Below are 81,367 nucleotides of genomic sequence, written 5' to 3' on the forward strand. Positions count from 1 at the left end.
GCGAGCCGAGAGAAATCGCGGAATGAGCGTGGCCCGAATTGGCCTACGGTAAGGCCGATCCAGCGGCAGGCATGTGTGCGGATTTACTAGATAGAAACCATAGAAAATGATCCGAAAACTTTAGTGAAACAACTGGGCCGTCTCTGCGTCGGTTTGTCGGAGGGCAGCCCCATGACAGATCGCCAGTTCCGAGAGCAGGAGGTTCAGATCGCGCATTATCAGCTTTTGTCGCGGGAGGTCACTGATCCACTTGCGGCGTGTTTGCTTCGGGTCATTGTCGAAGAGCTTGAAGCCGACCTGCGAAGGGATCGCGACATCGGGCAGAGCTGCCCCGAATGAGGGGCCACGAGATTTCGGTCATGGTCCTATCCTTTCAGTATCTTCCATGTCCATTCCATCTATAGAAGCGAGCTGTTGTGCTTTGGTCGGTTTCGATATTCTCCAAAGCGCCGATGTACATGCCGGGGACAGAGGGCGCGCTCGATGTGCGGGGTGGGAATGCGGCGCGGGGCTTTACGTCGGCGGGCGCTCGCTCGGTGTCCCGGTCATCGCCCCGGGAAGGCTCTTTGCCGGGGCAGCGGGGCTGTCGGAGGCCAGTTCCGTCGTCGGGCGGTACTTCGGGCCCTTCGGAGGGCGCGGGACCAGCGCCTTCGGTTGCCGCAGGCTCAGCGCGCGGCTCGCCGGCAATGCTGCGCGAATACGGAACGTTGCTGATGAAGCCTGCTGCGTTGACGGTTGGGCCATCGCCGTCGCCGCGCGTGGCCATGATTCGCAGGAATGCGTCTTCCAATTTTTGCATTGCTGAGGAGGACTCATCCTTCCCATCGACAGTGCCCGACACAGTCACCGGGATAAGCTTGGTGTAGACGTTTTGGTAAAACGCGGCGCGATTGCGTGCGCCGGACCTTGCCCATTTCACCAAACCCTCAACATCACCAAGATCAGCGAACGCCATCGCGATGGTGTCTTTCGCCTGACCATTGATTTTGCGAGGCGGCATTACAACTCCTCTAAAATTCTGCGCTGGGCATTCGCGAGTGTCGAATACGTAACCAGATCGACCTTCTTTCCCAGCAGCCAACTCGCCTCGATATTTTCGAGCATGGCACCGAGGAACGCCGCGCGTTGCGCAAATTGTTGCTGCTTTGCGGTCAGGTCGCCGGAGTCCATATCTTTCTGGATGTCATTGATGAGTTGCTTGGCGCGTTTCGCTGCGAGCGTTCGACCATCCAAATTGTCGAGTGCGACCATTTTCAGTTTGCCGCTGTGATCGGATGGATGAGAGTAGTGCGCGGCGTGACGTTCGATTTCCGCCAGCGTCATCGGTGGTGCGCCGTCTTCGTCGCTTCGGTCGGTTATCGCGGCTCTATCGGCTTCTAGTTGCATCGCGCATTTCTCACAGCTTTCGTAACCCCCGGTTTACCCCGGGGAGCTTACCGATGCCGATGCTACGCCAGAAAAGGCTTATATAATAGCGATCGCGTGCAAAGACCTACGATCTATAGAAACGCGGGTCGCTCTAGAACGGCGAAAGATCGGGCCACGAGAGGGTTGATGAGAAAAAGTTGCGTGGGCTCCGAGCGCACCTCGAAGAGAACGATGCCCTTGATATCATTGAGACCGGGCAGTCGGCAGTCGGGAAAGAAGGGTTTTTCCTACCCTACCGTAATTGAATCGATAGGAGAGGGGCCTCGGGATATAATTCGGTAAAGGTAAGGAATTTCCGTTTTTCCCGACTGCCGACTGCCCGGAACCGGGGGCCTGGCTTTGACTCCGCCCTGCGTGGGAGTTGCGTAACGCAGGGTCAGCCGCAGCCTAAGCGTAGGAGCACGGTCAGGGATCGGGAAGCCCGAAGCCGCCGGGCGACGAAAAACGCGCCGGACAGCCGCGCTGCGTCTGGGCGGGCGGTTCGAGACCCGATAACGGCGGCGAGCGCGAGGAGAGCTAACGCCAGCCCGCGAGCCACGTCATGCGGTTTTGACGTGCCGGTGGATTGATCCGGCGACCCGCGACGCGCGGCCCTTCCTTTTCAGAACACCGAAGTCCACCACGACGGGACCAGTGTCTTTAGCCCCCGGTGATATTGCTTTAGGTCAACCCACTGCGCCCCTTCCGGGATCGGAAAGTTCGCGACGATGGTCGTTTTTCTACCGTCGATCATAAAACGACGTTGCTCGCCGTTCGCATCGCGATACGTTTCATGTAATCCACCGGCAACCAGCATCTTGCGCAGCCTTTCCGGCTTTTCCATGTATTTTTTGGCGGCCTCTGCCTTCGCCTGTTTCTCTGGGGACGGGTATTGCTGCTGGTCCTCATTTTTAATGCCGCGACGAGCCATCACTAGATCGCAGACGTCAGGAAGATCGATAATGATCTTTTTTGGCTCTCTCGGCTTACCGTCAGTGGCATCCACATCCTTAGCCAACCCGGCGACATACTCTCCGAGGTCGAACGCAATCCTCTCGCCCTCCGAGCGGCTTTCGGCGATCACCTGTCTTTTCCTCGTGGTCTCGGGTGCGTGCTCACCTTGCTCAACTGGCTTATTGGTTTTTAGGAATTCATTGGCCCATCCCTTAATGATCCCGAGCCCATCGACCCTAAGCCAAGCATGCAATCCTTTCCAATAAGGAAGCTCTCTCAATTGTTCTGTGACTCCGGGAATCAGCCAACGCCGATCATCATCATCAACCCGTAGGGCACTCATCTTGTTGGAGCAGGCGAAGATGTGCAGCCAATTGTCAATCCTGTAGCTGGGCAGGTATTTCTCGCTAACATCCACATGCGGGTCGGTAATCTTATCCTTCAGCTTGTTATAGGCGCGAAAGGAATGGCCTGCATAAATCTCATTGATAATCGCCAATCGCATATGCGCATTCCAACTATTGTATTTTGAGTCCACGATTGCCTCTTCGCTCGGAAACGAAGTATTCCAAAGGCCAACTTGAAGGGAGAGAATGTAACCGAGAGTAGTCTTGCCGACGCCCTGCTTTTCGCTAATTAGTAGCAGCGCATAGAGCATCTTAATGTCCGGCCGCGCGATCAGCGTCGCGACCCAGCGCAGCACTTCATGCCGGTCGCCGGGGTCCGGGATAAGGTGCTCCATGAAATCAGTCCAAGGTTCGATGTTCTCCTCAGTTGCCTTGATCGCTTTAATCGCGGGAGGGCGGAAGGTGTTGATCTGATTTTCACCAGCAACATTGATGACTGCCGGCGGATGTGCGGGACTGTAGGCAATGCCATTGATGTGTGATGAAAAACTTGACTTCAGGTATCGCGCTGTATTTTCAACGTTCGAAAATGGCCTGACGGCAATATTGAATGCTTTTTCGGACATCTTTCGATAGGTCTGGCCCCGGGGAATAAATAATGGATCGGCCAGACCTGTGACCACGACCCACTCCGCTGCGAACTGTGGTCTTATCTTATAGGAGGGCGGACCCTTTCCTACGGGCGGTATTTTGTCGGTCGCCCAGGTTGCTGACCCGAGGCAATCCTCAAACGATGGGCCTTTGTATCGTTCCTCCTCCCACCATTTTTTATTCTTTCGCCATTCGTCGGTATCGTAAAGGTCGAACCCCTCCCTGAAACCGTGATCCTTAAATGTAATCGTCTTTACGGTCCGCATTAGCGCGGCGGAAATCTTCGGGATCGCGTCGATGCCGACCTGATCATTGTCCGCAACAATGACGATCTCTCGCTCCTTCTCATTTGGATATTCAGCGAGTACCTCTGACCAATCGGTGCGATATGGATTAGGTGCGCCGCCGATCCATCCCCAATGCTCATATTCGGCTAGCGCGGCGGCCCAAGGATGCTCCTTTAGTTCGGCGCGGCGCCTGATATCATTCACGAGACTGTCCACGTACCGCGCGACCTTCTCGCCTTCATGGATCATGATCTTAGCCTTGTTGCGCGTCTCCGGCGGCTTCCATAACGGCAGCAATTCCGCGTCCGGCTCCATGTTGCGCCATTGGCCGTCCGTATTGAAGAAGGTCCAAGGGACATAAGCCTTGGTGCCGTCCTCCTTATCGATGCGCTGGCGGCACAGGACAATCTCAGAGCGGTTACGTTGGCTGCGAATTTCAAACCAATGATCGCGATCAATACCAAGCTTGGCCCGCTGCGTCGCAGCGTTCGCTTCGGTCGCTGGATATGAGCTCGGGAATTTGCGTTTGGCAAATTCAGCCTTGAGTGCCTTGGCTTCCTCCTCAGTCGGCATCACCACCTCAGGAGCGGTAATGGATCCATCAGCAGCCATTTTTATAATATGTAAGTCGCGCGGATACCTACCGACAAAGCGAACCAGCGCGATGCGGCGATAGTTTCGCTGGTCAACTGCAGCATCTTGCTCGGCAGCGACGCGGCCGATGTACGCGGCTAGGACTGGATAGTTCCGATAGTCTTCATCGGCATTCGGAAGGTTACACTTGCGTCTAGTCGGTCTCTGGGAAGAATTATGCATGACGCGCCTCCGTCTTTCGGCTCCGGTTGCGCTCGCGGCCCGGGGCGGCCCAGAAGGCCCGGACGCGGCCCGAAGGCCCGATCAACCGAAGGTAGAGTGACCCCTTTCTATCCGTCCGGTTTTCGGCTATAACGGCGCTGCAGCGGATTGCCGCCGTTGCACCCATATCCCCGACTAAACCTATCGAGAGCCGCTGCTGGAACTGAAGCGCCAGTGGCGGCTTTTGATTTCGAGTAGTGCTCATGACCAACGTCCCTCTTAAGTTTCGAGGGGGCGGCCCGCCGGATGCTATAGAGGGTTAAAAGCCTATAGCCAGAAGGCCACCCGCCAGCGCACGCGTAGATGCGCTTTCGGAAATGGCCTTCGAAGCTTCAGCGAAGGGTGGCGTCATCTTAATTGGCCGGCTGATGATGCCGTCTTCTTTCCCGACCTCGATTGTCGCGTATCTGAAGCCTACGAAGAGGTCTCGGTCATATAATGACGCTTTGGGTATTACCGTCTCGCGACTTTTGCCGTGATCGCGGGATCGGCTTTCGATTGTTGATCTTACTCCGAATTTTAAAATCGATAACCCGTCAGTCTGTGATTTATTTTGCTCAGTTAAAATAACTGACAATAACTGAGACGTTTGCCTTCCGTTCTGGGGCGCGGTCTTGGGGAGTTAGTTTACCGCCGTGCTACGTGATTTAGGCCCTTGGATTGAAGCTTAAATTGCCGTCGGTCGTGAGCCTTGAGTCGCTGCGCATCGTGTTTGATGTATTGTTTCAGTATGGTTCGTCATTTCGTAGCTCTCCGCCGCCACACCGTCCGTTTGTCGCTGCTTGAGTCGAACATCTCCCAGCCCACCCCACGCGGCGGTATGGGAACAATCGGAATGAAATGACCGCCGCCGCCATTTCTTGTACTGGTGTATTCGTATCCATCCTCTCGCGGTTCGACGACAAAGTGCGGCGGTTCGCCATCAGCCACTTCGTAGGCTTCTTCCCGGAAGAGATGGGGCTTCAGTCGTCGGGCGAAGCGTACTTCCGTTACACCGTCCGGCAGAACCCAAATGGCGTTGGCGGTGGCTTCCTCAATTATTTTGCTGCGTCGTTTCATTGTGGGTCCCTTCAACAGCGCGCCAGAACGTAGATGGCATACACCGCCAACAGCGTGCCGATCGCGAGTACAGAATTGACTATGATGGTTGCGGTCATGGCTATGCCTCGGCCGCGTCGGCTCTCACGTGAGCGGGCGGACTGCCGCCTGCCCTCGTGCGCTCATATTGTTCAAGATCAGCGATCCGGAAGAACATCAGCCGTCCAAAATAAGTCGGCCGGGGGAAGTTCGGTTCGAAGGCGGGATTCAACTTCCCATTCATCTTCTCATTCAATCTGCGGACCAACCACATCGCACTACGATTGCCGTAGCGGGCGCGGACCTGTCGCGCGCTAATCCAGAGGGCGTCCGGAGGGGGAATGATCGGCGCTTGCTTTCGTTTCGGCGTTCGCTCTAGGACCTGCTTTGCAGCTTTCTTTGGGGACATTGAACGGCTCCTCGTTGTGACCGAGGGCCTTTAGTTACGCCACGCCTGTGAGGGGCGTCTTCCGTCTTAAAGTCCCCGGATTAAAGACGGGAGACGCAGGCTTGGTACATCTGCTTTCCTGCTCAACGGTTCGCGCGATTGCGCGCGGCCGGACAGATGCGATGTCGCGTCGGAGAGGAGTTGCAACATGACCGAGAAGACGACCACGACTATCCTCGATGAGGTTCAAGTTTTTTACAACGAATTGGGAAAGAGACTGATGGTCTTTGGACCAAATTGCCAAAAGATGCGCGCGCTTCTGGCCAGCCATGATCATGTCTAGAAATTCATCGTACACGACGCCGAAAGCAACCGACAGCACCATAACTGGTTGATGCTTGCGCGGGCCATCGCTGGCGATCCGAATGCGAGGCCAGCGAGCAAGGAGCCTGACGTCCAGGTGTACGAGCTAACGCTCAGCGTTGGGGGAAGGCACATCCCTCGACTCACAGAGTTTATGGAAGAAATAGGAGAGATCATCACAGCGAAACTGCTGGTCGATGATGAATTTATCGATCTCGATGAAAACTTGAATGTCACTAGCGACGAAGGCTCTTCAGGCGTTTCGGGAAACGTTGACGCGTGGTGGTTGCAGCCAGAGCCCGTTCTGACGTGTGAAAGGCGAGGGCGATGACCCCATTACTCACAAAGCGCGCAAATAAAGGATGGGCCATGTCCAATATTAAGCGAGTGCTGTTTGCGATTCAGGAGCAAACCTCTGGAATGAAGCACATCAAGGACGACGGCGGCCGCTGTCGCGCCGGTTATAAGGGGCGCGCTGGCGACTGCGTTACCCGTTCAATCTGTATCGCGACGGGTCTCCCGTACAAGGAAGTCTATGCCCGCCTCGCGGCGGAGACTGGAGCACAACGCCGGTCGAAGCGAACTTCGAAGCGTCCGAGAAGTGCCAATCACGGGATCAACATTCGGCGAAAATGGTTCAAAGACTACATGGCCGAGTTGGGTTTCGAGTGGCACCCGACGATGAAGATCGGTCAGGGCTGCCAGTGCCATCTCCGCGACGGGGAACTCCCGGACGGCAGGCTCGTGGTGCGAGTCAGTAAGCATTTGGTCGCTGTGATCGATGGAGCGATCCACGACACTCATGATCCTTCGCGCGATGGAACGCGATGCGTGTATGGCTACTGGAAGCTCGGTTCGCCGGAGTTGATGCGAAGAACTGCCGCTTAAAGCCGAGCCTTCGATTTCCGCAGCGACGTTCGCTTGCCGTTGTAAGCATTCTCCAGCGCGGTTCTGGCGAGGTGGCTTGTCTTCGCGACCTTATCCAGCGCGTCGTCCACTCGCATGCCGTGCTGGACTTCGACCTGCACACTTTCGCACGCTAGCAATAGAAGCGCGTCTTTCTCGCTGAGCACATATGCCGGCGTACGCGGACGGCCCTTTGGGAAACAATAACGTTCGATCAGGTCCGCCAAGTATTCACGCACCTTGGGCGACAGATCATAATTCGATCTGAGTAGCGCGGCGAGTGATCTCTTGTCCTTGAGTCGGTCAAGTTTATCCAATGCCGCGATCCAATACCAATCTGGCGATGTGCTCGGGAGGTTTAGCCAGAAAGCGTTGTCCTCGATGGCGTCGCTCAGGCCGCCTCCTCCCGGCGACGACCGGATCATGGCGAACAGTTCGGACGGTTTCGATTCGGCGGGCTTGCGTTTGACCATCACTTCCTCCCACGCGATACCGGCCGCCGCATCGGGATGACCTTGGCTCTCTTACCGGAGATAACCCCAGCCACATGACTCGCCCAACGCTCCAGCGCGGCGCGCTTTTCTTCCATGTATTCTTCGACGTTGTAGGTCCCGGCCACGCCGGACTTCGCCCCAGAAATGTGGTTTAGACAGGCCTCAACGATGTGCGGCGGGACTTTAAGGCCAGCCATACCGGTGGCGCAGGTTCGGCGCAGATCGTGCAGTCGCCAAGATACAAACTTTCCGCCTTCCTTCGCGGCTTCTGCGGCCATCGCTTCGTCGAGGCGCTTCTTGATCTTACTGAAACCGGAGATGGGCGAATGGCCAGTGGTCGAGAACAGGAACTCACTATTGGTTTGTCGCTTGGCGTGCTTCAGGATTTCCCGCGCCAGCGGCGGCAATGGAACGTCGTAAGGCAGCCGGTTCTTAGTCCGCGAACCAGGCAGCCGCAGTGTCGCGCTATCGTCGCTGAGTTCGTCCCGCGTCGCCCGCGCGATCTCATTCAGCCGGCATCCCGTCAGCAGCAGCAACCGGAACACCGCGCCAAACTTCTCGCCAATTTCATCTCCTTCACAAGCTGCCCAGAACCACCGCAACTCGTCAGCGCGCCTGACATCCATCTTCACGTTCAAGACCCGCTTACGCGCGGCCGGGGGCGGCGGCCTGTAGCTGCCGAGGGTCGGATTGGCCGTTATCTTCCGGTGATCATGCAGCCAGCCGAACATGACGGACAGCGCGTCGGCCATCTTCCTGCCCCGCGCATCCGACACTCCCTCGTTGCGTCGCTCTAGCCCCGGGACGCCCTTGTGCCGCGCCTCGTCAATCGTGCTGTAGATATCGTGGGCGTCGATATCGGCTATCGGCTTATCGCCCCATCGCTTTGCCAGTCCGCCCTTAATAAATGTCGGGTCGCCGCCGTCCATAGGATAAGCGAAGCCCAATAGCCGCGCGGTCTCGCGCCAGCGTCGCGGCTTCGCGCCGGACTTCCGGACCTTATGGCCTTTAATGAAATCCTGCGCGGCTCCAGCGAAGGTGTTCGAACTACGCTCTTGGACTTCGATCCGGCGACGCTGTTTGGCGGTCTTGTGCTCAGCGACGACATCTAGACTGCGCTGCCGCTGCCGGCTGATGTCGGCGGCTAAGGCCCGCGCGGCGGCCAGCGTCAGCGGGTCTCCGATCTTTGGCTCGTCAGCCGCTTCTTTACCGGACAGGTCCAGCGGACCCAAGGTCAGCTTCGCGCTCTTACCATTCGGGCGGCGAAACCTCATCGCCCAAGACTTCGAGCCAGAGGGCGAGGGTTGGATAACGAGCCGTAGGCCCGGGGCGCCCGCGTCGGCGACTTCCCGGCGCTCCTTACCGGGCTTTAGCTTCTCGACGGCGGCGGCCGTCAGCGTCGTCCTCTTGGCCATCTCGGCCCTCCGGGGTAAACAAGGGGTAACGGGGCGAGGCGTTATGCCAAGGTCTCCCTCGTTACTAACGTAAGCCGATTTAGCCCGGAAAATAGGGAATTTCCTAGAGAAATCGGTTCTTTTAAAGTCCTTCTCGTTACCCCTCGTTAGGCTGGGGTCGCGCTTTCCTAAACCGTAGGTCGGAAGTTCGAGTCTTCCCGGGATCGCCAAACAACGTGTCAGCGCCGAGAGCTGGCGCGTCGGCAAGCCGTTCCATCGAATCATCCTGGCAACGCCCGAGATTGCGGCGTGGCATGAAATCACGCGGAGTTTGGCAGGATATCACCTTGCCCGAGGCGGCCCGGATTCCGATGCTCGGAACATAACGAGGGAGACGCCTCCGGAGCCTTGATCTTCTGCTGCGCACCGCGCGCAGGCGGGGAGCGGCAGTCCGCAATGTCTCCGAGGGAGGAGCCGGATGTCGCAACTGACCCGTGATCGGACGCAGCAGATTCTTGCCGATGCAGCGTTCAAGGAGCTTGTCTCAAGACGCGCCAGGCTGCGATGGAGCCTGTCCATCCTGACGCTGGTGATGTTCTTCGGCTTCATCGCGCTGATTTCGACGGTGAGAGCCGCGCTTGGCGCGAGCATCGCGGGAAGTGCCATGCCGCTGGGCTTCGCGCTCGCGCTAGCCATGGTCGCGGCGGTCGTGATTTTCACGGGCATCTATGTGCAGCGGTCGAATGCGCGGTTCGACGAGCTCACTCGCATTGTCAACCGGGAGCTTGGCCGATGATCTTCAGATGTTTGCTGGCCGCAGCATTGATCGCGGCCGTTCCGTTCGCGGCGATGGCACAAAGCGCCTCTGTGACGGGCGGGCGTGGAACCGACTGGATCGCGATCGGGATGTTCGCCCTGATCGTCGCTATCACGCTCGTCATCACCTACCGTTCGGCAGGCAGCACGCGCTCGAAGGCCGGCTTCTATACCGCCGGACATTCGATCACGCCGCTGCAGAACGGGCTGGCGACCGCCGGCGATTTTCTGTCGGCGGCCGCATTTCTCGGCATCTCGGCGCTGGTCTACGCCAACGGATTCGATGGCTTCATTTATGCGCTCGGATTTCTCACGGGTTGGCCGATCGTGCTGTTCCTGATGTCGGAACGCATGCGCAACCTGGGAAGCTACACGTTCGCGGATGCGGCGGCGTTTCGTCTCGACCGCACGTCCGTCCGGCTCGTCGCCGCGACCGGCAGCCTCGTCGTCGTCCTGTTCTATCTGATCGCGCAACTGATCGGGGCGGGCAAGGTGATCCAGCTCCTGTTCGGTATCGACTACATCCTGGCAGTCGTCGGCGTCGGCGTTCTGATGATGCTCTACGTCATCGTCGGCGGCATGCAGGCGACCACGTGGGTTCAGATCACGAAGGCGGTGCTCTTGATCTGCGGCGGAACACTGCTCGCGCTTGCCGCGTTGTGGCATTTCGATTTCAGCCTCGGGCGGCTGCTCGAGGCTGCAAGCCGGATCCATCCCAAGGGGGCTGCGATCCTTGCGCCTGGCGGATTGTTTGCCGAACCGGTCTCGGCGATCTCTCTCGGACTGGCGCTGGTGTTCGGCACGGCCGGCCTGCCGCACATCCTGATGCGGTTCTTTACCGTGAAAGATGCTGCGGCTGCCCGCAAATCCGTGTTCTATGCGACGACCTGTGTGGCGTATTTCTGCTGGGTGATTCCTGTGCTGGGATTTGCCGCCGCGGCGATCCTGATGGCGGATCCCAGTTATTTCAACGTCGCGGCATCCGGCCAGTTCAACAAGATCGTCGATCTGATTGGCGGACCGAACATGGCGTCGATCCACCTCGCCCATGCGATGGGTGGCCCGGTCCTGCTCGGCTTCATTTCCGCGGTCGCCTTTGCAACCATTCTTGCGGTCGTCGCCGGACTGACGCTCGCCGGTGCCTCGGCCGTCAGTCACGACATCTATGGCCAGGTGATGTGCGGTGGAAAAGCGCCGGAGGCGCGCGAGGTTCTGATCTCGAAGATCGCCGCGATGGCAATCGGCGTCGCTGCGGTTCTTCTGGCCTATGTCTTCGAGAACCAGAACGTTGCGTTCATGGCGGGACTCGCGCAGTCGGTTGCCGCAAGCTGCAATTTCCCGGTGCTTGTCATGGCAATGTTCTGGCGCGGCACGACGACGCGCGGCGCCGTCGCCGGCGGTCTCGCCGGGCTGGCCGCATCGGTCATCCTCGTCGTGCTGAGCAAGACGGTCTGGGTTGCCGTCGTGGGCTTTCCATCGGCGCTGTTCCCTTACGATAATCCCGCGCTGTTCTCGATGCCGCTCGCTTTCCTGTTCGTGTGGCTGTTCTCGGTGACGGATCGTAGCGCGCGTGCGTCGCGCGAACGCGAGGCGTTCGCAGCGCAATTCATCCAGTCCGAGATCGGAAGAGCTCTGGCCGTTGAACGCCCCGGCCTTGCAGCGGCAGCCTCATGAAATCCGGCGCAGACTGCACTGACCGCGGAGCCTGGAAGACAGCATGACCAATCTGCTCGACGAGACGCACGATCCGGCACGGCGAAGCTTTGTCGAGACTGCAAACGGCAACGAGACCGACTTCCCGATTCAGAATCTGCCGCTCGGCATTTTTTCCACCGCGGCCGAGCCGCAGCCGAGGGTAGGTACGGCGATCGGGGATAGCGTGTTCGACCTGAAGCGGGCACTCGGTTCGGACGAGCATCTTGGGCAGCCGATCCGGCGGGCTTTGCAGGACAGCACACTCAATGCGTTGTTCTCGCTCGGACCGGCCGCGACGCGGGCGGTGCGGCGCCGCGCGGCGGAACTGCTCGGCCAGGGCAGCGCGGCCAACGTGATCAGGCGTCGTGCCTCGGATGTGCTGACGCCGATGGCCGACGTGACCCTCCATCTACCGACGCGGGTGTCGAACTACACGGATTTCTATGCCGGCATCTATCACGCGCAGGCGGCCGGTGCGCTGCTGACGCCGGAAAATCCGCTTCCCGCGAACTACAAATGGGTCCCGATCGCCTATCACGGCCGGGCATCGTCCGTGCAGGTCGGGCGGGGCGCGGTACGACGGCCGCTCGGACAGCGTCCGCCCGCCACGGCCGGCGGAGCGCCGACGTTCGGGCCCTGCGAGCGACTGGATTTCGAGCTCGAGATGGGCTTCTACCTCGCCGCCGGAAACCAGCTCGGATGGCCGGTCCCGATCTCCGAGGCTTCGCAGCAGATCATCGGTTATTCGCTCCTCAATGACTGGTCCGCACGCGATATCCAGCGCTGGGAGATGTTTCCGCTAGGACCGTTCCTGAGCAAGAGCTTTGCCACGTCGGTCTCGCCTTGGGTCGTCACATCAGATGCGCTGGCTCCGTTCCGCCTCCCGGCGCTGGCGCGCCCGCAGACCGATCCGCGTCCGCTCGATTACCTGTTCGATATGCCCGACCAGTCCCATGGCGGGCTCGATGTTCATCTTGAGGTGCTGCTCTCGACTGCGCAGATGCGCGCCGCGAACCAGCCCGCCGCAGCGATCCTCACCTCCAACGCCAAATACCTGTACTGGACGCCGGCGCAGATGGTGGCGCACCACTCGATCAACGGCTGCAACCTGCAGCCGGGCGATCTGATCGGCACCGGCACCATTTCGGGACCAAGCCCGGTGCAGCTCTCGAGCATGCTCGAGTTCACGGCCGCAGGGACGCAACCGGCAATGCTTTCGAATGGCGAGAGCCGCGGCTTCCTGCAGGATGGCGACGAGATAATCCTGCGCGGCAAATGCGTGAGGGACGGCTATGCCAGCATCGGGTTCGGATCGTGCGCCGGCAGGATCGAGCCGGCTGAGGCCGTCATCGCCGCAAGCAAGCAAGCTTGATGGAGGGCTGTCATGGAATGTCAATCTTTGCTCTTTGGCGCCTACCTGTCGGCTTCTCCAATCGATCCGGACGAGGTCCGCTTCGGACAGCTTCTGGCGCTGGTGGTCGGACTGTCCCTGTTGCTGATCGTGCGCTTGGCATTAATGCTGGTCGGGGCGTTCTAGCGCGACCACCATGCATTAGGTTTGCTCCCGCTGCTCCGGATGGCGAAAATCCGAAGGCGAGCGGTTGGTCCATTTCTTGAAGGCCTTTCGAAAACTGGTCGCGTCGGCAAAGCCCACGCGCTCAGCGACCTGATCGATTGCCAGATGGGTGTTCTCAAGCAGCTCGGTCGCCACCGACCGCCGCATCCCATCGACGATTGTCTGGTAGGACTGGCCGTCTTCCGCCAGCCTGCGGTGAAAGGTCCGCAACGAGAGCCCGAGCTGGGCAGCAATCTCCGGTGCGGCCGGAAACCGGTTGGGACTGTTGAGGCACGCGGCGCGAATCCGCCTGGCAAGCTCGGATTCGCCGGGACGCTCGGTCATCACGACGTCGCAGAGCTGCTGGCAGATCTTGGCAGTGATCGGATTTGCGTTCGGGCACGGCAGATCGAGAACCTTGGCGTCGAAGTGCCACTCCATGCGATCGGCAGCAAAGTCGATCGGGCAGTTGAACATCCGTTCGTAGTTGCGCCAATGCACAGGCGGCGCGAACGGAAAGATCATCCGCTTGGTCGGGAAGGGTGCTTCAAGCACGCGGCTGAACACCGCCGTCATCGAGCTGCGCCAGAATTCCGCGGCAAATGGCAAGAGCTCGCCGAGCGGATCGAGCCCATGGCTGCGCAGGATGGCGGTGGTGCCGTGCTCGATCCGGAAGCTGATCTGTCGCACGGCAGGCCCGGCCATGGTGATGTGATCGAGCGAGAACAACAGCGCCTCGCCAAATGTCCGGCTCGACACCAGCGCATAGCCGTAGATGCCGTAATCGCTGATGCGCTGCCGCGCGCCGGCGAGCAGTCCGATGTCGGATCGTTTCGCCAGCCTGATGGCGTTGCGATAGATCGCCAGCCGTTGGCGATGCGAGATGCGCGCGTGCGGATCTTCCAACTGCGTGGCATCGAGACCGGTGCGCGCGAACAGTTCGCGAACCGAGACACCCTGCGCCGCGAGCTCAGCGGCTAACGCACCGAGGCCGAGCAGGCTCTGCGTCGGTGCATCGGGATCGCTCGAGATCGGCATCACGATCTTGATCGGCTTCATGGCTTCCTCCGCGTCCACCTGGCACAGTTTGACAGGCGGATGAATCGGCTCTTCCGGCCGCTTGGCAATTTTCGACATCATAATTGGCAGAGCTTGACGTTGTCACGCTTGTTATGACGAGTGACATTCAAACCGTTGAGAACGGCGGGAACTGTGCAAAGCAGCCCGCGATGAGGAAACGCCAGCCGGCCGCGTTCTGCGGCTGAAGCCGGCTGTTGGCCCAGGATCGAGCGAGGGAACGGCATGACGATTGTAACTCACGAGATCGACGGCAAGGTCGGCGTGGTGACGCTGGCCAAACCGCCGCATAATCTGCTCGACGATCAACTCATCAATGCAGTGGTCGGCGCCTACCACGCGGTGGTCGCGGCCGGCTGCCGCGCCATCCTGCTGCGCAGCGCGATGCGGCATTTCTGCGCCGGTGCGGAGATGGCGTCCTGGGGAACGGGCACCAAGCTGCATACCGATCAGGCCGGGCTCGAAAAGGTCTGGCGCAGCCTCGAGGATGTGCCGGTGCCCACGGTCGCCGCCGTCAACGGCGGCGCGCTCGGCGGTGGCCTCGAACTCGCGTTGACCTGCGACATGATCGTCGCTGCCGACACCGCCTTCTTCGGCCAGGTCGAGGTGGCGGTCGGCTTGCTGCCGCTGCTCGGCGGTACCCAGCGGATTGCGCAGCGCGCCGGGATCGCGCGCGCCAAGGAGATCTCGATGCTCGGCCGGCGGCACACGCCCCAGACATTCGAGCGCTGGAACATCATCAATCTCGTCGTCCCGGAAGCGGAGCTTGCAGCGTCGTCGATGATCCTGGCCCGGCAACTCGCCGCGGGCCCGACCAAGGTCATCAACGGCATCAAGATGCAGGCGAACCTCGAGGCGCGCGGCGGCATCGCCGCCGCCGATGCGCGGCAGGTCGAGATCAACGACATGATCTGGCAGGCCAAGGACCGTCAGCGCGGTGCCGATGCCTTCTTTGCATCCGGTCCCGCAACCGCCGTCTTCGAGGGAGACTGACGATGTCCGCTGCACCGCTGCAGGGCCTGCGGGTGGTCGATTTCACCCGCGTGCTGGCCGGCCCGCATTGCACCAAGGCGCTGCGCGACCTCGGCGCCGAGGTCACCAAGATCGAGCCGCCATCCGGCGATATCGGCCGCGCCGGGCTGCCTTTTGTGAACGGCATGGGTCTGTATTTCGTGCAACAGAATGCCGGGAAGCGAAATCTCAGCATCGATCTGAATTACGCCGAGGCGCGCGAGATCGTCGCCAGCCTGTGCCGCGACGCCGATGTCATCGTCGAAAATTTTCGGCCCGGCACCCTGGCGCGGTTCGGCTTCGGCTATGACGACGTCCGCGCGTTTAACCCCGGCGTCATCTACGTGTCGCTCAGCGGCTACGGGCAGTCCACTTCCTGGCGAAACCGTCCGGCCTTCGCACCGACGGTGCAGGCCGAGACCGGCCTCACCTCAATCGTGCAGGATCATTTCGGCGCGGCATTGTCCGAACCGCGCGGCGATTCCTGCAGTCATGCTGATGTCTATACCGGACTGCAGGGCGTGATTGCCGTGCTCGCCGCGCTCCAGCATCGCAACCGGACCGGCGAAGGCCAGCATGTCGACGTGTCGATGGCCGCGACCATGCTGTCGGTCAACGAGCGCGCCGGCGCGATGCTGTCGGAGGTCGACACCGACGGTGAGCCGATCGCGCTCTCGGCCAACGAATCCCACATCTTTGAAATGTCCGACGGCACGCGGTTGACGATAGCCGCCAGCCCGATCTATTCGCCGATGTTCACGCGCTACTGCGCGATGATGCGGCGAAGCGATCTGCTGGCCGATCCGCGCTACGCCACCGCCAGGCTGCGCAGGGAAAACCTCGCAAGTCTGCTCGCCGAAATTCGTGCCTGGCTCACGACATTCGAAAACCTCGAGCAATTGCAGGCGCAGGTGAGCGAGGCGGGGCTTGCGGTCGGGCAGGTGAGAACCGTCAACGAATTCGCAAGCTCCGACTGGGTCAAGGAGTGGAATGCGGTGGTCGAGGTCGACGACCGCGCCGGCGGGCTGGTGCGCATGCCGGGCAACCCCTGGATCTTCAGCGGCTCGGAGCTGCCGTCCCCCGGCGTGCCCGCCTATCAGGGCGAGCATAATGAAGCCATCCTCGATGAGCTCGACGTCCCGTCCGAAACCGTCCGGGATCTGCAGCAGCGTGGCATCCTGCTCAGCCGCCGATAAGCGTTTCGGGCTGTCGTCCCGAAGCCGTCCGCGGGCCGCTGGCCGGCCGCCGTTTCGTCGCGGCCGGGAATTGGCCGCGAAGCCGCCCTGGCCGCGCCTGCCATTCCGCGCCCAAGTTCACCCGACAAGTTCACCCGGCGTTAGGGAAAGCCCGGGACAATGGGGAGGGGGCACCGGAACACCGCGCGCATGCGAGCTAGTTTTCCAGAATGGGTTGAGCAGGGCGATCGCGACGCCCTCCGCGATCCGTTGCCGTCAAGGAGCCGGCCGCTCGTTGTCGATGTCGACGAAGTCATGATCGGGGAAAGCTCTTTTCCGGCGGATTTCCCGTCCGGGATTGCCGGCCGCTTTCGCGCCATCGCTGCGGCGATTGCCACCGCCTTCGAACCGGAAGCGCGATCGGCGCATGTCGCCGGTGCCTCTCGCTTCGATCCGTCCCGCGCGCAATTCGACCGCGACACTGTGACGTTCCTGTTGCAGGTCTTGGGCGAAGGCCGCCCGGTCTATCTTTGCTCGGAAACTTACCCCGAGCCGTTCGTCAGCGCGGTTGCCGAGCATCTCGGCGTCTTCACCGCCTGGGCGGCCGCGCCGGGAAGCCAGTCGCCGGCCGCACAGAGCAACGACTTTCCTTCCGCGCTCCGTCAAGGTTTCGACTACATCGGCAGCGCGACGGCCGCACTGCCCGATTTCGCGTCGCCCGTGGCGCGCCCCGCCGCATCCGAGCCGGCCGCACCTCCGCGCGCCGATGTGCGCAGCTGGCTGAAGCTGTTCAGGGTGCATCAATACGCCAAGAACGCCCTCGTGCTGGTGCCGCTGTTGACCGCACACAAATTCGCGCTGGGGTCGGCCGCGACGTCGCTGCTCGCCGTGATCGCATTCTCGCTCTGTGCATCGAGCGCCTACATCCTGAACGACCTTCTCGACATCACGGCCGATCGTGCGCATCCGAGCAAGCGCAACCGTCCGATCGCAAGCGGCGCCATCACGGCGTCGCAGGCCGTCCGCGCGATGGCCCTGGCGCTAACAGCCGCATTCGCGATCGCCATGCCGATATCGATCGAGTTCGGTGGCGTCCTGCTCGGCTATTTTGCGCTGACCGCGTCCTATTCGCTCTGGCTCAAGCGCATCGCGACCGTCGATGTCGTCGTGCTTGCCACGCTCTACACCGTGCGCGTGATCGGCGGCGCGGTCGCGATCGACGTGCCGATGTCGGAATGGCTGCTTGCGTTCTCGCTGTTCATCTTCATGTCGCTGGCGCTGGTGAAGCGCTACACCGAGCTCGCCAGCCAGCCGGACGGCGCCGTGCTGGCGGCGCGCGGCTACCAGATCGAAGACAAGGCGATGGTCGCGATCCTTGCGGCTGCGTCGGGCTTCAACGCCGTCGTGATCTTCACGCTCTACATCTCGTCCGATACGGTTCGCGCGATGTACAGCCATCCGCAACTGCTTTGGGTCGGCTGCCCGATCTTGATGTACTGGATCGGCCGCGTGATGTTGTTCGCGCAGCGAGGCTTGATCGATGACGATCCGGTGATGTTCGCGCTGCGGGATCGTGCCAGCTGGGTCGCCCTCGGCGCGATCGGCGTCATCATGCTCGCCGCCATCTAGCGATGTCGGCGGTTGCCTTGCCAGAACGTGTGAGTGCGGCCTCCGATCCCAGCGGGATCCGTCTCTCCGGTTGGGGCAACTATCCCAAAGTGTCGACCGAGCTGCTGGCGCCGCGGACGCAAGCCGGCGCGCGTGACTATCTGCTTGCGCGCTCCGGCGTCGTGGCGCGCGGGGCGGGGCGCGCCTATGGCGATGCCGCGATCGGCACGCAGTCCACGATTTCGTCGCGCGGCCTGAACCGGATGCGGAGCTTCGATGCCGCCACCGCCCAATTGACCGTCGAAGCCGGCGTGACCATCGCCGACATCCTCGCCGCGTTCGAACCGCGCGGCTTTTTCTTAAAGGTCGTGCCCGGCACGAAATTCGTGACGGTGGGAGGCGCGATCGCCGCCGACGTGCACGGCAAGAACCATCATCGCGACGGCGGCTTCGGTTCTATCGTCGATTCCTTCCGCCTCGCGCTGCCGGACGGCGAGATCGTTAGCTGCTCACGGTCGGAGAACGCCGCATTGTTCGTGGCGACGCTGGGCGGCATGGGCCTGACCGGCGTGATGCTCGATGCGACGCTGCGGCTGCTCCCGATCGAGACCGCCTGGCTGCGGCAGGACACCCGCGTCGCCGGCCATCTCGATGCGGCGATCGATCAGTTGGAAAGCAGCGCATCGGCTACCTATTCGGTGGCGTGGATCGACTGCCTTGCGCGCGGCGCGGCGCTCGGACGGTCGCTGGTCTATCTCGCCGAGCACGCCACGCGCCGCGACAAGGATATGCTGGGACCCGATCTGGCGCCTTTCCCCAGCCCGCGCATTCAGCGGCTATCGGTGCCGGAGCTGTTTCCCGGATGGCTGCTCAATCGCGCGTCGATGCGGGCGTTCAACGAGCTGTACTTCCGCCGCGGCGCGGCGCGTCAGGGCGGGCCGCGGCTGGTCCATTGGGATCCCTATTTCTTTCCGCTCGATGCGATCGCCGACTGGAACAGGATCTACGGCCGGCGCGGCTTCGTGCAATATCAATGCGTGATCCCACTCGACCGCGCGCGCCGCGTCCTTGCCGAAATCCTGGACCGCGTATCGCGGCGCGGCGATGCGTCGTTCCTGGCCGTGCTCAAGCAGCTTGGCAATGGCGGAGGGCCGATGTCGTTTCCGCTTCGCGGCTATACGCTAACGATGGACTTTCCTGTGACCGATACGCTGTTCGCATTTCTCGACCAGCTTGACGCGCTGGTGGTCGATGCCGGCGGCCGGCTGTACCTCGCCAAGGACGCGCGGCAATCGCGCGCGACATTCGAATCCGGATATCCCGGCCTCGCGGCCCTGCGGGACATCCGGCGGCAGACCGGGGCGAATACGCGCCTCGCGTCGCATCTCTCAGCACGGCTTGGAATTTGATGACCGACACAAAATCAGTTCTGGTGATTGGCGGCAGCTCGGACATCGGGCACGCGACCGCGCTGCGCTATGCCAAAGAGGGATGGCGCGTGATGCTGGCGGCTCGCGATGTCGAGGCTGCCGAGCGCAACGCGGACGACATCAGGACGCGAAGCGGCGTCGAAACGTCGGTTCAGGCGCTGGACGTCTTGCAGACCGGGCAGCTTGCCGGCTTTGTCGCCGGCCTTCCTGTGCTGCCGGATACCGTCGTCTGTGTCGTCGGCGAGCTCGGCGACCAGACGCGCGCCCAGGCCGATCCGGAGCTTGCGACGACGATCATGCGCACGAATTTCGAGGCGCCCAGCCTGCTGCTCGAACGGTTCGCGCAAGCGTTCGAGACGCGCGGCTCGGGCACCATCGTCGGGGTCAGCTCGGTTGCGGGCGATCGCGGGCGGGCGTCGAACTACTACTACGGCGCGGCCAAGGCGGGCTTCTCGCAATTCCTGTCCGGCCTGCGCAATCGTCTGGCGCTCGCCGGCAAGGTCCGCGTCGTCACCGTCAAGCCCGGATTCGTGCGCACCAGGATGACGGCGCATATGAAATTGCCGGCTCCCCTTACCGTGCAACCGGATCGGGTTGCCGAGGATATCTTCCGGGCCGATGTCACGAAGCCGCGTGACGTGATCTATGTGGCCAGGCGATTCCGGCTGGTGATGGCCGTAATCTGCGCGCTGCCGGAGCCGATTTTCAAACGGATGCGCATCTGACACCGGCCTCGCTGATCGCTTCCGTTCTTGAACCGCGCAGCAGCACAATTCCGACAGTCAGCGCGATCAGCGGAACCATCGCGAAGCCGCCGATCGAGAGCACGTCGAGCCAGTCTGCGCCCTGGTGGGAGGTCGCCATTTGCGTCGCCTGCAGGTAGCCGGCCGCCCCGATCGGGACAGCCAAGGCGTAAATGATCCCCCGTTCCCACTCCCGCGCGCTCGCCAGCAGCGCCGGCAGCAACAGCGCCAGGCCGACGCTGAAGACCAGGAAATCGTAGTCGTAGGCATAAGGGCTGATGCAGACCGAAACGATTGCGGTGAGGCCGAGGCTCTCGCGTGCGGGCATCGTGCGGTAGACCGCAATCAGGACGACGGCGAGCGCCAGCACCGCGACGATGCCCTGGGCGACAAACGATCCCGACGCCGACAACCCCGCCGTTCGCAACGCCGCATAGATCGAGATCATGCGATGCATCGGATAGTTGCCTTGCTCCAGGAACACCGACGAATCGCGCACGCTCTGCAGGAACGCACTCCAGATCTCGAGGCCGAACACCGCAGTGCAGATCGCTGAGCTGATCAGCACGACGGCGGCCGCCGTCATCACGACGATCCAGGAGCGCCGCAGGATGGCGTAGACCGCAAGCGCGATGGCGAGATGCGGCTTGATGATCATCAGACCAAGCGCCGCGCCGGCGACGACTGGCCGCTCTTCAAAGAACAGGCAGACCATTCCGATCAGCGCGGCCGTGAGCAAGCCGTTCTGCCCGCAGGCCAACGTGATCCCGATCGTCGGAAAGAAGACGATCAGCACGAGCACGAACTGGCTTCCGGCAAGGCGACGCAGCACGGCGAGGTAAAGCGCCAATGTCGAGCCCGCGAACAACAGATAGGCGATCCCGATCGGGATCAGCGCAAACGGCGCGAGCAACAGGCCAAATTGCGGCGGATAGGTCCACGACATGAAGCCGTTGTGGCCGCCCGAGGCCTCCCGCTGGATGACGATGAGCTTCGCGAACCGATAGGCCTGGTCCATGTCGCCGAGCCACACCAGCTTTGCCGTGATGTAGAAGGCGGCAAAGTCGACAAGTTCGCGGCCATGCCCCAGCCCCACCTGCCACAACCACACCGCCTTCAGGACGATGGCGATGGCCAGCAACGCGAGGATTCCACGTGTGTAGGCGGTTCGCTTCGACGCGGTCGACTGAATTGTTTCGAGGGTTGTAGCGAACATCAAGCCGGGCCCTGTTACGGCAATTCAGGCTAGATTGAATAGGTTAAGCAGTCGAAAAACCGGACGGAACCGGGTGGTGCCAAGGTGCCCTGTTCGACTGGCGCGCGCGAGGGCCGTAGCGCTTCTCACGCAACTTTCGCTGGACGCTCCGTCGGCGCCAATGGTAACGGCTGAGATCACCATTTGATCGCGGGCCGCATGCCGAAACCTCCGCCTCCTTCCGCCAATCGCGGGCCCGGCCCATCCCCGGTTCTGCAACGCGCCGTGGTCGCGTTGCAGATGGGGCAGGTCGTCGAAGCCGAGCGGCTGGCGGCGGAGGTGTTGAAGGCAAACCGGACCGATGTCGGCGCGGCCACGATCCTGGCACGGGCGCTGATGGCCCAGAACCGCAACGAGGAGGCGATCGCGCCGCTCGAGCGAGCCGCCCGCCGCGTCGAGGATGCCGGTATCGAGACGCTGCTGGGCGTGGCGCTCGGCGCTGTCGGCCGCCGCAGCGAGGCGATCGATGTGTTGCGGCGAACCACCGCGCGGCGGCCGCCGTTCCTTCCCGCATTTCAGGAGCTGGCAGGGCAATTGTCCGCGGCCGGTCGCATCGACCAGGCGGTTGCCGTGATCGAAAGCGCGATCGCTCTCGCGCCTGGGACCCTCGAGTTGCAGATACTGCTCGCGCAGCTGCTGCCCGATTGCAATCAGCGCAACCGAGCGCGCGAGATTCTGGAGAAGCTGCGCATTGTGGCGCCGGGGCATCCCGCTATCCTGCCCGCGCTCGCGCGTGTGCTGCTGCTCGATGGCGAATACGCTGGTGCGGCGGAGCTCTATCGTCAGGTGCTCACGCAGCGCCCTGACGACCCCCTGACGCGTCTTAGCTACTCCGCCTGCCTTCTGGAAATGGGCGACCGCGCCGGCGGCGAAGCCAATCTGCGTCTGGCGTTGCGCGGCCGGCCGCAAATGATCGGCCGCACGACGGCCGCGCTGACCATGTCATCGCATGGCCGCTTCTTCTTCCGTCCCAGCGGGTTTGCAAAATTTCTGAGCTAGAGCGTTTTCCAGCGAAAGCCTGTCCCGGACCTGATCCGGGATGGACGCCGGTTGGCGTGAAGAAACGCGTCAAACAGGAATCCAGAGCTTCGGTTCTGATCCAATCAGAACCGAAGCTCTAGGCGGTCCAGGCGCTGCTGTAACCAGACTGGCAGTCTGTCATCGGCCGACTGGTTTGCATTGATGAGAGCGCAGTTGGTCGGCGTCGCGTCCCTGGCCGCATGCGGCGAGCCCCTGCTACAATGTCGTCCAGGCGAAAGCCAGCACCCATTACCCCAAATCTCAATTGTTGCGCGACGCTAGGATCGCGAATCTCGTTCATCACCGAATGCGGTGGTTATGGGTCCTGGCTTTCGCCAGGACGACGATATTTGCGCGGACAGCGCAACAAACTCACTGTCGTCCCGGCGAAGGCCGGGACCCATAACCCCAAATGTAAATTGCTGCGCGATGCTGAAACGACGAGTCCCTCTTACAACAACTGCTGCGGCGTATGGGTCCCGGCCTTCGCCGGGACGACGAACGGAGGGTGCGTGCACAACTTCACCCCGCTACCGAATGCGGCTGCGACGCGGCCGTGCGGCCCGATCTACGTCCGGAACTGCCGGCGATACAGCCCAGACTCGCGGGCGATCCTCTTGGACAGTTCCTGTGCCCGCGATGTTTCATCCGGCGTCATCGCCGCGGTCCGCGGGACCCAGTTTTCGCGTTTCACCGGGAAGCATTGCGCAATCGGCGTGCCCTTGGGCAACACGCCGTTGAAATTGGTGTCGTGCCAGCGTGCCGGGAAATGAATCCAGCTGTCGTGAAACAGATCGCAATCGACCAGGCCGGTCAGTGTGGTGAAGGGCAGGTCGAACCGATTGACCGGATGCGTGAAGAACAGCGAGTAGCCCGCCGGCGCCTCGATGGTCCACAGATTGACAAACTTGATGACGAAGCGGTCGGCCTCGAACAGCGGCGAGCCGACCACCTGGCTTTCGTCGTGGAATCCGACCGGCGAGCGCGGGAATTCGAGCTCGCGCCCGGGCGGAAGGTCGTTGTCCCATGTGATCGCGCCATTCTCGACCTTGAGATCGCAGACCAGCGGCAACAGGAAACCTGACGTCATCGCATCGACGAATGGCGGGCAGCGCTTGACGGTATCCTCCTCGCGATTGCTCATCGCATTGAAGGCCTGCGTCGGCATCGCCTTGAGCCATCCGGGAAGACCCAATGACGCGGGCACCGGCGGCGGAATTTTGCCTTCGAGCTCCGCTGGACAGCGGAATTTGATGGTCATCGCTTCGTTGTTGTTGGACACGGCTTTGGCCCTTGGTTCGTTCAATGTCGGCAGCGCCCTTGCGCCAGTCGATGCTGATCTAGCACGCGATGACGCCGCGGAGAAAGCAGCCGCATCTGCCGCGGGGCGGAACGCGGTATGCAGCTATAAGCTGTTGTTATCATGACGGATAAGGCAAGTCCTCTATTTCGCGCTTCGGCGCACGCCAATGCTGCTTTTCACGCGTCGTTCCGTTCACCGGTGTGCAAGACTCTGCCGACAGGCATTGGCTTTCGATGCCTGTCGGGCGCATCATGGCCGGTGTCGCTGACGACAGGATTTGCAAGAGGTAACGGAGGGACCGATGGCCGAATCGAAGGTTGAGACCGCCAACACCGCAGGCGCCGGCGAGAGCGGCGGCGTGAGCGAGCTCGCGATCGCAACCGTCCGCACCGTGCCGATCGAGCAGGCGCAGTCTCGCACCGAGCACGATCTGCTCGGCGAGGACGATGTGCCGGCCAACGCGCTGTGGGGCATCCATACCAAGCGCGCGGTGGTGAACTTTCCGATCACCGGCGTGCCGGTCGGCCATTTCCCGGAATTCGTCCGCGCACTGGCGCTGGTGAAGCAGGCGGCCGCCCGCGCCAACAAGCGGCTCGGCTATCTCTCGCCCGAAAAGGCCGATGCGATCGATAAGGCCTGCACCCTGATCGCGACCGACAAGGTCTATGCCGAGTCTTTTGTCGTCGATGCGATCCAGGGCGGCGCCGGAACCTCGACCAACATGAATGCCAACGAGGTGGTCGCCAACGTCGCGCTGCGATTGATGGGCAAGAAGCCTGGCGATTATCACACGCTGCATCCGAACGACGACGTCAACATGGCGCAATCGACCAATGACGCCTATCCGACCGCGCTGCGGCTTGCGGTGATCTTTGCCACCCAGCCGCTGGTGCGCGCGCTGGATGATCTCGCTTATGCCTTCAAGGGCAAGGCGGTGGAATTTGCCGACGTTTTGAAGATGGGTCGCACCCAGCTCCAGGACGCGGTGCCGATGACGCTCGGCCAGGAGTTCGACGCCTTCCACGCCACCGTGAAGGAAGACGTCGCACGGCTGAACGAGATCTCCTCGCTGTTCCGCGAGGTCAATCTCGGCGCCACCGCGATCGGCACCGGGATCAATGCCGACCCGCGCTACGCCGCGCTTGCGGTCGAGGAATTGTCGCGGCTGTCCGGCCAGCCGATGGTGCTGGCCTCGAATTTGATCGAGGCGACGTCCGACCTCGGCGCCTTCGTGCTGTTTTCGGGCGTACTCAAGCGCGTCGCGGTCAAGGTGTCGAAGATCTGCAACGACCTTCGCCTGCTGTCGTCGGGGCCGCGCACCGGCATCGGCGAGATCCGTCTGCCGGCGGTGCAGGCCGGCTCATCGATCATGCCCGGCAAGGTCAACCCGGTGATCCCCGAGGTGGTCAACCAGGTCGCTTTCCTCGTGATCGGGCACGATCTCACGGTGACGATGTGCGCCGAAGGCGGCCAGCTCCAGCTCAACGCGTTCGAGCCGACCATCGGCTACTGCGTGCTAAGCTCGCTGCGGATGCTGACCGCGGCGATCGATACGCTGACCAAGCGCTGCGTCGACGGCATCGAGGCCGATCGCGAGCGCTGCCGCAGCCTGGTGCAGGGCTCGATCGGCCTGATCACGGCGCTGGCGCCGGCGCTTGGCTATGAGGCCTCATCGCGCGTGGCGCGCCGTGCGCTGAAGGAGAACCGCTCGGTCGCCGACATCGTGCTGGAGGAAAAGCTCCTGACCGAGGCGCAGCTCAACGAGTTGCTCGAGCTCGAAGCCATGACCCGCCCGGCGCGCCGGCAGCCGGTACCCAAGAGTTGAGGTGAGATGCGAAGATCCATAAGCCGGAAGCACGGAGCCGCCACTCGTCATGCCCGGGCTTGTCCCGGGCATCCTCGCCTTCAATGCTCCCTCGACGAAAGACGTGGATGGCCGGGCACAGGCGAGCGGAAGCGACGCCGTCCTTCAGACGGCTATGCCTGGCCATGACGGAGAGCAATGATTTGCGAGGCTTACAGCGTCTTGATGAACTCGATCAAAGCGCGGCGCTCGTTTTCCGTCAGCTCCGGCCCGATCACGCCGGTGCGCTTCTCGTTCGAGAATTCGTGTCCGGAGTTGCTGTTGCCGCGCTTGGTGGTGTCGAGCACGAAGCCGTTCTTGATCTTGTCCTTCCAGACATAGCCGAGATCCTTGGGATCATACTCGCGGCTGCCGAGATAGAAGGTCGCGGGACGCTCCTTCACCGGCGACAGCAGTGCGTGGATGGTCGGGACTGATCCGTTGTGCAGGTAGGGCGGCGTCGCCCAGATGCCGTTGAGCGGCCGGACCTTGTAGGCGAGCGGCGCCTGAATCTCGTTCGGCCGGTAGCCGTTGATGCGCTTGCGATCCTCCGGCGGAGTCTTGTTCTGGTCGTACCAATAGTCGACGGCCTTCTCGACGAGGTCGCCGAGCGCCGGCCCGAAACTGCCGTCCTTGATCTTCAGATTGGCCGGCGTCTCGACCGTACGGCTCGCAAGGCCTTCGGCTTGCGCGCTGTCGGTGCCGATAAGGCTGATCGGAATCATCTCGACGTCGAGCAGCGGCTGGCCGGCGTCGTTCTTGATCCAGCGCTTCTTGTCCTTGAACAGCGCAAAGGCTTCGCTCGCGGGCAGCGCCTTGCTGTTGATCGCCGGGCCATGGCAGCCCTGGCAGTGTGTCTTGTAAAGCCCGCCGCCGATCTTCGCGAGATCCATGTTGATCTGCGGCAGGATGTTCTCCGGCCATTTCGGCGACGCCAGGCCGCCAAAGCCCTTGTCCTCGCTGGGCGGCTCGCCGGCGATCATCCGCTCCATCTCGTGCAGCACGTCGATTCGCGCGCTCGACTTGAACAGGCCCCTGGATTCGTCGAGCAGATTGAGCTCGGCGCTGACGCCGAGCGCCTCTCCGGCGTTGCGCACCATCGGTTGCATGATCGAGCCGTCATATTGCACCCAGCTGAACCATGGCGCGTTCCAGATCCGTGGGAAATGCACCGGCGCCGAATGCGAGGCGTAATTGTCCGGATTGTTCAGGTCGATCGAGAACACCTGGTTGCCGATCCGGTTCAGCGCGTCGAGCCGGGCATAGCCTTCCTCGACGCTGTTGGCGGCGACCTTGGTCTCCAACGAGTTGATGTTGGCGTATTGCTTCAACACCAGATCGAGCTGGCCGCGCAGCGCCATGCGCTCGTCGACGCTCGCATCCTTGCCGAGGATCTCGTCGGCAAAGCGCGAGAAGCGGCCCGGCCAGAACCGGGTCAAGAGCAGCGAGACGCCGACGCTCTTTTGGAATTCGAACAGATTGGTGTTGGCCGGCCCGCCGTCGATCACGATCTCGGTACCGCGATAGGTGAAGCTTCCGGTGTGACAGGCCGCGCAGGTCAGCCCGACCCCGGTCATATCGGCCTTGCTGTGCGGGTTGCGCCAGGGCGCGCCGTTGGTATCCGCCATCGGAGTGCCCTGCGCGAAGCCGATCGGCAGCGCATCCGGCTTGCCCGGGATCACGGTGTCGGGAATAAAGCCGAAGCGGCCGAGATAATTGGTCTCGCTGAGCCGCGGCGCCGCTGTGAACAGCGGCCAGACCGTCGGCTGTTCCAGCGCCATGAACCATTCATGGGGAATGCCGAAGGTCCGGGTGCCCTGGTCGGCGTGATAGAACCAGCGCAGCCGCTCGGCGCTGACATTCTGATCCAGCCACACGCTCTTTGCCGGCGGCTGGTAGTCGACGACCTTGACGCGGAAGCTGCTCACCACCGTCTCGATATCGTCCTTGAAGTAGAGGACGCCGGCGACAATCAGCAGTCCGATGAAGAAGATCGTCTTGCGAGGCATGCCCCGTCCCCCGATTCGTGGTACCCGCGCGTGATATGGACGAGATGTTAAGAATCGCCGAAAACAAGTTCGCGTTCTGCGTGTGTCATGCTGCGCGCCATCCTACAGTGGCGGCTCTTGGTCTAACAACGGAAATGTTGCAAAGGCAATGTTGCAAAGGAAATGTTGATCGGCTGTGAGCCAGTTCACTTACGGCATCGCTGTTGCGGTGGCATTTGCGCGCATCAAGGCCTGCGGCTAGAACTAACGGCACAACAATTCTTCGAGATATCATCTTGAACGCGTCAGGCGCGCAACCCCTCACGATCACGATCTCGGACGACAGCACGGTGTCCGCGCTGCTGCTGCGCCCGGCGCAGCCGCGTGCGGCCTACGTGTTTGCGCATGGCGCCGGCGCCGGCGCCGGCATGACCCATGCCTCGATGGAAGCGATTGCGGTCGGCCTCGCCGAGCGCGGCATCGCGACGCTGCGCTATCAGTTTCCCTACATGGAGAAGGGCAGCAAGCGGCCCGATCCGCCCGCCGTCGCGCAAGCAACGGTGCGCGCCGCGGTGGCGGAGACTGCGCGGCGTTGCGGCGAACTGCCGCTGTTCGCCGGCGGCAAGTCGTTCGGCGGACGCATGACGTCGCAGGCGCAGGCGAAAGCGCCGCTCGCCGGCGTGCGCGGGCTGGTGTTCCTCGGCTTCCCCCTGCATCCCGCCGGCAAGCCGTCGAGCGAGCGGGCCAAACATCTCGCCGAGGTCAAGGTCCCGATGCTGTTCCTGCAGGGCACGCGCGATGCGCTGGCCGAACTCGACCTGCTCGAGCCTGTGGTGAAGGGGTTGGGCAGCCGTGCGACGCTGCATCTGGTGCAGGAGGCCGATCACTCCTTCCATGTCCTCAAGCGCTCCGGTCGCAACGACCGCGAGGTGATGGCCGAGCTGCTCGATGCGTTCGCGGCGTGGGTCGTGAAACATTCGTGAGCCGTAACCCATGACAAAGATCCTGATCGTCAACCCCAACACCACCGCGTCGATGACCGCGACCATCGCCACCGCTGCGCAGGCGGTTGCCGCATCCGGCACCGAGATCGTGGCGGTCACCTCGTCGATGGGGCCGGCCTCGATCGAGGGCTTCTACGACGAGGCGTTTGCCGTTCCCGGCCTGATCGAGGCGCTGTTGAAGACGCCCGATGCGGACGCCGGCATCATCGCCTGCTTCGACGACACCGGGCTCGATGCCGCGCGGTCGGCGACGCGCTATCCGGTAGTCGGGATCTGCGAAGCGGCGCTGGTCACCGCCGGACAGATCGCCAAGCGCATCGGCATCGTCACCACGCTGCCGCGCTCGATCGTGCCGCTTGAAGAGCTGGTGCGCCGCTACGGCTTTGCTGACCGCGCCGTGGTCACTGCCTGCGACGTCGCAGTGCTCGATCTCGAGAAGCCGGGCTCTGGCGCAAAGCCAAAGCTGCAGGCGGAGATCGCGCGGGCACTGGAGAAGGGGGCCGACGCCATCGTGCTCGGCTGTGCCGGCATGGCCGATCATGCGCATGAGCTGTCGGTACAGTTCGACGTTCCCGTGGTCGACGGCGTCGCCGCCGCAGTGAAGCAGGCGGAAGCGCTCGCCGGTCTCAAGCTCACGACGTCACGCCGCGGCGCTTACGCCTCGCCCGCGGCGAAGGCCTATTCCGGTCCGTTGGGGAAGTTCGCGCCGCCGTCAGCCTGACGCCGCACCGCCATAGATCCGGTCGCGCAGGCGGCGCATGCCGGCGAGCCAGCGCTCGCGGTTGGTGGCCTTGCGCTGCATGTATTCCTGCACCTGCGGATGCGAGAGGATCAGGAAGCGCTCCTCGGCCATCGCCTCGATCACCATCCGCGCCACCTCGCCCGGCTGCAGCACGCCGTCGACGCGCGCTGCGCTCGGGCCCGGCGTCGTCATGCCGGTCTGCACCGATTGCGGACAGAGCACGGAGACGCGGATGCCGCGATCGCCATACTGGATGGCGAGATGTTCGGCGAGCGCGACCGCGGCGCTCTTGGTCACGCCGTAAGGCATCGAGTTCAGCGAGGCCAGTAGCCCCGCGGCCGATGCGGTGTTGATGAGATAACCGGAGCCGCGCGCCAGCATGCCGGGCACCAGCACGCGCGCCGCGAACACATGGCTCATCACATGCACCCGCCAGCTCATGTCCCAGTCGGCATCGGACGCGGCTTCCTGTCCCTTGCGCGACAATCCGGCATTGGAGAAGAACACGTCGACCGGACCATATTTGTCCTCGGCCGCGGCGATCAGCGCCTTGATGTCTTCCTCGAGCCCGACATCGGCGGTGACCGCAAGCCCGTCGATATCGCCGGCGACATTGGCGAGCCGGTCGCGCGAGGTCTTGAGATCGGCGACTACGACGCCGCGGGCGCCGGCCTCCGCATAGGCCCGCGCCACCGCTTCGCCGATCCCGCTCGCGCCGCCGGTGACGACGCAGACCTTGTCCTTGACGTGCATGGTTCGATGTCCCTGCTTGTTATCGTGGTGGGGCGGATTGTCAGCCCTGATAGAGGTCCTTGTCACGCGCCTTCTGGATCGCGAGCGCGGCCATCAGGTCGAGCATCGGGGTCGAGAGATCAGCGACGCGGGCAAACGCCACCGGTGCGCGCACCAGCACGTCGATCTCCATGACGCGGCCGAGCTCGTAGTCCTGCAGGATCGAGGGCTTGTGGTCGGGCGCCGGCCCGCTGCGGGTGACGCGCTTGACCGCAGGGATATAGCGCGTCGCCACGGCATTGGCTTCGTCGAGCAGGCGCGGGATGATGTCCTGCAGTGTCGGATCGTCGCGGACGCCGCGCGCGGTCAGCCCGGTCAATAGGCAGAGCACCGACATCGACATGTTGGTGAGCAGTTTCGACCAGATCGTCTCGCGGATTTCCGTGACCTCGGGCGATTCGATCGAGGCTTCATTCAGTGCCGCACGCAGCGTGGCGATGCGCTCGCTCTGCCGGTCGTCACATTCGCCGATCAAGAGGCGATTGCGCTCCGGCGACAGGTTTGCCGCCACGCCGGGCGCGATCACCTCGTTGGACGAGAAGATCACGCCGCCGATGATCCGCTCCTTTGGGACGGCGCTGCGCAGCCGTCCGCCGGGATCGAGGAAGCCGAGATCGGGGATGGCGGGATGCTGCGGCGGCAGGCCGAGATCGTACCACCAGGGAATGCCGTTTTGCGCGAACACGATGGCGGTGTCGCGCTGAAGCAGCGGCAAAAGCCCGGTTGCGAGCGCGCCGATGCCGGTCGCCTTCAACGTGCTGATAACGACGTCCTGCGGCCCCAGCTCGGCAGGATCGGCCGACGCCTTCACCTTTGCGGTGACCCTGGTGCCGCCGACCTCGAGCGTCAATCCGTTGGTCCTGACCGCGTCGAGATGCCGCCCGCGCATCACGCAGGACACATCGTGGCCGGCGCGAGCCAGCCGGACTGCGAAATGGCTGCCGACGGCGCCCGCGCCGAAAATGCAAATACGCATGAGTGGAACAATTCCTTGCAACGTGCCGCGTCAGTTTCCACAAGCGCGGGGCATCGCGCAACCCGTCATGCGCGTGGCGCGGTCGCGCGCGCCGAAAGTGATGGATCAAGGCATCTCCGCTCGCCATAGTGCAAGGCTGGTACAAGGCAAGATCAATGCCGAACGAGGGAGAAAATTCATGTCGGCCAGCCCAGTCCTGTGGAGCCTCGATGCGCGCGGGGTCGCGACCGTCACGCTGAATCGCCCCGAGGTCAACAATGCCTATGACGGCGCGCTGATTGCCGGCGTGCTGGCCGCGATCGACGATCTCTCGACCAGGCCGGTGCGCGTCGTGGTGCTCAAGGGCAATGGCAAGCATTTCCAGGCCGGCGCCGACCTGAAATGGATCAACGGCGTGCGGCCGAAATCATCGGAGGAGAACGAGGTGGCGTCGCGCGCCACGTTCGAGGCGGTGCAGCGCCTCAACACGCTGCCGGTCCCGACGGTCGCACTGGTGCAGGGCGGCTGCTTCGGCGGCGGCACCGGCGTGATCTCGGCCTGCGATGTGGTGATCGCGGCGGATAGCGCGCTGTTCTCGATCACCGAGGTGCGCTGGGGCCTGACCGCGGCGATCATCATCCCGCAGCTCTGCGACGCCATCGGCGTGCGCCAGGTACGCCGCTACGCGCTGACTGGCGAACGCTTCGGCGCCGAGGACGCGCGCCGCATCGGCCTCGTGCACGAGGTGGTGCCATCAGCCGATCTCGAAAGCGCCGGCGCCAAGGTCGTGGAGCAGCTGCTCGGCAACGCACCGGATGCGATGGCCGAGACTAAGAAGCTCGCGATGGAAAGCTCGTTCGGCGGCATGGGCGTGGACGACGACGCCTACGAGCGTCTCGTCCATCTGCATTCGGCCAAGCGGCAGACCGCCGAGGCGGCCGAAGGGCTCGCGTCCTTCGCCGAGAAGCGCGCGGGGCGATGGGGCGGCGGTAAACTGTAGGGCGGGTTAGCCGGAGGCGTAACCCGCCGCTCTTATCCCGATGGATCGGCGGATTCCGCTTCGCTAATCCGCCCTACAATGTTCTTTGCGGCTTCGCTCAGCAGCCGTTGCAGATGCCGCGGATGCTCCGGTAGACCTCTTCGTCGTCACGGCGCATCTGTTGCAGCTGATCGAATGTCTTCGATTCGCTCGATTGCGTCGCAGGCGCTTCAGGCTTCCGCCGCGCCGCCAGCTCCTGCTCCTGGCGGTGATAGCAGGCCTCGCGTTCCGCCTTGGCCTCGATGAAGCGGCAGGTCTCGATCGCCGCCGCGGGCCCAGCGAGGATGATGAGGCCGAGCGAAACTGAGATCAGGAGCTTCAAGCGGGCGATCCTTTCGTGGTCTTGTCTCAGGTCGGCGTGCGAGGGGCAAGACCGCCATCGTATCACAGCGATTGCGACAGCGATTTCTTCAATGTCTTCAGCAGCGCCTGCACCGCGGCGGCATTGATGCGGCGTTCCGGAACGGCGGCCTTCACCCACAGTTCCGGGATCGGAAACTCAGTGAGCACCGGCTGCAAGGTGCCGTCGCGCAGCGCGTCCGCGACCAGATAATGCGAGAGCAGGGCGATGCCGTTGCCGGCGATCGCGCTTTGCGTCAGCACGCGGCCCTCGTTCGAAGAGAGAATCGGGCGCACCTGGATATAGATGCGGCCGCGCGGCCCCTCGAACGGCCATTCCGGGCCGGTCGGCAGGAAGCTGAGGCAGCGATGATCGACCAGGTCGCGCGGATGCTTCGGTGTGCCGTGCTTCTTCAGATACACAGGCGAGGCGCACAACAGCCGCGGCAGCCGGCACAACGGCTCGTCGACGACGCCGCCGAACGAATGCGGGAAGGCGCCGATCGCGATATCAAAACCCTCGGTCACCGGATCGACCGGACGGTCGATCATCACGATCTCGAGCTTCACGCTGCGGTTCTGTCTCTGGAAGATCGTGAAAGCGTCGGCGAGCCGCGCCACCGTCAGCGAGGTCGGCGCCTTGACGCGGAGGTGATCAGTGAGGTCGCGCTGCTTCTCGCCCATCCGCGACAAGAGATCGCCGACATCGGCAACCACGCCGCGGGCGCGATGGACATATTGCTGCCCGGCCTCGGTCAGCCGCAATTGGCGGGTCGAGCGGTGGAACAGCGCGGTACCGATCCGCTCCTCGAGCTGGGTGACGCGCTTGGCGACGACTGAGGTCGCGACGTTGAGCCTGCGCGCGGCGGCAGAGAAGCCGCCGGCGTCGGCGGTGGCAAGGAAGGCCTCGAGGTTGACCAGCGTATCCATCTGCTCTTCCCGCGCCTTTCTCGATTCGCGAAAGCTGATTACATAATTTGGTGGATTGTACTGCAATCCGCATCAATTCATAGTTGGCGCAATCAACTTTGTTCAGGGCGGAAATGATGCGAGCGAGCACGATCGAAGAACCTGCGCGGCAGGTCCCCCTCTATGGCGAATATGACGTGGTGGTGCTCGGCGGCGGACCGGCCGGCATCGCGGCCGCCGTCGGCGCGGCACGTGCCGGACGGCGGACGCTGCTGATCGAGCGTTACGGATTTCTCGGCGGCATGGGCACCGCGGCGGGTGTGACCAACTTCTGCGGACTCCACGCCAACATCTTCGGCGAGATGCACCGTGTGGTGCAGGGCATCGCCTCCGACTTGCTGGCGCGGATCGACCGTCTCGGCGGGTTGAACGCGCCGCATCTGATCCTCGGCAAGATCCTTGCGCAGGCGTATGACACCGCCGCCTACAAGATCGCGGCGGACGATCTGCTGGCGCATCACAAGGTCGACATCCTGTTCCACGCGCTCGGTGCCGGCGTTGTGATGGACGGCGCGCGGATTCGCGCGCTAATGGTGGAAACCAAGGCCGGCCGGCAGGCGGTGCTGGCCAGCATCTTCATCGACTGTTCCGGCGACGGCGATCTCGCGGTGTGGGCCGGCGCGCCCTTTGAAGTCGGCGACAACCAAGGCGGCATGCTCTACCCCTCGATGATGTTCCGCCTCAACGGCATCGATCCGGCGAAGGCGGGCGATGCGTGGCGCACCATCCCCGCGCTGATGGCGGAGGCCGAGGCCGCCGGTACGTATAAATTCCCGCGCAAGTCGGCGATCGTGCGGCCGCAGAAATCGCAGATCGAATGGCGGGTGAATTTCACGCAGGTGACGCGAAGTGATGGCGGCGCCATCTCGGGCATCGATCCCGATGACATGACCCGTGGCGAGATCGAGGGCCGCCGCCAGGCGGTCGAGGCTTTCGTGTTTCTGCGCACGGTGCCCGGCTTCGAGAATTCCTACATCGTCGATCTGCCGCCGCAGCTAGGCATCCGCGAGACGCGGCGCGTGATCGGCGGCTACATGCTGTCAGGCGAGGATGTGCTGGGCTGCGCCTCGTTCGAGGATTCGATCGGCGTCAACGGTTGGCCGAAGGAGTCACACGTGCCGGGCGACGTGATCTTCGAGTTTCCGCCGATCCCGGAGAGCCGCGGCTACAACGAGTTGCCGTACCGCATGCTGGTGCCTGATGGTGTCGACAATCTCCTGGTTGCCGGCCGTTGCGCCTCGATGACCCATGAAGGGCAGTCGGCCGCGCGCGTCTCCGGTGCCTGTTTTGTGATGGGCGAGGCGGCGGGAACCGCGGCTGCGCTGGCGCTGTCGGGTAACACGATTCCGCGCGACATTTCCGTCGAAAAGTTGCAACAACAGCTTGGCAAGCAGGGCGCGTTCATCGGCCGCGATCAGGCCGTGCCCGAAGGACTTTAGGCGGAGGACGGCAATGAAGGGTTGGACGCGGCTCGCACTCGCGGGTCTGCTGGTCTGGGCCGCGAGCGGCATCGCGCGGGCCGATGATTTCCTCAAGGCGAAGATCGGCGTCTTGCGCCTGTCGTCCTCGGCGCCGGTGTTCATCGCGCAGGACAAGGGCTATTTCCGCGACGCCGGCCTCGACGTCGAGTTGAAATTCTTCGATGCGGCACAGCCGATCGCGGTCGCGACCACCTCGGGCGATATCGATTTCGGCATCACCGCCTTCACCGCGGGCCTCTATAACCTCGCCGGCAAGGGCACGCTGAAGGTGATCGGCGGCATGAGCCGCGAGAAGGCCGGCTATCCCCTGATCGGCTATTTCGCCAGCAACAATGCCTACGCGGCGCGCCTCAAGACCCCGAAGGATCTGGCCGGCAAGCGCGTGGCGGTGACCCAGGTCGGCTCCAGCTTCCATTATTCGCTCGGCCTGCTCGCCGACAAATACGGCTTCAAACTGTCCGACGTGAAAGTCGTGCCGTTGCAGTCGCTGTCGAACGCGGCGGCGGCGCTGAAGGGCGAGACGGTCGATGCGGCGCTGCTGCCGGTCTCGACCGCGCGGACGCTGATGGATTCCAACGGCGCGAAGTTTCTGGGCTGGGTCGGCGACGAGACGCCGTGGCAGCTTGGCGCCATCTTCGCTTCGCCGAAGACGCTGACCAACGCACAGCTGGTGACCCGGCTGCTCACCGCGCTCACCCGTGCCGACCACGAATATCACGACGTGATCCTCACGGCGATCAAGGATGGCGTGGTGCCGATCAACGACAAGACTAGGCCGTTGCTCGAGATCATCGCCAAATACACCAATCTGCCGGTCGAGCAGGTGGTCGGCAACTGCGCCTATATCGATCCCGACGGCAAGCTCGACGTGAAGAACGTCGACAACCAGATCAAATGGCTGCAGGCGCAGGGCTTCGTCGACAAGGGCTTTGACGCCAATGCGATCATCGCCAAGGACTATGTGAAGGCGGATTGATGCAGAGCCGCGCACGCAACTCCATCCCCGTCACCCTGAGGAGCGCGCACTTGCGCGCGTCTCGAAGGGTCGACGGCCCGGATGCAGCTCGGCCGTGCATCCTTCGAGACGCGCTTCGCGCTCCTCAGGATGACGGTTCAAGCTGGGAAAGCGGGGTGACATGGACCTGATCGCCGACCATATCAGCCATCGCTTCGGCGCGCTCGACGTGCTCGATGATGTCTCCTTCCAGGTCTCGGCGGGCGAGATCGTCGCGATCGTGGGTCCCTCCGGCTGCGGCAAGAGCACGCTGCTGTCGATCCTCGGCGGCCTGCTGCGGCCATCCGCGGGCGCCGCCGAACTGCGCGGCGCGCCGCCGGCCGGCAGCCTCAATCCGCTGACCTTCGTGTTCCAGGATTTTGCCCTGCTGCCGTGGAATACGGTCGAGGAGAATGTCGCGTTTCCGCTGTTGCACACGGCCCTGAGCGCCGGCGAGCGCCGTGCGGTGATCGACGACGCGCTGCGCCGCACCGGTCTCTCCGATTTCCGTGCGACCTACCCAAAACAGCTGTCCGGCGGCATGCGTCAGCGCGTCGGCATTGCGCGTGCGCTCGCTGTCCGACCAGCGATACTGCTGATGGACGAGCCGCTATCGGCGCTGGATTCGCAGACTCGCGAGCTCCTGATGGAGGATTTCGTAGGCTTGCTTGCCGACGGCACGATGGGCGCGGTCTATGTAACGCATAACCTTGAGGAAGCGGTGCGGCTCGCCGACCGCGTCGTCGTGCTGTCACGCCGCCCCGGCCGCATCAGGGAGATCGTGACCATTCCGATGACGCGTGCCGAACGCGGTGCGGCGGACGCGCGCGGGCCGCTGGCCGCGCTTCAAGGGGAGCTGTGGTCGCTGATCCGGAAAGAGGCGATCGATGCCGAGCGCGAGGTTCAGCATGCTTGACCGCGCGCCGCAGGAGACGAACGATCCGTCGGCGGAAGCAACGCGGCCGGTCGCGTTTCGCGGCGCCGGCTTTACCCCGGGCGGCAGCCGCTATGCCGGCTGGATCGCGCTCGCGCTTGTGATCGCGGTATGGCAGCTCGCGGGTAGCGCAGGATTGGTCAATCCGCTGTTCCTGCCGGCGCCGTCGGCGATCGCCGTGGCGATCACCAAGCTCGCGATGTCGGGCGCGCTGTGGCAGCACCTCTCGTGGTCGATCATGCGGATCGGCACCGGCTGGATCCTCGGCACCGTTGCCGGCGTCATCGTTGGTTTCGCGATCGGGCTGTCGACCCTGGCGCGCGGTGTCGGCATCACCTTCATCTCGGCGCTATTCCCGATTCCGAAGATCGCGCTGCTGCCGCTCCTGATCCTGTGGCTCGGAATCGGCGAGGAGCCGAAGATCGCGACCATTGCGCTCGGTGTGTTCTTCTCGACCGCGATCTCGGTCTATAGCGGCGTCGATGCGGTGCCGCGCAATCTGATCCGGATGGCGCAAAGCTTCAACGTGCCGTTCCATGCCATCGTGCGCCGCGTGATCTGGCCGGGCGCGCTGCCCTCGATCCTCGCCGGCTTCCGCATCACCGCATCGGTTGCGCTCCTGCTCGTCGTCAGCGCCGAGATGATCGGCGCGCAATACGGCATCGGCGCCTTCGTGCTGCAGGCCGGCAATCTGATGCAGACCGATCAGCTGCTCGCCGGCGTCGTGATCCTGTCGCTGTTCGGGCTTGCGGTGGGGAAGCTGATCAACTGGCTGGAGACACGGCTGCTGCACTGGCGGTGAAGTGCACATCGCGAGCCCCAACCTCCGCCGTCGTCCCGGGCCGCGCTTCGCTTGCCCGGGACGACGGGTGTTACGCGTTCCCGCGATCCTCGCGGAACAGGTCGAGCTTCTGCTGCACCGGGCGGTCGGAGAACGAGAACAGCACGGAGTCGGCATCGGCCTCGTGGGTGGCCCAGTGCCAGCTCGGCACCACGAACAGGTCGCGCGGGCCCCACTCGAAAGTCTGGTCGCCGACCCGTGTGCGGCCCTTGCCCTCGATCGCGGCGAACACGGTGGCGTCGGTCGCCCGATAGCGCGCGGTCTTGAAGCCCTTCGGCAGCAGCTGGATGAAGGTGCCGATGGTCGGCATCGCGAAATCGCCGGTCTCGGGGTTGGAGAATTTCAACTTCAGGCCGTGGCAGGCGTCCCATTCGTCGCTGACCTTGGCCTTCTCCAGCGCCTCGCGGGTGTATTCATAGGGGTAGTTGAAGATCGGCGAGGTCTTCGAGGTCCGCTTCTGGTCAACAGGCAGCAGATTGTGGCCGTAGCGCGCGAAGCTCGCGCCGGCCGGCTTGGAGATCGACTGCTGGTCTTCCTTGGCGCCTTCCGCAAACGAGCAGTCGAAGAATTGCACCATCGGAATGTCGAGCCCGTCGAGCCAGAACATCGGCTCACTGGTTTCGTTGGAATGGTCGTGCCAGGTCATCGAGGGCGTGATGACGAAATCGCCCGGCGCCATCGCGGTGCGCTCGCCATCGACGGCGGTGAAGGCGCCCTTGCCCTCGAGCACGAAGCGCAGCGCTGACTGCGCGTGACGATGGGCAGGAGCGATGTCGCCCGGCACCACCATCTGCACGCCGGCGAACAGCGAGGTCGTGATCTTGGACTGGCCGCGCAGGCCGGGATTTTCCAGCACCAGCACGCGACGCTCGGCTTCCTTGGCCGTGATCAGCCTGCCGGCCTCGTTCATGTAATCGCGGATCTGATCGAATTTCCAGAGGTGAGGGCGGCAGGCGCTCTTCGGCTCCGGCGTGATCAGATCGTTCATCACGTTCCAGAGTGCCGAGAGGTTTTCGCCGTCGATCTTCTTGTAGAACGCCTCGCGCTCCGGGGTCTTCTGCACGGCTTCCATGGCAAGCCTCCCATCATTCTTGTCGGTTCAATTTAATTGACAGTATACTGACAATATGGCTAGCGTCAATCAACCACGCAAAATGCAAGGGAGGTTCCGATGAAGCTGCATGGCTATTTCCGGAGCAGCGCGTCCTATCGGGTGCGGATCGCCCTCAATCTGAAGGGGCTCACGCCGGAGCATCTGCCGCATCATCTGCGCAAGGGCGAGCAATGCGCGCCGGCCTACCTCGCGATCAATCCGCAGGGGCTGGTGCCGACCTTGGAGAGCGACGCCGGTGCGATCCTGACGCAGTCGCTCGCGATCATCGAATGGCTCGACGAGACCCATCCCAATCCACCTTTGCTGCCAAAGGATCCGATGCGGCGCGCCAAGGTGCGGGCGTTCGCGCAGGCGATCGCCTGCGACACCCACCCGGTGCAGAATTTGAAGGTCTTGGCGCGGCTGCGTCAGCTCGGCCTGCCGGAGGCGCAGGTCACGGAGTGGGCGGCCTGGGCCAATCGCGAGGGCCTGGCGGCCTGCGAGACCCTGATCGCGGAGGAGGCGGGGCCGTTCTGCTTCGGCGACCAGCCGACCCTGGCCGATCTCTGTCTGGTGCCGCAGCTCGCCAATGCGCGGCGCTTCGGCGTCGATCTCTCGGCCTATCCGCGCCTGCTCAAGGCCGAGGCCGCGGCAAAACAGGTCAAGGCGTTTGCCGACGCCGCCCCGGACAAGCAACCCGATGCCGAATAGCAAGCCAACGCCCGTCACCATGGACGCGGTCTACACCGCGCCCGGCTATCTGTTCCGGCGCATGCAGCAGATCGCGGTCGCGTTGTTCATCGAGGAGTGCAAGGCATTCGACCTGACGCCGGTGCAGTACGCGGCGCTGGTGACGATCTCGACCCATCCCGGCATCGACGCCACCCGGCTCTCCGCGGTGATCGCGTTCGACCGCTCCACGCTCGGCAATGTGATCGAGCGGCTGCAGGCCAAGGAGTTCATCGCGCGCAAGCCGTCGCCCGAGGACAAGCGCGTCAAGTTGCTCTATCTCACCAGGGCTGGTGCTGCCGTGCTCAGCGACATCATGCCCTCGGTCGACAAGGCGCAGGCGCGGATGCTGCAGCCGCTGAAGCCGGCCGATCGCAAGACGCTGCTGGCGCTGCTGACCCAGCTCGTTGACCTCAACAACGAGTCCTCGCGGGTGCCGTTGCGCGCCGAGGACGCGCTCGAACATCTGGGGAGGTCGGGCTGATGGCAGACAGCAAGCCGGTCCTGATCGCGGGCGGCGGCATCGGAGGCCTTGCTGTTGCGCTGGGCCTCGCGCAAAAGGGCATCCGCTCGATCCTGCTGGAGAAGGCCTCAGCACTTGGCGAGATCGGCGCCGGCATCCAGCTCGGGCCGAACGCGTTCCACGCCTTCGACTATCTCGGCGTCGGCGAAGCCGCGCGCAACATGGCCGTCTATATCGACCAGCTGCGGCTGATGGATGCGCTGACCGCCGACGAGATCACCCATATCGATCTCGGCGACAGTTTTCGGGCGCGGTTCGGCAATCCCTATGCGGTGGTGCATCGCGGTGATCTGCACGGCGTGTTCCTGCGCGCCTGCCAGAACCACGAATTGATCGAGCTGCGCGTTTCCAGCGAAGTTGTCGGCTACGAGCAGGATGGTTCATCGGTCACTGCAAAGCTCGTCAGCGGCGAGCGCATCGCCGGCCGTCTCCTCATCGGTGCCGACGGGTTGTGGTCGAACATCCGCAAGCAGGTCACATCAGATGGACCGCCGCGCGTCTCCGGCCACACCACCTATCGTTCCGTGATCCCGACCGAGCAGATGCCGGAGGATCTGCGCTGGAACGCGGCCACGCTGTGGGCCGGCCCGAAATGCCACATCGTGCATTACCCGCTGTCGGGCTGGAAGGTGTTCAACCTCGTCGTCACCTATCACAATGATGCGCCGGAGCCGGTCGCCGGCAAGCCGGTCTCCGAGGACGAGGTGATGAGGGGCTTTACCCACGTCCATGAGCGGGCGCAGAACATCATCCGCCACGGCACCAACTGGAAGCTCTGGGTGCTGTGCGACCGCGATCCCGATGAGCGCTGGATCGACGGCCGCGTTGTGCTGCTCGGCGACGCCGCGCATCCGATGCTGCAATATTTCGCGCAGGGCGCCTGCCAGGCGATGGAGGATGCAGTCTGCCTGTCGCACATCATGGCCCATCACGACGACCAGGCGGCGGCGCTCGATACCTACCGCGCGCAACGCTTCCCGCGCACCGCGCGGGTGCAACTGATGTCACGCGCGATCGGCGAGCACGTCTATCACCCCGCCGGCGAGCACGCCCGCATCCGCAACGCGATCATGAGCGCGAAGTCGCAAGCGGAGTGGTGCGACGATATTGCGTGGCTGTATGGCGGGACGGGGCTGGGCGGTTAGCCCCCCCGTCGGTTGACGCAGGAGACGCGGTCCCGCATTTTCAGTCGTCGTCCCGGACAAGCGGAGCGCGATCCGGGACCTATAACCCAAAATGGTCGTTGTCGCAGCAAGCTGGGGCCCCAGCCTTCGCACAACAAACGTTGGTGGTTATGGGTCCCGGCTTTCGCCGGGACGACACTGAATGTGTGGCGGCAGTGTTGCGCAGTCTGGCGCCCTCACATCCGCATCACCGCCTGCCGGTCGATCTTCCCCGTGCCGGTCTTCGGCAGTTCGTCGATGAATTTCACGTCGCGCGGATATTTGTATGGCAGCAGCTTCGCCTTGACGTAGTCCTGCAGCCGCCGCGTTGCCTCATCGGTATCGAAGCCGCCCTTGTTCATCACCACCACGGCGCGCAGCGTCATGCGGCGATCGGGCAGTTCGGCGGCGTAGACGGCGCATTCGCGGACGTCGGGATGATCGGCGAGGCAGAGCTCGACTTCGAGCGGATAGACCCACTGGCCGGAGATCTTGATCAGATCGTCGGCGCGGCCGCGGAAGAAGTGGAAGCCGTCGCTGTCGCGGACAAAGCGGTCGCCGGTGTAGATCCAGCCGTCCTCGCGCACGGTCTCGGCGGTCTTGTCCGGCCGGTTCCAGTACAGCGGCGTCGCGGAATCGCCGCGCACCCACAAGATGCCTTCCTCATTGTCGCCGACCTCGCGGCCGTCGCTGTCGCGCAGCATGATCTCGTAGCCGAGCACGCGCAGGCCCGCGGCGCCGAGCTTTTTCCGTTCCGCGCGGTTGCAGAGATAGATGTGCAGCACCTCGGTCGAGCCGAGGCCTTCGATGATCTCGAGCCCGGTGAGCTCTTTCCAGCCGTTGAAGACATCGGCCGACAGCACCTCAGCGGCCGAGACCGCCATCCGCAGCGAGGAGAAATCGGTCTGCCCGGCGCCTTCGGCCTTGGTCAGCGAGATGTAGAGCGTCGGCAGGCCGAAGAACACGGTCGGCCGATACTGCGCGATCGCCGCGAAGATCGCGGCAGGCTTCGGCTGGCCCGGCAGCAGTAGCGTCGCGGCGCCGACCGTGAAAGGAAACGTGATCGAATTGCCGAAGCCATAGGCGAAGAAGATTTTCGGCACCGAGAAGCAGATATCGCCAGGTCCGAGCTTCAGCACGTTGCGGCCAAAGGCGAGCTCGCTATAGGCCATGTCGTGCTGCAGATGCACGATGCCCTTGGGGCGGCCGGTCGAGCCCGACGAATACATCCAGAACGCCATCTCGTTGCGGTGCGTGTTGGCCGCGTCGAGCTCGGTTGGAAATGTTTGCAGCCAGTCGGCGGTGTTGCGCAGCTCAGGCACGGCGTGCTCGCCGGCGGCGCCGTTGACCACGATCAGCGTGCGCAGTGGTGTGTCCCTGCAGGCCTCCGCGTTGAAGCGCGTGCAGAATTCGGCATCCGTCACCGCCACCTGCGCGCCGCCGTCGGACAGATAGAACTGCAGCAGCTCTGATGTCGTCAGCGTGTTGATCAGCAGCGGCACGAAGCCGGCGCGCACCGCGCCGAAGAATGCGGCCGGATAGGCCGGCGTGTCGTCGAGGAACAGCAGCACGCGGTCGCCGCGCTGCAGCCCGAGCGACTTGAAGGCGTGGCCCCAGCGCGCCGCATCGGTGCAGAGCTCGCGATAGGTCCGCGTCCCGGCGGGACCGATCAGCGCCGGCCGGTCGGCATGTCCGTTGCCGAGATTATCGAACAGGATGCGGCTCGCATTGTAGCGCTCGGGTATCGCAAAGCCGATCTCGCGCGCACCGGGATTGTCCAGTGGAACCTGGTCGGCGATCCCTGTCATGAGTGTCCCTTTGCGGCTTCGTAGCGGGCCATGAAGGCGGGCGACATCGCGCGCAGCCGCGCGTCGTCGATCCGGCCGGAGCGGGTGATGTAGCTGTAGGCGAAGTCCATCAAATCGCGCTTCATGTGCGCGGGGAAATGCTCGTACCAGTCGGCGCTGGTCCGCGCCGCGGTGACGAGCTTCTTCACGATCGGCTTGCGCTCGCCTTCGTAGCGCCCAAGCGCGGCGGCGATGCCGGCCTCGGTCTCCAGCGCCTTGGTCAGCGCGATCGCGTCCTCGATCGCAAGCCGCGTGCCCGAGCCGATCGAGAAATGTGCCGAATGCAGTGCGTCGCCGATCAGCACCATGTTGCCATGCGACCAGCGCTCGTTCCAGATCCACGGAAAATTGCGCCAAACCGATTTGTTCGAGATCAGCCGGTGGCCGTCCAGCGTTTCGGCAAACACTTGCTCGCAGATCGCCTGCGATTCTTCGATGCTCTTGTCGGCAAAGCCGTAGGCCGCCCAGGTCGCCGCGTCGCACTCGACCAGGAAGGTGCTCATGTCCCTGGCGTAGCGGTAGTGATGGGCGTTGAAGTTGCCGCGCTGGGTTGCCACAAAGGTCTGCGACAGTGTCGCGAAGGGTTTCGTGGTGCCGTACCAGGCGAATTTGTTGGTCGAATGCGAGACCGACGCGCCGAACGCGGTCTCGAAGCCGCGGCGGACCATCGAGTTCAGCCCGTCGGCGGCAACGATTAGGTCGTAACCCCTGAGCTCGTCGACCGACTGCACCACGGTGTCGAAGCGCGGCGTGATGCCGACGCTGCGCACGCGCTGCTGCAGGATCGTCAGCAGTTCCAGCCGGCCGATCGAGGAAAACCCGACGCCGTCGATCTCGACGCTCTCGCCGCGCAGGTTGAGGGTGATGTTCTTCCAGCTCTCCATCCGCGGCGCGATGGCGTCGACCGTCTCGGGGTCGTCGGCGCGCAGGAAGTCCAGCGCCTGCTCGGAGAACACCACGCCGAAGCCCCAGGTGGCGCCGGCGGCGTTCTGCTCGAACAGATCGATCTCGGCGTCAGGGTGACGCTTCTTCCAGAGATAGGCGAAATAGAGCCCGCCGGGCCCTCCGCCGATCACGGCGATCCGCAACGTCTGCCTCCCAGATTGACAGTGTACTTACTATTTGGCTCCACACTAATCTCCCTCCGGCGGGAACGCCAGAGGGAAAATGCGCGAGGCGGCTATCCTGTTGGCGCTGAAGGGCTCAGTAGCAGCGGCGGACCTTCACGCCGCCGACCCACACCCAGCGGCAGCCGGCGACGACGGGCTTGCGGACGACGACGGCGCCGCGCGTGCCGGCGCATCCGGCGCGATAGACGCCGCGGGCGCAAACCGCCGCGTTGGCGTCGGAGGGTTCAAAGGTCATGGTCGCGGCAAAGGACAACAGGGCCGCGGCGATCAGCAGAAATGAACGCATAATATTCCCTCTCCCGGGGTGAGGCTTGATTGGCCTGTGATTGATCAACAAGGTGCTACGGCTCCGTGACCGGCAATCGCCGGGCACATGTCGTCTCACCGCCTGCGCGGCTATTTCTTTTCCGCCTCCGCCAGCACCTTCTTGCAGGCCGGCGTCAGCTTGTCGCTCTGCTTCGCGAGACAGGCGATGATGCGCCCGCCGCCGGGCGTCACGCTCTTGCAGAACTTCTCGTAGTCGCCCATGCAGGCGTCGCGTTGGGCGTTGGTCAGCTCCTGGGCGTAGACGGCGGTCGTGCCGCAGAGCAGCGCGGCGGTCAGGACAATACGCAGCATCGTTGGCTCCCTTTGCGGTCAGTCACGTGACAACAGGATTACCGCGCCGCGAACGGCGCCAGCACGTCGCGGCATTCCGGCGAGAGCGAGCCGGCATTGGTCGCCAGGCATTGCAGGATTCGGCCGCCGCCGGGTTGGACGCCGCCGCAGATCGAGCGGACATCGGCGCCGCAGGCCGAGCGCAGCACGAACAGTTCTTCGCGCGTGCGCATCGGCCGCAGCACGATCACGGTCGGCGCTGCCGCCGGTGCCGCGGCTGGCGCAGCCGTCGTCGCAGCAGCGCCGGCGGCCGGCGCGGCGCCACCGCCGGCGGCGGCCACGGCCTTCTCGCAGGCCGGCGAGAGTTTTGCCTTGTTCTTCTCAAGGCATTGCAGCGCCGGCGCGCCGCCGGTCGGCACACCCGCGCAGACCTTGGGATAATCGGAGCGGCACGCGCTGCGGATCGCGGAAATCTGCGCGTTGGACGGCGCCCCGGACGCCTTCGGCGCGGCGGCCTCAGCGGCGGGCTTGGCCGCCGTCGCCGGAGCTGCGTCGGTCTTGGCTGCATCGGTCTTGGCTGCCGCGGGCGCGGTATCCGCCTTTGGCGCCGCGGCCGGCGCTTCCACTGCCTTCACGGCGCTGGCGCAACCCGGTGCGAGGCTTGCCATGTTCTTCTGCAGGCATTGCAGCGACGCTTCGCCGCCTGGCGGAACGCTCGAGCAGTGCGCGATATAATCATTGCGGCATTGTGACTTGATGGCGTCGCGCTGCGCCTGGCTCGGCGCCTGCGACATCGCCGGTGCGGTGCTCATCATTGCCGCAAGCGCAAACCATGCGGATAGCTTCGTTGCTCGTGTCAACGCATTGATCATCTGACTAAATCCTCTCGTCGCGCCGGAAGCCTCCGGCTCAACTGAACTGCGCTCTGAAAAAGTCTTGCTCTAACAACCTTCGCGAGCGGCATCATTTTCGGTTTCGAGTTCCGCTGCAAGCGGATTGTTGCTATGAAAGAACCAGGCTGATTTTTTTCGTTCGCTTCGACATCTCTTCTATCTTTGAATTAAGTCATTTGAATTGAGGCTCGGAAATGAGGCATGCGTGCGCATCGGCACATTTCATGTGGAGCAATTTTGTGCGGCTGCGAAACGCGCCACTGACGCGTTCGGCTTTCGTCATATCGGCCTTTGTCAGTTTAAGTGCCTGCGAGCAAAACAGTTTTGTTGCGCCTCCGCCACCCAAGGTCGAGGTTGCGCCGCCGGTGCAGCGCGCCATCACGCGCTATCTGGACGCCACCGGAAACACCGCGCCGATCAAGACCGTCGATCTGGTCGCGCGCGTGCAAGGTTTCCTGCAGTCGATCAATTATCAGGACGGCGCCCAGGTGAAGGACGGCACCACCCTGTTCACGATCGAGCCGGAGACCTACAAGCTGAAACTGGAGCAGGCGCAGGCGGCCGAAGTCGGCGCGCAGGCGACGCTGAAGCAGGCCGACGCCGACTTCAAGCGGCAGACGGATCTGGTGCAGCGCCAAGCGGTCTCGCAGTCGACGCTGGATAGCTCGACCTCGGTGCGGGACAACGCGCAGGCCAGTCTGCAGCAGGCCCAGGTCAATACCAAGATCGCCGCGGTCAACTACGGCTACACCAATGTGGCGGCGCCGTTCGACGGCATCGTCAGCAACCATCTGGTCTCGGTCGGCGAACTGGTCGGCGTGGCGTCGCCCACCCAGCTTGCCACCATCGTGCAGCTCGACCCGATCTATGTGAATTTCAACGTTAGTGAACAGGACGTGCAGCGGGTGCGCGACGAAGCGCGCCGCCTCGGCATGACGGTCAACGACATCAGACAGCTGCCGGTCGAGGTCGGCCTGCAGACCGAGACCGGCTATCCGCACAAGGGCAAGCTCGATTACGTCTCGCCGACCGTCAATCAGTCGACCGGAACGCTGCCCGTCCGTGGCTTGATACCCAATCCGGATCGCGTGCTGCTGCCGGGCTTCTACGTCCGTGTTCGCGTGCCGTTCACCAAGGAGGAGAACGCGCTCCTGGTGCCTGACGTCGCGATCGGCAGCGATCAGGCCGGCCGCTACGTGCTGGTGGTCAACGCCGACAATGTGGTCGAGCAGCGCAAGGTGACCACCGGGCCGCTCGACGGAGGGCTGCGCGTCATCGAAAGCGGGCTGAAGGCAGACGATCGCGTCGTGACCGCCGGGCTGCTGCGCGCGATCCCCGGGCAGAAGGTCGATCCGCAGGTGCAGAAGGGCGACGCGGCGCCGACACCGGCCAAATAGGGGCGCGCCATGATCTCGAAATTCTTCATCGAGCGCCCGGTCCTTTCCAACGTCATCGCGATCCTGATGATCCTGCTTGGCGGCGTGGCGCTGTACAATCTCGCGGTCGCACAATATCCCGACGTGGTACCGCCGACGGTGCAGGTGACGACGCGCTATCCCGGTGCATCGGCCAAGACGGTGGTCGACACCGTGGCGCTGCCGATCGAGCAGCAGGTCAACGGCGTCGAGGACATGCTGTACATGCAGTCCTACAGCGGCGCAGACGGCACCTACACGCTCACGGTGACCTTCAAGATCGGCACCGATCTCAACTTCGCGCAGGTGCTGGTGCAGAACCGCGTCTCCTCGGCGCTGTCGCAGCTGCCGACTTCGGTGCAAAACCAGGGCGTCACGGTGCAGAAGAAGTCGACCTCGATCCTGCTGTTTGTGACGCTGACCTCGCCGAACAAGACTTACGACAGCCTGTTCCTGTCGAACTACGCCACCATCAACATCCGCGACGAGCTGTCGCGCCTGCCGGGTGTCGGCAACGTCACGGTGTTCGGTGCCGGGCAATATTCGATGCGGGTCTGGCTCGATCCGAACAAGCTGCAGGTCCGCGGGCTGGTGCCGCAGGACGTCATCCAGGCGATCCAGCAGCAGAGCCAGCAGGTCACCGCCGGTCAGGTCGGCGCACCGCCGACGCCGGCGGGGCAGGCGTTCCAGTACACGCTGAACGTCAACGGCCGGCTCGACGACAAGAGCCAGTTCGAGGACATCATCGTCAAGACCGGCACTGTCGGCGACGTCACCCGCGTCCGCGACGTCGGCTGGGTCGAGCTCGGTGCGCAGACCTACAGCCAGATCTTCTCGCTGAACCAGAAGCCGGCGACCGGCATCGGCGTGTTCCAGTCGCCGGGTGCCAATGCGCTGCAGGTCGAAAAGGCGGTCGAGAAGAAGATGGCGGAGCTGGCCAAACGGTTCCCGCAGGACATCAGATACGACACACCGTTCGACACCACCAAATTCGTCAACGCCTCGATCGAGGAGGTCTACAAGACGCTGATCGAGGCGGGCTTGCTGGTGCTGGTCGTGATCCTGGTCTTCCTGCAGGACTGGCGGGCGATGCTGGTGCCGGCGACCACGGTGCCGGTCACGATCATCGGCGCGTTCGCAGGCATGGCCGCGCTCGGCTTCACCATCAACCTCTCGACGCTGTTTGCGATTGTGCTGGCGATCGGCATCGTGGTCGACGACGCTATCGTCGTGGTCGAGGGCGCGGCGCATAGTATCGAGCGCGGCATGTCGGGCCACGACGCCGCAATCAAGGCGATGGACGAATTGTTCGCGCCGATCGTCGGCATCACGCTAGTGCTGATCTCGGTGTTTTTGCCGGCGGCGTTCCTGCCGGGGCTGACCGGGCGGATGTACGCGCAGTTCGCGCTGGTGATCGCCGCGACCGCGCTGCTCAGCGCGGTCAATGCCGCGACGTTGAAGCCGACGCAATGCGCGCTGTGGCTGCGTCCGCCCGCGCCGCCCGAGCAGCGCAACTTCTTCTATCGCGGCTTCAACGCGGTCTATGACCGGCTGGAGCGTGGCTATACACGCGTCGTCGGCGGCATTGCCGGGCATGCCAAGACCTCGGTCGCGGTCGCGCTTGTTATCATCGGGCTCGCCGGCTACGGCCTGTCGCGGGTGCCGACCGGATTCATCCCGATCGAGGACCAGGGCTATCTGCTCGCCGCGGTGCAGTTGCCCGATGGCTCAGCGCTCGACCGTACCCAGCAGGTGCTCGACAGGGTCACCGAGATTGCCCGCAAGACGCCGGGTGTCGACCAGGTGGTCTCGATCGCCGGCATCTCCGCGCTCGACAACTCCTCGAGCCTCGCCAATGCCGGCGTCGCCTACCTGATTCTGAAGGACTGGAGCGCGCGCGGGCCGGGCGAGGATCTGCGTTCGCTGGTCTACGGGCTCAACGACAAGCTCGCGGTGATCCCGGAGGCGCGCATCCTGGTGATCCCGCCGCCGCCGATCCAGGGCATCGGCAATGCCGCCGGCTTTGCCATGCAGGTCGAGCTGCGCGACGGCAACGCCGACTACGGCAAGCTGCAGGCGGTCACCGGGGCGATCGTGGCCAATGCCCAGACCCAGAGCGCGCTGCAGCGGGTGCAATCGTCGTTCCGCTCGATGGTGCCGCAGTTCGATGTCGAGGTCGATCGGATCAAGACCCAGATCCTGCACGTCACCACCGACCAGATCTTCGCGGCGCTGTCGACCTATCTCGGCGCCAGCTACGTCAACCAGTTCACCAAGTTCGGCCGCACCTTCCAGGTCTACACCCAGGCCGAGGCACAGTACCGCCTGTCGCTGCGCGATATCGAGAACATGATGGTGCGCAACAGCAATGGCGACATGATCCCGCTCGGCACGGTGGCGAAGATCACGCCGTCGGTCGGGCCGTCGCTGATCAGCCTCTACAACCTCTATCCGTCCGCCACCATCATCGGTCTGCCGGCGCAGGGCTATTCGTCCGGCCAGTCGATGTCGCTGATGGAGGAGATCGCGGCAAAGACGCTGCCGCCGGGTTCGGGCTTCGAGTGGACGGCGATGTCGTATCAGGAGAAGGAGGTCGGCGGCCAGATCTACTATGTGTTCGCGCTGGCGCTGTTGCTGGTCTACCTCGTGCTCGCAGGACAATATGAGAGCTGGTATGCGCCGATCTCGGTGATCCTGGCCGTGCCGTTGTCGCTGCTCGGCCCGACGCTGGTGCTGCTTAGCCTCCGGATCGAGAACAACCTCTATACCCAGATCGGCATCATCCTGTTGATCGCGCTGTCGGCCAAGAACGCGATCCTGATCGTCGAGGTCGCGCTCGAGCACCATCTGCGTGACGGGCGGTCGGTCCTGGACTCGGCGATCGATGCGGCGCGCGCCCGCTTCCGGCCGATCCTGATGACGTCGTTCGCCTTCATCCTCGGCGTGCTGCCGCTGGTGCTCGCGACCGGCGCCGGCGCCAACGCCCGCAAGTCGATCGGCATCACCGTGTTCTCCGGCATGATCGCCTCGACCTGCCTCGCCGTGCTGTTCGTGCCGGCATTCTTCGTCGTGGTGCAGACGTTCGAGAACTGGCGCAAGGCGAAAAAGGGCCAGGTCGCCCCGCCGCAAGCCGCACCGCAGGCGCCAGGCACGGTGCATTAGGGCCGCGCAACCCAATCCATCCCCGTCACCCTGAGGGGGCCGCGAAGCGGCCGTCTCGAAGGGCGAACGGTCCGGCTTTCTCCGCGCTGCCGCAGCCGGGCCGTGCATCCTTCGAGGCGCGCAAGGGCGCGTACCTCCAGCGACAAAGGCGAAGCCTTTGCGCGGGGATGACGGGATTGGGCTGCGTAGGGTGGGTTAGCCGACTACGTGCGCCGTGGCTCAACGAGCGCAGGCGGAAGGCGTAACCCACCGTGCCGCGGGGATAGAAGTGGTGGGTTACGCTTCGCTAACCCACCCTACGGCGTCGTACTTCCCGCCTATACCTTCACCATGCGCTTGCCGCGGTTCTCGCCGGCCAAGAGCCCGATCAGTGCTTGCGGGGTGTTCTCGATCCCGTCGATCACGTCCTCCTGCACCTTGAGCTTGCCCGAGGCGACCCAGGACTGCAGGTCGGCGAGGGCGGCCTGGCTCTGGTCCATGTAGTCCATCACGATGAAGCCCTGCATGACGAGCCGCTTCACCACGATCAGGCCGGGTACGCCGCGCGGGCCGTGCGCGGAGGGGACGCCGTCATATTGCGAGATCGCGCCGCAGCAGGCGATGCGGCCGCGATTGTTCATCTGCGCCAGACAAGCCTCCAGGATGTCGCCGCCGACATTGTCGAAATAGACGTCGATGCCCTTCGAGGCGGCGGCGCGCAGCGCTTTGTAAGTGGCGCCGTCCTTGTAGTCGACCGCGGCATCGAAGCCGAGCTCGCTTGTCAGCCAGTGGCACTTGTCCTTGCCGCCGGCGATGCCGACGACCCGGCAGCCCTTGATCTTTGCGATTTGCCCGACGATCGAGCCGACCGAGCCCGCGGCGGCCGACACCACCACGGTCTCGCCCTCCTTGGGCTTGCCGACATGGAGCAGGCCGAAATAGGCGGTCAGGCCGGCGATGCCGTACACGCTGAGCAGATGCGTCATCGGCTCGAGCTTCGGCATCTTGGTCAGATGCCTGGCGGGCACCGCGGCAAAATCCTGCCAGCCGGTGTCGCCGAACACGATGTCGCCCGGCTTCAGGCCGGGGTCCTTCGACGCCACGACTTCGGCGATGCCGCCGCCGGCCATCACGGTGTTGGCCTCGACCGCGGCGCGGTAGGTGGCGCCGTGCATCCAGGCGCGGTTGGCGGCGTCGAGCGAGATGTAGCGCGTTCGCACCAGCGCCTCGCCGTCTTTCGGCTCGGGGATCGCACCGTTGGTCAGACGGAAATGCTCGGGGCCAAGCTTGCCGGTGGGCTTTTCAACAAGCAGGATCTGGCGATTGAAGGTATCGTTCATTGGCGGTGTCTCCCCTCGCGTTGGTCGTTTCGCATGCAGTTTGACTGCGGTGCGCGCAGCTCTCTGCACAGATTGTGCGCTGCATGAACGCTAGTCCTCGCGCTGGCATTCCACAACGGGAACATTTCGGCAAAGGCCCGCTCGGCGCGAAGCGTGTTGCTTAGCTGCGTAAATCTGCCACACTTGCCGTTCGTCGGGAACTTACGGGGGTAAGAGAATGTCGAACAGGTTTACGCAGTACATCCTGATTGCGATGGTCCTTGGCATCGCGATGGGGACGATTGTCTTCAACTATTTTCCTGACAGCCGTGCCGAGATCGCAGCAGACGTCAATTTGATCGCGATGCTGTTCCTGCGCCTGATCAAGATGATCATTGCGCCGCTCGTGTTCGCAACCCTCGTCGGCGGCATCGCCCATATGGGAAGCGGCGCCCGTCTCGGCCGCATCTTCGCCAAGACCATGGGCTGGTTCGTCACCGCATCATTTGTCTCGCTGCTGCTCGGCCTCTTGATGGTCAATTTGCTGCAGCCCGGCGCCAACTTCCCCGGCACGCTGCCCGACAAGGCGCAGTCGACCGGCCTGCCGGTGTCGGCTTTCTCCTTTGAAAAATTCTTGACCCATTTGATCCCGACCTCGATTGCGGACGCGATGGCGCAGAACGAGATCCTGCAGATCGTGGTGTTCGCGGTGTTCTTCGCGGTCGCGCTCGGCGCCATGCCTGAGCGGGCCAAGCCGATCATGGGCCTGATCGACGACCTCGCGCACATCATGCTCAAGGTCACGGGCTATGTGATGCTGTTCGCCCCGCTCGCGGTGTGGGCAGCGATCATGGCCACCGTCTCGAAGAACGGCCTCGGCGTGCTCTGGAAGCTGATCGTCTTCATGGGCGGCTTCTATCTCTCGCTGCTGATTCTGTGGAGCATCCTGGTCATCGTCGGGTTCATCGCGATCGGGCCACGCTACAGCCATCTGCTGCGGCTGATCCGCGAGCCGCTGATGATCGCGTTCTCGACCGCCTCCTCGGAAGCGGCCTATCCGAAGACGCTGGAGGGGCTGAACCGGTTCGGCGCCTCCTCGCGCATCTCGGCTTTCGTGCTGCCGCTCGGCTACTCCTTCAACCTCGACGGCACGATGATGTACTGCACCTTCGCCAGCATCTTCATCGCGCAGACCTACCATATCGAGATGTCGCTCGGCACGCAGCTCGCGATGCTGGCGACCTTGATGATCACCTCGAAGGGCGTGGCCGGCGTGCCGCGCGCCTCGCTGGTGGTGATCGCCTCGACGCTCGCGCAGTTCAACATCCCCGAGGCCGGGCTTTTGATGATCATGGGCATCGACACCTTCCTCGACATGGGCCGCAGCGCCACCAACGTGATCGGCAACTCGCTGGCGACTGCGGTGGTTGCGAAGTGGGAGGGCGAGCTGAAGGCCGAGCACGAGCTCGGGCCCGACGACGCGGTGCCGCAGGATGCGGTGCCCGGCGCCGTGATGGCCGGCCATTGACGGGAGGCATGCATGCATCGCGCCCGCTGGAGGCCGATACGGGCTGAGAGGCTACTGCTGTCAGCATGTCTGCTGGCGGCAGGCCTGCTCGCTGGTCCGGTGTCCGCACAGCCGGCGAGCGAGGGGCTCAGTCCCACGCTCGCCAACATCAAGGCCACGCACACGGTGCGGATCGGCTATCGCGAGAGCTCGCCGCCGTTCTCGTTCCTCGATCACTCGAACCGTCCGATCGGCTACAGCCTCGAGCTGTGCGATGCGATCGTCGAGGAGATCGGGACCGAGGTCGACGACGCCAACCTCAAGGTCGACTATGTCAAGGTCACTTCCGACGACCGCATTCCGGCGGTCGTCGACAAGAAGATCGATCTCGAATGCGGATCGACCACGGCGAATGCCGAGCGTGGCAAGCTGGTCGCGTTCTCGCCGCTGATGTTCGTGGCCGGCACCAAGCTGATGGTGCCGAGGGCCTCGGGCGTCACCCAGGTCGGCGACCTGAAGGGCAAGACCGTGGTGGTGACCAAGGGCACCACCAACGAGCAGGCGATGCACAATGTCGACGCCAAGCAACAGCTCGGCCTCAACATCGTGACCTCGCCCGACCACGAGCAGTCCTACCAGATGCTGGTGGACGGCAAGGCCGATGCGTTCGCGACCGACGACATCCTGCTCTACGGCCTGATCGCGCGGCACAAGTCGCAGGACAAGTTCCGCGTCACCGGCGACTATCTGTCCTACGATCCCTACGGCATCATGTACCGCAAGGGCGAGCCGCAGATGAAGGCCGTGGTCGAGCGCGCGTTCCGCAGGCTCGCCTCGAACCGCGACATCGTCCCGCTCTACAACAAGTGGTTCGTCGCCCGCCTGCCGACCGGCGAGAAGCTCAACGTCGCGATCTCGCCGCAACTCGAAGAGGCCTTCAAGGTGCTCGACGAGAACCAGTAGGGGGGCGGGATCAACACCAATGTCGTCCCGGCGAAGGGCCGGGACCCATAACCCCAGAACTATGTTGTTGATGTGAGCTGGGGCCCCAGCATCGCGCAACAACATGCATTTGTGATTTTGGGTCCCGGCCTTCGCCGGGACGACGAGGTTACGCGAACACCTGATCCAGCGCTGCGGAATACGCCGCCTCGACCAGCGCCGGATGACGGCGGCCCAGTGCTTCCATCTTCACCCCCGAATTCACCTCGAGGATTTGCCACGCGCCGTCGGCGCGCACGACGTCGATCGAGGCAAAGCGGATGCCGACGGCCTGCGCGGCCTTGATCGCGAGCGCGACGCAGGCGTCGCGCGTCGCAGCGTCAGTGAGCAGAACGGGCTCGGCGCCGGCATCGAGATTGTGCCGCCAGTTGAGCAGCCGCCGTTCGCCGGCGGGCGGAATGGCGTCGAGCGCGGCGGCGTCAAAATCCTCGGTGATGGTCTTGAGCTGCTCTGCCGTCGCCGCCGCCTGCGCCAGCGCCCGCAGTGAGTGAATGCCGTCGCCAACCATTGACGGGCGCGTCTTGCCGTAGACGATCAGCGCGCGATCATCGAGCAGCACCACGCGCACCTCGTCCTTGATCTCGACATAAGGCGAGATCGCAAGACTCGGATGCGCGGCGAGGATGCGTGCGATCGCGGTCTCCAGCTGCCCGCGCGTCGTGACGCGGAAGACCAGCTCGCCGGATGTCCCCTCATTGGGTTTGACGACAAGCCCGCGCGGATGCTCCTCGAGCAGACGCTGCATCGCCTCCAGCGAGTCCGATCCCGGGATGTGCTTGCTGAGCTTCGCGCCGAGAACCAGCGTGTGCGGAATGGCTGATACGCCGGCCGATGCCAGCACCTCGGCGCAGGCCGATTTGTCGTTGGCGACCTGATGCGCGACCGCGCTGTTCAGCCCGATGTCGTAGCCGATCACGAGCCGCCGTTCGCTGCCCCTGGTCATGATGACCAGCCAGCCGCCGGAGCGCATCTCGACCGCGATTTCGCGCGCCAGACAATATTTTTTGATGGTTTCCAGGAAGATTCGCTGGCTGATCAGGACCACGAGATCATTTTCCCTTCGCCGCCGTTTTCGTAGCAATTAATTGCCAGATCGATGGCGATCTCAGCAAGTAAATTACGTGCAGCACCACGCGTTAACGATGTCGTGGTTGAACCTCTGCGCGAAATCGAACGACTGCCATTCCGAGATCGCAATTGCACGCCAGTTGATCTTGACTATCTCACGTAGAGGCGCAATGGACACGCGAGATATTCAGTGATTTCGGCCACTTCTGCGCCGTCGCGAGCAGTCTAGAAATCAAACCATTCTAAATCTGGTCAGTCGAGAAAACGAAAACACATGAGCGCGTTCTATCGAGAGAAAGTTCTTTCCGTTCAGCACTGGACCGATACGCTTTTCAGCTTCCGGGCGACCCGCGATTCCGGTTTCCGCTTCCAGAATGGGCAGTTTGCCATGATCGGCCTCGAGGTCGAGGGCCGGCCGCTGCTGCGCGCCTATTCGATGGCGAGCGCCAATCATGAGGAAGAGCTCGAGTTCTTCTCGATCAAGGTGCAGGACGGCCCGCTCACCTCCAAGCTGCAGAAGATCCGCGAGGGCGATACCATCCTGGTCGGCCGCAAGGCGACCGGCACGCTGATCACCGACAATCTGATTCCCGGCAAGCGGCTGATGCTGCTGTCGACCGGCACCGGCCTTGCGCCGTTCGCCAGCCTGATCAAGGACCCCGAGGTCTATGATCACTACGATCAGATCCTGCTGGTGCATGGCTGCCGCCAGGTCTCCGAGCTCGCCTATGGCGAGGAGCTGGTCGCCAAGCTGCGCGACGACGAATTGTTCGGGCCGCTGCTGTCCGAGAAGCTGTCGTACTATCCGACCGTGACGCGCGAGCCGTTCCGCAACCGCGGCCGCATCACCGACCTGATCACCTCCAACCAGCTGTTCACCGACCTGCACCAGGGCCCGCTCGACATCGAGACCGACCGCATCATGATGTGCGGCAGCCCGGGCATGCTGGAAGAGCTGAAGCAGCTGTTCGAGACCCGCGGCTTCAAGGAAGGCAGCGGCAACACCCCCGGTCACTTCGTGATCGAGAAGGCGTTCGTCGAGCGCTGATCCTTGTCGTCCCGGCCAAGCGAAGCGCGAGCCGGGACCCATAACCACCGCTACCGATTTGACGAAGGCTGGGGCCCCATCGGGCTTCAGCCTTTTTCATTTGTGATTATGGGTCCTGGCTTTCGCCAGGACGACACTGGTGTGAGTGGCGCCGTTCATTCCCTCGCTGCTATAACGCCCCCAACGCCGCGCAGCCGTTTCCCGAACGCGGCGAGTAAGGGAGCTGCACCTTGTCCATCACCGATCCAGATGCCCCGAAGACCGCCTTTGTGTTTGCCGGCGGCGGCAGCTTTGGCGCGGTCCAGGTCGGCATGCTGCAGGCGCTGGCTGCCCGTGGCGTCGTCGCCGACATGGTGGTCGGCTCCAGCGTCGGCGCGCTGAACGGTGCGTTCTATGCCGGCGACCCGACGGTCGCGGGCGTCGCGCGGCTCGCCGAGATCTGGCGCGGCCTGAACCGGAACGACGTGTTTCCGGTGACCTGGCGGACGCTGGTCGGTTTCCTGTGGCGCCGCGACTTCCTGATCCCGCATGACGGCGTCCGCAAGCTGATCGACGACCACATCCCGTTCCGCAATCTTCAGGACGCCCGGATCCCGATCCACATCGTCACCACCGACATCATCAGCGGCGACAGCGTGGTGCTGTCGGAAGGCTCGACGGCGGAGGCGATCATCGCATCGACCGCGATCCCCGGTGCGTTCACGCCGGTGCACTACCGCGATCGTTTCCTGGCCGATGGGGCGATCTCCAGCAACACGCCGGTTCGCGTCGCCGTGAAGCATGGGGCGAAGCGCCTGATCGTGCTGCCGACCGGGCACGCCTGCGCCAACCAGGCGCCGCCGGTCGGCGCGCTCGCCAACGCGCTGCATGCGCTGACGCTGCTGATCGCGCGGCAGCTCGTCAACGAGCTCGAGAACATCGGCCCCGATGTCGAGTATTTCGTCGTGCCGCCGCTCTGCCCGCTGGTCGGCTCGCCCTACGATTTCACCCGGACCTCGGATCATATCGCACGCGCCCTCGACACCACCAACGCGTGGCTGGAGAGCGATGGCCTGAAGGCGGGCCACATTCCGCACGAGCTACAGCCGCACGACCATTAAGCGAACGGCGCTTTCACCTCTCCCGCTTGCGGGGGAGGTCGCATTGCATCGTAGATGCAATGCGGGTGGAGGCTTTCTCCACGGAAAAGAGCCTCGCGTGTGGAGGCACCCCCACCCCAACCCTCCCCCGCAAGCGGGAGAGGGAGCGCAGCCTTCGCGCGGCTCTCCCTCGTTGCACTGCAGCAGATGGGACCAACTTGAATGATCATGACAGGGACACCCGCCCATCCGGGCGGTTGTCACATCTGTGACTGCTCGGCCGTATAACCGTGTAGCACTTGTTCCGCGAGTTGGATTAGGCTCGCGGCCGACAGGGGATTTCAGGCAGACCGGTTGAGGGTTTCCATGGACACGATACTGCTTCCGTTCTCGCCACGCTTCATCGTGCTGACGATCTGCGCCGTCGTCACCGCGCTCCTGCTGCTGGTCGGGATTTTCGATCCCAAGGTGTTCAAGATCGTTCTGATCCCGCTGATCATCTTCGGCGCGCTGACATTGCTCGGCATCCGCGACCTCACCCAGAAGGGCCATGCGGTGCTGCGCAACTATCCGATCTCGGCGCATGTCCGCTTCCTGCTCGAGGAAATCCGCCCGGAGATGCGGCAGTATTTCTTCGAGAGCGAGAAGGACGGCATGCCGTTCTCGCGCGACACCCGCGCGGTGGTCTATCAGCGCGCCAAGATGGTGCTCGACAAGCGGCCGTTCGGCACCCAGGAGGACGTCTACCGCGAGGGCTATGAGTGGATGCATCATTCGGTGGCGCCGAAGCCGCATGCCGACCAGAAATTCCGTATCACCATCGGCGGTCCCGACTGCACCAGGCCGTATTCGGCCTCGGTCTTCAACATCTCGGCGATGAGTTTTGGCGCGCTCAGCCCGAACGCGGTGCGGGCGCTCAATGCCGGCGCCAAGAAGGGCGGCTTCGCCCATGACACCGGCGAGGGCGGCGTCAGCCCCTATCATCGCGAGATGGGCGGCGACATCATCTGGGAGGTCGGCTCCGGCTATTTCGGCTGCCGCAACCGCGACGGCACCTTCAATCCGGAGCTGTTCGCAAGCGTCTCGGGCGACGACCAGATCAAGATGGTCGAGCTCAAGATCAGCCAGGGCGCCAAGCCCGGCCACGGCGGCGTGCTGCCGGCCGCGAAGGTGTCGGAGGAGATCTCCAAGATCAGGGGCGTGCCGATGGGCGAGGACTGCATCTCGCCGGCCTATCACAAGGCGTTCTCGACGCCGCTGCAGATGATGGAATTCGTCGCCCAGATGCGCAAACTGTCGGGCGGCAAGCCGGCCGGCTTCAAGATGTGCATCGGCCATCCCTGGGAATTCCTGGCGATCTGCAAGGCGATGAAGGAGAGCGGGCTCTATCCCGACTTCATCGTGGTCGACGGCAATGAAGGCGGCACCGGCGCCGCGCCGCTCGAATTCATGGATCATTTGGGCATGCCGATGCGCGAGGGCGTCAATTTCGTCCATAACGCGCTGGTCGGCATCGGCGCGCGCGACCGCATCAGGATCGGCGCCTCCGGCAAGATCGCGACCGCCTTCGACATGGCGCGCGCGATGGCGATCGGGGCCGACTGGTGCAATTCGGCGCGCGGCTTCATGTTCTCGCTCGGCTGCATCCAGTCCTTGAGCTGCCACACCGACCGCTGCCCGACCGGCGTGACGACGCAGGATCCGATCCGCAACCGCGCGCTCTACGTGCCCGACAAGATCGAGCGCGTGTACAATTACCACCACAACACGCTGCACGCGCTGACCGAGCTGCTCGCGGCCGCCGGCCTCGAGCACACCAAGGATCTGCGGCCGATCCACTTCTCGCAGCGGAGATCGACCACCGAGGTCTCCTCCTTCGCCGAGCTCTATCCGGCGCTGCGCCACGGCGAGTTGCTCGATGGCACCCAGGACCGCCGCTACCGCGACGCCTGGGCGATGGCGCGCGCGGATTCGTTCCAGCCGGCTGGGTAGGGCGCGTCTCGTTGCGAAAGCGGCAGCAACGAACGACGCCATGCGCGAGCAGGCGACATGGCGGCGCGGCTTTGAGCATTGCCATTCCGCTTGGCTTTCCGATTTGTCATGGACGGCTTCGAACCAGTCCGATGCTGAGCGTGACCGACTATTGACGGTCACTCAAAGGACGAAGGTTGCGAGCCATGAAACGGGCAATCATCATTTCAGTCATTCTGCTGGCAAGCTGCGCTGCTGCGCGCGCCGACCAGGTCGTCAATGAGGTTTACCGAGATCTCATCAGACCGCACGGGCACCCGCGCAGCGCCGCGGTCTCCCAAGCCGCGCTCGATTTTTGCTATGGTCAGACCGGTGACATTCGAGGTCTTGCCGATAGCGCTGCATTCAAGCAGTGCATGCTCGGCCGTGGCTATCGATGGCAAACGACGAAGATCAAGGGCAAACCGGCGCCCGAAAATGGCGTGGACTGGTGCATCGCGCATGACATGTGTTAGCTGGCCGTCGATGGCTGGCAGCCGGGCAGATGCGGAAATTTCCTAAGGCATTCAGCAAGCCCGGCCATGACAGAATGCACTTTCAGACAGCAGGCGCGCCGAACCATGTGGTCAGCGCGTCGGTGAGCCCTGTCCGGGTTTGCTCGCCGACCCACGCCACGTAGCCGTCGGGCCGAACCAGCACGGCCGTCGGCGCCGAAACCGGTCCGACTGCGGGAAGCTCCCACCCGCCGGTGGTGTCGGCGTCGACCAGTTGAACCCGATCGGCCCATCCGGTGATGTCGAAGCTGCCGGGCTCCCCGAAATTGAGCAGCACCGGTCGTGCCTGGTGCAGCAGCGCGAAGACCCGCAGCGGACCGTTTGCGGTGACCAAATCCAGATCGGGCATGCGGCGTCCGAGCAACGGATGGCCACAGCCGAGATCGTAGTGAACGTCCAGGCCCGACATCATCGCGGCGAATTGTTTGCGCGGCTCGTCCGTGCGCAGCAGCTCGGAGACGATCTCGTTCAGCGCCTTGCTGCGCGCATCGGTGCGGCCGAGCGCGACCTGCGCCATGGTGTTGCGCAGCACGCGGGCCGCCACCGGATGCCGCTCGGCATGGTAGCTGTCGAGCAGGCTGTCCGGCGCTGTCAGCTTGACCACCTGGGCGAGCTTCCAGCCCAGGTTCACCGCGTCCTGCACGCCGATATTGAGGCCCTGTCCGCCCATCGGCGGATGCACATGGGCGGCATCGCCGGCCAGCAGCACGCGCTGCTTGCGGTAGGCCACGGCCTGCCGGGTCAGGTCGGTGAACCGCGATATCCAGAGCGGACTGTGGATGCCGAAGTCGGTGCCGTACACGGCGATCAGCGCCTCGCTGATGTCGCGCAGGGTCGGCTCGCTTCCGCCGCCGAGTTGCCGCTCGGTCAACACCACCCGCACCCGCCCGTCTTCGACCTTGCCGATCGCTGAGGTGCCGGTGTCGTCCTGGCGCATGCCCCATTCCGGTTCACCGGACATCCGGGCCTCGGCGTTCAGCCAGCTTTTTGTCGCGTCCCAGCCGACAAATTCGATGCCGGCCGTCTTGCGGATCACGCTGCGTCCGCCGTCGCAGCCGACGAGATATTGTGCGCGGAACGATTGGCCGTCCGACAGCGCAACGTCGACGCCGCTGTCGTCCTGCGTGAAGCCGGTCACCTCGCGCCCGCGATAGATCGGCACCGCGAGCTCGTCGACCCATTCGCCGAGAATGCGCTCGGTATGGGTCTGCCAGAGCCCCAGCGTGTAATTGCGTCGGGTCGGCAGGTCGGTGATATCAAGCGGAACCAGATGCGAGTGGAACAGCACGGCCGGATGGCGCGTCCCCTGCGCCACGAAGCGGTCGGCGATGCTGCGCTGATCGAGCACCTCGATGGTGCGGGCATGCAGCCCGCCGGCGCGCGAGCCGGTGAGATCGCGGCTGGCGCGCCGCTCGACAATCGCAACATCGACACCGGCCAGCGCCAACTCGCCCGCCAGCATCAACCCGGTCGGACCCCCGCCTGATATCACCACCTGATGTTCGTTCATCCCGCACTCCCTCGGTTCGATTGGGCGCGCGTTCTACGGAATGACCCCGGGCTTGCGGCAAGCCCGGGGGGTCTACATATATCTGAGTGGGGAGAGGGTTTTTGCCGCCCCAACCAATCCAGCCATCATTGCCAGAGAATCCGTAGCCCGGATGCAGCGAGGCGCAATCCGGGATTCTTTGCCTCGCGGATAAAGCGGCCGCGGATTTCGTTGCGCTTCATATGGGCTACGCTAGGCTACATGCCGGCGCGACAAACTCGCTGTCGTCCCGGCGAAAGCCGGGACCCATAACCACAGGGTCTTGTGATTGCGATCGCTGTGGCCTCAGCCTGCTTCAGCAATTTACATTGGTGGTTATGGGTCCCGGGTCGCGCTTCGCTTGCCCGGGACGACGAGGGATGTAGCGATCCCTAAAACTCCCCGTGGATGCGGCCGGAGAAGATGTGCACCGGGCCGCGGTCGGCGTTGTAGGCGGGGTTGGTGATGAACTGATAGTCCGCGGTCAAGGTCAGGTTCTTGTTCACCTGATAGGCGTAGTAGGTTTCGAAGATCCGCTCCGGGCTGTAGTTCAGCGCGCCGTCGCCGATCAGGAGGCCGAGGCCGCCGGCGGCGAGGTAGTCGCGATGCGCGGCTGACAGCCCGTTGACCGCACCGCCGATGCCGATCGTGTCGTTGGCCCGTCCCCAACGGCTGCCCTTGATCGACAGGCCGCCGGAGATGCTGCGGTCGACATCGGTGAAGGACAGGATCTCGTTCTGGCCATCGTTCCAGCTGAGACGGCCGAACAGGCCGACATCGGTTGCGATCTGCTGCTCGCCGTTCAGATAGAAGCCGTACTTGAGATTATCCTTGCGGATGCTTGCCATCACGTCGTTGATGTCGAGCCCCGGATTGGCGTCCTCGATCGCGAGCGCCTGGGCGTAATTGCCGGTGTTGCCGCGATTGCCGAACACGCCGACGCGCAATTTGCCGGGCTGGTCGAAGATCGAATAGCGGTCCTCGAACTCCACCACCGCACCGCCGGTGTTGAACACCAGCACGTCGCTGTTCGGCGCATTCGGCACCTGGAACACACCGGCGCGCACCGCCCAGTCCTTGCGGTTGAGCTCGACCACCGCGCCGCGGGTATAGCCGGGCAGATCGGCGGGGAAGTCGTAGGCAGCGGATGCCCACATCGCCCAGTTCATGAAGTCGGCGCGCGGGTCCTTGGCGTAGGAATTGCCGTCGAAGAAATCGCCGACCGCAAAGCGCCCGACCACGACCGTGAGGCGGTCGATGTCGCGCTTGCCCGCGATCTGGTTGGGACCGTCGGCGACGTCTTCCTGCTCGTCGCCGAAACCGAAGGTCTGCTTGAAGTAATAGCGCTGCGGCCGGATCTTCGGATATGGCGCGCCGGCCTTCTGCGCTTCGCCGTTGGAGAAGCCGGCAAGGCCGAGCGTGCCGTTGAGGCCAAAGCCCTGCGCGGTCTCCGGATTGAAGTAGAACTCGCCGCCCTCCCAGAGCCGCAAGCCGAGAAATGCCGTGGTGGTCCAGGTCTGCTGCATCTGCCCGGGGCCGGGAAGGCTGTTGGTGCCGGAATACGGCGAACGGAACGAGGCGTAGCCCTGCGGCAGCAGCGTCGTCTGCGCGTGCACGCTCCAGTCGGTGGATTCAGGCAGCAAGGTCCGCGCCGGCGTCGCCGACCACGGCGAGTCGCCGAACTGGTAGTTCAGGCCGAATTTCAACAAGTGAATGCGCGGGTCGATGCTGACGCCGGGCATGCCGAAATCGGCGAGACCGAGCGTACGGCGCGACAGGTCGATGTAGTCGTATTCGACCTTGGCGGTCCAATTGCCGCTCACCGCAAATTCGGCGCCGGCGCCGGCGGTCCAGCCGGTCTGGTACTGGCCGGGCTCCGAGATCACCTCGCCGTCGGTGTCGTTGACCCTGACCTGGCTGTGTCCCCAGGCGAAGCCGCCGGTGACATAGGGCATCCAGGTGCCGAAGCTGTAGCCGGCACGGCCGCGCACCGTGCCGACATAGTCGATCGACGCGTTGAACGGGCCGAGCGTGCGCCGCGGCAAATCGGTCGGGCCGGTGAATGTCGCATCCGCCTCGACGCCGAGCACGAAGCGATTGGCGAATTCCTTGTTGTATCCAACCTGGAAGCCGCCGATCCCGCCGGTGATGGTGGGCGGAAAGAACACGCCCTGTTCCAGAATTGGGTTGGTGCCGGGGCCGAGCGTGCCGTCGCCATAGCCGACATGAGCGCCGACATAGAAGCCGGTCCAGCTGTAGACCGACCGCGCGGCGGGAGACTTGAGCGCTAGATCGGCCGCAGTCGCCGGCGTGACGAGGGTGGCCGCGCCGAGCGCTGCGCCTGCGGCGATCTGAACCCGGAAGAGGCGGACGCAGGTCATGACGCGGCTTTCGGCGAACGGTTGGCGGTTTCGCCCGGCATCACTGCAGATTTGGCGGCCGCTTGCCACCCGAGATTTGAAATCATCGCCCGCCGTCCCCGGTCCGATCCGTATCGTTCCATCCAATGCCAGATCAGCACCTAGCATCCCCAGTCGCTTATTGCAAATAATTCGCAATAGCAACTGAGGCGCCCCAGATACCTCCTCGATTTGCACGCCACCATGACAGTCACGTAACAGCGCGCGCCGGCCGGCCCTAACAGCCGCGATCGGCCAGGCTTCTGTGGCAAACGGGTCGACGCCCGACCGTTCAATCGATGCCGCCATTCTCTTCGTCCCTCGTTTTGATGAATACCTGCTGCGATGCCCGGCCGAGCACGACTCTGGCGCCGGCCCGTTCGACACATCGCGCCATGGACAGCGCCGTCCGCATCCCGGCGTCTGAAATCACGCGTCGCTGATAGAGCGCGGTCGCGCCGCGCAGGATGGCGCTTGCCAGCCTGAGCAACACGATCGCGCCCCATCGCCGTCCGCGGCTAGGCGCGGTCACGCTCCCACCGTGGCGAGCTGGACGATCCGCAGCAGCACGAGACCGGCGGCGACGACCAGATAGCCACGCAGCACCAGCATCCAGATCCGGCTCAGCGGGCTGAGGCGCGCCTTTGGCAGCCGGTCGAGCGGCGGCATCCGCCAGCTGTCGCGGTCGAACAGCGGCGGCCTCAGTTTGGGGCGGAAGGAGGCGTTACGGTGCGACGACATCTCGTACAGCTTGACGAGCGCGGTGACCGCGAGCGCAAGCCCGCTGCCGCCGACGAGGATGCCGATGATCCATTGCTCGCTGAGGTCGGGGAATAGCACCGCCGCAGTCAGGATCACCGACAGCATCACCCGCGACCACCGCGCCCGTGAACAGGTTCAGCCTGGTCGAGTTGACCCAGGGCCCGAGGATGTGGCGGTCGTTGCACAGCAGGAGCAGGAACACGGTTGCGCTGGGCAACAGCACGCCGGCCAGCGTCTGCACCGCATTGGTGAGCAGCCCGAGCGGCGTACCTGGCGTCAGCACCAGCACGGCGGCGAGCACGATGAGGCCGCAATAGACGGTGTAGAAGCCCTTCGCATCCCACAGCTTGCGGTGCAGCGAATGCTTGACCGCGAACACGTCGCCGATCGCGTAAGCCGTTGCGAGCGAGACCGCCGCCGCGCCGATGATGCAGGCATCGAGCAGCGCAAGGGCGAACAGCACCGCCGGCAGCCGGCCGGCATATTTCTCGAGCCCGACCGCGGTTCCCAGCGCGTCGGTGTAATTTCCGAATTCGGGCCGTCCGGCGAACACCGCCGCACAGAACGAGATGATCGCCACGGCGCCGACCACCACCAGCACGATGCCGATGCACAGATCCATCCGCTCATAGCGGATGAAGCGCGGTGTGATCCGCTTGTCGACGATGTAGCTCTGCTGGAAGAACAATTGCCATGGCGCCACCGTGGTGCCGACGATGGCGACGATCAGCAGCATCACCTCGCTGAGCTTGGCGTCGTGCGGCATCTTCGGCACGAAGAAATCGGCCGCGATCTGCCCGATCGGCGGATGCACCATCAGGATGACCGGCACCAGGAGCAGGCTGCCGACCACCAGCACGATACCGAAGCGTTCGAAGCGGCGGAAGTCTCCGGTCGAGACCGCCAGCATTACGATCGCCGCCGAGGCCAATACGCCCCAGAACTGCGAGACGCCGAGAAAGCTCAGCGCGAGCGTGATGCCGATGAATTCGGTGACGATGGTCAGCGCGTTCAGCACCAGGAGGTCGATGACGCTGAAGGCGCCCCAGAATTTGCCGAAGCGCTCGAAGATCAGCCGCGCATGGCCGACGCCGGTGACTGCTCCGAGCCGCACCACCATCTCCTGGTTGACATAGAGCACCGGGATCAGGAGCAACAGCGTCCACAGCAGCGTGGTGCCGTAATTCTGTCCGGCCTGGGTGTAGGTACCGAACGCGCCGGCATCATTGTCGCCGACCATCACGATCAGGCCGGGGCCGACGATCGCGAGCAGTGTCTTCAGCCGGGCCAGCCAGGTCGCGCGCGGCGCGGTGTCGTCGCGGGCGATGCTGCCGAGCGCGCCATGGATGTCGCCGGCATGCGCGGTATCGAGAATGGCGGTTGGGGTGGTCGTGGTTTCGGTCATTTCGCGTCTCCTCGCCGCCCCCTGGGGCACGGCTGAGGGACGCGGAGCCGTCAGGCGCGCACGTCTCCGCTGCCGTGAGCAGCGGCATTTCCAGATGTCATGTCGTTCGAAAATCCCGCTGCTGCGCCTGAGTGGCGCGCAACGGGGCAACTAGGTCCTTCGTCCATGTCGGCCTCCTAAATCCGCGCCGCGGCTTTCACCACGTGGCGCGTTGACGTTGCGCGCGGGCCAAGGCGTCGGCCCGCGCGTCGCTGCTGATCGAGATCGCCGCTGGTGTCGTCGATGGTCCACCGGCATTCCAGCCGGCCGTCGATCAGGACCCAATGACAGGCCGGGGTTGGACGCCGACGGTCCGCCGGGCAGCGAAAGCCCGGCAGGTTGTCATTGCAATGCATGGCCGCGCGCGGCGGCATGCGCCGCGGCTCGACAACGCGCCGCGGGCTTGCTTGCCGGAATCTTGCGAGCTTTTCGAACATCGCTCACCTCCACTTCCGCTGGTCGCGGCAGGCCGGTGAGGAGCGGGCGGTTACGTGAGGCGTGACCACCTGTCCACGCAGGCGATATCTGCGCGATCAGTCTTGCTGTGTTGCGGCGTCAATGGTCCCGGCGTCGCGGGGCTACTGTCGCCAGAGTTGCTACTGCCCATGTGCCTTCTGTGCTGGCTCGTGGTCGGGTTGGTGTTCGGGGACAAAGCCCCGGTGCGGAACGATTGTTCCAGCAATCGGGCACTACGCCCGGCACAATGGCCTGTCAAGCCGATTCTACTATCCTCCCGGGAGGATCGTGATTATCCTCCCGGGAGGATAGGAGAACCGCATGTCCGACGACCATCCGCACGCCGCGATCGCCCGCCGCCTCAAGCGTGCCAACGGCCATCTCGAGACTATCGTCGAGATGATCGAGCAGGGCCGGCCCTGTGCGCAGATCGCCCAGCAATTGCAGGCGGTGGAGAGCGCGATCGAAAGCGCCAAGAAGGCGCTGATCCACGATCACATCGGCCACAGCCTGGAAGACACGCTGAAGGCCGGAGGTCCGAAGGGCCGCGCCGTGCTGCGCGACTTCAGGCTGATCGCAAAATATCTGTGACCTGGGCCCGCCTGTCGCGAGCTCACAGCATTGACCCGCCCGGGGGGATTACCGGGCGGGTCTGTTGCGACACGGGGTGGATGAGGACCCGTGTCGAACACAGGATCCGCAGCCTTAGATGTCGATCAGTAGCAGGAGCGCACGCGGCCGATGTAGTTGCCGAAGCCGTCGTACTGGCGCACCCAGGCGCAGCGCCGATAGCCGCCGTTGTAGTAGTAGCCGTCGCTGACCGCGATCGCGCTGCCGACAACGGCGGCGCCGACGAGGCCTGCGCCAACGCCCCAGCCCCAGCCATACGGCCTGGCTTCGGCCTGCGAGGTGGTGGAAGCGATGGTGCCGGTCACGGCGAGCGCGGTGAGGGCGAGGGCGGCAAACTTGGTCTTGATCGACATGGAATGCTCCATCCTGCGAGCGCGGCGCCGGTGTGGTCCGCATGCCCGTTGGACGGAGGCTGTCCGGTTCCGGTTCGAGAGATGAGACCGGAAATATGGCTTCGTGAATTGTTTCGTCGCCACTGCTCCGACGAAGCAATTCCGATCAGCTGCCGCGAAAGATGCTCGGATCGAACTTGTCGACGTCGGCGAGCAGCTCGCAGAACGCGCCTGCGCCGTGCTCGATCAGCTGCTCGCCCTTCTCGGCCGAGGCCTTGGTCGCATCGCCGATCGCGCCGCTCGGGTTGAGGTCCTGCGCCTGCCAGGCGAACGGCGCCGGCCGTTGCGTCGACAGCAAGCGATAATCCTTTTCGATTTTTACGCTGGCGGGCTTGAAGTCCGCGATCGCATCCTGGCGCACGGCTTGCGGATATTTCGCCAGCATGATCGAGGTCTCGACCGCGCCGCCATGGATGCCGTGGCGCAATTCGTCGGCATCGAACAGCCCATCCGGCGTACCGAAGCGCGACCAGCTCGTCGTCACCACCAGCATGCCGTGTTGCGCGCGCAAATCCTGCGCCACCAGCTGCATCGCGGCGGAGTTGCCGCCATGGCTCGTCACCATCACGAGCTTCTTCACCCCGGCGCGCGCCACGCCCACGCCGAGCGCCATCCAGCTGTTCAGCGCCACCCTGGTCGGCAGGGTTAGCGTGCCCGGAAAATCGATGTGCTCGGTCGAGATCCCGACCGGCTGTAGCGGCAGGAACGTCGCCGGCATCGCCGCCGGCAGCAGCTCGCGCACCCGCGCCAGATAGGCCTCACCGATCATGACGTCGGTTCCGAGCGGCAAATGCGGCCCGTGCTGCTCGGTCGCGGCCAGCGGCAGCACCGCGATCCAGCGCGCGGCCGCGTCCCCGGCGATATCGGGCCAGCGGATGGCGGTCCAGTCACGGGGCGGAAGCTGAGAAGTCATCAAGCAAGCGTTTCATTGGGTGGATTTGCAGGCTAGTTGGTTTAACATCATAGAGGCGTCTGCGTCTCCGGGCGCGATCCTCGTCGCCGGGGCATGATCCGCGCCCCGGCCTTCCATCATGGGCCATAATGTCAGACGGAGTCCAACCATGATCCGGGCCTTTTTGCCGCGAGCGTTAACCACGAACCTTCTGGCCGCCGCCCTCTGCGTTGCCGCGGCCATCGTCCCGGCGCGGGCACAGACGCTGGACAAGGTCTCGTTCGGCACCAACTGGGTCGCCGAGGGCGAGCATGGCGGGTTCTTCCAGGCGGTCGCCGACGGCACCTACAAGAAATACGGCCTCGACGTCACGATCGTGCCCGGCGGTCCCAACGAGAACAACCGCATGCTCCTGATCGCGGGCAAGCTCGACTTCTTCATGAGCGCGAACTCGCTGCAGACCTTCGACGCCGTCACCAACAACGTGCCGCTGGTCGCGGTTGCCGCGATGTTCCAGAAGGACCCGCAGGTCTTCCTGACCCATCCCGAGGTCAAGGCCACCAAGATCGAGGATCTGAAGCCGCTGACGCTTTTGATCTCAAAGGAGGGCATCACCAGCTACTTCCAGTGGCTGAAATCGGAATACGGCTTCGACGAGAACAAGGTGAAGCCCTACACCTTCAACCCGCAGCCCTTCATCGTGAACAAGCAGACCGCAATGCAGGGCTATGTCACCTCGGAGCCCTTTGCGGTGGAGAAGGCCGCCGGCTTCAAGCCGAACGTGCTGCTGCTCGCCGATTACGGGTTCAACTCCTACTCGACCCTGATCGAGACCCGCCGCGACCTGGTCGACAAGAAGCCGGATCTGGTGCAGCGCTTCGTCGATGCCTCTGTTGTCGGCTGGTTCCATTATGTCTACGGCGACAACTCGGCCGGCAATGCGATGATCAAGAAGCTCAATCCCGACATGAACGACGAGCTGCTGGCCTATTGCGTCGCCAAGATGCGCGAGCACGGCATCGTCGATTCCGGCGATTCCATCAAGAACGGCATCGGCGCCATGACGGACGAGCGGATGGCGAGCTTCTTCGACAAGATGGTGCGCGCCGGCGTGGTCAAGAGCACCATCGACTACCGCCAGGGCTACACGCTGCGCTTCGTCAACAAGGCGGTCGGCGTCGAGCTCCGGCCGAAGAACTGACGGCCGGATGGCGGGGGCTGCGTTGTCTGAATCCGATGCCCGGTCAGCCGTGCGCCTGCGCGGCGTCACCAAGACCTATGACTCCGGCGTGACGGCGCTCGGGCCGCTCGACCTCGATGTCTCCGGCGGCGAGTTCGTCTCGCTGCTCGGGCCCTCCGGTTGCGGCAAGTCCACCGCGCTGCGGCTGATTGCCGGCCTCGCCACGCCCAGCGCCGGCACGGTCGAGCTCGCCCATCACGGCACCGAGCCGCGCGGCAGCCACAGGATCGGCTTCGTGTTTCAGGAGCCGACCCTGATGCCGTGGGCCAACGTGCGCGACAATGTCCGCCTGCCGCTGAAGCTCGCCCGCGTGCCTGCGGCCGGCGCCGATGCGCGCATCGCGGCCGCGCTCGATCAGGTCGGGCTCAGCGAGTTCGCGAACGCCTATCCGCGCGAATTGTCCGGCGGCATGAAGATGCGGGTGTCGCTGGCGCGCGCGCTGGTCACCGACCCGGATATCCTGTTGATGGACGAACCGTTCGCGGCGCTCGACGAGATCACGCGCTTTCGCCTCAACAACGACCTGTTGTCGCTGTGGCGTAATTTGCACAAGACCGTCATCTTCGTGACGCACTCGGTGTTCGAGTCGGTGTATCTCTCGCAACGCGTGATCGTGATGACCGCGCGCCCGGGCCGGATCGATGCCGAGTTTCGCATCACATCGTCCGAGCCACGCGGTGAGGAGTTCCGCACCTCGGCCGAATATGCCGCGCTCTGCCGCGAGGTCTCCAGTGCACTGGCGCCGTCCTATGCAGGGCAGGCGGGCGCATGAAGTCTCCGCAGGATCTCGTGCGCTTCCTGCTTCCCGTCGCGGTGTTCGCCGCGGGCCTCGTGCTCTGGGAAGCCATCGTCCGCGCCTATGGCATCCAGCCCTATGTGCTGCCGAGCCCGCTTCTGGTGCTGAAGACGCTGGTTGCGGACTGGCCGGTGCTGTCGCAATCGCTCGGCGTCACGCTGTTGACCACGCTCGAAGGCTTCGTTGCCGCCGCGATCGGCGGCGTGGTGCTGGCGCTGCTGTTCAACCAGTCCAAATGGCTGGAATATTCGCTGTTCCCCTATGCGGTGGTGCTGCAGGTCACGCCCGTGATCGCGATCGCGCCGTTGCTCCTGATCTATCTGCAGCAGCAGACCGCGGTGATCGTCTGCGCCTGGATCGTGGCGTTCTTTCCGGTGCTGTCGAACACCACGCTCGGCCTCAACTCGGTCGATCGCAACCTCGCCGGATTGTTTCAATTGTATGGCGCCTCACGGCTGCAGACGCTGCTGTTCCTGAAGCTGCCGGCGGCGCTGCCCTATATCCTCGGCGGCCTGCGCATCGCCGGCGGGCTGTCGCTGATCGGCGCCGTGGTCGCGGAGATCGCGGCGGGCAGCGCCGGCGCCGGCTCGGGCCTGGCGTTCCGGATCGCTGAATCGGGCTACCGGCTGAATATTCCCCGCATGTTTGCAGCACTTCTTCTGCTATCGCTGGCCGGGATTGTCATCTATGGGGTGCTGGCGCTAGTTTCGCATCTTCTGTTGCGGCGTTGGCATGAGAGCGCGTTAGGAAAGGACAATTGATGGCCCCGATTTCTTCCGAAAAGATCGATCTGTTGATCTATGGACCTGTCAGGCCAATCCTCGAAAACGGCTTTTCCGATCAATACGTGCTGCACCGGGCCGAAAGCCGCGGCGACCTCGAACGCCTGACGGGCGAGACGAAGGACAAGATCCGCGGTATCGCCGTCACCTATCACACGATGGCGACCGACAAGACCGCGATGGCGCTGTTTCCGAAGCTTGAGATCGTCGGCAGCTTCGGCGTCGGCTATGACCACGTCGATTCCCATTACGCCCGCGATCACAATATTGTGGTCACCAATACGCCCGACGTGCTGACCGAGGAGGTCGCCGACGTCGCGATGGGGCTGTTGATCGCGACGCTGCGCGAGTTCGTCAAGGCCGACCGCTATGTGCGCTCCGGCCTGTGGCAGACCCAGAACTATCCGCTCAGCGTCGGCTCGTTGCGCGACCGCAAGATCGGCATCGTTGGCATGGGCCGGATCGGCCAGGCCATCGGCCGCCGCCTCGAAGCGTCGCGCGTGCCGGTGTCCTATCACTCGCGCAATCCGTCCAAGGACGTCGCCTACAAGCACTATCCCGATCTGATCGAGATGGCGAAGGCGGTCGACACCCTGATCGTCATCGTGCCCGGCGGCGCCTCGACCGCGAAGATGATCAATGCCGATGTGCTGAAGGCGCTTGGGCCCCGTGGCGTGCTGATCAATGTCGCGCGTGGCTCTGTGGTCGACGAACCGGCGCTGGTCGCGGCGCTGAAATCCGGCACCATCCTGGCCGCCGGTCTCGACGTGTTCGCGGCCGAGCCGAACGTGCCGGACGAGCTCAAGGCGATGCAGAATGTCGTGCTGCTGCCGCATATCGGCTCGGCCTCGGTGGTGACGCGCAATGCGATGGACCAGCTCGTGGTCGACAACATCAAGAACTGGTTCGCCGGCAAGCCGCCGCTGACGCCGGTTGCCGAAACCCCGGTGAAGGGCCGCTGATGACCCTGTCCCGCTTCAACGTCGCGCTCCTGCTGCTGCTGGCCGCATCCGGTCCGGCAGCCGCGCAGGATGCCTCGACGTTGAAGAAGGACATGATCGGGCAGTGGGAGCTCGCCACCACCGAGCGCAGCAAGACCTGCGTCGTGACCCTGAAACCGGATCAGACGCCGCAAGGCTTCAAGCTCGAGCTCGAGCCGGCCTGCGCCGCCGCGCTGCCCTTCACCAAGGACATCGCCGGCTGGAGCATCAAGGGTCTCGGCGACATCGTGCGGCTGCAGAACGCGGCCGGCGAGGCCGTGATCGATTTCACCGAGGTCGAGACCGGCATCTTCGAGGGCATGCGCACCAACGAGGGCGTCTACATCCTGCAAAACCTCGCCGCCGCGCGCTCGCTCGCCAAGTCGATGGACCAGATGATCGGCGACTGGTCGATGGTGCGCGGCAATGGCCAGGCGATCTGCGTGCTGGTGCTGACGAACACCGAGGCCGGCAACGACAATTTCCAGGTGTTCCTGAAAGGCAAATGCGATCCGGCGGTCGCGGCCTTCAATCCGTCGCTGTGGCGGCTCGATCACGGCCAGATGGTCCTGATGTCGCCCAAGGGAGAAACCTGGCAGTTTGAAGCCGACGACAACGCCCAGTGGCGCCGCGTCCCCGACAGCGCCGACCCGCTGATCATGCTGCGGGAGCAGTAAGGCGGGTGTTCGCTTGCCTTCCCCGCTTGCGGGCTAGTTCCCCGTCATCCTGAGGAGCCGCGAAGCGGCGTCTCGAAGGATCGACGGCCACAAGCCGGGCCGCGCACCCTTCGAGGCTCGCCCAGCGGCGCAATTGCGCCGCAAGGCTCGCACCTCAAGGTGACGGGGAGGGGATTGTCGCCCTCTTACGCAGCAATACTCAAAAATAATTCCCAGCCCCCTGTCGATCCTGCCCGCCCCGGATCGTCGTCCCCCATAGCGAGCCGATTTCACCGCAATAATCCTGCCGCTCGCCGGGAACAGGAGCATTTCATGCGCTTTATGTCGATCGTCCTCTCGTCCCAGCCGCCGCAGCAGCCGACCCCGGAACTGCTGGAGGCGATGCACAAGCTCGCCGACCGCGAGATCAAGGCCGGCCGCATGATCGACAATGCCGGCCTGATGCCGCTTGCCACCGGCGCGCAGGTTCGCCTGGTCGGCGGCGAGCTCAGCGTCGTCGACGGCCCCTTCGTCGAGGCCAAGGAGGTGATCGGCGGCTATGCCATTTCGGAGCTCCGCAGCAAGGAGGAGGCGGTGGCGCTCGCGGTCGAGTTCATGCAGCTGCACAGGGAGCACATGCCGGGCTGGGAAGGTACCTGCGAGGTCCGCGCCTTTGCCGGCTTTGCCGGCCAGTGCGGTGAATAGAGGAGGCACGCGATGCGCTTCATGTATGTCCTGGTCGCCGAGAAGCCGATGTTGCCAAATCCCGCGCTGCGCGAGGCGATCGGCAAGCTCGCCGAACGTGAGATCGCGGCCGGCCGCATGCTTGATACGGGCGCACTGCTGCCCCGAACGGCGGGCGCGGAGGTGAAGATCAAGGACCGCAAGCTCACCGTCACCGATGGTCCTTTCATGGAGGCCAAGGAGGTGGTCGGCGGTTACGCGGTTTTCGAGCTGAAGGACAAGGAGGAAGCCGTGGCGCGCGCGGTCGAGTTCATGCAGCTTCATCTTGACCACATGCCGGATTGGGAACTGTCATGCGAGGTTCGTCCCTTCATGGAGTGCTGACGATGATGGCGTGTTGCCGGTGTCCGGCGTGACCGCGGACGACATCCAGCGCACCATTCTCGGTGTCTGGCGCATCGAGCAGCCGCGGCTGATCACCAGCCTGTCGCGGATGCTGCGCGATGTGCCGCTCGCCGAGGATCTGACCCAGGAAGCGCTGGTCGCGGCGCTCGAGCACTGGCCGGTCAGCGGCGTCCCGGAGAAACCGGGCGCCTGGCTGATGGCGACCGCCAAGCGCCGCGCGCTCGATCATCTCAGGCGCAATCGCATGCTCAGCCAGCGGCACGGCATGCTTGCGCACGATCTGGCGCGGGAGCAGGAGACCATGCCCGATTTCGATTCCGCGCTTGACGACGATATCGGCGACGAATTGCTGCGGCTGATCTTCACCGCCTGCCATCCGCTTCTGTCGCGGGAGGCGCGTGCCGCGCTGGCACTGCGGATGATCTGCGGCCTGACCACCGAGGAGATCGCGCGCGCCTTCCTGCAGACCGAGGCGGCGATCGCCCAGCGTATCGTACGCGCCAAGCGCACGCTGTCGGAATCCGGCCTCGCCTACGAGACGCCGCGCGGCGCGGAATTGTCGGAGCGGCTCGCCTCGGTGCTCGAAATCGTCTACCTCATCTTCAACGAGGGCTACACCGCGGCGACCGGCGACCAATGGCTGCGGCCGCAGCTCTGCTACGAGGCGCTGCGCCTGGGCCGCGTGCTGACCGCGATCGCCCCATTGGAGCCGGAAGCGCACGGCCTCACCGCACTGATGGAGCTCAACGCCTCGCGGATGGCGGCGCGCACCGATGCGAACGGCGAGCCGATCCTGCTGATGGACCAGAACCGTGCCCGCTGGGACCGCCTGCAAATCCGCCGCGGCCAGCTCGCGCTGGCGCGCGCCCGCGAGCTCGGCGGCGCCGGCGGCTTCTATGTGCTGCAGGCTGCGATCGTCTCCTGCCACGCCGAGGCCGGGACATCGGACGCGACCGACTGGCGCCGCATCGCCACCCTCTACGGCGATCTCGCCGCGCTAGTAAAATCGCCGGTGATCGAGCTCAACCGCGCGGTCGCGATCGGCATGGCGGAAGGTCCGCTCGCCGCGCTCGCGATCGTCGACGGTCTCGCGCACGAGCCGGCGCTTAATTCCTATCATCTGCTGCCGAGCGTGCGCGGCGATTTGCTGCACCGGCTGAGCCGCTTCGCCGAGGCCCGCGTCGCGTTCGAGGCCGCGGCCGATCTCGCCGGCAATACGCGGGAGCGCGAATTGTTGCAGCGGCGTGCGGCTGCGGCCGCGCGCGCCGCGCAGGACCCCGGCCGCCGCTGACCGCTCCGCAGTTTCGACGCAAAGCGCCGCCACGTAGCCCGCATGAGCGCAGCGACATGCGGGGCGTTGCGACGACCGGCCCCGGGTATCGCTCCGCTCACCCGGGCTACGGGTCACGCGCTTCCGCGATTTCGACTCAAACCTGCGGCATGCTCGGACGAAATGTATTGGATCGGGAACCGCGACCATGACGAAACCCTCGGTGCTGGCGATCGGTCTCGATCCGGCCTTCGTCGATCTCGCCGCCTTCCCGCAGTTTACCCCCGAGCTGGTGCGCAGCTACATCGACGCGCAGATCGACGGCCTGCGGACGCTTGGCTACGACGTCGAGAGCTGCCTGATCGATACAGGCGAGACCGCCGAAGCGGTGACGGCGGCGGCCCTCAACGCGCGTCGCTACGATTGCGTCGTGATCGGCGCCGGGTTGCGCGAGCCGTCGGAACGGCTGCTGCTGTTCGAGACGATCCTCAATCTGGTGCACCGGCTCGCGCCCGATGCCTCGATCTGCTTCAATACCAATCCCGCCGACACCACTGCTGCCGTGCAGCGCTGGGTCAGGCCTTAGGCGCAACCAGCGCCGCCTTGCCGCGCAGCCCCCACAACAGCAGGATCGATGCTGCGATGATCGCAAGACCGATCGAGATGAACCCTGCGGTCACGAGCGTTTCCTGCCATGGCGCGGCACTGAGGCCGGGCGCTGCGATCGGCGAAAGTGCGCCGGTTCCGAGAATGGCGGCGATCGTGGTCACGGCCCAGTTGCCGTAGGTCCCGCACAGCAGCGCCCAGTAGGCTATCGCGCTAGCGCGGGACGGCAGCCTGACCTCGCTCCAGATCGCGCCGACCGCGAGCAGGAAGGTGCCGTTCATGACGCCTTCGAGATGTGCCGCCAGCGCCATCCGCACATTGCTGAAGTGCTGCTCGAGAAGGCCGGTGACCAGCCCAATCAGGAACAAGGCCATGCCGTGAAAAAGCAGCCGTCGCCGATAATCCATTCTCGTCCCCTCAAATTGCCTAAGTGAATATCGGTCGACTATACCAGAAAGCGCGAGGGCGTTTGCGTTCCGCGCGGTCGCTGCCCGGCCTGATCGGGGGCCGTCGCGAAGGCCGGGCGGTTGTGACCGGCAGCAACCTATGACAGCATCCGGATTTCGATTTGCCGTGACGTCTGGAGACCTATGCCGCGCCGGAGATATGCCTGGGAGAATCTGACGGATGAGCAGTTGCTGGAGCAACGCCTCAGCAGCCTGAGGGTGAGGGTCGAGGGCACCTGGCTCGCGGACTGCGTCAGCACGCTTAGCGAGGAGCTCGAGGAACGGGGGCTGCGGCTGCGGCCGCACGCGTGGATATCGAGCGAATGGTTCAGTCCGTCGAGTACGCCCGGCATCGCTATTCCGTTCTATCTCGCCCATCCTCGCCTGATGAAGCTCGAGAAGAAGATGATGCTCGACGTCGAGGGCGGCACCTGGTCCGAGTGCATGGCCATTCTCCGTCACGAGGCCGGCCACGTGATCCAGCACGGCTACCAGCTGCAACGCCGCCGGCGCTGGCAGCAGCTGTTCGGTCCGTCGTCGCGCCACTACCCGCGCTACTACCGGCCGAATCCGGCCAGCCGGAATTATGTCCAGCATCTTCGGCTGTGGTACGCGCAGAGCCATCCGGACGAGGATTTTGCGGAAACCTTCGCGGTGTGGCTGCGGCCGCGTTCGAACTGGCGGACGCGCTATGCCGGCTGGCCGGCACTGAAGAAGCTCGAATATGTCGACGAGCTGATGGGCGAGATTGCCGGCAAGCGGCCGCTGCTCACATCGCGCGAGCGCGTCGATCCATTACATTCACTCAAGCAGACGCTCGGCGAGCACTACAAGAAGAAGCAGGCGTTCTACGCCTTCAATCCACCGAAGACCTATGATCGCGACCTGTCCAAGCTGTTCTCGGCCGATCCACGGCATCAACGGCATCCGGCGGCCTCACTCTTCATCAGGCGGCACCGCGCCCAGATCAGGCAGCTGGTCGCGCGCTGGACCGGCGAGAACCAGCTGACGCTCGATGCCGTGCTTGATGATATGATCTCGCGCTGTCGCGAGCTCAATCTGCGCGCCGTCGGCCCTGAGCAGAAGCTCGTCGCCAACTTCACCATCCTGCTCACCGCCAAGACCATGCACGCGCTGTTCGGCCCGTCGCGCCGGAAATGGATCGCGCTATGAAACGTCTTCGCATTCTCGTGCTGATGCACCCGGACTTCGTGCCGCCGGATTCCTCGGACGGCTACTCCGCCCAGGAGATCAATGCCTGGAAAACGGAATACGACGTCGTCAGCACCTTGCGCGCGGCCGGCCATGAGGTCCGTCCGCTCGGCGTGCAGGAGGAAATCAAGCCGGTCCGCGACGCGATCGAAAATTTCAAGCCGCATGTGGTGTTCACGCTGCTGGAGGAATTCCACTACGAGGTGGTGTATGACCAGCACATCGCGAGTTATCTCGAGTTGATGAAGATCCCCTATACCGGGTGCAACCCGCGTGGCCTGATCCTGGCGCGTGGCAAGGATCTGTCCAAGACGCTGGTGCATCATCGCCGCATTCCGGTGCCGGCCTTCGCCGTGTTCCCGATGCGCCGCAAGGTCAAGCGGCCGCCGCGTCTGGCGTTACCGCTGATCGTCAAGAGCCTGAGCTCGGATGGATCGCTCGGCATCTCGCAGGCTTCCATCGTCGACACCGACGAGAAGCTCGCCGAGCGGGTCGCCTTCATCCACGAACGGATCGGAACCGCCGCCATCGCCGAGCAGTTCATCGAGGGGCGCGAGCTTTATGTCGGCGTGCTTGGCAACAACAGGCTGCGGGTTCTGCCGGTCTGGGAATTGAAGTTCGGCAGCATGGGCGGTCACAGTGCGCGGCACATCGCCACCGAGAAGGTCAAGCACGATCCGAGCTATCAGGAGCGCATCGGAATTGAGGACGGGCCGGCCGGGAATCTGACGCCGGAACTATCCGCCCATATTCAACGGCTGGCGAAACGCATCTACCGGACGCTCGGGCTCGATGGCTACGCGCGCATCGATTTCCGCCTCTCGACCAATGGCGTTCCCTATTTCATCGAGGCCAATCCCAATCCTGAAATCGCCAGGAGCCAGGAGTTCGCAACCGCGGCCCTGCATGACGGGCTGGACTACGCGGGTCTGCTGCATCGCATTGTGACCCTGGGCATGAGCCGCGCAAAGGCGGGCGTATCGCTGGGCTGAACCGAAGCCGCTACAGGCTGCGCTGCGTCGGCGTATGGCGCCGGCCGTCCCTTGGGATGAACATCGCAAACGTTTCCCTAACGCGCGCCGCCGGCGTCGGGTCGACAGCGGCGGCCGAGACCGGGGCCGCGGTGGGACGGAACGCATCGCCTTCGGGCCAGCGCCGTGCAACGACGTCGCCGACCGGCGCCATCATGAGCAAGTCGACGTTGCGGCAGGCGTCGTAGACGTACAAACCGGCAAGAAAAATCGATACGGCAACAAGAATCGTCCTGAAAATCGGCATTGTGATTGCGCCTTCTTGATTGAGGCGAACAATGCCCTGCGACAGTGAACCGCGCGTTTAGCGGTCCGATCGATCGGTCGATACGGTTCCCACGTGGTGAAACGGTTCCCACTTCGTGCGATGGCTGCGTAAACGGCTCGCTTACCAATGCCCTCAAGATTGCAGCAACCAGCTTTCCTCAACGGGGCGAAAGAAGTCTCTGGCATTGAGAGACCAAGAAAAACACTGAGGAGGCACCATGTTCGTCGCCATTCGAGTCATGATCCTGATCGCCAGTGCTTATGCAGGCTCGGCCGTCGCAGAGATGCAGTTTGCGCCGTTGCCGAGCCCAGCGGTTTCGTCCGCGCCGTAGGACCGGCAGGCGACGCGCATCTTCCGGCGCGGTTACACCGGATTGGGCGCGGCAGCCCCGATTGCACGGGCCGCGTTCTCCGTCATCCGGGTCGCCGTCAGTCGCAGAAAATACAGCGACAGTCCTGGATTGCGCTCGCACAGCTTCTTCAGCGCAGCGTCGCTGATCCACAGCAGATCCACATCCGTTGCCGCCACGGCAGTTTGCGTGCGACGCCGTTCGAGGGAAAACAGTCCGATCTCTCCGAACAGTTCGCCTGCCGATACCCCGCGATCGATCTCGGGAAACCTGACCTGCCCCGATACGACCATATAGAGAAGGTCGGCATCGTCGCCTTTCCTGAAGATGGTTTCTCCTGCCTTGATGTGCTTTGCGTGCATGAACGGTTGCAGCCAGTTCGGAGAAAGATCCGTCGCCGCAGCAAGCTTTGCCTTGCGGAGCAGGCGGACCATCTGGAACAGCAGCAGCAGAATGATGTGAAGGATGAGCACTGGATAGATCCGGTCGCCCAATCCATAGCTGATGAACGCCAGATTGCTGAATATCGCGACGGTGCGCAGGCTCAACATGGTGCTCATGCAGAACGTCAGCAGTACAAGCGCCGACGCGAGGTAACCCAAGCCATCGATCAAGGTCATGGCAGCACCCACTGGAAAATGAACTGCAAGAAAAGTGTTCTGAAAGCGACTTCCAACCTTTGCTAGAGCGCTCATTTTCTTGGGCGGAAATGAGGCCGGCCCGCGCATCAGGCGGAACAGGCCTCCGTGATGCGACCTCCGCTGACGGTGCCGCTTGCATTGGAACTTCGCAGCTTTCCGTGGCTTTACCGAAGGTTGCCACGTTGGGATGCGAGATGTTCCGGCCCCTTGCCATTGTGCTGCTGCTTGTGTCGACCGCGCCGGCGGCGGCGGGTCTCGACGCGGCCTCGATCAACGATGCGGCGGCGCCGTCGGCAAAATTGCCCGGCCCTCACCAGGTCAATGCCTCCGTTGCGAGGCTCGAAATTATGCTCGATCGCGCGCATTTCTCCCCCGGCGAGATCGATGGCAAGCTGGGCGAGAACGCACGGAAGGCGCTGACGGCCTTTGCCGGGGCAAATGGATTGTCGTTCGACAAGGCGGTGACGGCGGACCTCTGGACCAGGCTTGCCGCTGCCAGCGACGGAGCTGCGATCGTCAACTACACGATAGCGGAGGCGGACGTGAAAGGGCCGTTCCTCGAGAAGTTGCCGCCGAAAATGGAAGGCATGAAGGATCTGCCGGCTCTGGGCTACAGAAGTCCACGCGAAGCGCTCGCCGAGAAATTCCACATGAGCGAGGAGTTGCTGCAAGCGCTCAATCCCGGACAGAAATTCGACAAGGCCGGCGATACGATCGCGGTTGCGAACGTCCTCGACACGGGAAATCCGGCGCCGGTTGCACGCGTCGAGGTCGACAAGACCCGGCAGACGCTCAGCACTTTCGACGCTGCGGGGAAGCTCGTTGCATTCTATCCCGCAACGGTCGGCAGTGCGGAGAAGCCGACGCCGAGCGGGACGTTGAAGGTGACGGCGATCAACAAGAACCCGACCTATCGCTACAACCCCGACTACAAGTTCAAGGGCGTCAAGTCGAAGCGGCCTTTCACGATCAAGCCCGGTCCGAACAACCCGGTCGGCTCGATGTGGATCAACCTCTCGGCGGAAGGCTATGGCATTCACGGTACCCCCGATCCCGGAAAGGTCTCGAAGGCGGAGTCCCACGGCTGCGTCCGGCTGACCAACTGGGACGCGGGGCGCGTCGCGGCCGGCCTTGCGAAAGGCACGCCGGTGGCGTTCGTGGAGAGCGCGATAATGCGATGAACGTCGGAGGGTGATCGAGCCGCGCAACGAGGGGGAGGCGTGGTCAGTAGAGCGTGGGATGGGTGGAGCGAAGCGAGACCCATCAATTCCCTTCCGCGGCGCAAATGATGGGTTTCGCTGCGGTCTACCCATCCTGCGAGTCGACGGGCTGTCAATCTTCGATTTATTTGTTCGGCTTTTCAGAATTCGACTTGACGCTTGACCCAACTTAGATGTTCAATATGCCCGTCTCACCCGATCGAGGGGCGCTTCGCGGTCGTCACGAACGCGGTGTGGGATGCGGTGGACGCGGAATGCGCGACTGACGAGTGCGCATGAGGCGGACGGTGAAGTCGTGTGGTCCTGACGCCCAACTAGCGGCAGGTGTCTCGTCGCAAGACGCAAGCGCGTTTTGCGAAGGCGGTGACAAGCAAGCCCAGTCTCGCCGGGGAGAGCACGAAGTAAGCCGTAACCCATCGCGCAGGGAAAGCCGGATTGCTCCGGTTACACCTGTGGTCCTACCCCCG

At 63.9% G+C, this 81,367-nt stretch carries 76 protein-coding genes and 1 pseudogene; 45 read left to right on the forward strand and 32 right to left on the reverse strand.

Features of this window, described 5'->3' with window-relative positions; translation table 11 throughout:
• Positions 1–171 precede the first annotated feature (171 nt).
• A complete protein-coding gene (locus K359_RS63520) occupies positions 172–339 on the forward strand; it encodes a hypothetical protein (protein WP_198031220.1) in 168 nt (55 codons plus the stop codon).
• Between the two features lie 34 nt (positions 340–373).
• Here K359_RS63520 and K359_RS0133185 read toward each other — a convergent pair whose 3' ends face one another.
• From K359_RS0133185 to K359_RS61790, 4 genes are all read right to left on the reverse strand, one after another.
• Positions 374–1,000: a hypothetical protein gene (locus tag K359_RS0133185; protein WP_029083170.1), complete on the reverse strand. Its 627-nt coding sequence runs from the start codon at positions 998–1,000 to the stop codon at positions 374–376.
• Complete coding sequence (locus tag K359_RS0133190) at positions 1,000–1,386, reverse strand: hypothetical protein (RefSeq protein WP_029083171.1); 387 nt, start codon at positions 1,384–1,386, stop codon at positions 1,000–1,002. The genes K359_RS0133185 and K359_RS0133190 overlap by 1 nt, the downstream gene beginning before the upstream one ends.
• A gap of 643 nt (positions 1,387–2,029) precedes the next feature.
• Positions 2,030–4,462, reverse strand: coding sequence for a primase-helicase family protein (locus K359_RS0133195; RefSeq protein ID WP_156928784.1), 2,433 nt, complete (start codon positions 4,460–4,462; stop codon positions 2,030–2,032).
• Between the two features lie 777 nt (positions 4,463–5,239).
• The gene (locus K359_RS61790) at positions 5,240–5,560 is read right to left on the reverse strand and encodes a hypothetical protein (RefSeq protein WP_156928785.1); all 321 of its coding nucleotides are present in this window, start codon (positions 5,558–5,560) and stop codon (positions 5,240–5,242) included.
• A gap of 614 nt (positions 5,561–6,174) precedes the next feature.
• Between K359_RS61790 and K359_RS65880 the strand changes: the two genes are divergently transcribed.
• Positions 6,175–6,309, forward strand: coding sequence for a hypothetical protein (locus tag K359_RS65880; RefSeq protein WP_256375185.1), 135 nt, complete (start codon positions 6,175–6,177; stop codon positions 6,307–6,309).
• Positions 6,310–6,698: 389 nt separating this feature from the next.
• A complete protein-coding gene (locus K359_RS53695) occupies positions 6,699–7,217 on the forward strand; it encodes a hypothetical protein (protein WP_035977559.1) in 519 nt (172 codons plus the stop codon).
• On the opposite strand, the gene K359_RS0133225 is transcribed toward K359_RS53695, so the two are convergent.
• Entirely contained in the window at positions 7,214–7,708 is a 495-nt protein-coding gene (locus tag K359_RS0133225; RefSeq protein WP_029083177.1) for a hypothetical protein, read from the reverse strand. The genes K359_RS53695 and K359_RS0133225 overlap by 4 nt on opposite strands.
• Positions 7,708–9,144 (reverse strand): site-specific integrase, encoded by a 1,437-nt coding sequence (locus K359_RS0133230; RefSeq protein ID WP_198031221.1) that lies wholly within the window; start codon positions 9,142–9,144, stop codon positions 7,708–7,710. Before K359_RS0133230 ends, K359_RS0133225 begins: the two co-directional genes overlap by 1 nt.
• A 457-nt stretch (positions 9,145–9,601) precedes the next feature.
• On the opposite strand from K359_RS0133230, the gene K359_RS0133235 reads away from it, so the two are divergent.
• Genes K359_RS0133235 through K359_RS61795 form a run of 4 tightly spaced genes read left to right on the forward strand, consistent with a single transcriptional unit; the run spans position 9,602 to position 13,171 of the window.
• Complete coding sequence (locus K359_RS0133235) at positions 9,602–9,919, forward strand: DUF485 domain-containing protein (RefSeq protein WP_029083179.1); 318 nt, start codon at positions 9,602–9,604, stop codon at positions 9,917–9,919.
• The gene (gene actP / locus K359_RS53700; protein WP_084518588.1) at positions 9,916–11,613 is read left to right on the forward strand and encodes a cation/acetate symporter ActP; all 1,698 of its coding nucleotides are present in this window, start codon (positions 9,916–9,918) and stop codon (positions 11,611–11,613) included. The genes K359_RS0133235 and actP overlap by 4 nt, the downstream gene beginning before the upstream one ends.
• A 43-nt stretch (positions 11,614–11,656) precedes the next feature.
• The gene (gene fahA, locus K359_RS0133245) at positions 11,657–13,006 is read left to right on the forward strand and encodes a fumarylacetoacetase (protein ID WP_035977560.1); all 1,350 of its coding nucleotides are present in this window, start codon (positions 11,657–11,659) and stop codon (positions 13,004–13,006) included.
• 12 nt (positions 13,007–13,018) lie between these two features.
• A complete protein-coding gene (locus K359_RS61795) occupies positions 13,019–13,171 on the forward strand; it encodes a hypothetical protein (protein WP_156928786.1) in 153 nt (50 codons plus the stop codon).
• Between the two features lie 15 nt (positions 13,172–13,186).
• Here K359_RS61795 and K359_RS0133255 read toward each other — a convergent pair whose 3' ends face one another.
• Complete coding sequence (locus tag K359_RS0133255; protein ID WP_029083181.1) at positions 13,187–14,248, reverse strand: AraC family transcriptional regulator; 1,062 nt, start codon at positions 14,246–14,248, stop codon at positions 13,187–13,189.
• A 243-nt stretch (positions 14,249–14,491) separates the two neighbouring features.
• Between K359_RS0133255 and K359_RS0133260 the strand changes: the two genes are divergently transcribed.
• From K359_RS0133260 to K359_RS0133280, 5 genes are all read left to right on the forward strand, one after another.
• Positions 14,492–15,259 (forward strand): enoyl-CoA hydratase/isomerase family protein, encoded by a 768-nt coding sequence (locus tag K359_RS0133260; protein WP_029083182.1) that lies wholly within the window; start codon positions 14,492–14,494, stop codon positions 15,257–15,259.
• Between the two features lie 2 nt (positions 15,260–15,261).
• Positions 15,262–16,473: a CaiB/BaiF CoA-transferase family protein gene (locus K359_RS0133265; RefSeq protein ID WP_029083183.1), complete on the forward strand. Its 1,212-nt coding sequence runs from the start codon at positions 15,262–15,264 to the stop codon at positions 16,471–16,473.
• Positions 16,474–16,662: 189 nt separating this feature from the next.
• Complete coding sequence (locus K359_RS0133270) at positions 16,663–18,081, forward strand: UbiA family prenyltransferase (protein WP_029083184.1); 1,419 nt, start codon at positions 16,663–16,665, stop codon at positions 18,079–18,081.
• A gap of 2 nt (positions 18,082–18,083) precedes the next feature.
• The gene (locus K359_RS0133275) at positions 18,084–19,469 is read left to right on the forward strand and encodes an FAD-binding oxidoreductase (RefSeq protein WP_051346549.1); all 1,386 of its coding nucleotides are present in this window, start codon (positions 18,084–18,086) and stop codon (positions 19,467–19,469) included.
• Positions 19,469–20,215 carry an SDR family oxidoreductase gene (locus K359_RS0133280; RefSeq protein WP_029083186.1) on the forward strand — a complete coding sequence of 249 codons (747 nt, stop codon included), beginning with the start codon at positions 19,469–19,471 and terminating at the stop codon, positions 20,213–20,215. Before K359_RS0133275 ends, K359_RS0133280 begins: the two co-directional genes overlap by 1 nt.
• Here the strand turns inward: K359_RS0133280 and K359_RS53705 are convergent.
• A complete protein-coding gene (locus tag K359_RS53705; protein ID WP_051346550.1) occupies positions 20,196–21,449 on the reverse strand; it encodes a glycosyltransferase family 87 protein in 1,254 nt (417 codons plus the stop codon). The genes K359_RS0133280 and K359_RS53705 overlap by 20 nt on opposite strands.
• Positions 21,450–21,713: 264 nt before the next feature.
• Between K359_RS53705 and K359_RS0133290 the strand changes: the two genes are divergently transcribed.
• Positions 21,714–22,487: a tetratricopeptide repeat protein gene (locus K359_RS0133290; protein WP_256375186.1), complete on the forward strand. Its 774-nt coding sequence runs from the start codon at positions 21,714–21,716 to the stop codon at positions 22,485–22,487.
• Between the two features lie 589 nt (positions 22,488–23,076).
• Here K359_RS0133290 and K359_RS0133295 read toward each other — a convergent pair.
• Positions 23,077–23,769: a hypothetical protein gene (locus tag K359_RS0133295; protein ID WP_035977574.1), complete on the reverse strand. Its 693-nt coding sequence runs from the start codon at positions 23,767–23,769 to the stop codon at positions 23,077–23,079.
• Positions 23,770–24,112: 343 nt separating this feature from the next.
• Between K359_RS0133295 and K359_RS0133300 the strand changes: the two genes are divergently transcribed.
• Positions 24,113–25,636: an aspartate ammonia-lyase gene (locus tag K359_RS0133300; protein WP_084518589.1), complete on the forward strand. Its 1,524-nt coding sequence runs from the start codon at positions 24,113–24,115 to the stop codon at positions 25,634–25,636.
• 191 nt (positions 25,637–25,827) lie between these two features.
• On the opposite strand, the gene K359_RS0133310 is transcribed toward K359_RS0133300, so the two are convergent.
• Positions 25,828–27,663: a di-heme-cytochrome C peroxidase gene (locus tag K359_RS0133310; RefSeq protein ID WP_029083190.1), complete on the reverse strand. Its 1,836-nt coding sequence runs from the start codon at positions 27,661–27,663 to the stop codon at positions 25,828–25,830.
• A 275-nt stretch (positions 27,664–27,938) separates the two neighbouring features.
• Between K359_RS0133310 and K359_RS0133315 the strand changes: the two genes are divergently transcribed.
• Together K359_RS0133315 and K359_RS0133320 are read left to right on the forward strand one after the other, a co-directional pair.
• On the forward strand, positions 27,939–28,625 hold the full coding sequence (locus tag K359_RS0133315; protein WP_029083191.1) for an alpha/beta family hydrolase: 687 nt from the start codon (positions 27,939–27,941) through the stop codon (positions 28,623–28,625).
• A gap of 10 nt (positions 28,626–28,635) precedes the next feature.
• Positions 28,636–29,367 carry an aspartate/glutamate racemase family protein gene (locus K359_RS0133320; RefSeq protein WP_029083192.1) on the forward strand — a complete coding sequence of 244 codons (732 nt, stop codon included), beginning with the start codon at positions 28,636–28,638 and terminating at the stop codon, positions 29,365–29,367.
• Here the strand turns inward: K359_RS0133320 and K359_RS0133325 are convergent.
• Positions 29,359–30,141: an SDR family oxidoreductase gene (locus K359_RS0133325; RefSeq protein WP_029083193.1), complete on the reverse strand. Its 783-nt coding sequence runs from the start codon at positions 30,139–30,141 to the stop codon at positions 29,359–29,361. The genes K359_RS0133320 and K359_RS0133325 overlap by 9 nt on opposite strands.
• A gap of 40 nt (positions 30,142–30,181) precedes the next feature.
• A complete protein-coding gene (locus K359_RS0133330; protein WP_029083194.1) occupies positions 30,182–31,156 on the reverse strand; it encodes a ketopantoate reductase family protein in 975 nt (324 codons plus the stop codon).
• 178 nt (positions 31,157–31,334) lie between these two features.
• On the opposite strand from K359_RS0133330, the gene K359_RS0133335 reads away from it, so the two are divergent.
• Entirely contained in the window at positions 31,335–32,135 is an 801-nt protein-coding gene (locus K359_RS0133335; RefSeq protein WP_029083195.1) for an enoyl-CoA hydratase-related protein, read from the forward strand.
• Between the two features lie 97 nt (positions 32,136–32,232).
• Here K359_RS0133335 and K359_RS0133340 read toward each other — a convergent pair whose 3' ends face one another.
• A complete protein-coding gene (locus K359_RS0133340; RefSeq protein ID WP_029083196.1) occupies positions 32,233–32,496 on the reverse strand; it encodes a hypothetical protein in 264 nt (87 codons plus the stop codon).
• A gap of 62 nt (positions 32,497–32,558) precedes the next feature.
• A complete protein-coding gene (locus tag K359_RS0133345; protein WP_029083197.1) occupies positions 32,559–33,443 on the reverse strand; it encodes a LysR family transcriptional regulator in 885 nt (294 codons plus the stop codon).
• 116 nt (positions 33,444–33,559) lie between these two features.
• Here K359_RS0133345 and K359_RS0133350 point away from each other — a divergent pair, with 116 nt between their 5' ends.
• The 4 genes from K359_RS0133350 (at position 33,560) to K359_RS0133365 (ending at position 37,693) form a co-directional block, all read left to right on the forward strand.
• Entirely contained in the window at positions 33,560–34,921 is a 1,362-nt protein-coding gene (locus K359_RS0133350) for an FAD-dependent oxidoreductase (RefSeq protein ID WP_029083198.1), read from the forward strand.
• Between the two features lie 13 nt (positions 34,922–34,934).
• The gene (locus K359_RS0133355; protein ID WP_029083199.1) at positions 34,935–35,939 is read left to right on the forward strand and encodes an ABC transporter substrate-binding protein; all 1,005 of its coding nucleotides are present in this window, start codon (positions 34,935–34,937) and stop codon (positions 35,937–35,939) included.
• Between the two features lie 160 nt (positions 35,940–36,099).
• The gene (locus tag K359_RS0133360; RefSeq protein WP_029083200.1) at positions 36,100–36,873 is read left to right on the forward strand and encodes an ABC transporter ATP-binding protein; all 774 of its coding nucleotides are present in this window, start codon (positions 36,100–36,102) and stop codon (positions 36,871–36,873) included.
• Positions 36,866–37,693: an ABC transporter permease gene (locus K359_RS0133365; protein ID WP_029083201.1), complete on the forward strand. Its 828-nt coding sequence runs from the start codon at positions 36,866–36,868 to the stop codon at positions 37,691–37,693. Before K359_RS0133360 ends, K359_RS0133365 begins: the two co-directional genes overlap by 8 nt.
• Positions 37,694–37,763: 70 nt before the next feature.
• Here the strand turns inward: K359_RS0133365 and gtdA are convergent, their stop codons facing one another.
• Positions 37,764–38,804 (reverse strand): gentisate 1,2-dioxygenase, encoded by a 1,041-nt coding sequence (gtdA, locus tag K359_RS0133370; RefSeq protein WP_029083202.1) that lies wholly within the window; start codon positions 38,802–38,804, stop codon positions 37,764–37,766.
• A 99-nt stretch (positions 38,805–38,903) separates the two neighbouring features.
• Here gtdA and maiA point away from each other — a divergent pair, with 99 nt between their 5' ends.
• From maiA to K359_RS0133385, 3 genes are read left to right on the forward strand one after another with little or no spacing between them, the layout of a single operon-like run.
• Positions 38,904–39,536 carry a maleylacetoacetate isomerase gene (gene maiA, locus K359_RS0133375; RefSeq protein ID WP_029083203.1) on the forward strand — a complete coding sequence of 211 codons (633 nt, stop codon included), beginning with the start codon at positions 38,904–38,906 and terminating at the stop codon, positions 39,534–39,536.
• A complete protein-coding gene (locus K359_RS0133380; protein WP_029083204.1) occupies positions 39,526–40,038 on the forward strand; it encodes a MarR family winged helix-turn-helix transcriptional regulator in 513 nt (170 codons plus the stop codon). The genes maiA and K359_RS0133380 overlap by 11 nt, the downstream gene beginning before the upstream one ends.
• Positions 40,038–41,222, forward strand: a complete 1,185-nt coding sequence (locus K359_RS0133385; RefSeq protein WP_029083205.1) for a 3-hydroxybenzoate 6-monooxygenase — start codon at positions 40,038–40,040, stop codon at positions 41,220–41,222. The genes K359_RS0133380 and K359_RS0133385 overlap by 1 nt, the downstream gene beginning before the upstream one ends.
• A gap of 215 nt (positions 41,223–41,437) precedes the next feature.
• Here K359_RS0133385 and K359_RS0133390 read toward each other — a convergent pair whose 3' ends face one another.
• The 5 genes from K359_RS0133390 to K359_RS0133410 form a co-directional block, all read right to left on the reverse strand.
• Positions 41,438–43,048 (reverse strand): benzoate-CoA ligase family protein, encoded by a 1,611-nt coding sequence (locus K359_RS0133390; protein WP_029083206.1) that lies wholly within the window; start codon positions 43,046–43,048, stop codon positions 41,438–41,440.
• The gene (locus K359_RS0133395; protein WP_029083207.1) at positions 43,045–44,175 is read right to left on the reverse strand and encodes an FAD-dependent monooxygenase; all 1,131 of its coding nucleotides are present in this window, start codon (positions 44,173–44,175) and stop codon (positions 43,045–43,047) included. Before K359_RS0133395 ends, K359_RS0133390 begins: the two co-directional genes overlap by 4 nt.
• Positions 44,176–44,290: 115 nt before the next feature.
• Positions 44,291–44,503: a hypothetical protein gene (locus K359_RS0133400; protein ID WP_029083208.1), complete on the reverse strand. Its 213-nt coding sequence runs from the start codon at positions 44,501–44,503 to the stop codon at positions 44,291–44,293.
• A gap of 110 nt (positions 44,504–44,613) precedes the next feature.
• Complete coding sequence (locus K359_RS0133405; protein ID WP_029083209.1) at positions 44,614–44,835, reverse strand: cysteine rich repeat-containing protein; 222 nt, start codon at positions 44,833–44,835, stop codon at positions 44,614–44,616.
• Between the two features lie 38 nt (positions 44,836–44,873).
• Positions 44,874–45,686, reverse strand: coding sequence for a cysteine rich repeat-containing protein (locus K359_RS0133410; protein ID WP_029083210.1), 813 nt, complete (start codon positions 45,684–45,686; stop codon positions 44,874–44,876).
• Positions 45,687–45,946: 260 nt separating this feature from the next.
• On the opposite strand from K359_RS0133410, the gene K359_RS0133415 reads away from it, so the two are divergent.
• Positions 45,947–47,104, forward strand: coding sequence for an efflux RND transporter periplasmic adaptor subunit (locus tag K359_RS0133415; RefSeq protein WP_063618973.1), 1,158 nt, complete (start codon positions 45,947–45,949; stop codon positions 47,102–47,104).
• Positions 47,105–47,113: 9 nt separating this feature from the next.
• On the forward strand, positions 47,114–50,284 hold the full coding sequence (locus K359_RS0133420; protein WP_029083212.1) for an efflux RND transporter permease subunit: 3,171 nt from the start codon (positions 47,114–47,116) through the stop codon (positions 50,282–50,284).
• Between the two features lie 317 nt (positions 50,285–50,601).
• Here K359_RS0133420 and K359_RS0133425 read toward each other — a convergent pair whose 3' ends face one another.
• Positions 50,602–51,603 carry an NADP-dependent oxidoreductase gene (locus tag K359_RS0133425; protein WP_029083213.1) on the reverse strand — a complete coding sequence of 334 codons (1,002 nt, stop codon included), beginning with the start codon at positions 51,601–51,603 and terminating at the stop codon, positions 50,602–50,604.
• 217 nt (positions 51,604–51,820) lie between these two features.
• On the opposite strand from K359_RS0133425, the gene K359_RS0133430 reads away from it, so the two are divergent.
• Together K359_RS0133430 and K359_RS0133435 are read left to right on the forward strand one after the other, a co-directional pair.
• The gene (locus K359_RS0133430) at positions 51,821–53,110 is read left to right on the forward strand and encodes a dicarboxylate/amino acid:cation symporter (RefSeq protein ID WP_029083214.1); all 1,290 of its coding nucleotides are present in this window, start codon (positions 51,821–51,823) and stop codon (positions 53,108–53,110) included.
• A 12-nt stretch (positions 53,111–53,122) separates the two neighbouring features.
• Positions 53,123–54,052 (forward strand): amino acid ABC transporter substrate-binding protein, encoded by a 930-nt coding sequence (locus tag K359_RS0133435; protein WP_051346551.1) that lies wholly within the window; start codon positions 53,123–53,125, stop codon positions 54,050–54,052.
• Positions 54,053–54,200: 148 nt separating this feature from the next.
• Here K359_RS0133435 and K359_RS0133440 read toward each other — a convergent pair whose 3' ends face one another.
• Entirely contained in the window at positions 54,201–55,136 is a 936-nt protein-coding gene (locus K359_RS0133440) for a RimK family alpha-L-glutamate ligase (RefSeq protein WP_035977563.1), read from the reverse strand.
• A 297-nt stretch (positions 55,137–55,433) separates the two neighbouring features.
• Between K359_RS0133440 and K359_RS0133445 the strand changes: the two genes are divergently transcribed.
• The 4 genes from K359_RS0133445 (at position 55,434) to K359_RS0133460 (ending at position 59,772) form a co-directional block, all read left to right on the forward strand.
• Positions 55,434–56,207: a ferredoxin--NADP reductase gene (locus K359_RS0133445; protein WP_029083217.1), complete on the forward strand. Its 774-nt coding sequence runs from the start codon at positions 55,434–55,436 to the stop codon at positions 56,205–56,207.
• Between the two features lie 230 nt (positions 56,208–56,437).
• Positions 56,438–57,307 carry a patatin-like phospholipase family protein gene (locus K359_RS0133450; RefSeq protein ID WP_029083218.1) on the forward strand — a complete coding sequence of 290 codons (870 nt, stop codon included), beginning with the start codon at positions 56,438–56,440 and terminating at the stop codon, positions 57,305–57,307.
• A gap of 345 nt (positions 57,308–57,652) precedes the next feature.
• Positions 57,653–59,278: an FMN-binding glutamate synthase family protein gene (locus K359_RS0133455; protein WP_029083219.1), complete on the forward strand. Its 1,626-nt coding sequence runs from the start codon at positions 57,653–57,655 to the stop codon at positions 59,276–59,278.
• A gap of 185 nt (positions 59,279–59,463) precedes the next feature.
• Positions 59,464–59,772, forward strand: a complete 309-nt coding sequence (locus K359_RS0133460) for a hypothetical protein (protein ID WP_029083220.1) — start codon at positions 59,464–59,466, stop codon at positions 59,770–59,772.
• An 82-nt stretch (positions 59,773–59,854) separates the two neighbouring features.
• On the opposite strand, the gene K359_RS0133465 is transcribed toward K359_RS0133460, so the two are convergent.
• The 5 genes and pseudogenes from K359_RS0133465 to K359_RS0133485 form a co-directional block, all read right to left on the reverse strand.
• Positions 59,855–61,321, reverse strand: a complete 1,467-nt coding sequence (locus K359_RS0133465) for an FAD-dependent monooxygenase (protein ID WP_029083221.1) — start codon at positions 61,319–61,321, stop codon at positions 59,855–59,857.
• A gap of 410 nt (positions 61,322–61,731) precedes the next feature.
• Positions 61,732–63,720 (reverse strand): carbohydrate porin, encoded by a 1,989-nt coding sequence (locus K359_RS0133470; RefSeq protein WP_029083222.1) that lies wholly within the window; start codon positions 63,718–63,720, stop codon positions 61,732–61,734.
• A 310-nt stretch (positions 63,721–64,030) separates the two neighbouring features.
• Positions 64,031–64,270 carry a hypothetical protein gene (locus tag K359_RS0133475; protein ID WP_029083223.1) on the reverse strand — a complete coding sequence of 80 codons (240 nt, stop codon included), beginning with the start codon at positions 64,268–64,270 and terminating at the stop codon, positions 64,031–64,033.
• Positions 64,267–65,905 (reverse strand): annotated as a pseudogene (locus tag K359_RS53710) (NRAMP family divalent metal transporter). Before K359_RS53710 ends, K359_RS0133475 begins: the two are co-directional and overlap by 4 nt.
• Positions 65,906–66,081: 176 nt before the next feature.
• Positions 66,082–66,381, reverse strand: a complete 300-nt coding sequence (locus tag K359_RS0133485) for a hypothetical protein (RefSeq protein ID WP_029083224.1) — start codon at positions 66,379–66,381, stop codon at positions 66,082–66,084.
• 340 nt (positions 66,382–66,721) lie between these two features.
• Between K359_RS0133485 and K359_RS0133490 the strand changes: the two genes are divergently transcribed.
• Positions 66,722–66,991: a metal-sensing transcriptional repressor gene (locus K359_RS0133490; protein ID WP_029083225.1), complete on the forward strand. Its 270-nt coding sequence runs from the start codon at positions 66,722–66,724 to the stop codon at positions 66,989–66,991.
• A 125-nt stretch (positions 66,992–67,116) separates the two neighbouring features.
• Here the strand turns inward: K359_RS0133490 and K359_RS0133495 are convergent, their stop codons facing one another.
• On the reverse strand, positions 67,117–67,383 hold the full coding sequence (locus tag K359_RS0133495) for a hypothetical protein (RefSeq protein ID WP_029083226.1): 267 nt from the start codon (positions 67,381–67,383) through the stop codon (positions 67,117–67,119).
• A gap of 145 nt (positions 67,384–67,528) precedes the next feature.
• A complete protein-coding gene (locus tag K359_RS0133500) occupies positions 67,529–68,335 on the reverse strand; it encodes a creatininase family protein (protein ID WP_029083227.1) in 807 nt (268 codons plus the stop codon).
• 148 nt (positions 68,336–68,483) lie between these two features.
• Here K359_RS0133500 and K359_RS0133505 point away from each other — a divergent pair, with 148 nt between their 5' ends.
• The 9 genes from K359_RS0133505 (at position 68,484) to K359_RS0133545 (ending at position 75,713) form a co-directional block, all read left to right on the forward strand.
• A complete protein-coding gene (locus K359_RS0133505; protein WP_029083228.1) occupies positions 68,484–69,515 on the forward strand; it encodes an ABC transporter substrate-binding protein in 1,032 nt (343 codons plus the stop codon).
• 7 nt (positions 69,516–69,522) lie between these two features.
• Positions 69,523–70,326 carry an ABC transporter ATP-binding protein gene (locus K359_RS0133510; protein WP_051346552.1) on the forward strand — a complete coding sequence of 268 codons (804 nt, stop codon included), beginning with the start codon at positions 69,523–69,525 and terminating at the stop codon, positions 70,324–70,326.
• Entirely contained in the window at positions 70,323–71,111 is a 789-nt protein-coding gene (locus K359_RS0133515; protein WP_029083230.1) for an ABC transporter permease, read from the forward strand. The genes K359_RS0133510 and K359_RS0133515 overlap by 4 nt, the downstream gene beginning before the upstream one ends.
• The gene (locus K359_RS0133520; RefSeq protein WP_029083231.1) at positions 71,111–72,094 is read left to right on the forward strand and encodes a 2-hydroxyacid dehydrogenase; all 984 of its coding nucleotides are present in this window, start codon (positions 71,111–71,113) and stop codon (positions 72,092–72,094) included. Before K359_RS0133515 ends, K359_RS0133520 begins: the two co-directional genes overlap by 1 nt.
• Positions 72,094–72,789 (forward strand): AprI/Inh family metalloprotease inhibitor, encoded by a 696-nt coding sequence (locus K359_RS0133525; RefSeq protein ID WP_029083232.1) that lies wholly within the window; start codon positions 72,094–72,096, stop codon positions 72,787–72,789. The genes K359_RS0133520 and K359_RS0133525 overlap by 1 nt, the downstream gene beginning before the upstream one ends.
• A gap of 312 nt (positions 72,790–73,101) precedes the next feature.
• On the forward strand, positions 73,102–73,473 hold the full coding sequence (locus K359_RS0133530) for a YciI family protein (protein WP_029083233.1): 372 nt from the start codon (positions 73,102–73,104) through the stop codon (positions 73,471–73,473).
• A 12-nt stretch (positions 73,474–73,485) separates the two neighbouring features.
• The gene (locus tag K359_RS0133535) at positions 73,486–73,836 is read left to right on the forward strand and encodes a YciI family protein (protein WP_029083234.1); all 351 of its coding nucleotides are present in this window, start codon (positions 73,486–73,488) and stop codon (positions 73,834–73,836) included.
• 10 nt (positions 73,837–73,846) lie between these two features.
• Positions 73,847–75,148, forward strand: coding sequence for an RNA polymerase sigma factor (locus K359_RS0133540; RefSeq protein ID WP_245284803.1), 1,302 nt, complete (start codon positions 73,847–73,849; stop codon positions 75,146–75,148).
• Between the two features lie 187 nt (positions 75,149–75,335).
• Positions 75,336–75,713, forward strand: coding sequence for a hypothetical protein (locus tag K359_RS0133545; protein WP_029083236.1), 378 nt, complete (start codon positions 75,336–75,338; stop codon positions 75,711–75,713).
• Here the strand turns inward: K359_RS0133545 and K359_RS0133550 are convergent.
• Positions 75,703–76,140, reverse strand: coding sequence for a hypothetical protein (locus tag K359_RS0133550; protein WP_029083237.1), 438 nt, complete (start codon positions 76,138–76,140; stop codon positions 75,703–75,705). The two genes, K359_RS0133545 and K359_RS0133550, sit on opposite strands and share 11 nt — an antisense overlap.
• Positions 76,141–76,323: 183 nt before the next feature.
• On the opposite strand from K359_RS0133550, the gene K359_RS0133555 reads away from it, so the two are divergent.
• Complete coding sequence (locus tag K359_RS0133555) at positions 76,324–77,352, forward strand: putative zinc-binding metallopeptidase (protein ID WP_029083238.1); 1,029 nt, start codon at positions 76,324–76,326, stop codon at positions 77,350–77,352.
• Entirely contained in the window at positions 77,349–78,383 is a 1,035-nt protein-coding gene (locus K359_RS0133560; RefSeq protein WP_029083239.1) for an ATP-grasp domain-containing protein, read from the forward strand. Before K359_RS0133555 ends, K359_RS0133560 begins: the two co-directional genes overlap by 4 nt.
• A 10-nt stretch (positions 78,384–78,393) precedes the next feature.
• On the opposite strand, the gene K359_RS0133565 is transcribed toward K359_RS0133560, so the two are convergent.
• Together K359_RS0133565 and K359_RS0133575 are read right to left on the reverse strand one after the other, a co-directional pair.
• Positions 78,394–78,669 (reverse strand): hypothetical protein, encoded by a 276-nt coding sequence (locus tag K359_RS0133565; protein WP_029083240.1) that lies wholly within the window; start codon positions 78,667–78,669, stop codon positions 78,394–78,396.
• A gap of 384 nt (positions 78,670–79,053) precedes the next feature.
• Positions 79,054–79,659 (reverse strand): Crp/Fnr family transcriptional regulator, encoded by a 606-nt coding sequence (locus K359_RS0133575; RefSeq protein WP_029083241.1) that lies wholly within the window; start codon positions 79,657–79,659, stop codon positions 79,054–79,056.
• Positions 79,660–79,874: 215 nt separating this feature from the next.
• On the opposite strand from K359_RS0133575, the gene K359_RS0133580 reads away from it, so the two are divergent.
• Positions 79,875–80,861 carry a L,D-transpeptidase family protein gene (locus K359_RS0133580; protein ID WP_035977566.1) on the forward strand — a complete coding sequence of 329 codons (987 nt, stop codon included), beginning with the start codon at positions 79,875–79,877 and terminating at the stop codon, positions 80,859–80,861.
• Positions 80,862–81,367 lie beyond the last annotated feature (506 nt).

The sequence above is a fragment of the Bradyrhizobium sp. th-b2 genome, from assembly GCF_000426785.1.
Lineage (GTDB): Bacteria > Pseudomonadota > Alphaproteobacteria > Rhizobiales > Xanthobacteraceae > Bradyrhizobium > Bradyrhizobium septentrionale.

What these genes read in the sequence shown, in the direction of transcription:
- K359_RS63520 (WP_198031220.1), top strand. Translation starts at nt 172, where the DNA reads ATGACAGATCGCCAGTTCCGAGAGCAGGAGGTTCAGATCGCGCATTAT.
- K359_RS0133185 (WP_029083170.1), bottom strand. Translation starts at nt 1,000, where the DNA reads ATGCCGCCTCGCAAAATCAATGGTCAGGCGAAAGACACCATCGCGATG.
- K359_RS0133190 (WP_029083171.1), bottom strand. Translation starts at nt 1,386, where the DNA reads ATGCAACTAGAAGCCGATAGAGCCGCGATAACCGACCGAAGCGACGAA.
- K359_RS0133195 (WP_156928784.1), bottom strand. Translation starts at nt 4,462, where the DNA reads ATGCATAATTCTTCCCAGAGACCGACTAGACGCAAGTGTAACCTTCCG.
- K359_RS61790 (WP_156928785.1), bottom strand. Translation starts at nt 5,560, where the DNA reads ATGAAACGACGCAGCAAAATAATTGAGGAAGCCACCGCCAACGCCATT.
- K359_RS65880 (WP_256375185.1), top strand. Translation starts at nt 6,175, where the DNA reads ATGACCGAGAAGACGACCACGACTATCCTCGATGAGGTTCAAGTTTTT.
- K359_RS53695 (WP_035977559.1), top strand. Translation starts at nt 6,699, where the DNA reads ATGTCCAATATTAAGCGAGTGCTGTTTGCGATTCAGGAGCAAACCTCT.
- K359_RS0133225 (WP_029083177.1), bottom strand. Translation starts at nt 7,708, where the DNA reads ATGGTCAAACGCAAGCCCGCCGAATCGAAACCGTCCGAACTGTTCGCC.
- K359_RS0133230 (WP_198031221.1), bottom strand. Translation starts at nt 9,144, where the DNA reads ATGGCCAAGAGGACGACGCTGACGGCCGCCGCCGTCGAGAAGCTAAAG.
- K359_RS0133235 (WP_029083179.1), top strand. Translation starts at nt 9,602, where the DNA reads ATGTCGCAACTGACCCGTGATCGGACGCAGCAGATTCTTGCCGATGCA.
- actP (WP_084518588.1), top strand. Translation starts at nt 9,916, where the DNA reads ATGATCTTCAGATGTTTGCTGGCCGCAGCATTGATCGCGGCCGTTCCG.
- fahA (WP_035977560.1), top strand. Translation starts at nt 11,657, where the DNA reads ATGACCAATCTGCTCGACGAGACGCACGATCCGGCACGGCGAAGCTTT.
- K359_RS61795 (WP_156928786.1), top strand. Translation starts at nt 13,019, where the DNA reads ATGGAATGTCAATCTTTGCTCTTTGGCGCCTACCTGTCGGCTTCTCCA.
- K359_RS0133255 (WP_029083181.1), bottom strand. Translation starts at nt 14,248, where the DNA reads ATGAAGCCGATCAAGATCGTGATGCCGATCTCGAGCGATCCCGATGCA.
- K359_RS0133260 (WP_029083182.1), top strand. Translation starts at nt 14,492, where the DNA reads ATGACGATTGTAACTCACGAGATCGACGGCAAGGTCGGCGTGGTGACG.
- K359_RS0133265 (WP_029083183.1), top strand. Translation starts at nt 15,262, where the DNA reads ATGTCCGCTGCACCGCTGCAGGGCCTGCGGGTGGTCGATTTCACCCGC.
- K359_RS0133270 (WP_029083184.1), top strand. Translation starts at nt 16,663, where the DNA reads ATGCGAGCTAGTTTTCCAGAATGGGTTGAGCAGGGCGATCGCGACGCC.
- K359_RS0133275 (WP_051346549.1), top strand. Translation starts at nt 18,084, where the DNA reads ATGTCGGCGGTTGCCTTGCCAGAACGTGTGAGTGCGGCCTCCGATCCC.
- K359_RS0133280 (WP_029083186.1), top strand. Translation starts at nt 19,469, where the DNA reads ATGACCGACACAAAATCAGTTCTGGTGATTGGCGGCAGCTCGGACATC.
- K359_RS53705 (WP_051346550.1), bottom strand. Translation starts at nt 21,449, where the DNA reads ATGTTCGCTACAACCCTCGAAACAATTCAGTCGACCGCGTCGAAGCGA.
- K359_RS0133295 (WP_035977574.1), bottom strand. Translation starts at nt 23,769, where the DNA reads ATGACCATCAAATTCCGCTGTCCAGCGGAGCTCGAAGGCAAAATTCCG.
- K359_RS0133300 (WP_084518589.1), top strand. Translation starts at nt 24,113, where the DNA reads ATGGCCGAATCGAAGGTTGAGACCGCCAACACCGCAGGCGCCGGCGAG.
- K359_RS0133310 (WP_029083190.1), bottom strand. Translation starts at nt 27,663, where the DNA reads ATGCCTCGCAAGACGATCTTCTTCATCGGACTGCTGATTGTCGCCGGC.
- K359_RS0133320 (WP_029083192.1), top strand. Translation starts at nt 28,636, where the DNA reads ATGACAAAGATCCTGATCGTCAACCCCAACACCACCGCGTCGATGACC.
- K359_RS0133325 (WP_029083193.1), bottom strand. Translation starts at nt 30,141, where the DNA reads ATGCACGTCAAGGACAAGGTCTGCGTCGTCACCGGCGGCGCGAGCGGG.
- K359_RS0133330 (WP_029083194.1), bottom strand. Translation starts at nt 31,156, where the DNA reads ATGCGTATTTGCATTTTCGGCGCGGGCGCCGTCGGCAGCCATTTCGCA.
- K359_RS0133335 (WP_029083195.1), top strand. Translation starts at nt 31,335, where the DNA reads ATGTCGGCCAGCCCAGTCCTGTGGAGCCTCGATGCGCGCGGGGTCGCG.
- K359_RS0133345 (WP_029083197.1), bottom strand. Translation starts at nt 33,443, where the DNA reads ATGGATACGCTGGTCAACCTCGAGGCCTTCCTTGCCACCGCCGACGCC.
- K359_RS0133350 (WP_029083198.1), top strand. Translation starts at nt 33,560, where the DNA reads ATGCGAGCGAGCACGATCGAAGAACCTGCGCGGCAGGTCCCCCTCTAT.
- K359_RS0133355 (WP_029083199.1), top strand. Translation starts at nt 34,935, where the DNA reads ATGAAGGGTTGGACGCGGCTCGCACTCGCGGGTCTGCTGGTCTGGGCC.
- K359_RS0133360 (WP_029083200.1), top strand. Translation starts at nt 36,100, where the DNA reads ATGGACCTGATCGCCGACCATATCAGCCATCGCTTCGGCGCGCTCGAC.
- K359_RS0133365 (WP_029083201.1), top strand. Translation starts at nt 36,866, where the DNA reads ATGCTTGACCGCGCGCCGCAGGAGACGAACGATCCGTCGGCGGAAGCA.
- gtdA (WP_029083202.1), bottom strand. Translation starts at nt 38,804, where the DNA reads ATGGAAGCCGTGCAGAAGACCCCGGAGCGCGAGGCGTTCTACAAGAAG.
- maiA (WP_029083203.1), top strand. Translation starts at nt 38,904, where the DNA reads ATGAAGCTGCATGGCTATTTCCGGAGCAGCGCGTCCTATCGGGTGCGG.
- K359_RS0133380 (WP_029083204.1), top strand. Translation starts at nt 39,526, where the DNA reads ATGCCGAATAGCAAGCCAACGCCCGTCACCATGGACGCGGTCTACACC.
- K359_RS0133385 (WP_029083205.1), top strand. Translation starts at nt 40,038, where the DNA reads ATGGCAGACAGCAAGCCGGTCCTGATCGCGGGCGGCGGCATCGGAGGC.
- K359_RS0133390 (WP_029083206.1), bottom strand. Translation starts at nt 43,048, where the DNA reads ATGACAGGGATCGCCGACCAGGTTCCACTGGACAATCCCGGTGCGCGC.
- K359_RS0133400 (WP_029083208.1), bottom strand. Translation starts at nt 44,503, where the DNA reads ATGCGTTCATTTCTGCTGATCGCCGCGGCCCTGTTGTCCTTTGCCGCG.
- K359_RS0133405 (WP_029083209.1), bottom strand. Translation starts at nt 44,835, where the DNA reads ATGCTGCGTATTGTCCTGACCGCCGCGCTGCTCTGCGGCACGACCGCC.
- K359_RS0133410 (WP_029083210.1), bottom strand. Translation starts at nt 45,686, where the DNA reads ATGATCAATGCGTTGACACGAGCAACGAAGCTATCCGCATGGTTTGCG.
- K359_RS0133420 (WP_029083212.1), top strand. Translation starts at nt 47,114, where the DNA reads ATGATCTCGAAATTCTTCATCGAGCGCCCGGTCCTTTCCAACGTCATC.
- K359_RS0133425 (WP_029083213.1), bottom strand. Translation starts at nt 51,603, where the DNA reads ATGAACGATACCTTCAATCGCCAGATCCTGCTTGTTGAAAAGCCCACC.
- K359_RS0133430 (WP_029083214.1), top strand. Translation starts at nt 51,821, where the DNA reads ATGTCGAACAGGTTTACGCAGTACATCCTGATTGCGATGGTCCTTGGC.
- K359_RS0133435 (WP_051346551.1), top strand. Translation starts at nt 53,123, where the DNA reads ATGCATCGCGCCCGCTGGAGGCCGATACGGGCTGAGAGGCTACTGCTG.
- K359_RS0133445 (WP_029083217.1), top strand. Translation starts at nt 55,434, where the DNA reads ATGAGCGCGTTCTATCGAGAGAAAGTTCTTTCCGTTCAGCACTGGACC.
- K359_RS0133455 (WP_029083219.1), top strand. Translation starts at nt 57,653, where the DNA reads ATGGACACGATACTGCTTCCGTTCTCGCCACGCTTCATCGTGCTGACG.
- K359_RS0133460 (WP_029083220.1), top strand. Translation starts at nt 59,464, where the DNA reads ATGAAACGGGCAATCATCATTTCAGTCATTCTGCTGGCAAGCTGCGCT.
- K359_RS0133465 (WP_029083221.1), bottom strand. Translation starts at nt 61,321, where the DNA reads ATGAACGAACATCAGGTGGTGATATCAGGCGGGGGTCCGACCGGGTTG.
- K359_RS0133470 (WP_029083222.1), bottom strand. Translation starts at nt 63,720, where the DNA reads ATGACCTGCGTCCGCCTCTTCCGGGTTCAGATCGCCGCAGGCGCAGCG.
- K359_RS0133485 (WP_029083224.1), bottom strand. Translation starts at nt 66,381, where the DNA reads ATGTTCGAAAAGCTCGCAAGATTCCGGCAAGCAAGCCCGCGGCGCGTT.
- K359_RS0133490 (WP_029083225.1), top strand. Translation starts at nt 66,722, where the DNA reads ATGTCCGACGACCATCCGCACGCCGCGATCGCCCGCCGCCTCAAGCGT.
- K359_RS0133495 (WP_029083226.1), bottom strand. Translation starts at nt 67,383, where the DNA reads ATGTCGATCAAGACCAAGTTTGCCGCCCTCGCCCTCACCGCGCTCGCC.
- K359_RS0133500 (WP_029083227.1), bottom strand. Translation starts at nt 68,335, where the DNA reads ATGACTTCTCAGCTTCCGCCCCGTGACTGGACCGCCATCCGCTGGCCC.
- K359_RS0133505 (WP_029083228.1), top strand. Translation starts at nt 68,484, where the DNA reads ATGATCCGGGCCTTTTTGCCGCGAGCGTTAACCACGAACCTTCTGGCC.
- K359_RS0133510 (WP_051346552.1), top strand. Translation starts at nt 69,523, where the DNA reads ATGGCGGGGGCTGCGTTGTCTGAATCCGATGCCCGGTCAGCCGTGCGC.
- K359_RS0133515 (WP_029083230.1), top strand. Translation starts at nt 70,323, where the DNA reads ATGAAGTCTCCGCAGGATCTCGTGCGCTTCCTGCTTCCCGTCGCGGTG.
- K359_RS0133520 (WP_029083231.1), top strand. Translation starts at nt 71,111, where the DNA reads ATGGCCCCGATTTCTTCCGAAAAGATCGATCTGTTGATCTATGGACCT.
- K359_RS0133525 (WP_029083232.1), top strand. Translation starts at nt 72,094, where the DNA reads ATGACCCTGTCCCGCTTCAACGTCGCGCTCCTGCTGCTGCTGGCCGCA.
- K359_RS0133530 (WP_029083233.1), top strand. Translation starts at nt 73,102, where the DNA reads ATGCGCTTTATGTCGATCGTCCTCTCGTCCCAGCCGCCGCAGCAGCCG.
- K359_RS0133535 (WP_029083234.1), top strand. Translation starts at nt 73,486, where the DNA reads ATGCGCTTCATGTATGTCCTGGTCGCCGAGAAGCCGATGTTGCCAAAT.
- K359_RS0133545 (WP_029083236.1), top strand. Translation starts at nt 75,336, where the DNA reads ATGACGAAACCCTCGGTGCTGGCGATCGGTCTCGATCCGGCCTTCGTC.
- K359_RS0133550 (WP_029083237.1), bottom strand. Translation starts at nt 76,140, where the DNA reads ATGGATTATCGGCGACGGCTGCTTTTTCACGGCATGGCCTTGTTCCTG.
- K359_RS0133555 (WP_029083238.1), top strand. Translation starts at nt 76,324, where the DNA reads ATGCCGCGCCGGAGATATGCCTGGGAGAATCTGACGGATGAGCAGTTG.
- K359_RS0133560 (WP_029083239.1), top strand. Translation starts at nt 77,349, where the DNA reads ATGAAACGTCTTCGCATTCTCGTGCTGATGCACCCGGACTTCGTGCCG.
- K359_RS0133565 (WP_029083240.1), bottom strand. Translation starts at nt 78,669, where the DNA reads ATGCCGATTTTCAGGACGATTCTTGTTGCCGTATCGATTTTTCTTGCC.
- K359_RS0133575 (WP_029083241.1), bottom strand. Translation starts at nt 79,659, where the DNA reads ATGACCTTGATCGATGGCTTGGGTTACCTCGCGTCGGCGCTTGTACTG.
- K359_RS0133580 (WP_035977566.1), top strand. Translation starts at nt 79,875, where the DNA reads ATGTTCCGGCCCCTTGCCATTGTGCTGCTGCTTGTGTCGACCGCGCCG.